This window comes from Paenibacillus tritici (genome assembly GCF_018207515.1).
In the GTDB taxonomy this organism is placed as follows: domain Bacteria; phylum Bacillota; class Bacilli; order Paenibacillales; family Paenibacillaceae; genus Paenibacillus_AQ; species Paenibacillus_AQ tritici.
In genome coordinates, this window is record NZ_CP073365.1 from 4,435,977 (window position 1) to 4,551,319 (window position 115,343).

A 115,343-nucleotide genomic window follows, 5' to 3' on the forward strand; every position below is an offset into this window, starting at 1 on the left:
CAGAGCAAAGATAATTCCGGTCAATTTAGCATAAGCAAATATTTCTTCGTTTGCCTCTCCCGGAGCCAGAATACCGGTCTGCTATCCGATCTGCCTTCCTTCTGGATATTACTGTAATTCATTGTTTATGGTAAACTTTTTAAAATATAACGTCAATCTCTATAGTATGCCGTAGTTAAACAATCCAACGGGAACAAAGGAGCTTCTATATGATTGAAGAAATAGTAACTACTTTTGATGAGCAAGGCAATATCACGGGGACTGCATCACGCGATGAGGTGCACCGCCGCGGCCTCTGGCACGAGACCTTTCACTGCTGGTTTGTCGGCAGGCAGCAGGGGGAGCTGAGCATTTATCTCCAGCTGCGAAGCCAGCAGAAAAGAGATTACGCCGGCCTTCTCGACATTACGGCTGCCGGACATTTGATGGCTCATGAGACTGTGGAGGACGGGGTCCGTGAGGTGCAGGAGGAGCTGGGAATACCGCTTGCTTTTGCCGAATTGAAGCCGCTTGGGATCATCCCCTACCAGATGGACAGCGCCGGATTTATCGACCGGGAACGGGCACATGTATTTGTCTATGAGAACAGCCACGACTTTAGTGACTTCATACTGCAGCAGGAAGAGGTAGCCGGGATCGTGCAGGCCCGCTTCGCTGACTTCCGCAGCTTCATTACCGGAGCCAGCCGCAGCCTTCATGTGAACGGCTTCCGGGTCACCGGGAGCGGCGAACAGGTCGAGATAGATGAGCAAGTCGAATTCTCACAGCTCGTACCGCATGAGCGGGATTACTTCGTGCGGGTAATTGAGGGCATTGAAGCTATTTATGGCTGAATTCGGCCGGAACATGTAGCTTTTAAGGCGACCTCAACAGTCTCCATTCGCCTACTGCTGACGGCATCCAGCGTAATGAGGTGCACTATTGCTCTTCAGTTACTCGTTTAGCTCGCGTCCGGGGTAATGGGGTGCACTTCTGCTCTTCATTTACTCATTTAGCTCGCGTCCGAGGTAATGAGGTGTACTTCTGCTCTTCATTTACTCCTTTAGCTCGCGTCCGGCGTAATGAGGTGCACTTCTGCTCTTCTTTGGCTCATTTGGCTCGCGTCCAGCGTAATGAGGTGCACCTCTGCTCTTCTTTGGCTCATTTGGCTCGCGTCCGGCGTAATGGGGTGCACTTCTGCTCTTCATTTGCACCTTCAGTCCCCATCCAGTGAACATTTAAGGTTCACTACTGAACCAGAAGGATTTATCCCTTTCATTTCCTCATACCGCCTACTTACAGCGGAATCAGAAGGATTTTTCCCTTTCATTTCCCCGTATCGGCTACTTCCGGCGGAATCAGTGGGATTTATCCCTTTCATTTCCCCGTGCCGCCTACTTCCGGCGGAATCAGTGGGATTTTTCCCTTTCATTTCCTTGTGTAGCCTACTTCCGGCGGAACCAGAGGGATTTGTCCCTTTCATTTCCCCATACCGCCCACTTCTGGCGGAATCAGAAGGATTTTTCCCTTTCATTTCCTCGTGCCGCCTACTTCCGGCGGAATCAGTGGGATTTTTCCCTTTCATTTCCCCGTCATTTTCCCATGCCGCTCACTTCCGGCGGAACCAGTGGGATTCTTGCGATATCATAATTCGCTGTACAATGCGAAAAAGGCAGAATCCCACTCAGCGGGTTCTGCCTTTTCAACTTACTATTTACTTCAAGTCCAATTTAGACCTTCGCGCTCGCGCGCTTCAGGATAGCAAGTCCGTTGACTGCCAGCTTCAGCTCAGCTGGAGCCGCAGCGCCGGATTCCACATCCGTATAGGCCTGTCCATCCAGCGTTACGACTTGCTCGTTGCCGCTGAAATTCTGCACGAATACATAATCATGCTCGCCGTCACTTCGCAGCTGAGCCGTTACTCCTGTAGGAAGCTCAGTGTTCAATGTGCGGCTGATCCGCTCTTTTCCGGTAATCGCAGCGTACAGATCCACATAGAACTGCGGGTCCTTCACACGTGTCGCCAGATGATAGGCTTTGCCTGCTCCCAGCTTGTTCACTGTCAATGCCGGACGGCCGGCGTAGAAGTCACTGCGGTAATGCCCAAGCGCTTCAGCGCCTTCCAGATGGATCAGCTCGGCGATCTCATGCGCATCGTATTCACCGGCCAGCTTCAAGTTGTTGCCAGGGTCCATTACAAGGCCATTCAGATCACGGCTGTGCAGCCCCTCTGTCTCTTCGGCCCAAATACCCAGTGTTCTGCGCAGCGGTCCAGGGAAGCCGCCCAGGTGACACAGATCGGTCTCGCCCACGACTCCCGACCAATACGTAGCGAGGAAGGTGCCGCCCTGCTCCACGTATTTCTCGATCCGCTTCCCGTTCTCTTCGCTGATCAGGTACAGCATTGGAGCAATCACCAGCTTGTAGCCGGACAGATCATCGCCTGAACCCACCACATCTACCAGAATCCCCAGCTCCCACAGTCCCCGGTAATGCTGAAGCACGGTTTCTTCATATTTGAGGCCCGAGTTGCGGATGCCCTGCGCATCCTTGACCGCCCAGCGGTTGTCCCAGTCGAACAGGATCGCCGTCTCGGCAGGTGTCGTTGTGCCCACTACATCCTCCAGCCCGGCCAGTGTGCGGCCAACCTCCGCCACATCTCTGAATACACGGGTCTCCGAATGTCCGCTGTGGTCGACTACGGCGCCGTGGAATTTCTCGCTGGAACCGCGGCTTTTACGCCACTGGAAGTACTGCACAGAGTCAGATCCATGTGCTACTGCCTGAAGCGAAGACAGCTTGTGCATCCCCGGGCGCTTCAGCTTGCTGACAATCTGCCAGTTCGTGAGAGACGGTGTGCTTTCCATCAGCAGGAACGGTTTGTTTTTGAAGCTGCGGTACATATCGTGGTGCATCGCTGTCCATGCGGCCAGACGGGAATCATCATCGTCCTCGGTGTAACCCCAGTCCGGGTAAGCATCCCAGGAGACTACATCCAGAATCTTGGCCATATTGCGGTAGTCCACACCGTCGATCATATGCATGTTGGTCGTCACCGGCAGTTCAGGATTGAAGCTGCGCACGGCGTCGATCTCATGCTGGCAGAAGTTGATGGTCTGATCACTTACGAACCGGCGCCAGTCCAGGTTAAGGCCGTGAACCTGTGTCTCTCCGTGCGGAGCAGGGGATTCAATCTGTTCCCACGAGGTATACGTATGGCTCCAGAAGGTGGCCCACCAGGCGTGGTTCAGCTCATCCAGACTTCCCTTATACTTCACCTTGAGCCAATCTCTGAAGGCATTCTGACAGTAATCACAGTGGCATTCGCCGCCGAATTCATTGGAAATATGCCAGCCGATAACCGCCGGGTGATGCGCATAACGCTCAGCCAGCTTGGAGTTGATCAGCGCTGTTTTGTCACGGTAGACCGGAGAAGTGAAGCAGTGATTATGACGGACGCCGTGCAGATTGCGCACCCGGTTCCGTTCAACCCGCAGCACTTCAGGGTACTTCTCGGACATCCATGCCGGACGTGATCCGCTTGGCGTAGCCAGGAAAGCGTAAATTCCGTTGTCGGCAAAACGGGCCAGCAGCTGGTCCATCCATTCAAAGGTAAATACCCCTTCTTCAGGCTCCAGCGAAACCCAGGAGAAGATCCCCACTGACATTACATTGCAGCCTGCCAGCTTCATCAGGCGGATATCCTCCTGCAGCACCTCAGGATATTTCAACCATTGCTCGGGATTATAGTCGGCACCGTGAAGCATCACAGGAGCCTTGCTGCTGATTGCAGGAACTTTGCTGCTCATCTAATTACATCCTCTCGTCTGTACGTTATGTTAGAATGGGACTTTTAACGGATACAATTTCTCCGCTTGCTCTGTCCCTTGGACTTACAACCGTTTATACTATTTATAATATAGGATAATCTGAGATCAATGGTAGGATAATAATAGCGTTTGCATAGCACAAAATGAATATGAGGTGTTCACATGCTCCCCTTCTCCCTAATAGAAATGCCGCGCAACCTGAGCGCTTACCCCCTATATCCTTATTCCGTCGGCCGTCATATCCAGTATCACCACGTGCGGCCTGCCGGATTCCCGGTGCATCAGATATTTCTGATCCGCAGCGGAAGCGGAAGGTTCCGTGACCTGGAGGACGGCACCGAGACGGTATTGCAGCCGGGCATGGCTTATACCTTTCCGCCTGACCGCGGACATGAATATCATCCGTTGTCCCATGAGCCGTGGCATGTAGGATTCATCGGATTCCATGGCAGCCAGGCCGCTGGTGTCCTGGAAGGACTCGGCCTGCTGCCCTCCACCCTGTTCCATCCTGAACGGTTCGAAGAGTGCTGGGATATGCTCGGCGGGATCTGGCATACAGTGAACGGCAGCAGCACAGGACGCCAGGAGGATCAATCGGTCCAGCAGGATCTGTCGGTTACCCTGTACCGGCTGCTTCTGATGCTGCGCAGAAGTGAGACCTCTGCCGGTGCGGCAACCCGGCTGGAGAACCAAAATGTACGCAACGATGCACTGAATAAAGCAGTCAGCCTGATCAACGAGCATTTCACCGAGCCGCTGCTGATCACCAATCTTGCCGCTGCTGTGGGGTATTCCGTCCAGCATTTCCAGCGCCTGTTCCTGCAGGAATACGGGATGACTCCCCATAAGTATCTGCAGAATCTGCGGCTCCAGCGTGCCATGCAGATGCTGACCGAGGACCCCGAGCGTCCTGTGCAGGATATCGCCCTGAACCTCGGAATGGAGACCAATTACTTCATCCGGGTCTTCCGGAAGGCTCACGGGGTAACACCCGGAGTGATGAGAAGCCGGCTGCACAAGAGCACCGAATGACAGTCCGGAAGCGATCATAGTTCTGCAAGCCATTTATATCCCCCCTGTGCCGCTATCCTTTCCCGCTGCCTAACCAAACTAGCAGGAGGCTTCGCACGCATTTCGCGACGGCTCCCCTGTCCGTTCAATATTGTTGTTCTAATTGCAACCTTGACCCCTGAATACAAGGGTGTTCAAGAGGATTGTTGCCCGAAATGCAGGAATTGTACTGCTCAGCCGCCTGAAGGCCGGGATATTCTGCTTTTGGTGCAACATTTTTTATTTGGGCCCAACGAGTGAGGAGAATGTTGCCATATAGGCAGGAATCCCACAAAGTCACCGCTAATTCTTATGCAAAACTCCTAAGCACTGCTGGTATGGCGCAAAAAAAACAGCTGCGGCAGACTTCCCAAGAAGTCCTGACCGCAGCTGTTTTTCTGCATTCCCCCTGCTTATACCGCCGCAAACTGGCTATTATACAGCCGGGCGTAGTAGCCTCCGCTCTCCAGCAGCCCGTCATGTGTTCCGCTCTCCACGATATCTCCATCCTTCATGAACAGAATGAGGTCCGCCTCACGGATCGTAGACAGCCGGTGGGCAATGACGAAGCTGGTCCGCCCGGTGATCATCGCCAGAAAAGCCTTCTGTATCCGCGCTTCAGTCAGCGTATCAATACTGCTGGTGGCCTCATCCAGAATGAGCATCGGCGGATCGACCAGCATGACGCGGGCAATGGTGAGCAGCTGCTTCTGCCCTTGGGAGAGATTGTCTCCCGAGGTGCTGATTCTAGTGTTATACCCCTCGGGCAGCCGTTTGATGAAGCTGTGCGCATTCGCAGCCTTGGCCGCAGCAATAACCTCAGCTTCCGGTGCATCGGGCTTGCCGTAGGCAATATTGTCACGGATGGTGGCTCCGTACAGCCAAGTTTCCTGCAGCACCATGCCGAAATTGCGCCGCAGACTATCCCGAGTGATGGAAGTGATATCTACTCCGTCAATCCGGATCGTTCCGCTGTCTACCTCATAGAAGCGCATCAGAAGGTTAACCAGCGTGGTCTTGCCCGCCCCGGTCTGGCCGACGATCGCCACGCGTGTACCCGGCTTCACCTCCAGGCTGAAATTCTGGATCAGCGGGCGCTCAAGTGTATAGGCGAAGCTTACCTTGTCGAAGGTGATTGTTCCCCGGCTGTTCTCCATCACATAGGCATCCGGCTGGTCCGGGGCCTCCTGCGGGAGATCCAGAATACTGAAGATACGCTGCGCTGAAGCTGTTGCGGACTGCAGCTGCGTGATCACCCCGGTGATCTCATTGAACGGCTTCGCGAACAGACTGGAATAAATCAGGAAGCTGGACAGATCCCCTACGGAGAACAGGTCTCCGATAACAAGCACACTCCCGATCATGGCAATCAGCGAGAAGGTGATATTGTTAACAAGGCGGGTCGTCGGGTTAGAGAGCGAGCCATAGAACTGTGATTTCGTCCCTGTCTCGTACAGCTCATTATTGCGCTCTGCAAAACCTGCAAAGGAGCTCTCCTCGTAATGATAGGCCTGCACCACCTTCTGCCCGCCGATGATTTCCTCCACATAACCGTTCAGGCCGCCGAGAATTTTGGCCTGCTCCCGGAAGAGCTGCTGGGAGCGCATCGTAATGAAGCGGGCGACGAAAAAGGTCGCCGGTGCGGAGAGCAGCACCACCAGCGTCATTACCGGACTGATATAGAGCATCAGGCCGATGGCGCCGGCAATAGTGACGATCCCGGTCAGCAGCGTGGAGAAGCCCTGCAGCAGCCCGTCAGAGACGGCATCCATGTCGTTCACGAACCGGCTGATGCTGTCGCCCTGGGGATGATTGTCATGGAATTTCAGCGGCAGCGCGTCCAGCTTGCCGAACAGCTCCCGGCGCAGATCATATACCGTCCGGAAAGCCAGCTTGTTCGTGTAGTAAGTGAGCAGCCAGCCGAAGAAGCTGCCTATCAGATAGACCGCACCCAGGATCAGCAGCAGACGCAGAATCTCCGGAAAGTTCACCTGATCCGGCCCGATCATATGGTCAATCGCGCGGCCTATTAACAGCGGTCCGATCAGGCTGGCAACCACACTCAGAATGGCGCAGATGATCGCTCCGAAGGTTATTTTTCTATATTGGCGGGTATAGTCAAACAGGCGTTTCCAGGTCATAGTAGTGTTCATTGTACAGCCTCCTCACTTGAGAGCTGGGACATGCAGATTTCCTGATAGACCGCGCAGCTCTCCAGCAATTCTCTATGACTGCCGATTCCGGCAATCCGCCCTTCATCAAATACAATAATCTGATCCGCCTGCTTGACCGTGCTTACCCGCTGGGATACAAGCAGAACGGTCATCTCCCCGCTGTTCTCGTTCAGCGCACGGCGCAGGGCTGCATCCGTGGCGAAATCCAGGGCACTTGAGGAATCATCCAGAATCAGGATCGGCGGACGGCCTACCACGGCGCGGGCAATGGTCAGCCGCTGCTTTTGTCCGCCGGACAGATTATGCCCTCCGCGGGCGACAAGCGTATCCAGCCCCTCCGGCAGCCTGGTGATGAACTCTTCGGCCTGGGCCACCGCCGCAGCACTCATCATCTCGTCCCGGGTAGCGGATGCCATCCCCCAGCGGATATTATCGGCAATCGTGCCGGTGAACAGCACTGCCTTCTGCGGTACAATGCCGATTCTGCTGCGCAGCTGCTCCAGCCGGTAATCCCGTACATTTACACCTTCGACCCTAATCTCCCCTTCCACGGCATCATAGAAGCGCGGAATCAGATTCACGAAGGTCGTCTTACCTGAACCGGTGCTGCCGATCAACCCAACCGTCCGCCCCCGCTGGATATCCACGGAGATGTTCTCCAGTGCCCGTTCACCGGTGGTGTTATAACCGAAAGAGACATTACGGAAGGAAATGACCGGTGCCGCGTCATCCCGCTTAACAGCAGGTGCATCAGCAGGCACTTCAGCAACCGATGCTGTCATGGCCAGCACCTCATTGATCCGGTTCGCAGACGACGAGGCTTTGGTGAACAGGATCACCAGATTGGACACCACTATCAGTGCCAGCAGGATCTGGGTAACATAGTTAATGAATGCAATAATCTCACCCTGCGATAGTCCCCCGGCTTCAATATGAATGCCACCCACCCATAGAATAGCAATGATCGCCGTATTTACTACCAGTGTAGTCATCGGTCCCAGCCAGGCGGATATCCGCCCGACTCGGATGGCTGTCTGCGTCAGATCCTCAGAGGCTTCATTGAAGCGCTGCTTCTCGCGGCGGCTCTCGGCGAAGGCCCGGATGACCCGGATTCCCGACAGATTCTCGCTGAGCACCAGTGCCAGCCGGTCCAGCTTCCCCTGATATTTGCGGTACATCGGGGAGCTGCGCGTAATGATGAAGTACAGAATGACCCCGAATACCGGAGTAGCTGCAATCAGTATAAGCGACAGCCGGAAATCGAGAATCATCGCCATAATGATGGCACCGATGCAGATGAACGGCGCACGGATCACCAGCCGGATCAGCATGGCTACTGCCACCTGCAATTGGTTGACATCATTTGTAATCCGGTTAATCAGCGAAGGGGTACCGATAATATCCAGCTCGGCATACGACAGTGAAGAGATATGCTTGAACATTGTATTGCGCAGTGAAGTCCCGAAGCCCTGCGAGGCCCGCGCCGCATAATATTGGCATACCATTGAGCAGCCGAAGCCCAGGAAAGCCATCAGCACCATCAGGGACCCCATCCGGTAGACATAAGCGCTGTCCTGCTTGCCAATTCCGTTATTGATAATCAAGGCCACAATCGTGGGCAGCAGCAGTTCGAGAATGGCCTCCAGCAGCTTGAAGATCGGTCCGATTGTCACTTCTTTTTTGTACGGTTTCAAGAAAACAGCAATTTTGTGCACAATAATCCTCACCTAACTTAGCGTAGTATGTAATCCCGCTTGAAAATAACACAAGACCCGTTATGATTATGTCACACCTGCTTACATATTAATAATATTGGTTTCGTATCTATCCCATACGTATAACCTATGTCACAACTCTAAGAACCGGAGGCTGCAAAATGGATATCCGCCAATTGAAATATTTCCTGGCGATTGCCGAGGAAGGACAAATTACATCCGCCGCCAGGAAGCTGCAAATGGCCCAGCCTCCTCTCAGCCAGCAGCTTAAGCTGCTGGAGGAAGAGCTGGGAGTCAAGCTGGTGGAGCGCGGGCCGCGCAGCATACAGCTGACGGATGCCGGAATTATTCTGCGTAACCGGGCCCAGCAGATTCTGGAATTAACAGACTCCACCGCCAGGGAGATCAGTGATTATGCCAAAGGGCTTAAGGGGAGCCTGACCATCGGCACAGTCTCGTCCTCGGGCGCCACCCTGCTGCATGACCCGCTCACGGAGTTCCACAAGAGCTATTCGGGTGTGACCTTTGAGATCCATGAAGGCAATACGTTTATGATTATTGATCTGCTGAACAAAGGTATTGTCGAGATCGGCATTATCCGCACCCCGTTCAACTCCAGCAATCTGGAGTGCCTGTATTTCCATTCAGAGCCGATGATCGCGGTGATGACCGCTGATTATGACTGGGCCCGGGGCCAGAGTGCTGCCCAGCTTGGCGAGCTGCAGGACAAACCGCTGATTTTCTACCGCCGCTTCGAGCAGCTTATCCGTGAGACCTGTCTGGAGCACGGGTTTGAGCCACAGATCTTCTGTATGAATGATGATGCGCGGACCACGCTGCTCTGGGCCAATGCGGGACTCGGGATCGGCATTGTACCCAAGTCGGCGTTTGAGCTGGCCAATCACAGCAACCTGATCTATAAAGAGATCCTGTGCGAGACCCTGCGCACCCGCGTGGCAGCCGTATGGATGAAGGATAAATATCTGTCCTCTATGGCTACCAAGTTCATCGAGACCTTCAAGTCACTGTAATGGCCTGCTTATCTTCTGGAGGATGTCCAATTTCGACTCCCTTCATCCTGAGGATGAACGGCCCGCAGCTTGGCTTCATCCGCACGCCAAAACCCCCGCACCGGTCAAGCGCCAGCGCGGGGGTTCTTCTGAATTACGGGTCTTAAGGCCGGCGGTAGCGCTGGTTTAGACCATGATTTTGCAAATATCGTTCGTGAACTGCACCGGATCATTAACCTGCAATCCTTCGATCAGGAGCGCCTGGTTGTATAGGAGGTTCGTGTACAGGCCCAGCTTCTCCTTGTCGCCTTCGGCAGCAGCCTTAAGCGATTTGAAGACATCATGATGAATGTTGATTTCCAGCACCTTGTCCGCTTGCACATCCTGGCCGCCGTTCGGCATAGCCTTGAGGATTTTCTCCATTTCGATCGTCAGTTCGCCTTCGGTGGACAGGCAAACCGGATGGGATTTCAGCCGCTTGGACGCTTTGACTGCCTTCACTTTGCCGGACAGGATGCCCTGCATCGCTTCGAACAATCCCTTGTTCTCATTCTCTTCTGCTTCGGACGGCTTATCCTCGGCACTCTCTTCGATGCCCAAGTCACCGCTGGATACGTTCTTGAATTCCTTCTCTTTGTAGGACATGATCATCTTGATCGCGAATTCGTCAATATCGTCGGTGAAGTAGAGGATTTCGTACCCCTTGTCGAGCACCATTTCCGTCTGTGGCAGCTTCTCGATGCGTTCTACCGATTCACCGGACGCATAGTAGATATACTTCTGGTCTTCCGGCATTCTCTCCACATATTCAGCCAGCGTAACCAGCTTCTTCTCCTTGGAGGAGTGGAACATCAGGAGGTCCTGGAGCGTCTCCTTTTCCATTCCATAGTCGTTATAGACCCCGAACTTCAGCTGTCTGCCAAAAGAGGTATAGAACTTCTCATATTGCTCACGCTCATCCTTCAGCAGGCTCAGGAGCTGGCTCTTAATCTTGCTCTTGATGTTCTTCGCAATCAGCGTCAGCTGGCGGTCATGCTGCAGCATCTCACGGGAGATGTTCAGCGACAGATCCTCGGAATCCACCATCCCTTTGACGAAGCTGAAGTAATCCGGCAGCAGATCTCCGCATTTGTTCATAATCAGCACACCGTTGGAGTAGAGTTCAAGACCCTTTTCATATTCCTTGGTGTAGTAGTCGAACGGAGTATTCTCCGGAATGAACAGGATAGCGTTGTAGACTACCGCGCCGTCGGCACTGATGTGGATATGCTTCAGCGGCTTGTCGAAGCCGTAGCGCTTCTCAGCATAGAAGTTGTTGTAATCTTCTTCCGTCAGCTCGTTTTTGTTCTTGCGCCAGATTGGCACCATGCTGTTCACGGTCTGCTCTTCAGTGACATCGACGAATTCATTCTCGGCGTCCTCTTTAGGCTGTCTGCCGGTAATGTCCATCTTGATCGGGAAACGGATGAAGTCCGAATATTTCTTGATGATCGCCTTCAGACGGTACTCTTCCAGGAACTCATCGTAGTTATCGTCTTCCGTATTCTCTTTGATCTTCAGCGTAATTTCGGTTCCGACTGCATCCTTCTCGCAAGGCTCAATCGTGTAACCGTCCGCGCCCTGGGACTCCCATTTGAACGCCTGGTCGCTGCCCAGCGCCTTACTGATTACGGTAACGTCGTCAGCCACCATGAATGCGGAATAGAACCCTACCCCGAATTGTCCGATGATGTTGTGTCCGTCCTTGGCTTCATTATCCTTCTTAAAAGCAAACGACCCGCTGTTCGCAATAATCCCCAGATTGTTCTCCAGCTCTTCCTGCGTCATCCCGATTCCGGTATCGGAAATGGTTAAGGTGCGGCTTGCCTTATCTGCGGTTACTTTAATGTAATAATCCTCTTTATTGAACACCAGGCCTTCATCGGCCAATGCCTTGTAATAGATTTTATCAATGGCATCGCTTGCATTGGAGATCAGTTCCCGCAGAAAAATCTCGCGCTGCGTGTAGATGGAGTTAATCATCATTTCCAGCAGTCTTTTGGATTCAGCTTTAAACTCTTTTTTAGCCATGAATAAATAAATCTCCTTTCAAAAATAACCTTCGGATTGCGGATCAGGGTTTAGCACTCCACTCGACCGAGTGCTAACACTACCTTTTATATAACATATTCTCGTTTTTGATGTCAATATCTTGCTGCACATAACAGGCCGCAAAAAAAGAAACTTAAGGAAAACAGACCAACTTCAGCTTACTTCTGCTGCGCACGGAGGCCGATCTCTAGTTTGCCGCCATGGTAGCAGTAATAGGACTGGGCTTGCAGTGCTTTTAACCTGTTCAGCGACTGCTCTGCACCCGCAAGGTCTATACAGTACTGCGGGTTCGCTACAACTAACTCATTCTGCTCATTTACCGCCGCATCCCCTGTGATGACACTGCCCAGCTCTGGAAAATACAGCGAAATATGACCTGACGTATGTCCCGGGGTGGCGAGAATCTGGCACTTGGAGTTCAGAATCCACTCGCCATCCCGGACAGTTACGTCCACCGGCACATGCTGCAGCTTCTTCAAAAGATCTACGAACGTTTCCCCGGACGGCTGCTCTTCTTCAGACATGTGTTCGAGGAGCGCTTCGGCTTGAACCAACCGCTCGGATTTGGCCATACCAGAGATAGTGGGCGCCTCGGCTTCACTTGCAATGATCACAACCGAAGGATATTTAGCCCGGAAGTCAGCCAAAGCACCGATATGGTCATCGTCATAATGAGTGATGATAATCGTCTTCAGGTTCGCGGGATCATGACCCTGCTTCAGAATTTCCTTCTCTATTAAAGGCATGAACAGGGGGTAACCGGCATCGACCAGGGTCAGCTCCTTCCCGGATACAATGAGACTCGGATAAATAGAATAAGAATGTCCTTCATACTCGAACTCAATGGGCAGTTCAATGATGTTCATGTGTTATTCCTCCCTTCGCCTTGGCATCCGCCAGCAGCATTTGGATCAAGGACTCCAGCGGCAGGGACTTCCACTTCTTGGGGTGAAGCAGAAGCTGCAGATCGAAATGAATCTCCGGATGGGTAAAAGACAGCTCCGACAGGTTCCCCCGCTCGATCTCCTCTTCAGCCACAATTCTCGGCAGCAGCGCTATGCCCAGGCCGTTACGCACACAACGCTTGATGGCCTCCAGGTTCGACAGCTCAAAACCAATCCGGAACACAATCCCGTGGTCCCGGAGCAGGTTCTCGAACAGGCTGCGGTAGATGCAGCTCTCCTCGGAGACAATCAGCTCACAGTTGTTAAGATCCTGCAGCGTCACCCGTTCCAGCTGTGCCAGCGGAGACTGGGTAGGCGCTACCAGAACAAGCGGCTCATCGCGGATGATCATTCTCGTCAGCAGATTATCCGCCGTGCTGCGGTCCAGCATGAGGCCGATATCCACTTCCCCGTCCCTGATCTTGGAGACCAGATTGGCCTCCTGCTCCGTCTGCAGATGAATGTTCAGACCGGGGAACATCGTCCGCAGCTGCTGCAGGAACGGCGGCAGATAAAAGGCAGCAAGTGAATCAATCGTCCCAATCGTCAATGTGCCGCCGATCTGCTGGGCTATCGTTTCTTTGGAACGGTCGTACAGATCAAGAATCTCCACGAACAGCTTCAATAGCTCCTCCCCCGGCGGGGTGAGGCGCAAGGCCCGGCCATGCCGTTCAATGAGCGGTACTCCGTATTCCTTCTCAATCTTCTGAATCTGCATCGTTACACTGGACTGTGCATAGCCCAGCTCTTCAGCCGCACGGGTGAAGCTCTGCCGCTTCGCAACTTCGCGGAAGGTCCGCATATAAGTTAAGTCCATGATCTCACCCTAACATCAATATTATTGATAACCTACATCATTTATTATAGCTAACAACGATGCAATAATCCATGGTACAGTAGAACAAACGGATTTTACAATTTTGGAGGACGATATTCATGTTAACAGAAGAACAGATTTATGGAATTTATGTTCCCGTGGTCACCCCGTTCCAAGCGGCTGGCGAGATTGATCTGGAGTCCTACCAGCGTTATGTGAACAACATCATCAAGAACAATATTCATGGTCTGGTCGTTAATGGAACCACTGGAGAATCGCCGACAGTCAACATACAGGAATTACAGACACTCGTGGATGCCTCACGGGAGCTCTTGAAATCCAGCACCATTCCGCTGGTGGTGGGTACTGGCACGAACGATACCGCCTCTACCGTAGCACGCACAGAGCTGGCTGCGAACTCAGGTGCCGATGCCGCACTGGTGGTTGTTCCTTATTACAGCCGTCCGTCACAGGAAGGCATCATCGCTCATTTCCGCAAGGCAGCCGAAGTGGGCCTTCCGATTATTGCTTATGATATTCCCGGCCGCGCCGGTGTCGGCATGTCCGTAGATACTGCGCGCACGATCCTGGAGATGAATAATGTCGTGGGGTTAAAAGACTGCTCCGGCTCTCCCCTGCTCGTCTCCGAGCTCTCCCGCAGCGGCTGCAAGCCCGTCCTCTGCGGCGACGATCTGCATTTCTTCGATATGCTGGGCCACGGAGCCGCCGGAGGGATGCTGGCCTCGGCCAACGTACATACCGCCCGCTTCCTCAGCATCTACGAGCAGTATAGAGCCGGCCAGGTAGAGGCCGCCCAGGCCGCCTACAATCAGCTGGTTCCGCTGATGGAGCTGCTGTTCAAGGAATCCAACCCGGCGCCGATCAAATGGCTGCTCAGCGCGCGCGGAGAGATCGCCTCGGACACACTCCGCCTGCCGATGACCTCAATCAGCTCTACGCTGCGCGAAGAGCTGGGCGCCTACCTCGCCGGGTAACTATTGGCGCAGGCCCCGTCCCGCCTTATAGTACAACAAGAATAACCGCTGTTTGCAGTCAGTGACTGGCAAGCGGCGGTTTTTTTGTTATTAGTATTGGAACGCGTGAGAATCCGCTGCCGCAATACCTGCTGCGCTAATAACCGGTACACTTGCCCGAAATCTACGCCTATAACTCTCCGAGGTAGACTCCTCTGCCTGTTTCGGGGGCGACCCCGGGCGGATTCAGAGGGATTTATCCCTTTCATTTCCTCCCATCGCCCACTTCTGGCGGATTCAGAGGGACTTATCTCTCTCTTTTCCTTCCATCGCCCACTTCTGGCGGATTCAGAGGGATTTATCCCTCTCTTTTTCTCCTATCGCCCACTTTTGGCGGATTCAGAAGGATTTGTCCCCAACCAACTTAAATAAAACAGCCTCCCCGAAGGAAGGCTGCCGTTCACTTCAATATGCTCGGCCCCGCAGCAGCAGCTTATTGCGATCTGCTTGCATTAGCCGCGGGACGGCTGCCAGAGCGTCCGCTTTGGCTTCCGCCCGGTCTGCTGCCGGACTGGCTGGACCGGCCGTATTGGCCGCCAGACGGTTTATTACCCGCTCCGCCGCCTGGACGGGCAGCAGATCGTTCGCCTGGACGGCTGCCGGAGCCTGCTCCGTTGCCGGACCCGCCAGCAGGACGGCTGCTGCCAGTTCCGCCGCCTGCATAGCTGCTGCCCGAGGCACTCTTGGCTCTGCCGCCTGCGTCACTACCGCCTGATGCACTTTTCGCTCCGCCACCTGTATAGGTGCTACCCGAGGTGCTTCTAGCTCCGCCGCTTGTATAACCGCCGCCCTGCTTGCCTTGCGCGAACCATTCCGACTTCGGCTTACGGGCCGGATTGGTTTTAGCTTTTTGCGACGGCTTCATCGGTGCTTTGCCGGGACGGTCTGCAAGCAATGCCAGATTGCTCTTGGACATCGGATAAGCATGGTCCTTCACTTCCGGAATCGTCTTGCCGATCAGCTTCTGAATATCCTTCAGGTACGGGATTTCCTCCGCTTCGCACAGTGAGATGGCGATTCCGCTCATTCCCGCACGGCCGGTCCGGCCAATACGGTGAACATAAGTTTCGGGAATATTCGGCAGGTTGAAGTTGATGACATGGGACAGTTCATCAATATCAATCCCGCGGGCCGCGATGTCTGTAGCTACCAGCACCCGTGTCGCACCGCTCTTGAAGTTTCTTAATGCATTCTGGCGGTCATTCTGCGATTTGTTGCCGTGAATAGCCTGTGCAGTAATATTGATTCTGGTCAAATCCCGGGTTACCCGGTCAGCGCCGCGTTTGGTGCGTGTGAAGACCAGTGCTGACACAATCGACGGGTCCTGCAGCAGACGGTTCAGCTGATTCTGCTTGTTCCCGTTCTCCAGCAGATAGATCGACTGTTCGATTCTGTCCACAGTAGAAGATACCGGGGTAATCTCAATCTTCACCGGATTCACCAGCAAAGTCTTCACCAGCTGAGAGATTTCGGTCGGCATCGTTGCCGAGAAGAACAAGGTCTGCTTCTTGGCAGGCATCTTGGCAATAATCCGCTTCACATCATGAATGAAGCCCATGTCCAGCATACGGTCCGCTTCATCCAGAACAAGAATCTGCACATGCTGCAGATCTACGCGTTTTTGGGTCATCAGGTCGATCAGTCTGCCCGGTGTAGCAATCAGAATATCAGCACCGATGGCAAGCGCCCGTTCCTGGGCCTTCTGTGATACGCCTCCAACAATCGCTGTCGAGCGAATGGTTGTGAACTTGCTGTAGGCTTGAATGTTCTCGGATATTTGCAGAGCAAGCTCCCGCGTCGGTGTCAGAATCAGGGAACGGATACGCTTCGTTCCGCCAGTTCTGGCCTGCTGGCTGAGCAGTTGAATAATCGGCAATGAGAAGGCCGCGGTTTTTCCGGTACCGGTCTGTGCACAGCCCAGGATATCTCTGCCAGCCAAGGCCGCAGGAATGGACTCTTCTTGAATTGGGGTTGGGGATGTATAGTTTTCCAGGCTCAGTGCCTTAAGAATCGGCGGAATCAAATTCAAATCGTTAAATGTCATTTTATCTCCTTAATTTTGAATACATATATTATCGGACCATTAATCCCTTGTATATCTCTTTTGCGGCGTCTCCACATAGCGCTCAGCAAAGTCATAACACATAATGATAACACAGAAAAGCGAATATGAAAACTTCCATTTCATTATTTTCAGAAAATTTATTTCACAACAAAAAAAGCAGAGGATTTCTCCCCTGCCTTATGCCAAATATTATAAGAACCTAATCAACGATTTCAGCAGTATCGCCATTATTGGCACCAGCAGCATTCGCTTCATCGGTGTCGATATGCATATCAAGCTTGAAGTTGTCGGATACGCGTGCAATCACGTTCTCCAGTACCAGGCCGCGTTCGCCGCCAAGGCGTACTTTGAGGAGCTGCTTATCAGCAATGCCCCAAGCTTCCGCTTCGGAAGTGTGCATGTGAATATGGCGTGCTGCCACAATCACACCTGTCTCCAGTTCAACTTCACCGGCAGGTCCTTTAATCGTAATGCCTGGTGTTCCTTCGATATTACCGGATTCACGTACAGGTGCTTTCACACCGAGGCTGAATGCGTCTGTGCGGGATACTTCCAGCTGCGAAGCCGGACGGGCAGGTCCGAGGATTCTCACTTTGTCGAACTTCCCTTTAGTACCGATTACAGCTACTTGTTCGTTGGCTGCGAATTGTCCGGATTGGGATAGCGGTTTGAACTCAGTCAGTTGATAACCTGCGCCAAACAATGCTTCTACATGCTCCTGCGTAAGGTGAATATGCCGGGCCGACACACCTACGGATACAGTCTTGCTCATTCTTAAGTCACTCCTTGTATTTTCTCTAGTATCTGTACAAGCCACTGAACATTATACATCTTATTACCCGAAAATAAAAAGATCCGCCTCACAATCAGCGGATTTTTTTCGACATTTTACGATTCTGTGAATGGAAGCAGAGGATTCGTTCCTGCCGAAGAAGGCAGTTGCTCCCGCAAGAATCCCCAGGCATTCCCGTACAGCCAGCCCCGTACCTCATCCTCCGGATAGTACTTCAGCAGAAGATCGGCAAACTCCGCATATTTTCCCGGATGTTCCAGTCCTCCGACCCAGGCTTCAATTCCGTCAAAATCCGAGCCGAACATCAGCTGTCCGCTTCCCCCCAGCCCGCAGACATGCTCAATATGCCTCCGCATATCCTCACGGCCTGCCTCTCCTCCCTCCCGCACAAACCAGGGAACAAAGGTAAGCCCGATCCGTCCATCCCTTGCAATCAGCGCCTTAATCTGGTCATCACTCAAATTACGGGGATGAGCACAGATAGCGGCGCTATTGGAGTGTGAAGCAATGAACGGGCGTACGCTCCGCTCCATCAGCTCCCAGAAGCCTGCCGGGGCCAAATGCGACACATCGAGCAGCATGCCGCTCCCGTTGCACCATTCAATCAGCTTCCGCCCTTGCTCTGTGAAACCGCCGTTGCGCCGCTCCAGCACACCGTCCGCTGCCCAGTTCGCATAGTTCCAGGTAACGCCCAGACAACGCACGCCAAGCTCGAAGCATAACTGAGCATAGAACAGATTGCCCTCCAGACCGTCCACGCCTTCCAGAGAGAGCATTCCAAAGGCCGGGGCAGTTAAGCCACCCTCCACGGTCTCTTCCTTCCAGCGCAGCCACTGCAGGCCTCCCGTGCCGACAACCTTCTGGCGGAAGCCTTCGATTTGACCCAGGACATCCTCGAATTTCGACCTTCCGCGCACCGCAGACAAATATATCGCAAAAACCTGCAGTTCGACATTCCCCTCCGCCAGCCGCTCTGAGGTCACATCCAGGCGGGGGTCATTCCTGAAATCCATCCCGGGATTCGCCTGCAGCTTGCTCAGGGCATCACAATGAAAATCCGCCACTTTCAGCTTCATCTTCCCCATAGTAGACCACCTCTCCTTCTTCTGAGTATCCGATTTTAACGGATCAACCGTCTATTTCATATGTATGCCGCAGGCTGAAGCATCAGTCAGGACAGCAAAAAGCCTGTTTACCAAGTAAACAGGCTCAATCTAAATGATTCATTTCATTATCTAGGCTCAACAATAAGTTTGATCGCTGTCCGGTCTTCCCCATCAATCACTATATCCGTAAAAGCCGGAATACAGATCAAGTCGACTCCGCTAGGTGCGACAAATCCCCGGGCGATGGCAACGGCTTTGACGGCCTGGTTCAGTGCTCCTGCTCCAATAGCTTGTAGCTCGGCCGATCCATGTTCGCGAAGAACACCTGCTAATGCGCCAGCAACGGAATTTGGATTGGATTTAGCTGATACTTTTAATACATCCATAGTAAGTACCTCCCCTGGGAAAATGATGGTGTTCTTCTTCCACTACAGTAGATGTTATTCGCGGGAGAAGAATTAATTCCTTCTTTTTACGGACCTTTCCGGAGAAAATAGTTCAAAAGATACTCTTTTTCGATATAATAAATATCACACTTTACCCAAAACAAACGAGTTTTACCGAATTACCTATTTGTTCGTAAACCCTTCTAGCTCATCACCCATTCATCTTCACGCAGCCGGATCTTCTCCAGTCGTGTCGCTTTACCCGTAGCTTCATCAAGTTCTGCGAATATTCCATGCAGCTGCCATTTGCCTTCGTCGACTACAAACCGGGAGGGAAGCTGTGTTGTAAATTTATAGATGATCGCATCCTTTTCCATACCCAGAATTCCTTCTCTTGAACCAACCATACCAGCATCTGTAAGATACGCCGTACCTCCAGGCAGAATCACATCGTCATTGCTCTGCACATGAGTGTGCGTGCCGACAACGATCGAAGCCAGACCATCCATGAAATAGCCCATCGCTATTTTCTCGGAGGTCGCTTCCGCATGGAAATCCACCAGAATGCATTTATGCTCTCTGCGCAGCTCTTCCACAATCTCCTCGCCAATCCGGAACGGATCATCAATCGCCGGAAGGAAGGTACGCCCCTGGAGATTCACAATCGCCAGCTGTTTGCCGTTCCCCTTAACGACGGTATACCCTCTGCCCGGTGTCCCCGGCGGGAAGTTAGCCGGACGGATAATCCGCGGCTCATCGTCGATAAATTCAAAGATATCCTTGTTGTCCCACGTGTGGTTGCCCATTGTAATTCCATGGATACCCCAGTTGAAAAACTCATTGGCTATCGCGGCGGTGATTCCTCTGCCGGCTGCTGCATTCTCACCATTGGCAATAATGATATGCGGCTGATATTTACTTTTCAGGGAAGGCAGCATTTCACGCAGCGCTTTTCTGCCTGTATTGCCTACAATGTCTCCGATAAATAAAACTTTAATGATTCTCTCCTCCTAAAAGTATTGATTTTCTCCATACAAAAATCGCTGCATAAGTATAATTTCACCTATTCCGCCCTATTCCAAACTCCATTACACCTGCGGTACTGCACAGCAAGGTGTACCGCTCAGCAGGACTGGAGTATAGCAGGTAATAAGCAACTGCTCACATGCAGGCAAGAAAAAAGGCCCCGCACGGGGGCCGATTTCCTTGCTTATTTTGCGTATTCTACAGCGCGTGTCTCGCGGATTACGGTAACCTTGATATGACCCGGATAATCCAGCTCACTCTCAATCATCTTCGTAATGTCACGGGCCAGACGGAAAGCTTCCGCATCATCAATCTTCTCAGGCTGTACCATTACGCGAACCTCGCGGCCCGCCTGAATAGCGTAAGATTTCTCGACGCCCTCGAAGGACTCCGAAATTTCCTCCAGCTTCTCCAGACGTTTGATGTACGTTTCCAGGGTTTCACGGCGTGCACCGGGACGGGCAGCCGACAATGCATCAGCAGCTCCAACCAGCATGGCAATAACCGAGGTAGCCTCGCAATCTCCATGGTGGGAAGCGATACTGTTGATAACCACCGGATGTTCCTTGTACTTCTTCGCCAGTTCGACGCCGATTTCCACATGCGAACCTTCCACTTCATGATCAAGCGCTTTGCCGATATCATGCAGCAGTCCGGCACGTTTTGCAAGCACGATGTCTTCCCCAAGCTCACCGGCCATAAGTCCAGTCAAATAAGCAACCTCCATGGAGTGCTTAAGTACGTTTTGACCGTAGCTCGTACGGAATTTCAGGCGGCCCAGAATTTTGATCAGATCCGGATGTAGACCGTGAACGCCAACCTCGAAGGTAGCTTGTTCACCGTATTCACGAATCCGCTCATCCACTTCTTTACGGGATTTCTCCACCATTTCTTCAATCCGTGCAGGATGGATACGTCCATCTGCCACCAGCTTCTCAAGTGCCGTACGGGCCACTTCGCGGCGGATCGGATCAAATCCTGACAGAATAACCGCTTCCGGCGTATCATCAATAATAAGATCAATCCCCGTAAGAGTCTCCAGGGCACGGATGTTACGGCCTTCACGACCAATAATCCGGCCTTTCATCTCTTCATTCGGCAATGTCACAACAGATACCGTAGTTTCTGCCACATGATCGGCTGCACAGCGCTGGATGGCCAAGGTAATAATCTCACGGGCTTTCTTGTCCGCTTCCTCTTTGGCCTGCTGTTCAATTTCCTTGATCATCTGAGCAGTTTCATGGCGAACTTCCTGTTCTACATTACTAAGAATGATACTTCTGGCATCATCGATGCTTAGATTGGAGATACGCTCCAGTTCAGTAACCTGATTCTTGTAAATGACATCAATTTGCTGTTGGGTTTCATCAATTCGTTTCTCTTTGTTAGCTACTTGTTCTTCTTTTCGTTCAAGCGATTCCATTTTTTTATCCAGCGATTCTTCCTTTTGCAGCAAACGTCTCTCTTGCCGTTGGATTTCATTCCGACGTTCACGAGTTTCTTTCTCAGCTTCGGTACGGATTCTATGAACTTCGTCCTTAGCTTCCAATACCGTTTCCTTCTTCAGCGCCTCCGCCTCTTTCTTCGCGTTCTCCACGATGACTACGGCTTCTTTCTCTGCGCTGGAAATTTTAGCTTCTGCAAGGGATTTACGAATAAAATAACCGAATCCAAAGAATGATGCAGCTACAACGAGAACGATAATGACCCAGATCCATGATTCCATCTGTTCACCTCCTCGTTTACATCCTCCAAGGTTCTTCCCTTGGGTATGTGTGCAGTTGTTAAACTATCCGTTCATCACCATACAAAAAACCGGTAATACACCGATTGCCATACTGCACATGCTGCACATGCACACTGCCCGCCTTATCCGGCGATTACATTTCATATGAGTTGTACGCGAACCGGAACATAAGAGTCTGCTTTTTGGGAAGGAAAAAGGATTCTTAGTTTATGCCGATTCATGTTATATTTTATTATTTATAAAAAGACCTTGTCAAGAGAGTCGATAACCGCATTAAAGTCAAGAGAATCAATCCGGGAAGTAAATCTCCTCTTCTTCCCCCTCAGAATCCTCCTCTTCCCGGAGAATTCCCAGCACCTGACGCACCATTTCACCTGTAAATCCCCGCCGCATCAGAAAGGCTCCCGTCTTCCGGCGTTTGTCATTTACCTCTCCCCGGATCGTATTCCATTTCTTCCTGCCGGTCAGCAGTGCGCTCTCCAGCTCCTGCTCCGGGGTAATCTGATCCAGCGCCTCAGTAATCAGCGATTTATCAATGCCTTTCTCCCGCAGCTCCTGCCTGATCCACATCTTGCCCTTACGCTGGCTGGTGATCCGCTGCTCCGCCCACTGCTTGGCGTACAGGGGATCATCAAGCAGACGTTCCTGCTCCAGCCGGAGCAGAACTTCAGCAATAACAGTCTCCCCTATTTCCTTCTCCCTTAAACGGCGGGCCATCTCCTGTGCGGTCCGGGGTTTGCGCTCCAGATATCTCAGCCCCTCCACATAGGCCCGCTGGCGTTCATCTGCTGCAACGATATCCTCCAGATCAGCTTTTACAAAAGTGCTTCCGGTAATCATCCGGTATTTAATCATGACATCTTCATGAACAGTCATGTTGTATGCTCCGAAATGAATCAGATAACGGTAATTTGACTTCTTCAAACGTTCTACACGAGTAATTACCAGTTCCTCATCGGCCGGAAAATCTGCCAGCACCTGCTCATCCTGCTCTTCCGGTTCAGAATCCAATTGTATTACCATCCTGTATTTCACCTCATCAGCTATGGAAATAATGATTAATTTACGAAAAGGCACCCTGTCAATCCTCACAGGGCGCCTATCGATCTTGTCTTCATTATTTAATTGTTATTATGAATTAGATTACTCAATCTCAAGCAACAGCTTCTCTTCTTCCTCTTGCTCTGCAACCACATCAGCTTCGGATGGCGCAGCTACCAGAGTGGATAAGTTGCTTGCTTCACGGATCTTGTTCTCGATCAGCAGGGCAATATCCTGATGTTCCTTAAGGAATTGCTTGGAATTCTCCCGGCCTTGGCCCAGGCGTTCGCCTTCATAAGAATACCAGGCACCGCTCTTGTTGACGATATCCATTTCAGTACCGATATCCACAAGGCTTCCTTCTCTGGAGATTCCTTCGCCGTACATGATATCCACATCGGCTTGCTTGAACGGAGGCGCAACCTTGTTCTTCACGACTTTGATCTTCGTACGGTTACCCACCACATCGTTACCCATCTTGATACTCTCTACCCGGCGTACATCCAAACGGACGGAGGAGTAGAATTTCAGAGCGCGTCCACCCGGAGTGGTCTCAGGGTTACCGAACATCACGCCGATTTTCTCACGAAGCTGGTTAATGAAGATTGCAATCGTATTGGATTTGTTGATGGCACCTGACAGCTTACGCAAGGCCTGGGACATCAGACGGGCCTGCAAACCTACGTGAGAGTCACCCATATCGCCTTCGATCTCTGCCTTCGGTACCAGAGCTGCTACAGAGTCAACTACAATGATGTCTACGGCTCCGCTGCGTACAAGGGCTTCAGCAATTTCCAAGGCCTGCTCACCTGTATCTGGCTGGGACAACAGCAGTTCATCAATGTTCACGCCAAGCGCATTCGCATACTTGGGATCAAGCGCATGCTCCGCATCAATGAAGGCAGCTTGTCCGCCTTGCTTCTGTACTTCTGCGATCGCATGAAGGGCTACCGTCGTCTTACCGGAAGATTCCGGTCCATATACTTCAATGATACGTCCTTTGGGAAGTCCGCCTATACCTAGTGCAATATCAAGTGCCAAAGATCCGCTAGGTACAACTTCCACTTTCATGTGCGTGGATTCTCCCAGTTTCATGATCGAACCTTTACCGAATTGTTTTTCTATTTGACGAAGCGCCATATCAAGCGCTGCACGACGATCTGACAATCAGATCACTTCCTTCACTGTTTATAGTATTATAATAACGTGTTTTGGAGGTCTTGCCAAGCTTTTTTTAGAACATACATTCGTTTTTTTTACTCCCAGGGATAATACTCCCTTTTATTGTAAGGCAAACAGACCCTTTCATGGATTTACATATACAACAAAGAACCGCAGCAAGATTGCTCTAGCCACGGTTCTTCCGCATACCTAAATTATATACCGCCCAGGGCAGTTATTGCAAGGCCGAGCCTTCCAGCGGAGTGGCTACCTTGCGTTCTTCCAGCCGGCGCCAGAGGCGGTACAGCAGGGCCTTGACTGTGCGCAGGCGGATGTTCTCACGGGTTCCCTTGAGATTCAGCTCATATACTTCTGTCTTACACCCGCGCTCGGCCAGTCCTACGAACACAAGCCCCACCGGCTTGCGCTCGGAATATCCCGGTCCGGCTACACCGGTAACAGATAAACCGAAGTCCGTATCGGCAATCATGCGCACCTGGTCCGCCAGCACTTCGGCAACCTCGCGGCTTACCGCTCCGGGAGCATCCGGGCCTTCAAGCATTGCGGAAGGCACATTCAGCAGTTTTTTCTTGATATCATTGGAATAACACACGATCCCCCCGGCGAACATGGAGGCGCTGCCCGGGATATTCGTAATGCTCTCCATGAGAAGACCGCCCGTGCAGCTCTCGGCAGCGCTTAGAGTCAGGCCCGCATCCGCCATCCAGTCCACAATCAGCTGCTCCAGCGGCACATCAATGTTGGCATACAGATGCTCCGGCAGAATCTCAGCAATCTGCTTCTCGAGCACATCAAGCTTAAGCATAGCCTCACGCTCGGACGGCGCCTTGGTGGAGATACGTACGGTCACTTCGCCTTCCTTGGCATACGGTGCTATCGTAGGATCGCTCTGGCTGCGGATCAGATCAATCAGCTTGTCCTCCAGGAGCGATTCACCAATCCCCGCAAACTTAAGCATCTTCGAGTAGAGCGGCATTTCGTTCGTCAATGCGTGCTGCTGCAGCCAAGGCTTGGCCTTATCCGTGAACATCGGCTTCATCTCCCGGGGCGGACCCGGCAGCACGATATAATACTTGTCCTGTTCCGCCAAAGCAATCCCTACCGCCAGGCCGATATCGTTGGACAACGGGGTTGTCCCTTCAATGACCAGCGCCTGCTTACGGTTATTCTCAGTCATTACAATCTTGCGGTCATCGAAGAAGCGCTGCACATGATCCATAGCAAGCTGGTCAATGTGAAGCGTACGGCCAAGCGCCGCAGCCAGCGCATCTTTGGTCAGATCATCCTCTGTCGGGCCGATCCCGCCGGTAAACAATATAACGTCGGCGCGGCTCTGCGCAATCCGGATCGCTTCCTGCAGACGGCTTTTGTTGTCCCCGACGACCGTCTGAAAGTATACGTCAATTCCTAACGCAGCCAGCTCTATCGAAAGAAACTGCGCATTGCTGTTCACGATTTGTCCAAGTAGAAGTTCTGTTCCAACGGCAATAATTTCTGCTTTCATAGCTGACGTTCTCCTCCTGATTGTAGAATTAGAGCAAGATTCAAGCTGCGCAGCGCGCCTCAGGCTTTATCAAATTCAAGCAGATCCTTGTTCTTCACGAAATAATCAACACCTGAATATATGGTGATAAGGGCTGCTGCCCAGATCGCAATATCATCCACAGGAATGCTGACGAACTGGAACGGGAAGTTGTTAAGGAGCAGGAGCGAAATAGCGACGATCTGAATGACTGTCTTTATCTTGCCCCATTTGCTTGCAGCCACAACCTTCCCTTCAAGCAGCGCCACCTGGCGCAGGCCGGTCACGGCGAACTCGCGGCTGATGATGACAATAGCAATCCAGGAATCGCAGCGGCCCAGCTCCACAAGCGAGATCAGCACTGCCGAGACCAGCAGTTTGTCCGCCAGCGGATCAAGCAGCTTGCCCAGATTGGTGACCATGTTATACTTTCTGGCTATGTAACCGTCAATTCCATCTGTACTGGCTGCAAGCAGAAAGATAACTGCCGCGACCAAATGATTAATGGAAAGCTGAAAGGAGCCCCAATGTATCGGTTCCGGATAGAAGCTGAAGTCCACCAGCAGAAAAAACATCATGATTGGGATAAGGCAAATACGTGCTAATGTGATACGGTTGGGTAAATTCACTGAAGTTTCCTCCCCTAGTCTAGACGAATCCGATATTCCAGCATTTTCTTCAAAACTGCTTAGCTAGTATATTATAGCCCTAAATAAGTGTCAAAAAAACATAAAGCACCCCGCAAGTAAAGTACGTATACACTGCGGGGTACATAGTCTTACTTTAAATTGTTAAACTGCAAATCCAGCGGCAAATCAGCTTTGCGCAAGAGCTGGATAATTTGCTGAAGATCATCACGGCTTTTGCCGGTAACACGGATCTGATCGCCCTGGATCGTGCTCTTGACCTTCAGCTTGGAGTCGCGGATCAGGATGTTGATCTTCTTCGCATTCTCCTGGTCAATCCCTTGCCGCAGACCCAGCCGCTGGCGTACAGTGCCGAGTGAAGCGGGCTCAACTTTGCCGAAATCCATATTCTTCAGCGTAATTCCCCGCTTAACCATCTTTGTCTGGAGAATATCAATCACGGCATTCAGCTTGTATTCATCCTCTGAGGCGATTACAAGCGCATCCTTCTCCAGCTTCAGGCTGCTTTTGCTGTTCTTGAAATCAAACCGGTTGTCAATTTCCTTCTCGGTCTGATGAACCGCATTGGTCAATTCCTGCATATCCATCTTGGATACAATGTCAAATGAACTTTCGGAACTCATGATTCCACATCCTTTACTACAATTAGTCTGTTCCTATTATATGAGATAGGGGCTCTTAAGTCTAATAATGGAAAAGAGCCCCCGGATACACAAGTAGAAACGGATGCCATCCTTTTGAAGGACGCACCCGTTTCAGCGAGAAAGATTACACGCCTCCCGGAATTACCGCCGGGAGACGCTCACATCTGAATATTATCTGCTGCGTGCAGGAGCCCGGAACATATCCAGAATTCCCAGCAGAACATGTGCCAGTCCAAAGCCCAGAATACCATATCCCCAGGCGCTCGGTGTCAAATAATACCCCAAGAGACTGACAATAATGCCAAGCCCTGTAACAATCCAGCTGACGGTCATGAGAGAATACACCTCACTTTGGCGTTAGAACTGTTAAACACTTCTAGGTTCTCCAATCCGCCAAAGACTATACATCGGATTTACTATTCTGCTGAAGTACTTCCGTCCGTGGCACCGTTCGCAGCACCATCCCCGCTGCTATCCAGTTCAAGAAGCAGACGTGATGAGGTTTTGCCGTCGGTAACGGCCTGTCCGTTCACTGTAATCGTTGTAGCCGGTGAATAACCGGATTTGATATACATGCCTTGACTGCCCAGTGTAAAGCTCAGATTATCCCCGGCCTTAGTGTTCCCGAAGCTGAGCTTCTCCCCCTTGGAGTTCTCGCCCTGGTAGACTTCAAGCCAGCTGACTCCGGTTGAGGCAATCTCAACCTTAACCTCGGTTCCGGCAGGTGCCGAGACCTTATAGATAGTCGTTTTGCCCGATTTACGGTCCTGGGTAACGGTGACGGACCCCGGGGAAGACGACGGTGACGGCGATGGCTCTGGAGAAGCCGTAGGTGCCACAGTTGCCGATGCTTCCGGATTGGCAGTGGCTGCCGCATCAGCTGTTGGTGTTGGCACTGCCCCGCCGCCCCCAGCAGCGGTGGCCGAAGGCTTCACTTTGGCCGGATCTTGTGTTGCGGTAGTCATACTTCCTGAATCCGCTTGTTCCGGCTCTGAATCATTCAGCGTTGAAGATGCATACAGATAGATGACCACCAGGATAAGAACCGGGAAGGTCCACATGAGCAAGGTTGGCAGCCACTTGGCATTGCGTTCCGTTTCGGGCTTGCGGCTCCGCTTCTGGATTACGGTCTCCATAGTAGTATCGACAGGAGCTGCCGGGACATTGCCGTGCTCCTCCATTAATTCATCCGGGTTAACCCCGACCGCCTCTGCATAGGTTTTGATAAAGGCCCGGACATAAAAGCTGCCCGGAAGCACTTTATAATCACCTGCTTCGATGGCTTCCAAATATTTTTTGCGGATCTTTGTTACTTCCTGGACATCATCAAGACTCATCCCTTTTTGCAGACGAGCTTCCTTCAAATGCCGGCCCAGTTCCGACATACCATCACCTCCTAAAAGTTATGTTAGCGCTGCTTCTCTGAATGAGCTTCGTACAAAACTCGCTCCGGAAGCATACGCCCATTATGTTAAAGATCTTCACTGTAGCTTGTCGTAAACGACTCGTACAATATCTCTTCGTTCGGTGTATTGCGCAGCTCAATAATGATATCAAAATCATCGAAGGTGTACTCCGACTCCCGCACGAAAATATCAGGATGCTCAATCACCTTGGTGCTCGGCATAGCCATGACATTCTGCAGCAGGTTATAGTGCTTCTCATTGGAGCGGATGGTGCTGACAATGCCGTCAATGATAAATACATTATGCGGGTTCAGCTCATCTTCAGCCAGCTGGCTGCGGACCGTCTGCCGCAGAAGCGTAGAGGAAACAAACGTCCAGCGCTTCATGGCACAGACGCTTCCGGCAATAATAGATTCCGTCTTCCCTACCCGGGGCATACCACGTAGTCCTATAACCTGATTGCCCTCCCTTTTAAACAGCTCGCCCAGGAAATCCACCAGCAGTCCGAGCTCATCCCGGGTGAAGCGGAAGGTCTTGCGGTCATCTGAATCACGGTCAATATATCGTCCATGCCGGACGGCAAGCCTATCCACAAGCCGAGGAGTACGCAGTGCCGTAACCGTTATATTATCAACTTTTTTGAGCATTTCGCCCATCAGCATGATCTTCTCATCATCGCTTGTTTCCAGCAGCATTCCGCGTGTCTTGCCTTCTACGCCATTAATCGTCAGAATGTTGACTTCCAGCATCCCCAGCATAGAAGCGATGTCGCCTAACAGACCGGGTCTGTTCTTATGTATCTTGTACTCCATATACCACTGTTTATATTCCACTTTTGCGCACCTCATAGATTCCTTTTCCCTAATATGCCGTCTCCGGCACCCGGGTCATGTTAATGATATATAAAAAAATTTTGAAAGGCAAGGACACGATTGTAATAATTGCAGAAAAGCTCCCGCAAGGGGAGCTTCATCCGCGTACCTATGCGTTTTTCTTCGCCAGTTTGACCATGAGTCCGGCAATGGTATGCTTCTCATCATCGGTTCCTACATCCCACAGCTCTTTGATGGCCCGGTTGGAGTAGTTGCCCGGATCGACCTTCTTGTCGAGGAATTCCCCGATTTCAAAAGCCAGCTTGGTGATGGTCTCGTCGCTCATCCCCATTTTTTCGGCCTGAATGACCCGGTCTCCCAGAAAGCTTTTCCAGGTATCAAAGTTCTTCACTACGGAATCTGTTGACATCTTAAATCCTCCTCAGGTTTGTAATGATATTGAGATTTAAAAGCAACAGTTATAATATGTCTCAAGCCGGAATTTCTTATGCTGGAGCATTTCTCCAGAACCTCATGGTTGGCATTGATAAGTGAGTTAAGTGATCCAGCCGCCGTTCGGACTGATGATCTGACCGGTGATATAACCCGATTCAGGCAGAGCCAGAAAATAAACAAGTGATGAAATGTCCTCAGGAGAAGCCAGTCTCCCCGCAGGAATCTCATCCTCCAGCATCTTCACCTCATCCGCCTGCAGATTAGCCAGCATAGCCGTCTGGACCGCTCCGGGCGCCACAGCGTTCACAGTAACCTTGGAGGGTGCCAGTTCCTTGGCAAGCGCCTTGGTAAAAGCATTCACCCCGCCCTTACTCGCCGAATACGCCACTTCACAGGAAGCGCCGGAGATCCCCCACACCGAAGACACGTTAATAATCCGCCCGTAACGCTGCGTAACCATATAAGGCATGAAGATCTGGCTGCACATAAAGGTGCCCTTCAGGTTCACCGCCATAATATCGTCCCACTCTTCTTCGGTCAGATCGGCTAACATCCCATAGTGTGCTTTCCCCGCATTGTTGACCAGAATATCCGGCATCATGCCGCTCGCGGCAAGCCTCTCGGCCATACGTACAAGCTGGCTGCGGTCTTTCATGTCCGCAGCCACTGTCATAACCTTCGCACCCAGCGCCATACAGCGCCGCGCCACATCATTTGCCGCTTCATGCGAGTTCATATAATGAATCACGATGTTCATTCCCACCGAAGCAAAACGCTCGGCGATCGCTCCGCCGATTCCCCCGCTGCCCCCGGTAATGAGCACTGTCATTTCGCCAATCGGTTTGCTGTCCTCTCCCGGTAATGACATTAAGGACTCACCACAAGCGACACAGCCAGCTGCTCCCAATCGACATGGTCATGGAGCCGGGCATTCACTTCATCCAGAGTGATCGATTCATACAGGGGAAGCACTTCAAACAGATCTCCTCCGCGGAACTGGTAACGCGTGAACTCATGGGCAATGCTCTCAGGCGAATTCAGCATCCGCAGGAAGCCGCCGATTTTCTTTTTGCGGGCACGCTCGAAATCCTTGGCGGCGAAGCCCTTCTCCAGAATAAGTCCGACTTCTTCCTTGATCCGCTCCAGCAGCAGACCCGGATCTTTGGTGTCACCGCCGATCGCCGAGAACGCATACTGCGGGGAGCTGTTGAATTCATGACCGAAGCTGTCTGAGATCAATTCCTCATCATAGAGCTTCTGATACAGCGCTGTACTGCTGCCGAAGAGCAGATCCAGCATCAGCTTGGTCGTCAGGTCACGGCGCACTGCCGCTTCACCGGTAAGCCCATCCACCTTCTCCTTGAACCCGAACATCATTTTGGGAATCGAGACCGCCAGCCTGCTCTCCACATGCTTCGAGGCCACCTCTTGCGGCTCCGGATCGAAGATGCGGGTAATTTCGCCCTGCTTCTCATAGCTCTTGCCCTTCTGATTATTGCGGATCAGTTCAAATACCTTCTCAGGATCAACGCCCCCGACAATGAACAGCAGCATATTGCTGGGATGGTAGAAGGAATTGTAGCAGGTATACAGCGTTTCTTTGGTAATGGTTGAGATCGACTCGATGGTTCCGGCAATATCAATGTGCACCGGATGGGTGGCGTACATGGCTTCAATCAGACCGAAATATACGCGCCAGTCGGGATTGTCGGCATACATATTAATTTCCTGGCCAATGATTCCCTTTTCCTTCTCCACATTCTCATCCGTGAAGTAAGGACGCTGTACAAAATCAACAAGGGTGCTGAGATTCTGCTCAATGTTCTCCGTCGCAGAGAACAGATATACCGTCTGGTCAAAGCTGGTGAAGGCGTTCGCGGACGCACCATTGGAAGCAAAGGTGGCAAATATGTCGCCTTCCGGCTCCTCAAACATTTTATGCTCCAGGAAGTGGGCAATTCCGTCAGGTACTGTAGTCTCTTCACCGCCCGCAACCTTAAAGTGATTGTCTACCGAACCGTATTGTGTCGCAAAGGTGGCATAGGTTTTGAGAAAAGCCGGCTTCGGCAGCACATACACCTGCAGACCGTTATCCATAACCTCGTGATAGAGTGTTTCTTGAAGTCTTTCGTAATGGAGCTTCTCCACCCTTATTCCTCCTTCCCTGTCAGGAAATAAATCGTATCCAGCTCGAAAGTATCCGCTGCTGCCTTCACTTCTGCCGCTCCAAGGCTATCCACCTGGTCCATCAGCTCTTGTGCAGTACGGTCTTTGCCGGACAGCTGGCGGTTGAAATCGAAGGAGATCATCTCGAACGCGGAATCCTGAATTTCGGACAAAAGGTTGCGGATCATCGCTTTGGTCTGGCTAAGCTCAAGCTCACTGATATTACCGGCCTTCAGTTCATCCAGCTGCTTGCGGATAATATCAACGGCTTTGCCGTAGTTCTGGCTCTCGATCCCCGATTGAATCGTCCCGATGCCCTTATGTCCGTCATAACGGGAAGAGGCGTAATAAGCCAAGCTCTCCTTCTCGCGCACATTGACGAACAGCTTGGAATGCGGGTAACCGCCAAGGATACCGTTGTACATCAGCGCAGAAGCGTAACTGTCATCCTTGTAAGTAATTGAAGTCCGCAGCCCCATATTCAGCTTGCCTTGATTCACATCCAGCTTCTCTTCCACCGTCCGTACTTCCGTAACCGTTACCGGAGTGAAATTGGAGACATAAGGTGCAGATTCGGAATGCCGCGCCCGGCCGAAGTGGGCCACAACCAGCTTCTCAACCTCCTCGGGTGTAGTATCACCAACCACATACAGATCAAGTGTAGCTCCGTTCAGCCAGGAGTTGTAGCTCTGATACAGCGATTCAGGCGTGATGCCATCGAGATCGGCCCGCTGGCCGAGGGGATGCAGACGGTACGGCTCCAAGCGGCACATTTCCTCAATGCAGCGTTCGGCTGCGTAACGGATTTTGTCATTTACAATGGATTCCAGCTTCTTGCGGATGGTCTCGCGTTCAGTGGCTACATAAGAAGCCCGGAAGCTTCCATCCTCAAGCAGAGGACGGGTTAACACCTCTCCCAGAAAAGCAAAGGATTCCCCAAGCAGACTCTCCTTGCTCTGCACAAAGGAATCATTGATCGTATCCATCCGGAACTGGACAATCTGATAATCTCCGCGTTTGTAAATATCGAAGCCGAACCCTGCGCCATACAACTCCTCCAGACGCTCGCGAAACTCAGTGGTCTCCGGGTATGAAGCAGTACCCCGGCGGAGTACAAAAGGAACCAGCGCTGTAGATGTAACTGTACTCTCCTCAAGCGGAACGCCGGCATAAAGTGAAATGGCGAACGTCTTGAACGCCTTCGTAGGCAGAACGTGTATACGGATGCCTGCGGCGCTGCCATGTTGAAATCCATTATTTGTCAAGTCCAAAACTCCTTTACGGCGTGGATAGAAGCGTTATAACAAGTTTATGAAGTATTATCCATTCTAAACCATTCCAAAGTAAGGAAGCAACCGGAGGACAGCGTACCGGTTGCTCTCAGGAATATTTTATACAGGCAGCTACATGCAGAAAATATGCTCGCCGATGGTCTTCACCTGCGGACGGGACCAGATCCACTTGGAGGTCGCGGTCTTGGGATTGAAGTAATAGATACAGCCGCCCGACGGGTCCCAGCCGCTTAGTGCCTGCTGCACGGCTTTGCGTGCCTGTTCATTAGGCTCCAGATAGATCTGCCCGTCGGCTACAGCCGTGAACGCTCCAGGCTGGAATATAACCCCCGAAGGCGTGTTCGGGAAGCTGGGCGACTTCACGCGGTTGAGTATGACTGCAGCTACTGCCACCTGTCCTTCGAAGGGCTCACCGCGTGCTTCGCCATAAACAGCGTTGGCCATAATCTTCAGATCATTCTCGGACAGGCCCATCGAGTTGCCGGAAGACAGCTCGGCAGTATTGGATTTGGCCGTGTTCTTGGGTGGGGCTTTCTTTTGGGCGGTAGACGTCCCAGGCGCTGTCGGCTTCCAGGCAGTCGTTGCATTGTATAGCTTAAGCTTCGTCTTGGCTCCGACAACCCCGTCAGATTTGAGACCGAATTTCCACTGGAACCAGGTAACGGCACTTTTGGTTTTGGTTCCGAACTTGCTGTCAATCTTACCGTTGAAGTAGCCAAGATGCTTCAATCTTCCCTGCAGCTCATACACATCCTGTCCGCTGGAGCCAAGCTTAAGCGGGGTTGTGCCAAATGCGGGCAGTGCTTCTTCCCCTCCATCAACGGTACCGGTTGCTGCCTGAGGTGCGGCATACGGCTTGGCATAAACCAGGTCATGATCTTCAAAGATTACACCGGCAAACGGTGCAGCTGCGAGTGCCAGGGTAAATGCGGCAATCATCCACTGTTTCTGTTTTGTCATGAGGTTCGCTCTACCTTTCTCTTGTAAGTTCTGCATGAATGGCTAAAGTTATTATGACGACTGGCAGGACTTCCTATACATTAGCGCAAAGCGGCGGAGCGTAAATTCATTGCAACTGAGAACGATTATCAACTATAATCGGGATATGAAACAACAGGAGTTGAGAAGAATCATGAATTTGAAGGACCATATCGTCCTGTGGAACCATGCACTAATAGAAGTGATTGATGTCCGTAAGGCCTCGTTCACTGCTGGACAGCCTCCGCTGCAATACCGCCTTCCGGCTAATACATATATGTACATTGTGCGCGGTAGTGCAAGTGTGCTTATAGAGGATATACCTTATGAAATCAGCGGTTTCAGCGTTATTCATGGGGGTAAAGGTACAATGGTCCAAGTGCTGAAGACACAGGATGTTCTGGATTATTACTTAATTTTGTACCGGTCTACGCTAACCCTTCCCGCACGGCAGCATGTAGCAGCACTTATGGAAGGTAATGGGCTAGTGGCAGAGCCATCTCTGTTCACCCCTGCCCATCCGCTGCCGCTGTACGAGATTCTGAACCAGATGTACAGCGAATGGATAACCGGCGGCGTCCTGGAGCATCTTCATGCCAAAACCCTGTTCTATCAATGGGTCCATGAGCTGCTTCATCAGATGCAGGGGCAGGAGCTGCAGCCACTCAGAGCGGATGTACTGGACCAGGCTGTACGCTACATGCATGATTCTTACAGCCAACCGTTAACACTCGATACACTCGCAAGCACTCTGGGCACCAGTCCAAGGACCTTGTCAAGGTTATTCCGGATGCGGCTTCAGACCAGTCCTGCCCAATATCTGGTTCAGATCCGCATGGACAAGGCCCGGGAGCTGCTGCTCGCCACAGAGGCCACACTGCATGATATTGCTGTTGCTGTAGGCTACCCGGATGCATATTCTTTCGGCAAAATGTTCAAGAAGCACTACGGAACCTCTCCGGTGAGGTATAAGAATTCTTTGCATTCTGCTTCCCTATGGCCGGATATGCCATCTGCCCTGTCCGTATATGACATTGCCCGTGAAGACTCTCTTCGTTATATTGATGATGATAATCATTATCAATATGATCTAAAAGGAGCGTCATCCATGTTCAGAACGGCTAAACCATCCCTAATGTTCACCTTGTTGTTATGCTTCACCATAGTGTTAAGTGCATGTTCCTCAGGGAATGCCACTACGACCACAGCGGGCAGCGGCAGCAACACGCCTACCTCTTCGCCTGCTGCGACGGCAACTGCTACAACGTCCCCTGATAACACGGCTGCCGGGGCACAGACCCGGACAATCTCTACGGTAAAAGGAGATGTCGTGGTGCCTGCCGAGCCTCAGCGTGTCGTGGTGCTGTATCTGCTGGGCGATGTGCTGGCTCTGGGCATTAAGCCCGTAGGTGTCTCTAGTGTAAATGAAGGTGCTGCCTTCGAGAACGAATTGAAAGATGTACAGAAGTTAGGAAGTTGGTTCGAGGCCAGCCCGGAAGCTGTCTTATCGCTTGATCCAGATCTGATTATCGTTCCTTCTGAGGAAACCTATGCAGCACTGCATGACATCGCACCGACAGTGCTGGTCCCTTATGAGAAGATGACGACCGATGAGCGGGTAGGTTTCATTGGACATATTTTCGGCAAGGAAGAACAGGCTACCACCCTGTTGAACAGCTTCAAGGCCAAAGTAGAGGACAGTAAGCAGAAGCTGCAGGAAGCGGGAATCCTCGGTTCCACGGTCTCCATCATGGAGGGCGGCTCAGACCGCAGCATGGTAGTGGTCATGAGCAAACAGTACGGCCGGGGTTCACAGGTCATTTATGAATATCTTGGAATGAAAGCACCTGAGATCCTTCAGCAAAAAATTGATTCCAAGAGCGATATGGGCGGTGATTCCGTATCCTTCGAAGTGCTGGCCGACTACAGCGGGGATTATATCTTCCGCTCCTCCTATGACGGTATGGCTGATCTGACCAAGGACCCGCTATGGAACAGCATCCCCGCAGTCAAAGAAGACCGGTTGATGAATATTGACTTCGGATTATCCTATTACAGCGATATTTACTCCCTGAACGCACAGCTTGATTTCATTGTGGACGCCCTGCTTGCCGCCCCACGGGTGAAGTAGTACAGTTCATGGTTGTACAAAAAAAGAGATGACCCGTAACTTGGGTCATCTCTTTTGCAGTTTAGGAGCTCAGTCTGCTGTGCTGGTACTGCTCTAGCGACATCAGCACCTCACGCGGCTTGCTGCCCTCGTAAGGGCCGATAACACCTCTGGCCTCCATGGAGTCGATTAGGCGTGCAGCGCGCGTGTAGCCCACCCGCATACGCCGCTGAAGCAGCGATACAGAGGCTTGCTTGGCTTCGAGTACAATCTGAACCGCTTGTTCATACAGCTCATCCTGCGGCTCCTGATCTTCCGTTAAGGTATCGTCTACCTCAGGGACAAGGGATTCATCGTAATTCGCTTCCCCCTGGCTGCTGACATACTGGACAATGGTCTCCACTTCCTGATCGCTCATGAATGCGCCCTGGACACGGATCGGCTTGGAAGCACCCATCGGCAGGAACAGCATATCCCCGCGTCCGAGCAGCTTCTCGGCCCCCGGCATATCCAGAATGGTCCGGGAATCGACATTCGACGAGACGCCAAAGGCAATACGTGACGGAATATTCGCCTTGATCAGCCCGGTAATAACATCCACAGAAGGACGCTGTGTGGCGATAATCAGGTGGATTCCTGCCGCCCGCGCCATCTGGGCCAGCCGGCAGATCGCATCCTCCACATCATTCGCAGCGACCATCATCAGATCGGCCAGCTCGTCCACAATGACAACAATATAGGGCAGCACTGCCGCCGGGTTGTCTTTCATTAAGGTATTATAACCTTCCATATTGCGTGTGCCTGATTTGGAGAACAGCTCATAGCGCTTCTCCATCTCTACCACAATTTTCTTCAGGGCAAGACTGGCACGCTTGGGGTCCGTAACTACCGGAGCCAGCAGATGCGGAATGCCGTTATATACATTCAGTTCGACCATCTTAGGGTCAACCATGAGGAATTTCACTTCATTCGGCTTAGCCTTATACAGGATACTTGTAATAATCCCGTTGATGCAGACCGACTTACCGGAACCGGTAGCTCCCGCTACCAGCAAATGGGGCATCTTGGCCAGATTGCCGATAATAGTCTGCCCGGAGATATCCCGTCCGAAGGCAATCGACAGCCGTGACTCCGCATCCTGAAAAATCTGTGTCTCCATCACTTCACGCATGGTGACGACCGAGACCTCTGCATTCGGCACTTCAATGCCGATCGCAGATTTGCCGGGAATCGGCGCTTCCATGCGGATATCCTTGGCTGCCAGTGCAAGCGCAATGTCATCGGTAAGATTGACAATCCGGCTGACCTTCACGCCGATATCCGGCTGAATCTCATAACGGGTCACTGCCGGTCCGCGGACCACTTCCAGCACCTTAGCCCGTACTCCGAAGCTCTCCAGTGTGGCCTCCAGCTTGCGGGCCGTCTGCATGTAGTCGTTCTGATCCCCCGCCTTGGCCCCGTTATTGGGCTTGGCAAGCAAACGGAAGGACGGCAGCTTGTACGGCTTGGGAGGCGGCGGCGGGGGAACTATCGGTGCCAGCTCGCTATGCTCTGCCGTCTCCAGTAGTCCGTCCAGCTCTAGAGGAAGTGCTTCTTCACCGGAATCCCCCAAGGATGCCGGGTCTCCTGCCGGAGTCCGCTGCTCCGCTGCTCCGGGCCCTGTCACAGCGCCGCCGCGCGCAGCCGGTGAGAACTCGCTCCATTCTTCCCTGTCCTCGGCATTCAGCCCTTCAGCGCGGATATGCTCGAAGAAATCACGAATAATCGGAGTAACAGGCTCCAGCTCGTCGTCCGGGAAGTCCTCCTCGCCATCATCCTCAAGAGGAATGCCTCTGCCTGCGGCGAGTCCAGAGATGACCGGGCCGTTCCGCGGATCTGTAATGATGATATCCGGCAGTGCCTCCTCTGGTTCTTCCATGTCTGCCGGCTGTTCATTGCGGGCAGACCCGCCGAACCAGCCAGCCACTCTATCCAGCAGCTTCGACTGTCCGCGTCTGGGCAACTGCTGATCAGAGCCGTCATCGTCTTCATAATAGTCCTCATCATCTGCCGGCTCCGGGGCTGAGACTCTGCTGGCTCTGGCAGGTCTGCTGTTCACCACCGGAACGGCTGCCGGACGGTTCGCTGATCTGAGCTTAATTCCCTCAATCAGCTTGACTGTTCTAACCCGGAGCAGGGTAAACAGCTCCACATAAGACAGGTTGGTGATCAGCATGAAACTGATTGCCAGCAGCACAATCATCAGCAGCTTGGCCCCCAGATTGCCGAACAGCCACAGCAGTGCAGCATATTCAAGGGCTCCGATGTAACCCCCGCTGATGTCCTTGCCCAGCATGTACACACTGCTGTCGCCAGCGCCCGGTGAGAGGGCGCCGAATAGATCATTATGTATTTGTGACAGTACGTTGCCCGGATGCAGCATACCAAGCGGGCCGAGCTTTTGCTGCATCGCCGAAATAGTACTCATCAGGCACATGGACAGCAGGAGGAGCAGGCCCCCGGTATAGCGGCTGTTCCAGCCAGAAGGCCATTTCCGGTGAATCATCACCATCAGCCCGTAAAAAGTTCCCGCCAGTGGCAGCACAAAATAGAATCTGCCGAGTAAGTATCCCGCCATGCTTGACAGTGAGCGTCCAACAGCCGCTTCGCCCGACAAGGCAATGACGGAAATCGTAATAAGCAGAATTCCGTAGATTTCATATTTTAAAACACTGCCCAGCAGCGCTTTTTTCTTCTTCTTTCTCCGTTTAGCCACGCCAGCCACCCCCGAGACAACATTATACCATATAATGGCGTGGCGTACCTATGTTCTCTTTTGTCAGAATATGCATCTTTAGGCTGCTTGTTCGTACTTATTTGTCTAACTGTAGGATGGCACCGGGGGAGAACGAAGCATCGAGATATTTATCCAGCGGACACTGCAGCAGCCGGACCACCCTCGCCTGACCTCCATCCAGCAGCTCGACCTGCATCAGAACACCTTGAATAGTCATCTCCTGCACGGACTGGGCATAATTGAACGCCCCCTCGAAGACTTGCTCCATCGGTAGAATCGTATAAAAGGTCATTGGGTCAGCCCTCCTTGCGGAAGAGTATCGTTCATCAGCGGGGGCGCAGCGGCAATCATCCGGTTCAGATGGGCCAGCGCGGCGCCAATACCGCCCACCTCATCCATAAGACCAAACCTGACGGCATCCTGTCCGCCTACAGCGGTGCCGATATCCCGGTTGAGCTCTCCGGTTTTGAACATCAGATCCTTGAATTGGGATTCTGTAATGCGGGAATGTGAGGTTACAAATTTAACCATCCGCTCCTGCATCCGCTCCATATACTCGAAGGTCTGCGGCACTCCGATAACCAGGCCGTTCATCCGGATGGGATGAATGGTCATGGTCGCACTTTCGGCAATAATCGAATACGTGGAGGATACCGCGATCGGTACGCCAATGCTGTGACCTCCGCCGATTACTACCGTTACCGTCGGCTTGGACAAGGAAGCGATCATCTCGGCAATAGCCAGTCCCGCCTCTACATCTCCTCCAACCGTATTCAGGATTATCAGCAGCCCTTTGATCGTCTTATTCTGTTCGGCTGCAACAAGCTGGGGAATGATATGTTCATATTTCGTTGTTTTGTTATGGGGCGGCAATACGAAATGCCCTTCAATCTGCCCGATAATCGTCATACAAAAAATATCCGGCTCTCCTGCCGGAACTGCCGTTTGCCCAAGCTCCTTCAGCACCCCCACCGGTCCAGGTATCATTGCCGGAGCCGGCTCATTCACAACTGGTTTAACCTCGCCGGGCAAAGTCTCTTCGTTGCTCTCTCCGCCGGCATTATTTGCTTCTGTAAATTCCATCGTGCGCAGCTCTCCCCTTCTGACTGCAGTACTCCTGTGCGGCAGCCATTCTGATTTCTGTTAGTATGACATTCCGGGGGACTCCCTTATGCACTATATAGCTGCAGATATATTAAAAAGCGGCCGCTTCATAAACGGCCGCCCTGTATTTAATACTTATCCACCACCGCACCCAGCGCTGCTCCGCGCACGTAGCTCTGGCCCTTAAGACTCTTTAATTCTTCGGCGGTGCCGGTCACGACCACGCCCAGAATACGGATATCACCGGCCTCCGGTGCAGCCTTGTCTTTTTTCAAATAATTGAAGATCCGCTCATATTCACTGTGATAATTGTCTTTCTTGTCCACTCCAACCTGCACTGTGCCGATGAAATCCTCGGGCTTCGCCTGATCCCAATCCGGCCGGTTCCCAAAGCCGTAGACTCCGAACCCTGGGCCCATCGGCGTGGGGTAATTCAGTTTATTCGCGTCATTCTCGTTCGGATAGGGCTTGAAGTTGAATCCTTCCCGGTCATCATACGTGTCCACCCAGTACCAGACCTGGTTTATGCCTGTGGGCAGCAGGCCTTTCGCCTCTTCAAATGAATAGTCCTTATCGAAGGATACGGACAGCTCCACCCGCTTGTCTCCGTTCATCCGGTCCAACTCGGGAAGATCATTGATGATCTTTCCGTTGTAATCGACTCCCGGGATATAGAAGGCCATCTCTCGTTGTCCATTGTCTGAATTATAATTCCGGTAGTACTCGTACCCCTCCTGCTTCATACGCGGATCTTCTACAGTCAGGTTTGACTCGCCGCCGTACGCACCCGTTGTGAAGGGGAACCACCAGGGATTGTAATTGAGCCATCTGGTTTTCCAGGGGATAGGTACGTCATCGACAATCTTGTAGGTATTCATTTCCAGGACGCCTGACAAAAAGCCGCGGTTATCCTTGTAGCCGGAATCGAATTCATTAGGGCTGCTGATCATTCTGTATTTCTGTTCGCTATAGTGGGCATTCATGGACAGATGACCTACAAGCTGTGCTGCTCCATAGAAGACGATCAACAGCGTAAGCAAACTGACTCCGAGTGAAATCAAGATGCTGCGGATCATACTCTTCCGTTTGGTTTTCTTCAGGGTCTGCATAATATTCTGGTCTTCTGCTTCATCCCATGGGGCTGTCATTCGCCCTCACCTCCATATAATTGTTGAAATTGCTGTCTGGCCCGGTAGAGCGTAGCCTTCACGGTTGCTTCTGAAATGCCGAGCAGGGCGGAAATTTCCTTGTAGGACAGCTCCATTTCATATTTCAGCAAAATCAGCTGCTTGTTGACCGGATTCAAGCGGGCCAGCACGCCCTCAATCTCCTCTTTCCGCTCCCTGCGCAGCAGAACCGCCTCCGGCAGCTCCTGCTCCTTAGCCGGATGTTCTTCCACCTCTTCACCGCTATACAGATACCTCTTCTGTTTGCGGCAATAGTCAAAATACCGGTTAATCGCAACCTTATATAACCAGGCGCTGAATTTGTGCTCATCTATCGACTCCAGATACAGCAGCGCCTTATACACGGTGTCCTGCACAATATCTTCAGCATCCGAGGCTTCGGCGCCGAGCCGGATCAAATACCGGCGAATCTCCGCCAGTTTGGGTTGGAGCACCTTCTCCATGTCTTTAGGCTCCATTCTGCACCTCCTTGCCTGTATAACGGTCAGCTTGCCCAAATGTTATTCCCGGCAGATAAAAAAAACTCAAAAAGCCCCTCCTCCCCAGGAAACCGTCCAATATTTCCGGGAAGAAGGGGCTATTGCCCTGCATATATTCTTAAGAAAAGCTCTTAATTACACTTCCATGATGATCGGAAGGATCATCGGTCTGCGGCGGGTCTGCTCATAAAGGAACCGGCCGAGCGAGTCTTTGACACTGGTCTTCAGGGAAGCCCATTCATTGACCTTCTCACTCATCAGACGCTGCAGCGTTCCGGAGACAATCCGGTTCGCTTCGTCTAAGAGACCTTCTGATTCCCGTACGTATACGAATCCGCGTGAGATAATGTCCGGACCGGAGACAATGGCTCCGTTCTGCTTGCTGAGGGTTACCACAACTACCAGAATACCGTCCTGGGACAACAGCTTACGGTCACGCAAGACAATATTGCCGACATCGCCGACACCAAGTCCGTCAATCAGCACGTTGCCTGCAGTAACCTTACCGGCTCTGCGTGCTGCACCTCCGGAAATTTCAATCACTTCACCAAGCTCGGTGATGAAGATGTTGCCCGGTTCTACGCCGACGGATTCAGCCAGAAGCGCATGTTTGCGCTGCATGCGGAATTCACCGTGAATAGGCATGAAATACTTCGGCTTCATCAGGTTGAGCATCAGCTTCAGCTCTTCCTGGCTGCCGTGACCGGATACGTGAACGCCGGAGTTGGAGCCGCTGTAGATCACGTTGGCACCCAGACGGAACAATTCATCAATGGTACGGCCTACATATTTCTCATTACCCGGTACCGGTGTAGCCGCAATAATAACGGTATCCCCCGGCAGGATATCTACCTTACGGTGGCTGGAACGCGCCATACGGGTCAGTGCCGACATTGGCTCGCCTTGGCTGCCTGTGCACAGTACAACTACACGGTTACCGGCCATTCTGTTCATCTCTTCAGGCTCAATCAGCATACCATCAGGAATGTGCAGATACCCAAGCTCGGAAGCAATAGATACTACGTTAACCATGCTTCGGCCAATGACTGTAATCTTACGGCCTGTGGCTTCAGAAGCATTCACTACCTGCTGGATACGGTGCACGTTGGAAGCAAAGGTTGCTACAACTACACGCTGTTCAGCTTTGCGGAAAATATCCTCCAGCACGATGCCGACATTCTTCTCAGAAGGCGTGAAGCCAGGCTTCTCGGCATTGGTGCTGTCTGACAGCAAGGCCAGAACACCCTTCGATCCAATCTCTGCCATACGGTGCAGATTGGCAAATTGACCGTTGACTGGCGTGTGGTCAAATTTGAAGTCACCTGTGTGGACTACATTACCTTCCGGTGTCTCGACGCATACTCCAACAGAATCCGGAATACTATGATTGGTTCTGAAGAAGGTTGCCTTAAGGGAAGTACCCAGCTCCACTTCCGAATTCTCGTCAATCAGAATCCGCTTGGTTTCGCCAAGCAGGTTAGCTTCCTTGAGCTTGTTCTCGACAAGGCCCAGGGTAAGTCTTGTTCCGTATACCGGAACATTCAGGTTCTTAAGCACATAAGACAATCCGCCAATGTGATCCTCATGTCCGTGGGTAAGGACAATCCCTCTTACCTTGTCACGGTTCTCAGTGAGGTAGGAGATATCCGGTATTACAATATCAATACCAAGCATATCTTCTTCCGGGAATTTCAGACCGGCATCAATGACTACAATGTCGTTGCCGTACTGAACTACGTACATGTTCTTCCCAATTTCGCCGACTCCGCCCAGTGCGAATATCGTCAGTTTATCGTTGTTGTTTTTTTTGGACAAATGAATCTAACCCTCCTATGATGTTGGACGTCATACTTTTTATTTGTTAACAATGAGCTTCAATATTTCAGCGGCGCTGTAATATACATCAAAATGCTGTTAACTCCTTATTTCGACAAGGAATTTCCGATAAGCCTGTATAATTGCGCAAGTCTAAACTCCCGAATCGGGCAGTAAATATCGTCTTGAAGCGGGCAAACGCCGTCAAAATTCCACCACCGCGCCCCTCGCGCGTAAATCCGGCATATTTAGCACAGACTTATTCAAGGACCTATCCTGTCTCACAATGCAAATTCACATTGCCGGAAGATTACCGCATATTTTATTTTAACCGCACCAAGTCACTTAAGTTCATTATACATGATTTTTTTGGCAAAAGACAAGTCACCTTGTGCCTGGTCCTATTCTTTCCTTAACAAACAGCCATTATTTGAGGAAAAGACAAGCAAAAAAGCGCTTTAGGGCTTGCTTTTTTTACATAGTCTTTATACGGAGCAGACAAATAAAAAAACCGGCGCTCCAAAGAGCGGCCGGTTAACGGTATGAATCTGCTTATGAATATAATACGATTCCTATTTAAGCAAAGCGGCGATAAAGGCCGCCTCTTCTTCCGTCGGGGGAACCAGCGGCAGGCGGACCGAGCCTACATCGACCCCGCGCAGACCCAGCGCATACTTGACGGCTGAAGGATTAGGTAGCGGCTGGGGACATTCGAATAGTCCCTTGAAGACTGGAAACAGCTTCCGGTGTAGCTCACCTGCACGGCTGACATTACCGGATGTGAAGGCTTCAACCATCTCCAGCATCTCTGCTCCGACGACATGGCTCGCCACACTGATAATTCCGTGACCGCCTACGGCAAGCGTGGCGAGACCGGCAGAATCATCCCCGGAGTAGACATGGAAGTCATCCGGGCAGGCAGAGGCAATCCAGGTAATCTGATCGACTGACGCGCATTCCTTCGTAGCCACAATATTCGGAATCTCCGCCAGCCGCAGTGTCGTAGCTACACTCATACTCACCGTAGTCCGGCCGGGTACATTGTACAGGATGCAAGGCAGCGAAGTCGCAGCAGCGATCGCAGAGAAATGCTGGTAGAGCCCTTCCTGATTGGGTTTATTATAATAAGGGACGACCAGAAGGACACCGTCTACGCCGATTTTCTCAGCTTCCTTAGTGAGTTCAATAGAATGTCTGGTGCTGTTGCTGCCGGTACCGGCAATGATTTTACAGCGACCGCCCGCTTGCTTTTTGACAAAAGAAAACAGCTGCAGCTTCTCCTCATCACTTAAGGTCGGCGATTCGCCGGTTGTTCCGCAGACTACCAGTGCAGCGGACTTTTGCTCTTCGATCAGATAGTCAACCAGCCTTGAAGTTGCTTCCCAGTTGATTTCTCCTTCCCCGTCGAACGGGGTTACCATTGCGGTTATTAGTCTTCCGAAATCCACTTTGAATTCCTCCTTGTCAGCGGTGCAATTCAAATTTGGTATGCAGCGCGCGAACCGACTGCACCATATCTTCCTTCTTCACCAAAACCCAGATCGTTGTATTGGAATCTGCCGATTGCAGAATTTGGATATTTTGCGAGCTGAGCGCCTCAACAATCCGCGCCATGATTCCCGGAACACCGTTGATGCCTCCGCCGATTACCGAGACCTTGGCACAGCCGGACAAGCTCTTGGGACGCAGCCCCAGCTCCTGCAGCACAGCGATCGCCTGCTCTGACTTATCATCATTCACCGTATACAGCGCTTCACTTGGAGTTACGTTGATGAAGTCAACACTGATCTCGTTGTCGGCCATGCTCTTGAAGATCTGCAGCTGCACGCCGGTTCCGTTGCCCTCCGGGCATTCCACGGAGATCTGCGTGATATTGCTGACATAGGCGATGCCCGTGACAAACCGGTCCACCACTCCATGCGAAACGTCGCTGAAGCCTTCCGGATGGGTCACCAGCGTCCCCTCCGCTTCCGAGAAGGTCGAGCGTACACGCACCGGAATCTGCGCCTGCATGGCAATCTCTACAGCCCGGGGATGAATAACCTTCGCCCCCTGATAAGCCATGTTGCAAATTTCCGTATAGCTGACATAAGTAAGCTGCTTCGCATCTTCGACAATCCGCGGATCAGCAGTGAGGATTCCGTCCACATCTGTATAGATATCAACCATATCCGCACGCAGCGCAGCTCCGAGAGCTGTTGCCGAGGTATCGCTGCCCCCGCGGCCGAGGGTGGTGAAGTCACCTGCTTCAGTCTGACCCTGGAAGCCGGTGACTATAACTACTTTATGCTCACGTAATTCGCGTAGAATACGTTCCGTCCGCACATCCAGAATTCTCGCATTGCCATAGCTGTTATCTGTCAGAAATCCGGCTTGCGCCCCTGTCAGCACCGTCGAACGAATACCTTCCTGCTCCAGCAGTCCGCACAGATTGGCCGCCGAGATAATCTCCCCGCAGCACATCAGCATATCCCGCTCCCGGTCCGGCAGGGAGTTCCCGCTTTGAACTGCCAGATCCAGCAGTGTATCCGTCGCGTACGGTTCCCCTTTGCGGCCCATAGCCGAGACTACTACCACCAGGCTGAATCCGCTGGCCAGCTCACGCTTGACATGACGGATTACGTGTTCTCTGGCCAACGGTGTGGAGAGTGAGGTTCCGCCGAATTTTTGCACTAAAATACCCATGTATAATTCCTCCATTACTTCTCTCAGCAAACCTACAGAACCCTACGTGAAATAAATCACCCCATGAAGCAGATGTGTTCGTAGTTGCGATACTTAAATGTAACTCCAGCATAAAATTGTACGTGCCGCCCCCGGGATGAGGACGGCAGAAATGAGGCATATCCGTTATGATTCCGTGATCTATGCTGAAGGAAACCGTCCGACCAGCATGGGCTGGAGCTGATGGCCCTGCAGGGCGGCGTAGCAGGCCTCGGGAATGAGATCCATACGCGCCACCAGCGAATTCGGCTTACCCTCGGGATTATCCTGTCCGAAGGGGACGAAATAGATATGTTTGGCTACCAGAAGCTTCGCAATATTCGCGGCATTGAGCCCCAGACCATCATTCGTCGAGATCGCCAGCACCAGCGGACGCTGGTTGCGCATCTGCGATTTGGCAGCCATCAGCACCGGACTGTCCGTCATGGCGTTCGCTAATTTGCTCGTTGTGTTCCCTGTGCAGGGAGCGATCGTCAGCACATCCAGGAGCTTGGAAGGACCCAGCGGCTCCGCTTCAACAATTGTAGAAATGATATCATTCCCTGTTATATCTTTCAACTGTTTTAACCAATTTTCCGAGGTTCCAAAGCGGGTGTCCGTATTCAGCACCGAAGCAGAAATAATCGGCACCACATTCGCGCCGCCGTCCATGAACCGCTGAATCTGCGGCATCACCTCCGCGAAGGTACAGTGTGAGCCGGTAATTGCATAACCTACTGTTTTTCCGTGCCAATCCATTCATTCATCCCCCCTGATTAAAGTCTCGTCCGATATCGACTGTACCAGTGCACCTGCCATAATAATTCCGGCGCTCTTGGGGGCAACAATGCCGGGAAGTCCCGGTGCCAGCATGGCCTTGATCCCGCGCTTCTCGGCATAACGGAAATCACATCCGCCCGGCGCGGAAGCCAAATCAATGATCACGCAATGCTTTTGAAGCCGTGAAAGAACCTGTGCGTTGATAATCATGCTTGGTATGGTATTGAAGATCAGATCCGCTTCAGGCGCATGCAGCAGCAAATCCTCCGTCATAAAAGGCTTCCAGCCCATTTCCGCTGCCCTTGCATAATGCTCCTGCTTTCTGACGCCTACCTTTACCGTTGCTCCCATTCCCTGGAGGGTCCTGGCCATCGTGAAGCCGGTCCTGCCCATCCCCAGCACCATCGAGGTGGAGCCGTGTATTGTAAAATCCGTGTTCTGGATAGCCATAACCAGCGCTCCCTCCGCCGTCGGAATGGAGTTGTAAATGGCTACATCGTCTCTGTTCAGCAGTTCCACCAGCTTCAGCGAATGTCCGGCACAAAGGCCGCGCAAATAGGTTTTGGCCATGCCGGTATACACAGTCGCATGAGCCGGCAAGGCAGTGATATGTTCCTCCCGCAATTGCAGGCGTTCTGAAGAGAACAGCGCATTAATGTAACCCTCATCATCGCAGCCGACCGCCGGCAGCACCAGCACATCCGCACGGCCGAGCAGTTCTGCCGACAGTGGTTCCAGGTTTACCCCCGGGCTTGGGGCATCCCATTTATCGAACCCGGCAGCGCTTACTGCCCCATCCATTTCCACACATTTCCGAATCACTTCAAGCTGTCTCGCGTCCCCGCCCAGGAACACGATCCTGATGCCAGTAAGCATAGGGATGACGCTCCTTTCCACATACACATTCGACTATAGAGCATCATATGCCGGATTCAGCCAATGGGTGAAGAGCGGAGAAGAATTCCTGCCGCACGGATATAAATCACTGAGTTTGACCTGGAATCAAGGCAAATAACGCATAAAAGCTTGCGGACACGCACCCGAAGGTGCTGATTCCGCAAGCTTTTGTATGATCGCTATAGAATTAAGCCCTGCTTACTTACCGGTATGACCGAAACCGCCGGCACCGCGCTCCGTTTCAGAGAGCACTGCGACTTCCTCCATCACCACAGACGGCACAACCTGGAATACCATCTGGGCAATCCGCTCATTGCGGGCGATCGCAAACGGTTCCTGTCCCAGATTGATCAGCAGCACCTTAATCTCACCCCGGTAATCCGCATCAATGGTCCCCGGTGTGTTCAGGCATGTGATGCCGTGCTTCAGCGCCAGCCCGCTGCGCGGGCGGATCTGGGCCTCCAGCCCGTCCGGCATCGCCAGTGATATTCCTGTGGGGATCAGCTTCCGCTCGCCCGGAGCAAGCACCACAGCCTCTCCTACAGCGGCATACAGATCATATCCCGAGGCCTGCTCGGACATTTTACGGGGCAGCAGTACATCCTCATTGCCCGGCAGCTTGTTAATTTGCACGTAATGCGACAAGATCATCTCTCCTAACATTGGCTATCGCTTTATCTGTTGTACCTACCATCGCCAGAGACAACGGCTGCGCGAACATGAAGTCCAGCAGCGTGTCCACATCCTCCATGGTCACGGCCTCAATCTTGGCTATCATCTCATCCAGCGTATCCTGCCTTCCGAGCATCAGTTCATTTTTGCCCATCCGGTTCATCCGGCTGCCTGTGCTCTCCAGACTGAGAATCAGGCTGCCTTTGAGCTGCTCCTTGCCTTTACGCAGTTCATCTTCGCTAAGGCCGTTAACAGCAAGATCGTGCAGCATCTCTTTGATCAGCTCTGTAACTTCCTTGGTCTGCTTCGGCGCTGTACCGGCATACACCGTGAACAAACCGCTATCCGCCTGGGCGCTATGGTAGGAGAATACGGAATACGCCAACCCGCGTTTCTCGCGGATCTCCTGGAACAGCCGTGAACTCATGCCGCCGCCGAACGCATTATTTAGTAGCGCCATAGGATACTGCAGCGGACCGCCGCTTTGGACACCCGGCAAGGAGATGCAGATATGATTCTGCTCTGTTTTCTTCTTGTGGAAGACCAGCTCCCCCTGATAATCCGGTTCGGTCAGCGAAGGCGATTCCCCGTGATTCTTAAAGGAACCGAAATGCTGCTCGAGCAGTTGGATCAGCCCGTCATTGATATTACCGGCTACGCTGATTACTGTGTTCTCAATGGTGTACTGCTCCTTCATATACGCACGCAGGTCGTCAGGCGTCATCTCCAGCAGACGTTCCTTGAGTCCCAGAATGGTGTAGGCCAGCGGGTGTTCGCCGTAAGCGGCGGCACACATCAACTCATGGACCAGATCATCCGGCGTATCCTCGCACATGGCGATTTCCTCTAAAATGACATTTTTCTCCTTGGCCAGCTCTTCGGCATCCATCCGTGAACGGAAGAACATATCCGCCAGCACATCCACGGCAATCGGCAGATGCTCATCCAGCACTTTGGCATAGAAACATGTATATTCCTTCGAGGTAAAAGCGTTGACGTTGCCGCCAATCGCATCAAACTGTTCGGCAATATCCTTCGCACTGTACCGGTCAGTCCCCTTGAAGAGCATATGCTCAATGAAATGGGAAATCCCGTTGTTCAGCGGATTCTCATTGCGGGAGCCCGTCTTGACCCAGATTCCGAAAGATACGGACCGGCCGGTCGGGATCTTCTCGGTAACCACGCGGAGTCCGTTCGATAATAATATTTTGTCCAATGTAAAATCCTCCTGGTACAGCCCTGTATCTGTCTGTATTTATTATTCGCGCCTTTTATCCTATCAGAAATAGTCCGTTCACTCAACTTCGGGAGCAGCGATACGCTCTGGGGAGAGCGTCTGACTGACAGTTCCGAGCTGCAGACCCTTGGCTCTGATGCCCCGGATCATCCCTCTCAGCGCTTTGGAGGAGGACGCAGTAGGATGCATTAGCACCAAGGTACCCGGCTCCGCTTTGCTGCTGATCTTGGCAATAATGGATTCCGGGGACGGATGCCGCCAATCCACCGTATCCAGTGTCCAGAGCACCGTCTTCAGTCCCAGCGAAGCGGCAATCTCCACCGTCTGCTGATTAAAGTCCCCTGATGGCGGAGCGAACCAGATATTCGTCACTCCCAGGCTCTCTTTCAGCAGCTTCTGCGTCTTCTCGATTTCGGCAGTGGCACGCGCGCGGCTGAGTGCACTCATCTTAGGATGGGTATACGCATGATTCTCCACCTCATGCCCGCGCTTCAGCATTTCGGCGGCAAGCTCCTTGTTATGGCTGAGCCAGCTTCCGTCCAGAAAAAAAGTCACCTTGACCTTCTCCGCATCGAGAATATCCAGCATAGGCCCGATATACTCATTCCCCCAGGCCACATTAATCATCAGCGACACCATGGGCTTCGCCGGATTCCCTCGGTAGATCGGCTGTGCTCCCAGATCATTCAGCGATATCTTAGGCTTGATCTGACGGTACATCAGCTTGAGGTTCTCTGTGGGCCCCCGCAAAAGCGCGTTCCGGTAGGTGGCCTCCACATCCACTTCAAGACCGTTATAGCCGGGTATGGCTTTCCATACCCGGTCCACCACAGCATCTACCGGCGCTGCATTCAGCTCCTTGGCCCGGCGGGTAATCTGCGCACGCAGTTCATCATTACTCTGCGCTGTAGCATAACTCATCACGGCAACATCCGCCGGCGGCTTAAGCCCGGCAATCATCTCTTTCACGGGTCCGTTCGTACTGCCAATTCCGATAACTACTGCGATGCAAGCCAGCACTAACGCCGCCTTGTCCGTCTTCATAACGTCTTACCTCCCCGGCAGAAACGGTCTGATCCGTCCCGCACAAGGGTTAAAGAGTGCCGGGACGCTTTGTCCCAGCCTATGCATGAATCAAGCAAATTATGCATAATGCATCAATGGCTGCTTAGCTCCATGGGCTGAGTCCATCACTCCCGGTTGCCAAAAAAAAGAGCCAGAACGGTACTGCTTCTGTCTCTTCTTCATACATTCAGTTGAATACCGGTGAAGCTGTGAACGTATTGCTTACGCCTTCGCTCCGCTTTCCGAAGTCAGAACCGCTTTGCGCGACAGGTTGACGCGGCCCTGCTGGTCGATCTCCGTTACCTTAACGGTAATGGTATCACCGATAGCCACGACATCCTCCACCTTAGCCACACGATCGGTGGACAGCTGGGAGATATGCACAAGGCCGTCTTTACCAGGAATCAGTTCAACGAACGCGCCGAACTTCTCAATACGTCTAACCGTACCCACATATATTTCGCCGACCTGCACTTCACGCACAATGCCTTCGATAATGCCGCGGGCCTTCTGAATCATCTCTTCGTTGGAGGAACCGATAAATACGCGTCCATCTTGTTCGATGTCGATCTTTACGCCGGTTTCTTCAATAATTTTGTTGATGATCTTACCGCCTGCACCGATAACATCACGGATTTTGTCCGGATTGATGTTAATGATGATGATTTTTGGAGCATATTTGGACAGGTTGGGTCTTGGTGCAGCAATGGCTTCATTCATTTTGCCCAGGATGAACATACGTCCTTCTTTGGCCTGCTGAAGTGCCTCTTGCAGAATCTTGCGGTCGATGCCGTCGATCTTGATATCCATCTGAATCGCCGTAACGCCTTCTGCTGTGCCCGCTACCTTGAAGTCCATATCACCGAGGTGATCTTCCATGCCTTGAATATCGGTCAGGATGGAGACATGCTCTCCGTCTTTGATCAGACCCATCGCTACACCGGCAACAGGCGCCTTAATAGGTACCCCTGCATCCATCATGGCCAGGATACTGGCACAGATGCTAGCCTGGGAAGTGGAACCATTGGATTCAATGGCTTCGGATACCAGACGGATAGTGTACGGGAATTCAGTTTCGCTTGGAATGACCTTGGACAATGCGCGTTCTCCCAGTGCTCCGTGGCCGATCTCGCGGCGTCCCGGTGCTCTCAGCGGACGGGCTTCCCCTACGCTGAACGGAGGGAAGTTGTAGTGATGCATGAAGCGTTTGGTTTCTGCCGGATCAATGCCGTCCAGAATCTGCACATCTCCAAGTGCGCCCAGTGTACATACGCTTAGAATCTGTGTCTGACCGCGTGTGAACAGACCGGAACCGTGTGTGCGCGGCAGCAGCGCTGTATCGCATTCAATCGGACGGATCTCATCCAGCTTACGGCCGTCAGGACGAACCTTGTCATGGGTGATCAGACGTCTAACTTCATCCTTCACGATATCATGCAGGACTTCCTTAACATCCTTAAGCAGTTCTGGTGACTCTATGTATTTCTCCGCGAAATACTCCACCGTTTCGTTGTTGATCAGATCGATAGCATCCTGACGGGCATGCTTCTCGGCAATTCTAACCGCTTCGACCAGACGGCTCTCTGCAAAAGCACGAACCTCTGTATTTACATCAGCATTCACTGCATGCAGCTTCACGGCCATTTTTTCTTTGCCGGCAACAGCTACGAGCTGCTCAATCACAGCTACAATCTTGCGGACCTCGTCATGACCGAACATGATCGCTTCCAGCATAACATCTTCGGTTACTTCATTGGCTTCCGCTTCTACCATCATGATGGCATCCTTAGTACCGGCTACAACCACATAGATATCGCTTACTGCCTGCTGGGCCACATCCGGATTGATCACGAATTCACCGTTAACCCGGCCTACTGCAACGCCGCCGATTGGACCGTTGAACGGCACATCAGAAATACTCAGCGCAGCGGAAGTACCGATCATAGCGGCGATATCAGGCGCACAGTCCTGATCCACACTCATGACCAGATTCAATACCTGAACGTCATTGCGGAACCCCTCAGGGAACAACGGACGAATCGGACGGTCGGTCAGACGGCTGGACAGAATTGCTTTTTCGCTCGGACGTCCTTCACGTTTGATGAATCCGCCGGGGATTTTGCCTACTGCATATAATCTTTCTTCATAGTTCACCGTAAGCGGGAAGAAATCCAGATCTTTAGGTTCACTGGATGCTGTAACCGTACACAATACTGAAGTATCCCCGTAACGCACCATAACGGCTGCATTCGCTTGTTTGGCCAGACGGCCTGTTTCCAGCACAAGGCGTCTTCCGCCCAGCTGCATTTCCACACGTTGTTCCATAAAACCCCTCCTTGAATGGTAATAATACGTTCTGTATGTTCTACAAGCAAAAACGGCTTGTCCTCCGCAGAGGTGATATAGCCGTTTTTGCGAATACTATGGACTTGTCAACTGTAAAAGTTTACCCTAAATTTTCAAAAAGCAACCCGGCTGTCCCGCTGTCGCTCGTAAGAAGGACATACGGTATACAACCAGGCTGCTTTAGGGTTGATCTTATGGAAAATTAACGACGCAATCCCAGTTTTTCGATCAGGGCGCTGTAACGTCTGATGTCTTTGTTCTTCAAATACGCCAGCAGTTTACGACGTTGTCCAACCATCTTCAGCAGTCCGCGGCGGGAATGATGATCCTTCTTGTGCGTACGCAAGTGGTCAGTCAAATTAACGATGTTCTCCGTAAGGATAGCAACTTGCACCTCAGGGGATCCAGTATCGGATTCGTGAGTTTTGTGCTCGTCGATCAATTGGTGTTTACGTTCTTGAGTCAATGCCATCCTGTTCACCTCCTTCATTATAATCGCCAGTAGCCTCGTCACCGTCGGTGAGAACAAGCAACCAAGCTAAGGTTCTGATGCTGTCAATCCAGCAACGTTAATCAGTATAGCACCTTCAATGGCAAAAGTAAACGGCATGTCCGGGAAAGATTAGGAATGATATCCCAGAAGACCTTTGGCTGTCTCGGCATCTGCACCGATCTGGGCAATCAAGGCACCAATAGACTCGAACTTGCGCTCAGCGCGGATGTAGGACACCAGCTCTACCTTAAGCTCATGCCCATAGATATCCGCGGCAAAATCAAACAGATGGACTTCAAAGCTGGGCTTGGTTACCCCTTCATGAAACGTAGGCTTCACACCGACATTCATAACCCCGTACAGCACTTCGTCCCTGTAAAAGACCTTCACTGCGTATACGCCTGTGGCCGGAATGACATAGCGGTCTTCGAGCTGCAGGTTCGCCGTCGGAAAGCCGATGGTCCGGCCCCGCTTCTCTCCATGACCCACGATTCCGCGCAGGTGATAACAACGTCCAAACCAGGCATTGGCCTTATCCAGTTCCCCGCTCAGGAGGCTCTTGCGGATGCCGGAGCTGCTGACCTTTTCTCCTTCGAGCAGGAACGGGGAGACCGTCTCCACATTCATAGCGCCCTGTCCGAGCTCCCGGAGCGTGTTCACATCCCCTTCGCCCTTGTAGCCGAACCGGAAGTCGAACCCGACAACAGCAGTTACAATCTGCAGCGGCAGCAGCATTACAGAGACAAAGTCCGCCGGGCTTACCCGGGAGAGTTCTTCATTAAAGTCAATTATATATAAAAGCTCGACACCCATCGCGGCAAGCAGTTCCTGCTTATCCCTTGACGGTGTCAAATATCCCTCGTAGTCCCCTTTCCCCATAACATCCTTGGGATGGGGGTAGAAAGTCATCACCGCTGCGGGTACACCTGCCTGGCGGGCAAGAGCTACAGCAGATGTGATGACACTGGCATGTCCGAGGTGCAATCCATCGAACTGTCCCAGGGCAACTACTTGGGGCTGCGCAACCTGCGCTGCCGTCTCCGGCAGCATCGGATAGCTTAAAGTTACGGTTCTCACGCTGTTTCTCACCTACATTCGCAAATAAATTAAAGTTCAGGCCTGGGCAAACACCTTGACAGGCGCAATTGCCCCTGTAGCTTCCAGAGCGTAGATGCCCAGGAACTCTCCTTGGAGATCATAGAGCCGGAAATCTCCGCTGTTCTTCACTTCAGGTGCCACAAAACGGATCGACAGACGCTGCCCTTGCAGAGCGGCCTTCTTCTTCTCCTCGGCAACGGTATGTCTGGGCAAATGTGAAATGGCCTCGTCGGCGGCAATCAAATGCTCCTCCAGAGTACCGGCTTCCTTATGTTCGGCAATTTGCTCCAGGGTCAGACAATGAGTGGCCGGGATTCCGGCCGACATGGTCCGCTCCAGCTTCACCATCACGCCGGGAACTCCAAGTTTGCGTCCGATATCCACGCAGAGCGTGCGGATATAAGTACCTTTGGAGCAGAGTACCCGGAAGGTGATGTCCGGATAATTGCCATTCCAGACCATAGTCTGCATGTCGATCTCATAAATCTCCACTTCACGGCTCTTGCGTTCCACGGTCTTGCCTTCTCGGGCCAGCTCGTATAGACGTTTGCCGTCCACCTTCACTGCGGAATACATCGGAGGAACCTGAGAGATCACACCCTGGAAGGATTCCAGAACTGCCAGTACTTCGGCCTCTGTAACCTGAACCTCCTCGACGGATTCCGTGATCGTTCCGGTCAAATCCTCGGTATCGCTAGCCAGCCCCAGCCGCAGTGTAGCAACATATTCCTTGGGCAGCTCCTGGATGTACTCCACTACCCGAGTAGCCCGGCCCAGACAGAGCGGAAGCACTCCGGTCACCTGTGGATCAAGTGTCCCGGTATGTCCAATCCGCTTCATGCCCAGAATCCGCCGCGCTTTGGCCACTACATCATGTGAAGTGAACCCTGCCGGCTTATATACGGCCAGAACTCCTGTAAGTTCACTCATAAATGACGTTTGACCTCCTCAAGCACCTGTGCAACAGCTTCTTCCAGGCTTCCGTTAATCCGGGCACCCGCTGCACGGGTATGACCGCCGCCGCCGAAGGCTTGCGCCAGCGCCGCTACGTCAACTTTACCTGCTGAACGCAGGCTGGCCTTCACCGCATGCTCATCTATAACCTTGAACAGAATGCCTACCTCTACCCCCCGGATATTACGGGGATAATTGACGATCCCTTCAAGATCCTCATTGGCTGCTCCAGAGTCCAGCATATCCTGAGGCGTCACATACACCCAGGCAATATCCCCTTCAGGACTGAGCTGAAGCGTACCCAGTGCCCGGTTCAGCACCTTCACCTGGGGAAGGGTCATCTCTTCAAGCAGGGTCTCTGCCAGATCAGGCCCATTCACGCCAAGTGCCAGCAGCTCGGATACCGCTGCCATCACTTTCGGGGAGGTGTTGCTGTAACGGAAACCGCCGGTGTCCGTTAACAGCCCGGTATAAATGGCTGTAGCAATATCAATATCCCACTCCACATCAAAAGTCTTCAGCAGATCGAACAGAATCTCCGCTGTCGCTGCTGCATCCGGCTTGATCAGGTTCACCGCGCCGTAACCGTTATTGGTGGGATGATGGTCTATATTCAAGATCAGTGCATCACTTGTGAAATGCTGCTGCGTTAGCCCCACACGCTGGAAATCCGCGCAGTCCACGCAAATTACATGGCTGTACTGGCGGGGCAATTCACCTGCAGACAGATTCACAATTTGATCGGCATGCCATAAATATTCCATCCTCTGCGGGATTTGACCCTCATTCAGCATCAAATATTTCTTGCCCAGACATGAGAGAAGCCAGCCCACCGCAAGGGTGGAGCTGACTGCATCTCCGTCCGGCTGAACATGCGACACTACAAGATAATCGTCGTGTTCCAGCAGAAACTTACGCGTCTGCTGGAGACTTTGTTCATAGCTCTGCATTCGCCGTCTCCTTTATGTTCCGTAGCCTATTCGTTTTTGCCGATTTCGCCGAGCAGCTTCTCAATATGACTTCCGTAAGCAACGGATTCATCAATCTTGAAGATCAGCTCAGGCGTATGGCGCAGGCGGATCGCTTTGCCAAGCTCCGAGCGGAGAAAGCCATTGGCTTTCTCTATCGCTTTGAGCGAGTCAGACTTCTGCTCCTCGTCCCCGAATACACTCAGGTATACCTTGGCCTGTGACAAATCATTCGTCACATCTACGCCAGTTACAGTTACGAACCCGACACGCGGGTCCTTCAGTCCGCTTTGGATGAGCTGGCTCAGTTCTTTCTTAATCTGTTCGCCAACCCGTCCGGCTCTGATTTTAGACATTTAATTTCACCTCTTCGCTTAGCGCTCTACCGTCTCCATGATGAATGCTTCGATAATGTCGCCTTCAACGACATCATTATAGCGTTCCAAAGTTATGCCACATTCATAACCCTGTGCCACTTCTTTAGCATCATCTTTGAAACGTTTCAAGGTGTCGATTTTGCCTGTGAAGACAACAATCCCGCTGCGGATCAGGCGCATTTCAGCATTACGGGCAATTTTGCCGGAAGTTACCATACAACCTGCAATGGTGCCCACTTTGCTGATTTTGAATACATTACGAACTTCGGCATGGCCGATAACGTTCTCTTTATAGATCGGATCAAGCATGCCCTTCATGGCACTTTCAATCTCTTCAATTACATTGTAGATGATGTTGTGCAGACGTACATCCACCTTCTCTTGCTCAGCCGCCGCCTTCGTCTGGGTATCCGGACGAACGTTGAAGCCGATCACGATAGCATTGGATGCTGCAGCCAAGGTAATGTCGGATTCCGTAATCGCCCCGGCACCGCTGTGAAGAATCTTCACGCGTACGCCTTCGACTTCGATCTTGGCCAGGGAGCCTTTCAGCGCCTCTACCGAACCTTGAACGTCAGCCTTGATAATCACGTTGAGATCCTTGATCTCGCCGTCTTTGATGTGCTTGAACAGATCATCCAGCGTAACGCGGGTGTTCGTGTTCAGCTCGGACTGGCGCTGTGTTATAGAACGTCTGTCAGCGATGGACCGTGCTTTGCGCTCATCTTCAAAGGCCATGAACGGATCGCCCGCCTGCGGCACTTCGGTCAAACCGGTAATTTCCACTGGAGTGGAAGGTCCCGCTTCCTTGATTTTGCGTCCCTTGTCATTAACCATGGCACGTACGCGGCCGAAGCAGTTACCCGCTACAAATGCGTCTCCGACCTTCAGCGTACCGTTCTGCACGAGGATACGGGCAACCGGTCCACGGTTCTTGTCAAGCTCAGCTTCTATAACAGTACCGCGTGCCCGTTTGTCCGGGTTCGCCTTGTACTCATTCACTTCAGCAACGAGCAGAATCATTTCCAGCAGCTCTTCCAGATTAATGCGCTGTTTGGCTGACAGGTTGACGAAGATCGTATCGCCGCCCCACTCTTCCGGAACCAGCTCATAGCTTGTAAGCTCCTGCTTCACCTTGTCAGGATCTGCGCCCGGCTTGTCGATCTTGTTAACCGCAACAATGATCGGAAGTCCGGCTGCCTTGGCATGGTTGATCGCTTCTACCGTCTGAGGCATAACGCCGTCATCGGCAGCAACGACGATAATCGTCATATCCGTTACCTGGGCGCCGCGGGCGCGCATAGCAGTGAACGCTTCATGGCCCGGTGTATCCAGGAACGTGATTTTCTTGTGGTTGATTTCGACTTGGTACGCACCGATGTGCTGCGTAATTCCGCCGGCTTCGCCGCCGCTCACATTCGTTGAACGGATGGCATCGAGCAAGGTTGTTTTACCATGGTCAACGTGCCCCATGATTGTAACAACCGGTGGACGGGTCATCAATTCCTCTTCAGAATCGTTCTCTTCCACCGTCTCGAAGCTGTCTTCATCTACCGGAATCTTCACTTCTACTTCTACACCGAACTCACCGGCCAGCAGCAGGATGGTGTCGATGTCAAGCTCCTGATTGATGGTCGCCATAACTCCCATCGAGATCAGCTTCTTGATCACTTCGGAAGCATCCTTGTGAAGCAGCTTCGCTGTTTCACCGACAGTCATGCTGCCACGGACGATGATCTTCTTAGGTGTGTTGTCAATCTTCTCCCGGTACACGGTCGGCTGGTTTCTGCGGTTATTCTTGCCACCGCGGCCGCGGTAGTTACCGCCCTTGCCGTCATCAAAACGCTTCTGGCCGCCGCCGCTGCCCGGTCTGCCGCCAGTGGTATTCTTCTTCGGGCCTCTGTCGTCGCCGCGGGAGAATCCTCCGCCTGCATTGCCTTGACCCTGCGGACGGTCACCCGTACGCGGTGCGCCGCCTTGTCCTTGCGGACGGCTGCTGCTAGGAGTGCTGCTCTGCGGACGGCTGCCGCCTGTGGAGCTGCCTTGTGGACGGCTGCCGCCTGTGGAGCTGCCCTGCGGACGGCTGCCGCCTGTGGAGCTGCCTTGTGGACGGCTGCCACCTGTAGAGCTGCCCTGCGGACGGCTGCCGCCTGTGGAACTGCCTTGCGGACGGCTGCCGCCTGTGGAGCTGCCTTGTGGACGGCTGCCGCCAGTAGAGCTGCCCTGCGGACGGCTACTGCTAGTGGAGCTGCCCTGCGGGCGTGAATTCTGAGTGGTGCCTGATGTTTGTGCTCTGCGGGAATCTTGTCCGCTTTGGGGCCTTGGGGACGTCGTCGATTGGTTGTTGTTTTGGTTACTGTTCATACCTACCTGCTTTTCCGAATGAATTTTGTTGGTGTTCTGAGCACTCTGGGATTCGGCACTTACCGCACCGGCAGTAACTGCCGGACGGCTGCTGGAGCCGGTATCCCGTTTGGCTGCAGCGTTTGACTTGATATCCTTGAAGAATTGTTCAACTTTGTGCACAGAGCCATTCTCCATGACACTCATATGATTATTCACAGGGACATTCAAACGCTTCAGAATCGTAATAATTTCTTTACTGCTCATGTTCAGCGACTTCGCATATTCGTATACGCGCAGTTTTTCCTTATTGTCTTCTTTAGTCAATAACTCCACCTCCGACAGTATCTCCCAGCGTTCTGGAGATCATTTCCGCGAATCCTTTATCCGTAACGGCCAGCACCACGCGCTGGTCTTTACCAATACTTGCACCGAGTTCATCCCGGTGAAATGCGATTACTAGTGGAATATCGTAGGTCCCGCATTTATCACGGAACTTCTTTTGGGTATTATCTGAAGCGTCACCTGCCAGGACGACCAGCTTCGCCTCTGAAGACCGCACTGCTTTAAGCACGGCCTCATCGCCGGTGACAATCTTGCCTGCTCTCATCGCAAGCCCTAAATAAGAAAGTGTCTTACTCATTGTCCTCACTATCCTTCGCTGCCAAAAACTGCTCCTCCACGGATGCAAAATCCCGGGCAAGCTGGGCATAGATTTCAGGACTCACCTGACATTTCAATGCGCGGTCAAGTGCTTTGGTCTTTTGTGCTAACTTAAAGTATTCCAGTTTGCCGCAGATATAAGCGCCACGGCCCGACTTCTTGCCTGTCAGGTCGATCAGCACCTCGCCTTCAGGCGTTCTCACCACGCGAATCAGCTCTTTCTTGGGCATCATCTCTTGGCTGGCAACGCATTTACGCAGCGGCACCTTTCTTTGCTTCATAAGTAGCGCCTCCCGTCAGTCAGCATTCATTAGTCGATGGAGACGGAATCCTGATGCATTTCATCATTGGAAGTTCTGGGTCTGCCGTATTCCTGCTCCGCCTGAGTCTCGCTCTTGATATCGATCTTCCAGCCGGTCAGCTTGGCGGCAAGACGGGCATTCTGTCCCTTGATGCCGATCGCGAGCGACAGCTGATAATCAGGAACGATCACGCGGGCCATTTTCTCCGCTTCAAAGACTTGAACCTCAAGTACCTTGGACGGGCTGAGCGCATTAGCCACATACTCCTGGACCAGCTCGGAATATCTTACGATATCAATCTTCTCGCCGCGAAGCTCGGTTACGATGGTCTGTACTCGTGTGCCTCTTGGGCCTACGCAGGAGCCCACCGGGTCCACTTCGGGATTACGCGAGAATACGGCGATCTTGGAACGGAAGCCGGCTTCGCGGGCAACGGAACGAATCTCCACTACCCCGTCAAAAATCTCCGGAACTTCCAGCTCGAACAGACGCTTCAAGAGACCCGGATGACTGCGGGACAGCATAATCTGCGGCCCTTTAGTCGTATTCTCCACCTTGGTGATATAAGCCTTGATACGCTCGCTCTGCTTGAACTTCTCTCCAGGCATAAGCTCGCTTAGCGGAAGAACCGCCTCGATCTTGCCAAGATCCACATAGATGTTACGCATATCCTGGCGCTGTACAAGGCCGGTAACAATATCGTCTTCCTTGTCGATAAAAGCGTTGTAGATCAGGCCGCGTTCCGCTTCGCGGATACGCTGGGTGACCACCTGCTTCGCAGTCTGGGCGGCAATACGGCCGAAATCACGCGGCGTGACCTCTTGCTCGGCGATATCCTCCAGCTGGAAATGCGGGTTGATCTCCCGGGCAGCCAGGAGTGAGATCTCTGTCCGTGCGTCCAGTACCTCCTCCACAATCAGCTTGCGGGCAAATACCTTGATCACGCCTGTGTTGCGGTTCATGTCCACACGCACATTCTGCGCCGCATTGAAATTGCGTTTATAGCTGGAGATCAGCGCCGCTTCGATGGCTTCGAACAGCACATCCTTGCTGATGCCTTTCTCCCTTTCCAGTTCATTCATAGCTTCAATAAACTCCATACTCATAAAATTCCGGTCCCCCTTTCAAGACGTTAAAAAATAATGGCCAATCTCGCACTGGCGACCTTGGCGTACGGTACAGCATGTTGTTTTTTGCCCGCGGAGATGAGCAGTTCCTCGTTCTCGAACGAGAGCAAACGACCTTCGAATTCTTTGAGTCCTTGAATCGGTTCATATACGGTTACATATACGTCCTTGCCTACCGCCTTGGCCACATCCGCAGCTTTCTTGAGCGGACGCTCCGCTCCCGGCGAGGAGACTTCAAGGAAATAAGCTTCGGCGAACGGATCGTTCTCATCCAGCTTCTGGCTGATATATTCGCTGATGGTTCCGCAGTCATCAATATCAATGCCGCCCTCTTTATCTACGAATACGCGCAGAAACCAGTTGGAGCCTTCCTTCACGTATTCAACGTCCACCAGTTCGAAACCATTGTCCTCCAGATAGGACCCGAGCAGCTGCTCTACCGTTTGTTTAATTTTGGATTTAGGTGTGCTCAAAAGAAGATTACCTCCACGAACTTGTCTTTTGCTATATACCAAAGATAAAGAGTGGGTTTCCCCACTCTTTACACAACGGACTTATCTCATTATTACCAAAAAAATTATACCATAGTGAGCCTGCACTGACAAGTACCAGCCCTTGACTCCCTTATTTCGGAGGGTGTCAGGTTAGAACAATGAAAGCTGATTGCTCTCCGGAAGTCCGCGGAAACAGCCCATTCCGTTAAGCAGCTCAATCACCGTTTTACTGGCCTTGGATTTCTGCTGGAAATCCTCAATGGAGAGGAATTCCCCCGCGTCCTTGGCAGCGGCGATATGAATGGCGGCATTGTCCCCGATTCCGGCGAGCGAGGAGAACGGCGGAATCAGGCTGGTGCCGTCCACCGTAAATTTGGTGGCATCCGAACGGTACAAATCAATGTTCTTGAAGGTGAAGCCGCGTGCTGTCATCTCCAGGGCCATCTCCAGCACCGGAAGCATCGCTTTTTCCTTCGGCAAGGCCTGGAAGCCCTTTTGCTCGATCTCTACGATCTGGCGTGCGATGGCTTCATAGCCCTTGCAGCACAGCTCGATATCGAAATCTGCGGCACGGACCGAGAAATAAGTTGCATAATATTCTATCGGATGATACAGCTTGAAGAAGGCTGTGCGCACCGCTGAAATGACATAGGCTGCGGCATGGGCCTTCGGGAACATGTACTGGATTTTGAGACAGGAATCAATATACCACTGCGGCACCTTGCAGTTCTTCATCTCTTCAATCCATTCCGGCGGCAGCCCCTTCCCTTTACGCACACTTTCCGTAATTTTGAAGGCCAGACTGGCATCCATCCCCGCCTTATAGATCAGGTAGAGCATGATATCATCACGACAGCCGATCACCGTCTTGATGTTGCAGGTATTGTTCTTGATCAGCTCCTGGGCGTTCCCCAGCCACACGCCGGTACCATGGGAGAGGCCGGAAATCTGCAGCAGGTCGGCGAAGCTGGAAGGCTTCGCTTCCACAAGCATCTGGCGCACAAACTTCGTTCCCATTTCCGGCACTCCATAAGTCGCTACAGGTGTACGGATCTGATCCGGCCTTACCCCAAGCGCATCCGTAGAGTTGAACATGCTCATCACTTTGGGATCATTCATCGGAATGGTCGTCGGGTCCACACCGGTCAGATCCTGCAGCATCCGCATCATGGTCGGATCATCGTGCCCGAGAATATCGAGCTTCAGCAGGTTGGCATCGAAGGCGTGATAGTCAAAATGGGTCGTTTTCCATTCCGCTGTAACATCATCCGCCGGGAACTGCACCGGAGTAATATCTTCAATCTCCATATAATCGGGCAAGACGACGATACCGCCGGGATGCTGGCCGGTACTGCGCTTCACGCCGGTGCATCCGGCAGCCAGACGTCCAACCTCGGCTCCGCGCCAGCGCTTCTGGTGATGCTCCTCATATTTCTTCGTGAACCCAAAGGCGGTCTTCTCCGCTACCGTACCGATCGTTCCGGCACGGAATACGTTGTCCGGCCCGAACATGGTTTTGGTAAAGTTGTGGGCGTTCGGCTGATACTCCCCGGAGAAGTTAAGATCGATATCGGGAACCTTGTCCCCTTTGAAGCCCAGGAAGGTCTCAAACGGAATATCCTGGCCTTCTCCCTTAAGCCGTCCGCCGCAGTCCGGGCAGTCCTTATCCGGCAGGTCGAAGCCACTCGGCACACTGCCGTCGAGGAACCATTCACTGTGCCGGCATTCCGAATTGGTACAAATATAGTGAGCCGGAAGCGGATTAACCTCCGAGATCCCGAGGAACGTGGCAACCACCGACGAGCCTACCGATCCACGCGAGCCTACCAGATACCCGTCCTGGTTCGACTTTTTAACAAGCCGTTCCGAGATCAGATAGTTGGCAGAGAACCCGTATTTAATAATCGGGGCCAGCTCCTTCTCCAGACGGGCAACCACAACCTCCGGCAATTCCTCACCATAGATTGATTTGGCTGTATCATAGCAGGTATTGCGGATCTCATCATCCGCCCCTTCAATAATCGGGGTGAACAGGTCGCTCGGAAACAGATCATATTCCTCGAATCGTTCTGCCAGCTCCACGGTATTCGTTACAACGACCTCCATGGCCTTCTCCGCACCCAGGAATTCGAATTCGGCCAGCATCTCATCGGTCGTACGGAAGTGGGCATCCGGCTTATTCTGGTCCTTCAGCGGGCTGAAGCCGGTAATTCCGTGAATCGTAATATCGCGGAACAGCTTGTCGCGCGGCTCCAGATAATGCACATTACCGGTGGCTATAACCGGTTTGTTCATCTGTTCGCCAATTTCACAAATCTTGCGTACCACCCCGCGCAGATCTTCGGGACTGGCTACGAATCCTTTGTCCACCAGGTGCATGTACATGGTCAACGGCTGGATTTCCAGCACATCATAGAACTGGGCAACCTCAATCGCCTCTTCCACGGTTTTGTTCAGCACTGCTTCAAAGAACTCGCTGCGCTCACAGCCGGAAATAACGATCAGGCCGTCCCGGTGCTCTTCAAGCTTCGATTTGGGGATGCAGGGCACCCGCTTGTAGTACTCCGTATGGGATAATGAGATCAGCTTGTAGAGATTTTTTTTGCCCACCGGGTTCAATGCATAGATGCCGCAGTGAAACGGCCGCACATTTGACAGGTCATTGCCTACATAGTCATTCAGCCGGTCGAGACGGGTCATGCCCTTCATCTTCTCCGCATCTGCCAGCAATCCGTTCAGAATCCCGCCCAGCGCAATCGTATCATCAATCGCCCGGTGATGGCTCTCCAGCAGCACCTTATACTTGTCGGCCAGCGTATTGAGCCGGTGGTTCTTCATGGTCGGGAAGAGCAGACGCGCCAGCTCCAGCGTATCCAGTGACGGATTCGGCAGCTCCGGCTGGCCCAGCTTCTTCAGGGAAGCCTGAATGAAGCCCATATCGAACCGTGCATTGTGCGCTACCAGAATGCTGTCACCCACGAACTCTACGAACCCCTTCAGCACAGGCTCAAGATCCGGCGCATCCTTGACCATTTCATCCGTAATATTGGTCAGCTGCTGGATGTGATACGGAATTTTCTCATGCGGATTCACGAAGGTCGAGTAGCGGTCCAGCTCTTTGCCTTCGCACATTTTGATCGCTGCAAGCTCGGTGATATTATTGCGTGTGATCGACAGCCCCGTGGTCTCGATGTCAAAGACAACATAGGTAGCTGTCTTAAGATCCAGTGGCTGCGCATTCTCCACGATGTTTACCGCGTCATTTACAACGTTGGCCTCCACACCGTAGAGCATTTTGAGCTTATGCTTATGGGCGGCATGGTTCGCATCCGGGTAGCTCTGCACATTCCCGTGATCGGTCACGGCAAGCGCCGGATGGCCCCATTTCGCTGCGGTTTTGACATAGGTATCTATAGGCGTTACCGCATCCATCGTACTCATTGTTGTATGGAGGTGGAATTCCACCCGCTTCTGCTTCGCATTGTCCTTACGGGCAGGCGGTGCAGACACTTCGGTCAGATCGGAAGGAATCATGACCAGCTCAGGAATCTGCATGAACCGGTCGTATTCCACTTTACCGCGGGCCCTCACCCATTTGCCGTTAGCCAGCTGGCCCATAATTTTCAAATCTTCCTTGGTCTTAGCGAACATCTTCAGCTGCAGTGAATCCGTAAAGTCGGTAATACAGAAGGTGAACAGCGTATTTCCGTTGCGCAGCTCCTTGCTGTCCAGCCCGAAGATGGTCCCTTGGATCGTGATCTTCTTCTCCTCATCCTGAATCTCCAGAATAGGTACAGCCTGTTCCTTAATGTCATTCCCGATCTGAAGCTTAATCACCTCATTCGGATCCCCCGCCTCTTCAGGCTCGTCCGGCTCGCTGGCCATCATCATCATTTCTACCAGCTCACGCTGCTCCTGCTGAAGCTTCTGCTGGAATTCCTCATAGGCGTCTGCCTTGCTCTTGCTCTCATCCTCGGTAAGCTGCAGCTTCACCTTCAGGGTGAGACCGAAATATTTATCATAATATTTAATAATGGCGGCTTCGATCCCTTTTTTGCGGGCCAATTCGAGCGACATTGAATCGTTCAGGCTAAGGATAAGTGTACCTTCCTGCAGATCCTGACTGGAGCGCGTCAGCCACCCGTTAACCGATGGAATCTCACGCTGGACCCACTCCAGGAACATTCCCCAGTACTCCTGCACAATATCTGCTCTGTTGATGGTGTCACCATATAGGAATAAGAAGCTGACCTTGGCGATATGCTGCAGCTTCTCACGCATTCTAAGCACGAAGGCCCGGTAGGTCTGGGCCGGAATCAGGCTGTCTTTCGCAATCACAATGTGCCAGTCACGGTTACCGCGGCTGATCTCCACACGTTCAATCTGTCCGTCCAAAAAATAGGGATCGATCATGGCGGGCGGAATCTCCCCCTGCTTCATCAACAGCTCAAACCTCTTTCTTCTCTCCATGTTCTGCTCCATGCTCTCCCCACCTAACTCAGCAATAATTGGGTTATATCTTTAGAAAAAGCCTCCGGCTCAAAAAGCATTGGGTACTTGCGGCCCGCCGACTCCTCTCGCCAGAAGCTATGTTTAAGAATTATTAGGCTGCTGATTAATACGCTTTGGCAAAAACAACCGTATGGCGGGCCGGCTTACCACAGCAGATACAGGTTTCTTTCGTTTCTGAAGGGTTGAACGGAATGTTGCGGCTGCCTGCGCCGGTTTCTTCCTTAACCTTGGTCTCACATTCCTCAGAGCCGCACCAGCCTGCTAGCGCAAAGCCGCGTTTCTCCTCCATGGAATCTTTCATCTGCTCCAAGGTATCTACCGAATAGAAATGATCCTCACGGAACTTCAGCGCCCGCTCGAACATCTCCTGATGTACCTGCTCCAGCATAGCTTGCACTTCTTCAACCAGGTTCTCCTGCTGGATCACCTTCTTCTCTCCGCTGATCCGGGAGACCAGCACACAGACTCCGTTCTCCATATCCCGTGGTCCAAGCTCCAGACGGACAGGAACACCGCGCATCTCATATTCATTGAACTTCCAGCCCGGGGTTACATCCGCACGGTCATCTACACGGACGCGGATTCCGGCATTCTTAAGTTCGCTGAACAGTTCATCGGTGCGTCCGATAACCGCTTCGCGGGTCTTAGGCGGTCCGATTGGAATCATAATGACCTGAGTAGGCGCTACCTTCGGCGGCAGAGCCAGTCCGCGGTCATCACCATGCACCATGATCAGTGAACCGATCAGGCGTGTTGTAGAGCCCCATGAGGTCGTGTGCGCATATTCGAGTACATTATCACGGCTTAAGTATTGGATGTCAAAAGCAACGGCGAACTTGGTGCCCAGATAATGCGAGGTAGCGGCCTGTACAGCCCGTCCATCCTTCATCATCGCTTCAATGGAATACGTATCCACCGCCCCGGCAAACCGCTCGGATGGCGTCTTCTGTCCGGTCACTACCGGAATCGCCAGATAGGTCTCTACGAAATCACGGTAGTTGTCGAGCATCTTCATCGTTTCTTCCCGTGCTTCCGCCTCATTCTCATGCGCGGTATGGCCTTCCTGCCAGAGGAATTCCGTAGTGCGGATGAACGGTAATGTACGCTTCTCCCAGCGGACAACGTTAGCCCATTGGTTGATCAGCACCGGAAGATCGCGGTAAGACTGAATCCATTTGGAATACATATGCCCGAACATGGTCTCGGAAGTAGGACGGATCGCCAGACGTTCCTCCAGCACATCGCCTCCGGCCTCGGTTACCCAAGGAAGCTCCGGGTTGAAGCCTTCCACATGCTCTTTCTCTTTCTGGAAAAAGCTCTCGGGAATGAACAGCGGGAAGTAGGCATTGCGGTGACCGGTTGCCTTCAGCCGGCGGTTCATTTCCTCCTGAATATGCTCCCAGATCTCGTAGCCGTCCGGTTTGAACACGATACAGCCGCGGACCGGCGAATAATCCATCAGGTCCGCTTTTTTGATTACATCAATATACCAGCGTGAGAAATCCTCGCCCTGCGGCGTGATCTCCGTAACGAATTGCTTGTCTTTGGCCATGTAAAGAAATCCTCCTATATTCGCCCCGCACATCCATCACGGGATAAACAATGATATGACATCAATCAGCCGCTTATGAGGCGTAAAATATCATTATAAGTAACAGCAATCATCACCAGGAACAGCAGGGCAAATCCTACAAAATGGACCATGCCTTCCCTGCTCGGGTCCACCGGCTTACCGCGTAACGCCTCAACCCCGAGAAATACGAGCCGGCTGCCATCCAGGGCAGGAATCGGCAGGAGATTGAAGATCCCCAGATACAGGCTGAGAATAGCCGCCCAATAGGTCAGGTATTGAATCCCCTGCTGGGCAATCTGCCCTGTCAACTGGAAGGTACCGACCGGTCCGGAGATATCATCCATATTAAATTTGTTGATCAGCTGCTTGAAGCCGATGAAGATCAGCTTGGTCGTGTCCACCATAGCCGTACCAGACTTGGTAATCGTCTCCCCTGGACCGGCCTTACGGGTAGGTAGATCAGGTGTGATTCCGACTTTGCCGCCCTCCTCCCCTTCCATTCCGCGGGGAATCATGGCCACATTAAGGGTTTCACTGCCACGCTGCAGCGTCCAGTTCATCTCTTTGCCTTTGGAGGCAGAGGTGAGCTTGATCATCTTCTGATAATCGCCGCCGATCGCTTGACCGTTCACTGAGACGACGATGTCCCCTTTCTGCAGACCGGCTTCCTGAGCAGGCATTCCTTCACTGACTTCACCGATCTTCACATAAGTCGGATTCTCGACCGGAATACCGGCCATCTGCAAATGCAGTGCGAACAGCACGAACGCAAGAATGAAGTTCATCACTGGACCAGCCAGGATCGCTATAGCGCGCTGACCTACGGTTTTGCTGCCGAATTGCCGGTCCTTAGGTGCAATTTGCGTCTGCTGGGTGCCTTTGATCATCATCGCCTGTGGATTCACATCGTACGTGGTGACTTCGCCGTCCACATCGAGGCGGATCTTCAGCTCATTCTCAAGATCGGTGAACTGCGCTTCCCCGCGTATCACATTTCTGCGCGTATCCAGAGAATCGAGGTAAATATTCTTCACCTTGTTATCCTGACCCAGCCGGACGGCAATGGTCTGCCCGGGGCCAATCTCAACCATCTCCGGGTCCTCGCCGGCCATCCGGGCATATCCCCCAAAAGGCAGCAGGCGAAGCGTGAACTGGGTTTCACCGCGTTTATAAGAGAACAGTTTCGGACCGAAACCGATAGCAAATTCCCGTACAAGGATTCCGGCGCGTTTGGCAAAATAATAATGTCCCCATTCATGGACAGTCACCAGAACAAAGAACATAAACACCGTCAAAAAAACAACTCTTACCATCTCCATAGCGCAACATTCCCCCTTTAGGTGTAAGACCGAAGTATGTCCTCTTAATTTATCATTATTCCAAGGCAGGGCACAAGAGAATCAACAGTCCACTCCTATTTTCAGGGCACGGCCATTATGTCATTCAGAAAGCGAAGCTGCTCCCGTTACAGGGTAGCTGCAAGTTCCCGGGAAGCCAGGTCGCACAAGCGAATCTGTTCCAGATTGGGATTAGCCGCATTGTCATGGCGCTGAAGCACTTCATCAATAATCTCTTCAATCCGCAAAAAGGGAATTTCACCGCGCAGGAACCGGGCAACGGCAATCTCATTGGCCGCATTGAAGGCCGTTGTAGCTGTCCCTCCCGCGATCCCGCAGTCGATGGCCATCCTCAGAGCCGGGTAGCGCTCATAATCCATCTCACGGAAGGTGAGGCTGGCTACCTGGGCCAGGGACAAGCGGCTGGCAGGAGACTGCCAGCGGTCGGGATAGGTAAGCGCATATTGAATAGGAACACGCATATCCGGAGTCCCGAGCTGGGCAATGATGCTGCTATCACGGAATTCCACATACGAATGAATAATGCTCTCCGGATGCAGCAGCACGTTAATCTGCTCATACGGCAGCGCGAACAGATGGTGGGCTTCAATAACCTCCAGCCCCTTGTTCACCATGGTTGCCGAATCAATGGTGATTTTGGCTCCCATACTCCAGTTAGGATGGCGCAGTGCATCCTCTACAGTGACGTCCTTAAGCTGTTCCCGTCCATAATCACGGAAGGAGCCGCCTGATGCAGTGATCGTAATCGAAGCTACATCTTCGCGGTTCTCACCGTTGAGGCATTGGAAAATCGCTGAATGCTCACTGTCTACTGGCAGCAGCTTCACACCCTTGCGTCCGGCCAGCTCAGTAACCAGATGTCCGGCGGTAACCAGTGTTTCCTTATTAGCTAGTCCAATATGCCGGCCGGCTTCAATCGCCGCAAGTGTAGACTGCAGCCCTACGCTTCCTACGAGTGCAGTCACCACAGTGTCTGCGTTACCTCCGGCTGCAATCTCGACCAGACCTTCACTGCCGCTATACAGCTCTACACCGGCGGGCAGACTGGATCTGATCTCGTCTGCCCGCTCCTTCGTGGATACGGACACGCGGCGCGGCTTGAACCGGCGGACCTGCTCCAGCAGCAGCGCGGTATTATTTCCCGCTGCCAGTCCATCCACTTCAAATTCCTCCGGATGCATGGCTACAACATCCAGCGTCTGGGTACCGATGGAACCGGTGGAGCCCAGAATACTAATTCTTTTCACAGTTGCAACCTTCTCCCTGTCGTTAATAGTAAGGCATCAGCATTACGATATGTACGAAAGGAAATACGATAATCCAGCTGTCGCAGCGGTCCAGGATGCCTCCGTGACCAGGCAGCAATGAGCCTGAATCCTTAATACCGTACACCCGTTTATAGGCAGATTGTACAAGATCTCCAAGCTGACCCAGCACGGCGCAGGAAATTCCGATGAGAAGCGCGCGTCCGATCGTCAGGAGATCAGGAACCCAAAAGGCAAAAATGATGGAAATCACAGCAGAAATCAGCACTCCGCCGAGGGCGCCCTCAATCGTCTTGTTAGGACTGATTGCAGGCCATAGCTTGTTCTTGCCAAAGCTTCTGCCGACAAAATAGGCTCCGGCATCACTCCCCCAAATGCAGCACAGCAGCAGGAAAGTCCAGAAGAGGCCATGATCATCCCCTGCACCGCGGGCGATTGCCATATAGGAGAAACCCATCCCTATGTATACAATCCCGGTGAACATCAATGCGGTGATTTTGATATCCAGCTTATTCTTGCTGAATACTGTTACCAGCAGGAACAGCAGCATTAACAGCCATATTCCCTGTTCCCATGAGAATAGCTCGTCAGTCCCCAGCAGATCCCAGGGAATCATAAAGCATAATACAGATGCATAACCAAATACAGCAGTAAGTCCAAAGGTTGCTGTACCGGTCATTTTCACAAATTCATAATAACCGATGAGGGCCATGGCAGTAAGCAAAAGCTGATACGGCCAGCCTCCCAAATAACATAACCCTAAAAACAAGGCCCCGGCAACAATTCCGGTAATCAATCGCTGCTTCACAGAATCCCTCTCCCATCAGGCTACTTCAATCCACCGTAACGGCGTGTGCGGCGCTGATATTCAGCTACAGCCTGCATCAGATGCGCCTTGTCAAACTCCGGCCAGTACGCATCAGTAAACCACAATTCACTGTAGGCAATCTGCCACAGCATGAAATTACTAAGCCGCATTTCGCCGCTGGTACGAATCAGCAGATCGGGATCGGGTAATCCGCCGGACAAAAGCCTGCTGTCGATCAGCTCTGAAGTGATCTCTTCAGGTGACAGGACTCCTGCCTGGATATCCTTGCCCAAGCCGCGCATACAATCTTCTATTTCTTTGCGGCCGCCGTAGTTCAGTGCAAAATTCAGAATAAGTCCGGTATTGCTCTCTGTACGGACAATCGCTTCCTCCATCGCCCTGCGGGTATGGGAAGGCAAAGCCTCCGTATCGCCCATAACACGTACCTGCACATTCTTCTCAATCAATTCGTCCAGTTCAATAGCCAGAAATTCTACGGGGAGACGCATAAGGAAATCAACCTCGTCCTTCGGCCGCTTCCAGTTCTCCGTAGAGAAAGCGTACATGGTCAAGAACTCTACTCCCAGGTCATTCGCCGCAATCGTCGCACGCTTGACCGCCTTCATCCCGTTCTGATGGCCCACAATACGGGGCAGACCGCGCCGTTTCGCCCAGCGGCCGTTGCCATCCATAATTATCGCTACATGCCGGGGAATATTATCCGGTGAAATCTCGACTGGCACCTGCCTGTCTTTACGGCTCAGCCATTCTTGAATCCGTTTGATCATTTCCGTTTCCTCCAAGCTCTTATCAGAAAGAGACAAACCCCACCATAAACGGAGGGGCCTGAAGTCTCTTGGATTTCATTATACTTCCATAATCTCTTTTTCTTTGGACAAGAGCACTTTATCGACTTCAGCTATGAACTTATCCGTAGATTTCTGGATATCTTCCTGATGTCCATGTGATTCGTCTTCTGAAATGCCGTTCTTCTCCATCTTCTTGATATCATCGTTAGCATCGCGGCGGATGTTGCGGATAGCTACCTTTGCTTCTTCTCCGAACTTCTTGGTGAACTTCACAAGCTCACTGCGGCGTTCTTCGGTAAGCGGGGGAATCGACAGACGGATGATTGTACCGTCATTGGCTGGAGTAATCCCAATGTCGGATTTCATAATCGCCTTTTCGATGTCTGACATCGAGGTTTTGTCCCATGGCTGGATCAGCAGCGTCCGGGAATCCGGTGTGCTGATGTTGGCCAGCTGGTTGATAGGAGTTGGTGCACCGTAATATTCAACTTGAATGCGATCCAGCAGCGACGTCGAAGCGCGTCCTGCCCGCAGCGTTGCCAAGTCGCGTTTCAGCGAGAGAATTGCTTTTTCCATACGCTCTTCGGCATTTTTCTTAACCGATTGTGGCATTAATTTACACTCCCTTTAACGATTGTTCCGATTTTTTCACCGAGAACGACACGTTTAATATTGCCTTGCTCTGTAATAGCAAACACAATGAGCGGTATATTATTATCCATGCAGAGAGAGGAAGCGGTGGAGTCCATCACACCCAGGTTTTTGTTCAGAATATCCATGTAAGTAAGCTGCTCGTACTTCACGGCAGTGCTATCCTTGAACGGATCTGCAGAGTAGACGCCGTCTACTTTGTTCTTGGCCATCAGGATGACCTCGGCTTCAATTTCGGCTGCTCTGAGCGCTGCCGTTGTATCTGTCGAGAAGAACGGATTCCCTGTACCGGCGGCAAAAATAACTACGCGGCCTTTCTCCAAATGACGGATGGCCCGGCGGCGGATATAAGGCTCAGCAATCTGCTGCATGGCAATAGAGGTCTGAACCCGGGTAGGGACGTCGATCTGCTCCAGAGCATCCTGCAAGGCCAGTGAGTTCATCACCGTAGCCAGCATCCCCATATAATCCGCTGTCGCGCGGTCAATACCGTTCTCGCTTCCGGCGATCCCGCGCCAGATGTTGCCCCCGCCGCATACAATCGCAACCTGAACTCCAAGCTCAACGACTTCCTTGACCTGCTCCGCAATAGAGATGATCGTTTCGGCATCGATGCCATAGCCATTCTGTCCGGCGAGCGATTCACCGCTTACCTTAAGGACCACTCTCTTAAATACCGGCTGTTCCAATTGTATACCCTCACTTTCTTACAAAAGACGGAACACTGCTTATCTGTGTTCCGCTCTTTTGATGCTTGCCTTTATTCAGTTCTTGTTCAATGCCTTGCTGCTATTATTGTTTAACCTGCGCCATTACTTCTTCAACGAAGTTGTCGACTTTCTTCTCAAGACCTTCACCCAGTTCGAAACGAACGAAGCGGCGGATCGTGATGTTTTCGCCGATGGTGCTGATTTTTTCATTCAACAGCTGGGAAATCGTCTTATCCGGGTCTTTAACGAAGGATTGCTCCATCAGGCAATATTCTTCATAGAACTTGCTGATGCGGCCTTCAACCATTTTTTCAACGATTTTCTCAGGCTTGCCTTCGTTCAGCGCTTGCGCCTTGAGGATTTCTTTTTCTTTCTCTACATCTGCAGCCGGAACTTCTTCACGGCGAACATACAGCGGGTTCGCTGCTGCGATTTGCATTGCGATATCGCGGGCGAAGTCTTTGAAGGAATCTGTTTTGCCTACGAAGTCAGTTTCGCAGTTGATTTCTACCAGAACGCCAATACGGCCGCCAGCGTGGATATAAGATTCTACAGTACCTTCAGTAGCGATACGTCCCGCTTTGTTGGCTGCTGCGGACAAACCTTTTTCACGAAGCAATTCAGCCGCTTTGGTGATATCATTGTTTGCTTCTTCAAGCGCTTTTTTACAATCGAGCATTCCTGCTCCTGTTCTTTCACGAAGTTCCTTCACTGCTTTTGCATCTACTGCCATTGTTATTCCCTCCAGAGTCATAGTCGTTGTCATTGCGGGCGCAAAGATATACTTACTTGCTTACATTTTAAAAAAAGGGCAGTGAGAGGTTATCCACCTGCCAACCACCCTTTTCATTTAAGTTCTTATTTATGCTCCGGTTACTACTTAAGCAGAAGTTGTGTCTTCGCCCTGATGAGCTTCAACAACAGCGTCAGCCATTTTACCAGTCAAGAGCTTCACGGCGCGGATTGCGTCGTCATTGCCTGGAATTACGTAGTCGATTTCGTCCGGATCGCAGTTAGTATCAACGATAGCTACGATTGGAATACCCAATTTGCGAGCTTCTGCTACTGCAATGCGCTCTTTACGCGGGTCAATGATGAACAGCGCGCTTGGAAGACCTTTCATGTTCTTGATACCGCCCAGGAATTTCTCAAGACGATCTTTCTCTTTGCGGAGAAGGATAACTTCTTTTTTAGGCAATACTGCGAAGGTACCGTCTTCTTCCCAAGCTTCCAATTTCTTCAGGCGGTCAATACGCTTCTGAATCGTCTGGAAGTTAGTCAGGGTACCACCCAGCCAACGTTGGTTAATGAAGAACATACCCGAACGTTCAGCTTCTTCTTTTACGGAATCCTGTGCTTGTTTCTTTGTTCCTACGAATAGGATTGTGCCGTTGTCGCCAGCGACGCTCTTTACAAAGTTGTAAGCTTCCTCTACCTTCTTGACCGTTTTTTGCAGGTCAATAATGTAAATTCCGTTTCTTTCAGTGAAGATATAACGATCCATCTTTGGGTTCCAACGACGAGTCTGGTGACCGAAGTGTACCCCAGCTTCGAGAAGCTGCTTCATGGAGATTACTGCCATCTTCACACACCTCCTAAGTTTGGTTTATTTGTGTGTCTCCTCCGCCGCGTGTCATCTTTCTACAAGACTTTCTTCAGAAGAAAGCACCCCTTGTCGAAATCAACCGGCGTGTGTTTTAACACCGTCCATTACTATACCATATTAAACCTGCCTATGCAACGATCAGTGCAAATTTATATTTTCTCTTTTGGATAATCTATTATTTTTTCACCGTAATCAGCTTATCAATAATAGAGTTGATGCTTTCTCCTTTGGCAAAGCTATAGCTGCCGTATTGGATAATTGTGTTCACCTTCCGGCTGTCTGCCACCTGAAGGAACTTAACTTTATCCTGAATTACCCCGGCTTCAGCGAGTAAATCCGCAGTTTGGGCGAGCGTAATTCCCGTAGGAATCCTTAACGAAATATTCCCGTCCGTTAGCGCAGGCGAATCAGGGGTCGCCGGGGGCTTCGCGGCTGTCTCTGCTGTGCTCTTAGGCTGGGCAGGGGCTGAAGGCTGGCCTGGAGTCACTGCGGCGCTTGGCGTTACTGCCGCTTTGGGCGTGGCTGGAGGAGTAGCAGCCGGCGAGGCTGCTGCAGTTGGCTTAGCTTCAGCTCCAGCCGCCTCTTGGGGAGCCCCGGCCTGCCCGCCTTCTTGCGGTGATGGGGTTCCTTCTGCAGAAGCCCCGGCCTGGTCTACTACGGTCAGATTCAGACGGGCGGCTTCCTGTATTAACTCTTCTTTGGTTAGCGGTGTCGCCCTGCCAGCTATCATGATCTGCAGCAGCAGCGCGCCCACAATCAGTCCGACACCTAATCCCAGCATGAAAAACCGGTTCCTGATCATACCGATTCCTCCTGCTGCGCCAATTGCAGAATCAACTGGACTTCTCCCCGCTGCAGGCCGGCGGTCTTGGCGATAGAATCTATGGATTTCCCTTGTTCATGGAGCTCGAATAAACGCGGATACCGCAGCTTAATGGAGCTGACCGGCTTCGGCTTAACGGGGGCTTCTGCCGGGGGCTTCTCAGTCTGTGCAGATGAGCCTTCCCACGTGAAGGCTGCAGCGAGCTGGAGCCGCTCCTTCTCTTCAGCAGTCAGCCGGGCATCCATAAGCAGCAGGCTCTTGTGCAGTTCCCCTACCTGCTCCCGCAATACACCGATCTCTTCCTGGAGGTCAGTCTTGTTCGTCTGTGACTGCGTCTTGATACTGCCGACCAGTTGAAGCAGCTTGGAGTTCTCCTGCTCGATGTCAGCCATATAGAGCTCCAGAGCCGCCTCCGTTTCCTTCAGGCTCTTCTTCTCTTCCGAGTCTTCCCGGCCTGCCCTGGCCGGCAGACGCAGGGCATAGACAATAGCGACTGCACCTACCAGCACGATGTATACCCATGGTTCCAAATGTGTAATCTCCTTCTGCGTTTAATTCATATTAATCTTCCATATTTAACTATCAAAGGCTGAAATCAATGCGATGCCCTTTGAAGGGATGTTCGGCATCATGAGTCTTCTCCTGCTGGTCCTGTCTGCGCGGATAACTCTGGCTCCCCGGACCACTTCCCTTGCCGCCGTCCCGCAGCGCAGATTCGGCAGACTCATCTACCTCCGTGCTGCGCAGCGAGATTTCCTGACTGTGCTTCACATTCTGGCCTGCCAGCTGCTGCTGGTCAAGGGCAGGACGCTGCTGCAGGTTATTCTGAACTTTGCCCGCATCATGAGTACGGGGCAGCGCAATTTGCAGTTCCACCGGTTTCAGACTCATAAGATCCCTCTTCTCCCGTAATTGGTTTCAGAATCAAGGAATGGCAGGCCGCCCTGGCTGCCCGCCTGATTAGATGTAAGGCGTTATGGAGATATCCCCTTCACTGTAGACGAAGGATACCCGTTCTGTCGGGTCCTTGACGAACCTGGTGTATCTGCCGATAACGATCTTGGAACCCCCATAGATCGTCTTGACGACATCAACCCTTGCTCTGCCGGTATCCTCCAGCATGCGTTCGATCTCCAGCACGCGCTCTTTGATTTTCTTTTCGTCACGCATATGGGACTGCTTCGTTGCATTTAGCTTCACACGAAGTGCAATCTTATCGGGCGAGAGCTGACCATTATTCGCCAACTGATTGAGCAGGTACAGCGCCTTATTCGTCTTGTCCTCATTCTCGAGAAGCTGACGCAGTTCCTGGCGCAATTCATTGATCTCATTTCTCAGCTCGGGAACAACGCCCACCTCTATCGCCGTAGCCGTGGACATCGTGTTGCCGATGGTCCGGGCAATCACCCGCTCGCCTGCCTGCACAATACCGCCCACAATTAAGCCCTTGGCCCCGTTACACAGCACATCATGGCCTGCACGGATATTAGAATGCATGATACTCTGTGAGACGATCACATCTTCTCCGGCAACGACGTTGCCGTCCTGAATGAAGGAGACTTTGACATTCTTGCCCGCGCTGATGAGACCTTTGTTATATCCGATGATTCCGCCGGTAATCTCGATGGAACCGCCTGATATCAGTTCAGCCCCTTCCACCCCGCCGACCACCCGGATATCCCCGGCAGACTTGACGGTGAAGCCGGTAAGCACATTGCCGCGGATGACAACAGTACCTACAAAGTCGATATTCCCCGTACTGTAATCCACATCCCCGTTAACTTCATACACAGGAAATACATTAATCTTGCCTTTGTCTGTCAGCGTAACCAGTCCGTCAATCGCCGAGTACATCGAAGTTTCTTCCTGATCCACCACCACATTCTTGCCTACCTTGAAATGAGCCTCCTTCCCCGCCCTGCAAGGAAGCTCCTCTCCGGTCACCATCTTGCCGTTCACACCGCTCTCTGCCGGAATAACCCTGGCTATGAGCTGGCCTTTTCTGACATTGTGCAGCCGGACGAGCTCTTTGTAGTCAACCCTGCCGTCCTCTTTCTCCAGGGGTTTGCGGTCTTCTTCCATATCAACGGTGAGCACCACACGGCCGTCCTTACCGTTGACAGCAGGCTGCCCGATTGCGATGGGCACCCTGTTCCAGAAGTATTCCTCCGGATTGCTGCTGATCCGCTGAACTATATCACGCTGGATGCCGAAACGAATATTGTGACTGTACAGGAAGCTGTCAAGGTCTTCAATCGAACAGGAGAAATTCTCATCCTTCTTGGTGAACTGAAGGTAAGCAATCCCCTTATCATCCGAGAATGTAATACTCAGGTATTGGCTCAAAACATATTGACCGATCAAATTCTGCTCCCCCTTGTCACCGTCGCCCGGTTAATCATTTTGCATTAGAAGGTCCCGGTTCTTCTCAAGTGTTCCTCTTAGCCGCAAAATAGCCTTGGAATGAAGCTGTGAGATCCGCGAAGGCGATAGTGACATCACTTCGGCAATCTCGCTTAAAGATAAATCCTCATAATATAAAAGGGACACAACGGTCCGTTCTTTCACTGTTAATTTCTCGATCCCCTTGGTTAACGTATCCCGCAGATAGAACTCATTCACTTTACGGTCCGGATTCTTGGCCTTGTCATCTACCAAAATAGACATCCGTGTCTCTGATTCTTCTTCACGTATAGGATCTTCCAATGAGCAGAGCGACATGACTGCAACATCCTGCAGCATAGTCTGAAACTCCGTTTCTGAAATATTCAGATACTTGCTCATTTCATCGTCACTTACGGATCTCAAATACTTCTGCTCCAGCTGCTGGTAGGCATCCTCGATTTTTTTCGCTTTTTCGCGTACCGACCTGGGGACCCAGTCACTTTGCCGCAGAGAATCAAGGATTGCTCCCCTTACCCGCCAGGATGCATAGGTCTGGAACTGAAGCCCCCGCTTGTAGTCGAATTTCTCGATGGCATCAATGAGTCCCATCACACCGTTGCTGGCCAAATCATCCTTGGAGACATTTTTGGGCAGCCCTACTGCCAGACGGCTGGACACGTAATCAACAATATGGAGATAGCTCTCAATCAGCTTTTTTTTGGCTTCAGGATTACCGTGCTCTTTCCACTGTTCCCAAAGCTGGTCTGTTTCCGACTGAGCTGCTTTACGCTCGTTCAACGGCTTTCACCCTTCCCAAAGTTTAGTCAGCGGTATCATGCGGCGCAAGAATACGGACTTTCGCCGCAGCACTCGCTTATTCTTCTTTCAGGTGACGAACGGCCTTGGCCAATTCTTCAGGATCTTTCATAGAGACTAGCTTCGGAGGCTGCAAAGGGGTGAACCCTCCCGCCTCTTCGCTTGCCGCCTCCCGCTTAGGAGTAAGCAGGTCTTTCAATTCCTGATCCTCTTCAGGTGTACTAATATCAAGTTTGGCGCCAAGTGATTCACCATTATCGTACAGACCGGTTTCCGGGTCCGAGGATTCAGCGGGCTTACCGGCAATAAACCCCAATACCCATCTCAGGAGAAAAGCAAGCACAAACCAGATAATAAATCCGTAGATGCCCCGAATCAGGCTGGTTCCAAGCAGGTTCTGTCCCTGGTTTGCAAGAAATGTAAAAACAAATCCGATCAGCCCGGCCACAGCATTCAGCAATAGTTTCCTGCTCATGGCTATATTTCCTTCGGGTCTTTTTGAACGCTGCGGATAAAAATCACTCCGGTGTTGCAGGAGATTTCTATCGTACGCCCATAATTGCCACCCGTGTCCTCCGCGATGAGCGGAATATGAAGATTATCAAGAGCAAGCTTACATGATTCTACATTCCGAGGCCCGATCCTCATGGTGTCACTCCCTCCGGCAAAAGCAAACATCTGTGAGCCTCCGGCCATCTTGGCCACAATCCGGCTTCTAACTGCCCCCAGCCCCAACAGGCGGGCCAACAGCTCAGGGACTGCGGTATCTGCGAACTTGGCAATGTTCAGCTGTCCTTCCCGCGCAATCTCTGACGAAGGCAGCATGACATGCGCCATGCCAGCCAGCTTTTTACCGGGATCAAACAGAGTCAGACCTACGCAGGAGCCAAGACCCGTCGTACGGATAAGACTATCCTGACTGCCTACATTCAGATCCGCCATACCTACTTTAATAATGCTCTGTTCTTCAATCATTATCGAACGGTACTCCTAAGGCTTTGAATATTTTGGGGAACGATTCCGGATCGGGAATAAGGAAGAATTGTCCTTCAATTTCATTTTGGCCTTCTAGAAAAGTAGTATCAATCAGCAGCGCATCATCACCCATTTGACCGAATTGCAGCAGTCCGTAGCCCAGAATGGCTCCGGCCATATCCATCGCAAGCGCCGGTACTGTCGGGTACATGGACAGCGAGGTGAAGTCCGCCAGTGAAGAGAGGTAGGAGCCGGCCAGGATATTGCCGATCTCGCTTAATGCGGATAACTCCATCTCACTCAGCTCATCGCCGCCGGAGATCTCAATTCCGGCAATCCGGCTGAGCAGGTTACTTGCCGCTTCCGGGCTAAGAATAAAGAACAGATTACCCGGTGCTTCCCCTTCAACGCGCAGGAATACCGCATACACCAGTTCTTCCGCTCCGCCTACCTTGTCGGTGATCTCCTCGAAGCTGAGCAGCTGTACCTTCGGAACAGCCATATCAATCGGCTTATTGAGCAGCTGCGACAATGCGGTGGCAGCGTTGCCGGCTCCAATATTCCCGACTTCCTTGAGCACATCCATTTTGAAATCCTTGAAGTTCTTGAATAGCTCCATAGGCTAGCCCTCCAGGCTTTCGAGCTGTACAATTTCGCCCTTGTTGAGTACTTCAGACAGGTTGAGCATAATCAGCAGACGATCATCTCCTATTTTGGCCACCCCGTCCAGATACTTCGCCCGGATTCCCCCCACAACATCCGGCGGTACGTCAATGATATCACGGTTCAGGTCGATGACATCATTGGCTGAATCCACGATGAAGCCCACTTCCATATCGTTGACATTTACAATAATAATCCGGGTCTGGTCCGTATGCTCTGCTTCCTCGATCCCGAAGCGTCCGCGGAGATCAATAACCGGAATAACGACACCGCGCAGGTTGATTACACCTTTGATAAACGAATAGGTCTTCGGTACGCGGGTAATTGGCATCATGCGTTCAATCGTCTGGACCTTCTCTACCTCAATGCCGTATTCCTCAGTGCCAAGCTTGAATACAATGACTTTGATATCTTCAGCCATGGAATGACCCTCCCTGTTCTAACCTGATTATTTGATAAAAGCATTCGGATCGATAATGAGTGCAACCTGTCCGTCTCCAAGAATTGTAGCTCCCGAAATCCCTTGTACCTCAGGCAGGTACTTGCCAAGATTCTTGATAACAATTTCGTTCTGGCCGATGAAGTCCTGCACAGCAAGAGCAACCAGCCGCTCTCCCTTACGCACGACCACGATCTCTGTCTCCTCTTCCGCGCTTTCATCATAATCCGGAATGGAGAAGATCTTGCTCAGGGAGACCAGCGGAATATGGCTGCCCCGGAACTCCAGCATTTTGTTGCCGTGAATGGTCCGTACCTGGGATTGCTTCACAATTCCTGTTTCTACTATAGAAGACAGCGGAATGGCGTATTTCTCTGAGCCCAGGCGCACCAGCATTGCGGCAATGATCGACAGCGTGAGCGGAAGCTGAACAGAGAAGTTCGTACCTTTTCCCGGTGTGGAGTAGATAGTGACGTTGCCGCCCAGTGCTGTGATCTTCGCTTTGACCACATCCAGCCCGACCCCCCGGCCCGATACGTCCGAGATGACCTCAGCCGTACTGAAGCCTGGGGCAAATAACAGCTGGTAAGCTTCGTCATCCGACATCGTCCCCGCCTGCTCCTGGGTAATTGCACCTTTTTTGACCGCAGACGCCAGTACATTCTTCGGATAGATCCCTTTGCCATCCTCTTCAATCTCAATGAAAACGTGATTGCCGCTATGGAATGCGCGAAGCTGAACGGTGCCTGTCTCCGGCTTGCCGGCAGCGATCCGGTCTGCAATGGATTCAATCCCGTGGTCAACCGCATTACGCAGCAGATGCACCAGCGGGTCGCCAATCTCATCAATCACGGTACGGTCAAGCTCCGTATCGGCACCAGTGATGATTAAATCCACTTTCTTGTCCAGCGATTTGGCAAGGTCGCGGATCATCCGCGGGAACCGGTTAAATACGGTATCCACCGGAACCATGCGCAGCTTCATGACAATATTCTGCAAATCTCCGCTGACCCGGCCCATATGCTCGACCGTTTCCGTAAGATCCCCGTTCTGGACTTCGGAAGCCAGCTGCTCCAGCCGGACACGGTCAATCAGCAGCTCACTGAACAGATTCATCAGCACATCCAGACGCTCGATATCCACCCGGATGGTCCGGGAAGGAGAAGGTGTTCCTCCTGCTCTCGCCGGAGCGGCTTTGCCGTTCTCTTCCTTGGCGTGCACGGAAGCCGCAGGAGAAGCATTATGGACAGCCTCGGGGGCAGCCTCCTGCACCGGAGCCGGAGCCACAGCTTCAGCCGTAGCCGCACTCTCTTGTCCCATCTGGCGCAGCGACTCCTGATCCAGCGCCACTGCCGTAACCGCATCAATCTCTGACAAATTCAGAATCATCTTCTGAATTTCACTTGCATCCTTTTGGGTTATGTAGTAGAGCGAGAATCCGTAGTCGAATTTCTCCTGCTCTATGTCCTGAACCGAAGGGAAGGATTTGACAACTTCTCCGGAACGCTCCAGGAGGTCGAACACCATGTATGCACGTACGGCCTTGAGCTGACAATCCTTGCGGATAGCCACATCCACGTACAGCACCTGATGGCCTTCCTGCAGAGACTGCTCCAGCACAGAATACTGGAATTCATCCAGAAACACCTGGGCTGCAGAGGCATTACCGGACGCGGCTGCCGTTACTTCAGCAGCAGCTCCGCTGGCAGAAGGTACTTCTCCGCGGACGATCGCCTGCAGAGAAGAGACAATCGACGAGACATCGGCTTTACCGGCTCCCCCGCCGGTAATGTCCTCCACCATGGATTCCAGAGCGTCAATACTTTTGAATAGGGTATCAAAGATGAAATCCTGCATCCGCAGCTTGTTGTTGCGCACCAGATCCAGCACATTCTCCATCTGGTGCGTAAGCGAAGCCAAATCTTCAAAACCCATTGTAGCCGCCATACCTTTCAAGGTATGGGCAGAGCGGAAAATCACCTGGACAATGCTCAGATCCTCAGGATTTGCTTCCAGCCCCATCATGCTTTCGTTCAAGGACTGCAGATGATCATTTGACTCATCAATAAACATGGATAAGTATTGGTTCATGTCCATGAGCGGGTACCTCCCCTTCGAGTTCGCTTTTCGGTTATTTAACGGCTTGTACCAGCCTTGGAGCAATTTCTTGCAAAGGCAGGATGTATCTTACACACTTCAGCTCTACTGCAGACCGCGGCATCCCGTAAACCACACAGGTTTCTTCACTCTCGGCAAAGGTTGATGTCACCCCCGAATCGTAGAGTGCTTTCATCATACGGGCCCCATCGCTGCCCATCCCCGTCATAATGACCGCGTGACGTTCAAGCGAGGTAAGCTGCAATACCGATTCAAACAATGTATCTACAGACGGACGATGTCCATTACGGACCTCTTCCTTCGTAAGCTCGATTACATATTGTCCGCCGGCTCCAGTAACCACTCTCAAGTGGTATCCTCCCGGAGCAATATAGGCCGCGCCCTGCCGGAGCACCATCCCGTGCTCCGCTTCAGCAACCTCCAGACTGCTGAAGGTATTCAGCCGCTGGGCCAGCGACTTGGTGAAGTTAGGCGGCATATGCTGGACAATAACAATCGGCGCCGGGAAATCACCGGGTATATTCTCCAGGAACGCCTTCAGCGCTCTCGGGCCTCCGGTTGAACATCCCACAGCAACCAGCTTGCGTACTCCACGGGTTCCGCTTGCCTGGCTTCCTGAGGCTGCCGGAGGTTCGATGAACGAGCCTGCCGCAGTTTCAGCAGCTGCCCGCTGCCCAGGTATTCCAGTCCCCCGTTCCTCCCGGGGCCGGCTTTTGAACCGGTCGGTAGCCGGTTTGGCCACCTCAGGCATCGGCTTAGCCACACGCCTTGTAACCGCCGGATCAGTGCTTTGCCCCGGCTTCCGTGTATCTGCCGGAGGTTCAAGCGTCGTTCTGCCCTTCGGCTTGTCTGCCCCTAGCAGCGGCGCCCGCAGTGTACCCGCTTCTTTGCTGAGCGGCTCCGGCTTCCGCTTCGCCGGCTCGATCACGGTTCGCGGAGCAGGCGGCTCTGCTGCCGGAAGCGGCGGCTCCGGCGCCTTGACGGCAGATGCCCGGGCTTCCCGCTGCTCACGCGCCAGCATGGCCTCGTTCATCTGCTCGCGGAGGGATTCTCCGACAGCGATGATATCCTGGGAGTTTGAAATGGACGGCTTTCGGATGAAATCGAAAGCCCCCCACTCCAAGGCCAGTATGGTCTCCTTCATCCCCTGTTCATTGATGCCTGACAGCATAATGACGGGAAGCGGACGCTGGGCCATGATTATTTTCAGCGCCTCCAGGCCATTCATCTCAGGCATCTCCACATCCATGGTTACCAGATCCGGACGAAGCTCATTAACTTTCTCTATCGCCTCACGGCCGTTGGCAGCCGTCGCTGTTACTTGAAAGTCGGCATCGTTTTCGATTAAATCGGAAATGATCTTGCGCATAAATGCAGAATCATCCACAACCAGAACTTTATATGGCCTCATAGCATTTCCACCTCTGTCCCTCGAATTCAGAACAATTATTTGTTTCGCTTCAACCACTTGCTGATAAATCCCTTGATGCCTTGAACTTTAGCGGTTTCTACTGAATCAGCAGCCAGATAGCTCAGCGCAAGCCTGTGCACATCCTTTGCTGCAATACTGTTCGGAAAAGCCACTGAGAATGGAATTTGTTTCTTCACTGCCTGGACTACATGCGGATCGCTGCTGATATAACCGAGGTACGGGAGTTCGAGCTGCAGGAACCGGCTGGCGGCCATGCGGATTTTGTCGCTGGTCACCCTGGCCTCCCGTTCATCCCCTGCCTGATTGACGATCAGCCTGAACGATACCTCCGGATGCGAGTTATGAACTACCTTCATAAGAGCATAAGCATCTGTAATGGCTGTAGGCTCGGGAGTGGTCACAACCAGGCAGTCATCGGCAGAGGTGATAAATTTCATCGTTTCCTTCGACAGTCCCGCCCCTGTATCAAATAATATAAAATCCATCGTATCGGCAATGAGTGCAATCTGTGTGGTAAAGTAATTCAGATCCTCCTCCGAGAGCGCGAACAGCTCATCCATCCCGGAACCGCCTGCAATAAAAGGCAGGGATTGCGGTCCGAGCTGAATGATCTGTCCGATATCAGCTTCCCGTTTGAGCAGGTGGTACAGGTTGAACTTCGTGGACACACCCATCAGAACGTCGATATTAGCCATTCCGATGTCTGCATCGAACAGAAGGACCTTACGCCCCATGGCCTTCAGTGCAAGCGCGAAGTTAAGGGTGAAATTCGACTTCCCGACTCCCCCCTTCCCGCTGCATACCGTAATGATGCGGGCGGACGCTCCGCTTCCGGAGGGTTGTCTGGAATCCTGGCTGGAAACCAGCCGTCTTAACGACTGCGCCTGGTCCATCATTCGCCCCCTGTTCCCAGCAGCATTCCGCTAATCTGTTCCACGGTTGCCATAATGAGATCATCAGGAACATTCTGTCCATTGGTCATGTAGGACAACTTCAGCGGAAAATCATTCAGCACATTGAACAGCGGTCCGTAGCTTCCCGTTTCATCCAGCTTCGTAAAAACCACCTTATCCAGCTGGTATCTGCCGAAGTGCTCGGCGATTTTTTTCATATCACGGCTTTTGGAGGTTAAGCTGAGCACCAGTAAGGTCTCACTTTTGAGTTCCCTGGCCAGCAGACTCTGGAGTTCAGCCACCAGCATCTCGTTGCGGTAGTTCCTCCCAGCTGTATCCATAAGAATCAGATCGCAGCCTTCCAGCCGGAACATAGCCCGCTGCAGATCCCCCGGCGACTGGACAACCTCCAGCGGCATATTGAGAATGGATGCGTAGGTTCTAAGCTGTTCAACGGCGGATATGCGGTAAGTATCCGAGGTAATCAGACCCACCTTGCGGCCCTGCTTGAACAGCTGCTCCGCGGCCAGCTTGGCAATCGTTGTCGTCTTACCGACACCTGTCGGCCCGGCAATGTATACGATCCGGGTATCCGGTGCGATTCCGCCGGCAATACGGCCAGCCAGGAAACCGTCAATCTGCTCTCTAAGTACTTCTTCAAAATGCCCTGGAGCCCAGGTGCTTCCCTCTTCACGATAACGCTCCAGAACTGTTCCAATCCATTCCTCTACAAGTACAGCGTCAGTCTCCTGATCTATCAGCCGGCTTTTCAAAGCCTCCAGCTCATCAGGCAGTTCTGCAGCCCCCGAGGAGTAACGGGCAATCCGTTCCATCCAATGTTTCATATCCCGGATTTCCTTCAGCACATCACTCTCAGAGGAAGCGGCAACCGCCGGTTCAGGCTGTTCCGCCGCCAGCGATTCATAGATTGCTGCAAGCGCCTTCCGGCTATCCTCCGGGTTCGGAACAGGGGGTTGCTCCCGGACGCTGTCCTCTGTGAGGATGTCCGGCGTTTCAGTTTTGGACAACCGGGGCATCACAGCGACACCTCCCCCCTGTTCGTGAGGATCAGCCAATGCAGCAGCAATCTCGGCAAAGCTCTTTCCAGCTGCCGCATCCTTCACCGTTACAGGCGGCGGGGCAGGGGCACCCGAAGCTGTGGCAGCCTTCTGATAGGCCTGCGGCACTGCACTCCGCGGTACATTCATCGGCTGTGCAGGAGCCTTCTCCTGCGCAGCCGCCTTTTGCCCGTCCTCCACCGCAGCTACCACTTCAATCTTCTTCTTCGTGAACATGCCCATGAATCCGCCAACTTTAATTTCTTTGGTGCTTAATATAACGGCATCGCTTCCAAGCTCGCTGCGGATAGAATGCATGGCGTCAGGCATCGTATCGACCACATAACGCTTCACTCTCATAAGTTCACCACCCCGACGCTTTGAATTTCAATATTGGGCTCAAGCTCGCTGTAAGACAACACCGGTATATCCTGCATGGTCCGTTCAATCACCTGCCGCAGGTACATACGAATCGTTGGAGATGTCAGTACAATCGGCTGCTGGCCGGATTGCAGGAGACGGTTAATCTGCTCGGTAAGCCGTTGATAGACGGTTTGAGTAGAGACCGGATCGAGCGCCAGATAACTGCCTTGCTCGGTCTGCTGCACACTTTCGGATATCTTTTTCTCAAGGCCGGGACCCACTGTAATTACGCGCAGGGTCTCCCCCGACTGCGAGAACTGCTGAGTGATCTGTCTGGAGAGCGATTGCCGCACATATTCAGTCAGAATATCAGGGTCCTTGGTATACGTACCGTAGTCGGCAAGAGTCTCGAAGATGGTAACAAGATCGCGGATAGAAATTTTCTCGCGCAGCAGCTTGCCCAGTACCTTCTGAATATCACCAACTGCAAGAATAGAAGGGATAAGCTCGTCCACCAGCACAGGATAATTCTCCCTGAGATTGTCAACCAGTTGCTTCGTCTCCTGGCGGCCAAGCAATTCATGTCCATGCCTTTTGATCAGCTCTGTCAGATGCGTGGCTACCACGGAAGGAGGGTCAACGACGGTATAGCCTGATAATTCGGCCCGCTCCTTCACGGATTCATCAATCCATAAGGCCGGCAGCCCGAAGGATGGTTCAATAGTCTCAATCCCGCTAATCGACTCGTCATCATAACCAGGGCTCATGGCAAGATAGTGATTAAGTAATAATTCACCGCCGCCAACGTTATTTCCTTTAATTTTGATGACATATTCATTCGGTTTTAGTTGAATATTGTCGCGAATACGAATAACCGGCACCACCAGGCCCATCTCAAGTGCACATTGCCGTCGAATCATGATGATACGGTCGAGCAGATCGCCGCCTTGTCCCGTATCCGCCAGTGGAATCAGACCATACCCAAATTCGAATTCGATCGGGTCCACTGTAAGCAGATTAATGACACTTTCGGGACTTCGCACCTCTTCGATCTGCTTCTCCTCTACCAGCTGTTCATCAGCCATCTGCTGCCTGCTGGCCTTCTTCCCCATACTGTAAGCCGCATAACCCATCAGTCCCGCCAAAGGCAGAGTGGACATCACCGTGATCGGTGTGAAGAAGCCGAGAAAAGCAATCGTAACCGCTACTATGTAGAGCAGCTTCGGGTAAGACAGCAATTGACCGGTCAAATCCTCGGCCAGATTGCCCTCCGATGCTGCCCGGGTTACGATCAGACCGGAAGCGGTGGAGATAAGCAATGCCGGAATCTGGCTGACCAGACCATCCCCGATCGTCAGTATGGAATAGGTCGAAAGCGCATCCTGGAAGGACATTCCGTGAATCGTCATCCCGATAATAAAGCCGCCGATCAGATTGATCAGCAGGATGATAATGCTGGCAATGGCGTCTCCTTTAACGAATTTGCTCGCACCATCCATGGCTCCGAAGAAATCCGCCTCGCGTTCAACATTACGCCGGCGTTCGCGCGCCTGCTGCTCATTGATCATCCCTGCATTCAGATCCGCATCAATACTCATCTGCTTGCCGGGCATCGCATCCAGTGTAAAGCGTGCTCCCACCTCGGCAACGCGCTCTGAGCCTTTGGTGATAACAATGAACTGCACAACCACCAGAATCAGAAAGACGATGAACCCTATGGCGATTTGTCCCCCTGCAATCCAGCTTCCGAATGTAGCTACCACCTCACCGGCATGACCATCACCAAGAATCAGTTTGGTAGTGGATATATTCAGCGCCAGTCGGAACAGCGTTGTGATCAGGAGCAGTGAAGGGAAAATCGAAAACTGGAGCGGGTCCTTGGTATTCATGGCGACCAATATAATGGTCAGGGCTATCGAAATGTTGACAATTAACAGTACATCCAAAAGCCAGACAGGGATGGGCAGAATCATCATAAGCACAATACCGATAACGCCCAGTAGAACTGTTAGATCTTTAGCTTTCAATGTCCTTAACCTCCCCCGGCTTATCTCCTCTTGCCTTTAAGCTTGTATACATAGGCCAGCACTTCGGCAACCGCCTGGAACAGATCGGCCGGAACTACATCACCGATCTCCGCTCTCTGGAATAACGCCCGTGCCAGCGGCTTATTCTCCATCGTTACAACACCATGCTCCTTGGCCAGCTCCCTGATGCGGAGCGCCACATAATCCTGGCCTTTGGCTATAATCTGCGGAGCCTCCATTTTGGAACCGTCATACTTCAGGGCGACCGCAAAGTGGGTCGGGTTCGTGATGATGACATCGGCCTTGGGGACCTCCTGCATCATCCGCTGCATCGCCATTCTGCGTTGACGCTCTCTGATCTTGCCTTTGATGATGGGGTCACCCTCCATCTTTTTGTACTCATCCTTAATGTCCTGCTTGGACATCTTCAGACTTTTCTCATGCTCGTACTTCTGATAGATATAGTCCAGTACAGCCATGATAAAAAGAGCTGCTGCAATCTTGATGCCCAGGCTCATCGTCAGCTTTGCAACGAAGCCGTACACCCCTTCCGCATTGACATGCGCGAGGGAAGCAAAACTCTCCTTCTCCCCCCAAAGCGTACTGTAGACCAGATAGGCAATCAGAATGAGCTTGAAGACCGATTTGAGGAACTCCACAAACGAACGCATAGAGAAAATGTTCTTGAAGCCTTTGATGGGGTTGATCTTGCTGAACTTAGGCGTAAGCCCTTCGCCGGAAGCCATGAAGCCTACCTGTGCGAAGTTGACCACAAGCGCCAGAAGGAAAGTGATGCCCAGCAGCGGGGCGAGCAGAATCAGAATCTGCAGCCCGTACTGGTTGAACAGCGCGGAGATATTCTCCGGCGTCACTTCCATCATCATCCGGTTCTGGAACACATCTGTGTACAGATTAATGAACCGTTCTTTCATGAAGCCGCCAAATACGCTCAGCGACAGCAGCGCCGAGAAAAGCACCACTGCACCGGATATTTCAGCGCTTTTTGCAACCTGCCCCTTCTTGCGGGCATCCTGCCGTTTCTTCGGGGTTGCTTTCTCTGTCTTATCTCCCCCGAACAGCTGAAGATCCAGCTTATATCTTTGCGGCTTTGCCATGACACTCTCTCCTTACCGTAGCCTAAGGACTCTTCCCGATGAGGCCAAGCAGATTGTGCATGGACTCAAACATAATCTCGAAGAGATTCTGGAACAACGCAGCCAGCCCCGGCATCAGTATAAGCAGCAACGCCAGACCTATAATGATTTTGAGCGGAACACCGATAACGAACACATTATATTGCGGCGCGGTTCTCGCCAGGAAGGCAAGACCCACATCCGTCAGGAAAAGTGCCGCAACCAGCGGAGCCGACATTTGAAAGGCCAGCATAAAGGATTGGGCAAAAGTGCGGACCAGAAACTCCGACAAGCTTCCACCCACCATTCTAAGGAACAGATCATTATCAATCGGCACCCATTTGTAACTGTACACAATGGCATCCAGCAGGTAGTGATGACCGTTCATACTCAGGAACAGCAGCAGCGCAATCATATACTTAAAGTTGCCGATGATAGGCGCCGAAGCCCCGGTCATCGGGTCGATGACGTTAGCGATCCCGAACCCGATCTGAATATCAATGAAGGAGCCCGCAGTCTGAATCGTCATAAACATCAGGTAGGCGACAAACCCGAGCAACAGCCCGATTAGAGCCTCCCTGACAATCAGAAGGATGAAACTCAGATCCTGCGGAACGGTGACGTTCATGCTGCCTGAGCTGAAGATAACCATGGACACAAAAAAAGACAAACCAATTTTGAAGGTTGTCGGCACGCTTTGCGACGAAAAGACGGGAACGACAACAAAAAAGGCTGAAATTCGACAAAAAATCAACAGAAAGACAGGAAAACTTTGCATCAGTGTCTCTATATTCATAGTCTCAACCGATATACATATGGAGGCTGCCCAGAATTTGACTGGTGAAATCCACCAGCTTCGTTATGATCCACGGACCGAACAGCAGTAAAGCCAGCAGTACGGCAACGATTTTGGGAACAAACGCGAGGGTCTGCTCCTGAATCTGGGTTGTGGCTTGAAATATACTGACTATCAGTCCTACCACCAGACCAAGAATCAGCATGGGGGCGCTGGTCTCCAGCACCAAATATACGGCTTGGCCGGCCAGACCGATGACAAACTCCGCATTCATCCCTTATGCCTCCTCTTACAAGTCAGGTGTTAAAACTTAGCAGCAGCGATTTGATTACAAGGTACCAGCCGTCCACCAGCACAAAGAGCATGATTTTGAAGGGTAAAGATATCATGACCGGCGGCAGCATCATCATCCCCATGGCCATGAGGGTACTGGACACCACGATATCAATAATGAGAAAAGGGATGAAAATCATAAATCCCATAGTAAACGCTTTTTTCATCTCACCAATCGCAAAAGCCGGCACAATAACGGTTAAAGGAATATCCTTATAGCTGGCCGGTTTGACAGTAGCGTTGTTGCCGGTATAGTTCATGAACAGCAGCAGGTCCTTCGTATTGGTCTGCTTGAACATGAATTCCTTAATCGGCTCCTGCGCTTTGTTCAGCGCTTCACTCTGGGTCAGAGTGCCCTTCATATAGGGCTGTAACGCCGTCTCGTTCACTGTTGCCAGAGTAGGAGACATAATAAACAGGGTCAAGAATAGAGCCAGTCCCACAAGCACCTGGTTCGGAGGCATCTGCTGGGTGCCGAGTGAAGTTCTTACGAACCCCAGTACGATCACTATCCGTGTGAAGCTGGTCATCAGCACCAGAAATGAAGGCGCTATGCTCAGAACCGTGACCAGAAGCAGGATAGATATGGAGCTTGTCCCCCCGCTCGAAGCGTCATTGTCCCCAACCTGTATGCTGATATTAGGAATCGGCTCGGCATGAACCGGATGCAGCAGCAGGATACTGAATATACCAAGCAGCAGTGCAGAAAGAATCAGCTTTTTTTTCATACATCCCCCGACTCTTTCTTAAGATCATCATCCCTAAGCAGTTCTTCCAGCTTCTCTTTACGCTCGGGCGCAAGGGCAAGCTTGGATTGCAGAGTCTCATAGAACGACGAAGTCTCGCTAAGCTCAATTTCCTGGGAAGGGATCTCACCGCGCAGCTTGGATTTGATTTTGGCGATTAGCGGTGTAATGATATTGCCCGTTCCTGCGTTCTGATCTTCAAAAGCGGAAATAATCAGTGCCACTTCAGCAGGATCTGTGATCTTATCCATCATGGATATGTTATCACCCACTCCAATCAGGTAGAGGCTGCCGCCAAGCTCTATGATCTGAATCGACTTATTCGGACCAAGTCCAAGCGCGCCCAGCGTACGAATGGAACGGCCGCTCATCAGGGTCTGATTGCGGCGTCCCAAAAAACGGATCAAAAGCACGATAAGAATAATAATTACGGCAAGAAAGAAGACAACTCTCAATAAATTCAGCAGGCCATTACCACTGTCTCCGAGCGTTCCGGAATTGGCTAACATACCTTGTTCCTATATACCCAGCGTTTTATTGATGGCTTCAATTACACGGTCTGCCTGGAAAGGCTTCACAATAAAGTCCTTGGCACCGGCTTGAATTGCATCAATGACCATAGCCTGCTGACCCATGGCTGAACACATGATGACTTTGGCATTGGCATCTACTTTTTTGATTTCTTTGAGGGCGGCGATTCCGTCCATTTCAGGCATGGTGATATCCATCGTGATCAGGTCCGGACGCAGTTCCTTAAATTTCTCTATAGCCTGTGAACCATCCTGGGCTTCACCCACTACCTCAAATCCGTTCTTCGACAAAATGTCCCGGATCATCATTCTCATAAATGCTGCATCGTCCACGATTAGAATTCGGTTAGCCATTTTTACAAAATCCTCCCTAAGTATGCTTATTGTAATTTTTGTATACGGTCCCACTGGCTGACGATATCCGTAACGCGGACACCGAAGTTTTCGTCGATAACTACGACTTCCCCCTTGGCAATGAGCTTGTTGTTGACCAGAATGTCAACAGGCTCGCCTGCCAGCTTGTCCAGTTCAATAATTGAACCTTGCGACATTTCCAGAATATCTTTGATCTGCTTCTGGGTCCTTCCTAATTCTACGGTTACCTTCAGTGGTATGTCCATCAATAAATTTAAATTGTTCTCGTCGATATTGCCGAAAGCGCCTGCACTCAGATTAGCAAATTGTACAGGCTGCACGTTCACATTGCGGCCCTGTGCCGGATTCTGGGGCGGAGCCTGCTGATATGGCATTCCTTGCGGCGGTGCTCCGTAAGGCGGCATCCCCGGCATCCCGTAGGCGGGCATTCCTGCCGGCGGATAATAATATCCCCCTTCCGGCATACCCGGATAAGGCGGCATCCCCTGACCCTGCGGCGGATATTGCGGCGGGTATCCCCCGGCCTCAGGCGCAGGCGTCTGCTGCTGAGCAGCAGGCTGTGCGGGTGCAGGCTCCGGTGCTGCAGCTGCCTGTGGCGGTGCCGCCGGCTTCGATGGGGCTTCAGCGGAGGACACAGCCGCCTCCTGGTCAGCCTGGCTGACATCGCCAAGCAGCATGGTTACCATATCCTTGGCGAATTGAACCGGCAGCAGCTGCATGATCGTGGAATCAATCAGGTCGCCGATTTTTAGCCGGAACGAAATCTGGATCAGGGTTTCATCATCCGGAAGACTTCCTACCCCTTCTCCGCTGGACATGTTAAGAATATCTATGCCCGGCGGAGAAATATTGACGAATCTGTTAAAGATCGTCGACATGGAGGTAGCGGACGAGCCCATCATCTGGTTCATGGCTTCCTGCACGGCGCTGATATGAATTTCATTCAGTTCCTCATCCTTCGGTTCACCTTCACCGCCAAGCATGAGATCGGCAATGACCTGGGCATCCCTGATTTTGATGACCAGGGAATTGATTCCCTGGAAGCCGTCCACATACTGAACGTGAACTGCCACATGGGGTTTGGGAAAGGCCTCTTCGAACTCTCCGCGGGTAATAATGGATACCTTGGGCGTTGTAATATCAACCTTCTTGCCCAGCAGCGTAGAGAGCGCAGTTGCCGCACTACCGAAGGTAATATTGCCAATCTCTCCCAGTGCATCCTGTTCAAATGGTGTTAAGTAATCATCCACTGTCTTCGGTGAAGGAGCCAAATTGCCTTCCGCAGACTGTCTGAGAAGAGCATCTATCTCTTCCTGGGACAAATAATCTTTACTCGTCAAACTCTTCAACCCCTTCGCTGACAATCTCGTCTATTTGCACAGCCACACGTTCTTTGATCATCCCAGGACTTCCGATGAATTTCAGCTTGTCCCCTACTTTGATCGACAGACCGGAATCCACAGTCTTGTTAAGAGAAATCACGTCGCCGATGCTGAGTCCGAGAAATTCAGCTATAGATAACCTCGATTCACCCAGCTCAGCCACGATCGGAAGCTGAGCGCGGTGAACCCGTGCCCGGATGGCTTCAAGCTCAACCTCATCCCGCACCTTCTTCTCGGAGACAAACCACTGGTGTACTGACAGCCTCGACATAATAGGCTCCAGAACAACGTGAGGGATACAAAGATTGATCATTCCCGTGGTATCCCCTATTTTGGTGCTGAGAGAGATCAGGGCAATCGTCTCATTCGGCGATACAATTTGCATGAACTGCGGATTCGTCTCCAGTGCTTCCATCCGGGGATGGATATCTAGCACGGTCTTCCAGGCTTCCTGCAGACTCTCAAAGCATCTGCTGAAAATCCTCTCCATTATCGTCGTCTCGATTTCAGTCAAAGCATTGATCTTGGAGGGCGCGGTTCCGAAGCCGCCGAGCAGCCGGTCTAGCATGGCAAACGCGATATTCGGATGGACCTCCATAACCATGCGTCCCTCTAACGGCTCGGCTTCAAAAATATTCAATATCGTCATTTTGGGAATGGAGCGGATAAACTCATCATAAGGGAGCTGCTCTACTTGAACGACATTGATCTGCACGAAGGTGCGCAATTGAGCCGAAAAGTACGTCGTAAGATAGCGGGCAAAGTTATCATGAATCCGGGTAAGACTGCGGATATGATCTTTAGAGAATCGTACGGCCCGTTTGAAATCATAAGAGCGGATTTTTTTCTGGGTTTCTTCTTTTTTAAGTTCGTCGGCATCCATTTCACCGGATGATAGTGCAGCAAGCAGAGCATCAATTTCGTTTTGTGATAGTACATCAACCAATTCAATCACCCCCCTATCAAAGAATTGACCCGCCGGCAGCCAGCTACATTGGCGCTAGAATGAATTTAGAGAATCCGATCTGGGTTATTGAACCCTCCGTCAGGTTCTTATTGATTAAATTCACCAGCTTGCTGCTGAATTGATCCTTGCCGCTGGCCCCGTTCAGTTCCTCGGGCTTGGCATCGGCAATCGCCTTGATAATGATCGGCGTGATCTTTATGGCTTTTATTTTTTCGAATTCTTCCTTGGACTTCGCGGAATCCAGTTGCAGTGCGATGTCAATTGAAAGGATGTAATCGGGATCAGCAAGATTAGTTTTGATGTCTTTGACTTCGGCCGTCAACGCGACGATTTCATCGGCGCTCTGCTTCTTGGCCTCCACATTCTGGACAGCTTGGTTCACATCATTCGCATCACTCGGGAAAAACCTGTCCATTAGTAAGAATGCGGCTACTACGATCAGTGTAACGGCCAGCAATATCGTAATGAGCCACGGCAGCATCTTTTTCATGAAAGCTCCTCCATTGACTGGACTTTAATGGTGGCAGCATGTGTGCCTATGTCCCTGTTATATTCCTTGATCTTGTTAATGACCTCATCGGCCTTTTCAAGCACAATCAGCCTTTTGCCGGTTACCAGCGTAATATACGTATCCGGTGATTCCTCAACCATTTCAACCAGCAGGGCATTCAGCCACATTGCTGTCCCGTTCAATCTTGTTACCGAAATCATAACAGGCCCCCTAACAAAAATAGGGGGAGGAGTTCCTCCCCCACGACTGGTAATAACATTTCCGCCCTAGGCAAAACGTTATTATTATACAGCAAGTATATTATTATGGTACAAGCTTAACGCTTCAGGTTAACTACTTCCTGTAATACTTCATCAGAAGTGGTAATAATCCGCGAATTCGCCTGGAAACCGCGCTGGGTCACAATCATCTCCGTAAACTCACCGGTCAGATCCACATTGGACATCTCCAGCTGCCCTGCAACGATAGTACCTGTTCCCACTTCTGCATCATTGGCAGTCGTTGGCTCCAGTGCGCCTTCAGCATTTGCATTTAAGGACATCCGGTACAAGTTACCGCCGATTTTCTCAAGCCCCTGCGGGTTACTGACTTTGCCGATGCCGATCTGAACGCCTGCTTCAGTTGTACCATCAGCCATGGTCTGGACAATCGTACCGTCACTGGAGATAGAGAATGCAGTAACTTCGTCAGCAAGTTGAATGACTCCGCCGCCGGAATCCACGACATGCAAGCCATCGGAAGTGATCAGGTTGCGGCTGGCATCCATATGGAAATCTCCAGCACGGGTCAGGAACGGAACATCCTGATCACCCGAGAGCTTCACCAGAAAGAATCCATCCCCGTCAATCCGCAGATCAGTAGGGTTATTGGTAGTCATCGCACTGCCGGCAGTATGCATCGTATCCACAGAGCCGATAGATACCCCAAGACCGATCTGTTTGGCATTGACCCCGCCTTGGCCCTCCTCCCCAGGTGCGGTAACCCCTGAGACGGTCTGGCTCATGATATCCTTGAACATTACGCGGCCGGATTTGAAACCGATAGTATTGACATTCGCAATATTGTTACCAATGACATCAAGCTTAGTCTGGAACCCGCGCATACCTGAAACTCCTGAGTACATGGATCTTAACATTATTTATCGTCCTCCCGGATATAGAGTCTTCTGACTCTTATGAATTTGAATGATGCTTCTGAAGCGATGGCCGCGTCAGTCGGTCGGCGGCCACTTTCGGCTCTCCAGTCAGGACCAGCCGGTTCAAGATATAATAACTGCACTGTCAATCTGCGTGAATACATTGTCTTTCATGGAATTGCCATCCATAGCCGTAACTACTGTCCTGTTCGCAACACTTACAATCAGCGCCATGTCTTTCATAAGAATCAGTGATTCTTTGCTGCCTTTGGCGGCTGCTTTATCTACCGCAGAGGAGATTTGGTCCAACTGGCGGCTGCCAAGCTCGATTCCCCGCTGTTCCAGACGTTTCGTTGCATGGTTGCTGAACTTCAGCATATTCTTATGGAGCACACTCTCGAACGACGCCTCGGGACTTGATGAACCCTTAACAGATTGCTGACGCTGCAGAGCCGAAGGATGTACAGAGGATGGATATAACTGTCCGATAGTTATTCTGTCGCTCATGTGGCCTCCCCGCTCTCCCCGGCGCCTGTTGCAGGATCATTGGCTGCTGGCGGTTCATTGACCGCTTCCGGTTCATTGACCGCTTCCGGTTCTTTACCGGCATTCTGGATTTGCATAATATCGGTTAGAGCAATCCGTTCTTTGCCTACCACCGCGTACTGCACACCGCTGCTGACAACTATGGATTCCACATTGCCTGATTTCGGCAATTTGGTCTCGGCATCTGTCCAGGTGATATCTTTGCCGATCAGGCCGGATACAGAACCAAGAGACTGATTCAGCGCCGTAAGCTGGGTTGAGATGTTCATAAGCTGCTCCACGGAGGAGAACTGGGCCATCTGGGCGATGAATTCCTTATCTTCCATCGGCTGCATCGGGTCCTGATTCTGCAGCTGGGTAATCAGTATTTTCAAGAACTGATCCTTGCCCAGTGTAGAGGTACCGGTTGTTTTGGGGGTCTTTGAATCCGATACATAATTCCATTGATTGCTGTTTGAGACTGGAGTTGTTGCCATATTAATTCACCTCGCTTGTCCTGTTCATTAAATCTTCGCTGAGAATCCGCCGCTCTGGCTATTCTCCTGCTGAGCCGCCGAGACCCAATCTTTCCATTCTCCGTTAAGCTCTGCTGCCAGCACTGCATCTGCGGATTCTTCCTGGCGTTCCCGCGGGCGTCTGCCTTGCTGTTGTCCGCCCGTCCCCGCCTGTTGACCCTGCTGTCCAGCCCACTGTGACTGAGGGGAGTTGTTATTCTGTGTGACTTCCAGCCGTTCTACCTGAAGTCCCTGGGACTGCAAAGCCAATCGAAGCTGGCTCATCTGCTGCTCAAGCATATCCTTGGTCCCGGCATGCTGGGTCAGGAACTGTGCAATCAGATTTCCGTTTTGCATGGTAATCTTCACATCCACTTGTCCAAGGTTCTCCGGAAATAACGTAATGGTAGCTTCAGCTACTCCGCCTTTTTGGACAATCTCAAGCTTGCCGCTGATAAACGTATTCATCTGCTGGGCGAATTGCTGAACCGGCACCGGTGCTGCTTCCGCCTTCAAAGGCGCCGTAATTCCGCCGCGCAGAGACAACTGTCCAGCCGTTACAACTTCCGGCTCCTGGGTTACCGCTTCGCCCGCGGGTAGAGTCTCTTCAGCAGCCCCCGCCTCCTTCAATACGGCAGCTATCCCTGTGATAACAGGAGCAGATACTTCATCTGCAGCTACAGCTTCGGCGGTGCCGGCCACTGCCGCTGCATTCAGCATGGAACCAGTGCTCGCTGAAGCCCCCAATAGCTTGCGGACATCCGCTGCCAAATCGGCTTTGTTATACATTTGAACTTCAGGCTCGGTTCCTATTGTCTGCTTAGGCATCGCTGCCGGAGCCTCAACAATTGCCGTAGGCTTGGCAGTCTTGGCCTTGTTATCGGCAGGAACACTCTCCGCCAGAATAGCCGAGAATTGACTCAGAAGCACAGCCCCTTTGGCTGCTGTATCTTGATCGCCGCTTACTGCCGCATCCTGAACCAGTTGAACCAGGCTGTTCAGTTCGTCTTGAACCGCAAACCGCAAGGTTTCAGGATTCCGGGCAAGCGGTGATAAGCTGCCGGAAGCATCTGCGGTACTCTCTGTTCCATCCTCTTGAACGGCCGGAGTATTCCCGGATACAAGAGCAGATACTTGAAGCAGCCAGCCTTGAAGCGCTGCAAGCAATGCCGGATCAGCCTCCAGACTGGCGTCCATGTTCTCCATGTCCTGTTCAAGACCTTCCAGAAGGCTTGCTTTCTTAACCTCTGCACTCCCAGTCTCTTCTCCCTGAGCTTGTACAGCATTCAGGAGTCCCTGCAGCAATGAAGCCAAATTACCGGTTACAGGAGTCTCAGAGCCTGTAGTCGCGGCAGCTCCCATCATGCTCTGAACCAGAGTCTGGGCAAAAGCTGTTGCCGGGCTCGCCGTCCCGGTTGTCCCCGGTGTTGTCCCTCCGGCAGCAGCCAGATTACCTGCGGTTAACGTTTGTACAATTAAACTCATCTTTTTCACCTCCCTTCAATCATTATTTTCCGCCCATCAGACGGTTTACAATTTTGGCAGTCTGCTTGCTGTCTTTCTTGGTCATCTCCCCCAGAATAGAGGAACGGACGGTGTCACTGACGGAATTCAGAACAGTAATGACCTTATCCGGGCTGAGGCTGTACATGGAACCAAGCAGCACTGCTGCATCCGCAGCCGGCATGCTGGTGAACGTCTGGCTGAGCTTCTCCTGATCCAGATTGGCTGAAGGCTTAGGAGGGGTTGTACCTGCCTCCTGCTTCAATCTGGATTGAAGGGCTGCAATAGCCATATCGGTTGAATTTGTGGTTTCTTTTAGCTTTATGGATACATCGGCAGCTTTTTTGGCATCCATTTTCTCCAAGATGGCCGACTTGCTGGCATTACTCATCACACTGAAGATCTGAACCATCTCATCTGTAGTCAGATTCTCCATAATCGGGGCTGCCTTGGAAGCCTTCATTCCAGCATACAGCTTGGCAAGATCCTTCACTTTCTTCAGATACGGATCTTCTTCCTCCTCGGTGGCTGCCGCTGTTGCCGCTGCGCTCTTCAAGCCGTCAATCTGCTTCTGAAGGGCTTCTGCCTTGGTGGTCTCCGCTGCTTTGTCTTCTTCAGCCTTCTTCAGCTTCTCCCCTTGCTCGGTTAGCTGTGCTTTGAGCTCTTTGATCGTGCTCTCGGAGCTGGCAGCCTGCTCTTTACTCTCTGCTGGCGGATTCTCCGCTGCTTCACCCGGTGCAGCTGGGTCCGGCGGCGGATCAGGCACCCACTTCTCTACGATAGGAATTTTGTTGGCAATCGCCAGTACATTCTGGCGGATGTCCATATTAAATAGGGTTAACAGTACGCCAAGCAATACAAGCGTAAAGATGATCGGAATCATCAAAAACAAGAAACGCTCCAGCTTGCCTGCCGACCCTTCATCTTCAAGTTCCATTTGATTATTTGCCACTAGCGGAAACCTCCCGGGTTAGAGGGATTTCATCGCGAAGCGGACGGTAGCCATCTCATCCAGTTCGTTTTGTTCCCGTAAACTCATATTCTGCAAAAATGCGGTCTGTGCCTTGTCTTTGGCTTTGAGCCATACCTTCTCATCAAGAACCTTCGTACTCAGGTTGTCCTGCTTACTCTGAACCTCGATATGCGCCCGGCTGATATCAGAAAGCTTCCGGGCGATGCATTTGTCGAGATAATCCATGTAATCCTGCATTTCACGAAGCTTGGCCATCGGTGTCTTCTGCTGTGCAGCACTTTGCAATGACGACATCAGCGAGTTGCGCTGGTCGATTAATTCATCCAGACTTTTTTCCTGTGCCTGCAGTTCTCCGAGCGCGCTTGAGAGCATCCACTCTGCCTGTGTTTTTTCGTTACCCTTCAAGTCCACCACTTTTTGAAAAGTATAATGGAATCTCATGATCAATCAACTCCTCGAGAACTGTGAAATTAAAGACTGCTGCACTTCACTAAGGGTTACTTTCTCATTCACCTTTTGCTTGGTGAAATCCCAGATGCTGTCGATGTAATGCATCGACTCATCAATTTGCGCGTTCGAGCCTCTTTGGTAAGCACCGATATTGATCAGATCCTCGGAATCCTTGTACACCGCCATCAGGCGCTTCACATTCTCGGCCGCTGCAATCTGCTCCTCCGGTGCGATATCCTTCATCACCCGGCTGATGCTGGAGAGAACATCTATCGCCGGGAAATGCCCCTTATTGGCGATATTACGATTCAGAACAATATGCCCGTCAAGAATTCCGCGCACAGCGTCGGCGATAGGCTCGTTCATATCGTCACCGTCAACCAGCACGGTGTAGAATGCGGTAATTGACCCTGTCGGGCCGGTCCCGGCCCGTTCCAGCAGCTTAGGGAGGCTGGCGAACACAGACGGGGTATACCCTCTCATTGCCGGAGGCTCTCCTACAGCCAGCCCCACCTCACGCTGTGCCATGGCATAACGCGTAACCGAGTCCATCATCAGCATGACATTCAGTCCGCGGTCACGGAAATACTCGGCGATCGTAGTGGCAATCAGAGCCCCTTTGATCCGGATTAGCGCCGGCTGATCCGAAGTGGCAACAATAACTACCGAACGCTGAAGGCCTTCCGGCCCCAGGTCACGTTCAATGAAATCAAGCACCTCTCTGCCCCTCTCGCCGATCAGGGCGATGACATTCACATCCGCAGAGGTGTTGCGGGCAATCATCCCCATCAGAGTACTCTTGCCGACACCTGAACCTGCAAAAATCCCTACACGCTGACCTTTGCCGATGGTCAGAAGTCCGTCGATAGCCCTTACTCCGATGCTGATCGGTTCCGCGACCCGCGGGCGGTTAAGCGGATTGGACGGGATGTTGAAGGTTGAGCTATGCGGCATCCTGGCCGGTATGAGTGAACCGTCCAGCGGTTGTCCCAGACCGTCAAGCACCTTGCCCAGCAGCTCAGAGCCTACTTGAACACTTAGCGGCTTGCCGGTGCCCACCACATCACAGCCCGGTCCAATCGCCTGAAGTTCTCCAAGCGGCATAAGCAGCACCTTGTTGTCACGAAAGCCCACAACCTCTGCCTGGAGCGGCTTGGTTCCCTTGGCAGGATAGATATAACAGACATCGCCGATGCTGGCGTCAGGCCCTTCCGACTCCACCATCAGCCCGATAACCTGGGTCACCTTGCCGTTAATCCGTACCGGGTCGAAGTTACGCAGCTGTTCCTTGTATCTTCCGCTGTCAAGCATCGTCGTCCCCATTTCCGTGTTCATCCGAGTCCAGCGCGATTCTGAGCAACTCTTTTTTGATTTCGGACAGTTGGGTATCGACACGCGCGTCGATGCTGCCGAAGGAGGACCGGATCACACACCCCTGGTCTCTGACTGTGGAATCCGGCAGAATCTGCAGCTCAGCCTGAGAGTCTACAGCAAGCGAGAGCTCTTCCCTCGCCGCATTGACAAAGGCAAACTGCGCCGGGGAGACACATAAAGAGATCAGCCCCTGCTCGCGCTTGCGGGCCAGATTCTTACGAATCAGGTCCATCGCAAACTGCGGTTCAACCGTGAGCTGTCTGTCCACGATTTTCTCGGCAATACTGCAGCTAAGCTCCACCAGAAATGGCTCAGCCTCCTGAATAATCACATCTTTTGCCCGGTACGCTTCCTGAAGCACAGTGCGTGCTTCCTCCATCATCTCGGCAAGACGCCGGGACATCTCCTGTTCAGCCTGCGCCAGGCCTTCCTGGTAGCCTTGCTGATATCCTTCGGATTTGACAGCCTCTATCAGCAGCTCATCCTGCTCCCTGCGCTGCCGCCACCACTCTTCAGCTTCCGTCCGTGCTGATTCCACAATATTCTCAGCTTCCTGGGAGGCGTTCCGGACTTGGCCTTCGGCGAACTCCTGGGCATCCTTCAGCATTTGCTTGCGGGACTGCTCCGCCGCCTCTCTGGCGGGGTCCTGATAGTGAACCTCACCCGGAGCCTCCTCATGAGCAGGCTCTTCGGTAAGTCCTGCATGATGTCTGGCCTGCTCCAGCCGCTTCAGCACATCTACCGGAATATATTGAGAATGTTTGATCAGCTTAGACAATAATGTCATCTCCTCCGCCACGGGCGATGATAATTTCACCAGACTCCTCGAGTCTACGGATCGTGCCTACGATGCGTGTCTGTGCTTCTTCCACATCACGCAGCCGTACAGGTCCCATGTACTCCATTTCCTCGCGGAAGGTCTCGGCCATACGCTTGGACATGTTGCGGAAAATAACATCCCGCACTTCCTCGCTGGCCACCTTGAGCGCAAGCTGCAAATCCGCATTGTCGATATCCTTGATAATCCGCTGGATGGAACGGTTGTCCACATTGACGATATCCTCGAAGACGAACATCCGCTTCTTGATTTCTTCTGCCAGCTCAGGGTCCTGAATTTCCAGGGAATCGAGAATCGTACGCTCTGTTCCGCGGTCAACACCGTTCAGAATCTGCACGATGGATTCGATACCGCCGGCATTCGTATAATCCTGGGTAACTGTAGCAGACAGCTTCTGCTCCAGTACCCGTTCGATCTGGGTGACCACCTCTGGAGAGGTGCTGTCCATAATGGCAATTCTCCGGGCTACCTCAGCCTGCTTCTCCTGCGGCAGGGAAGACAGGATGGAGGCCGCCTGTTCAAATTGCAGATAAGAGAGTACAAGGGCAATGGTCTGTACATTTTCATTCTGGATAAAGTTGAGAATCTGGTTCGGGTCCGCTTTGCGGGCGAAGTCGAAAGGTCTTACCTGCAGCGTGGCTGTCAGGCGGTTGATCACTTCGAGCGCCTTGGCGGAGCCGAGTGCTTTCTCCAGGATCTCCTTGGCATAATTGATACCGCCTTGCGAGATATACTCCTGGGCGAGACAGATTTGATGGAATTCAGACATGATCGACTCTTTTTCACCGCTGTCCACTTTGCGGACATTGGCGATCTCCAGAGTCAGCTGTTCAATCTCCTCATCCCGCAAATGCTTGAATATTTGTGCCGATACTTCAGGCCCTAGTGTGATAAGCAGGATAGCCGCCTTCTGGCGGCCGCTAAGTCCCTGCTGGCCAGCTTTTGCCATTCCTTCACCTCTGTTCTTCAGCGAGCCATGTACGGAGCAGATTTACGAATTCATCCGGCTTCTTCTTCGCCAGACTTTCCAGCTGCTTGCGGACCTGACTTTCATTCGTCACGCTATCCATGTTAATAGATGGAAACTCGGTAGGAACCTGCAGTGGAATATCTTCCTCCACTTCTTCCTCCTGCTTGCTCTTGCGGCTGCGGTAGATCAGGTAACCACCGCCTGCACCGACCAGTAAGGCGGCTGCACCAATGGCCCAGATCATCCAGGTTGCAAGTCCGCCGGATGTGTCATCCGCAGTAGTACTTCCAAATTGTTGCGAGTATACCGAAACTTTTTTGGTTAGATCGGCGTCTGTATAAGTGATACCCGAATCTGCTAATGAGGCACGGACAATATTAACCAGAATGTTCTGGATTGCTCCTGAAGTAGCTTCGTCCAAAGATGTTTGTCCTGCAGGTGGTTCAACCGCAACATTTATGGTTAAATCTTTTACAGTATATGGACTTGCAATAATATCTTTCGTAATTCTGGTCACTTCAAAATTCCTTGTCTCCGACGATTCCTCAGAAGAAGAAGCACCTGTGTCAGCCCCCGCAGGATAACCTGCAACATCTTCAGACCCTGTACCTGCAACTCCTCCGGATGCGTTACCTTGACCCGAATACGTCTTGCTGATAATTTGCGAGCTGATCTCAATCCCTTTCATATTCTCAGCATCTACCGGTACTACGATATCTTCCTTTCTGTTCTCCTTATCGAAGTTAAGCTTGGAGAACACCAGAACATCTACCTTATCCGGACCTGTGAGGGTACTCAGGAATTGCTTGACATCCTTTTTGACGTCGTCTTCAAATTTCTTCTTCAGTGCGAAGTTCTCTTCAACCTGGCTTGCGACACCTGCCTGGCCGCCCTTGGCCGTAGGTCTCAGCTCTACCTCGTTGTTGGTAATGGTAATATTATCAATCGGCAGATTCGGAACAGCAGTCTTTACGAGATTGAAGTACCCGTCGATATTCTCCTGTGAAGGCCGGAAGCCCGGATCGAAGCTCATAACAACGGAAGCCAGCGCCTTCTCCTGATCTTCCTGTGCAGCGAACACCGTTTCCTTCGGAAGAGTAATGAGAACCTTGACGTCTTTGATCCCCTGCATTCTTCTCATCAATTGTTCAACTTCACCATTAAGCGCATTGTTGTATTTAACATTGAATTCACTGTCTGTAGTTCCGATCATGGAAGATGATTCATTGAACACCTTGTACCCGATAGAACCCTGCTGCACAATCCCCTGAGAACCAACAGCTATCTTGATGCGCGCAGCGTCAGTACTGGGTACTGAGATGCTTTTGCCATCCGGGCTGAGACGGTAAGAAATCCCTGATGTATCCAAATAACTCATAACCCCTGCTGAATCGGTACTGTTCAGATCCTGAAAAGCAACTTCGTATTCTACCTTCGATAACTGCGTAGTCGTTACTACGATTACTATTATGATGATAAACAGAGTAGAGAAGAATAAGATCTTCTGTTTACCGCTGAATCTGTTCCAATACAGGGTTATCTTCTCCCGGTACTGGGCCAATCTTTCATTCACAGTGTCACCCCATCCGAAACGTAGCTAGGATTATTTAGATTTGAGTTCTCATAATTTCCTGATAGGCTTCAATTACTTTGTTCCGGACTTGTGTAGTCAACTGCAAACTCAGCAATGCCTGTTGGGACGAAATCATAGCCTCATCAATATTGACCTCTCCCAGTACAAATTTGTTACTCATGTCTTTCGCGTGCTGTTCCTGATCTGCCACCTGGTTAAGCGCATTCTCCAGGTATGAACCAAAGCTCTGTCCTGACTCTTGAACGGCTGAGGATTCTGCAGCTACGGATTTCATAGCCAGCGGCTGTACAGCTTGGGTCCCGATCAATAAATTCTGTATCAATTCTTCTCCTCCTAGACAGTCAATTCATTTTACCGGCCGATTTCAAGCGCCTTGGTCACCATAGATTTGGATGCGTTCAGCATTGTAACATTCGCTTCATACGAACGCGAGGCAGACAGCATGTCCACCATTTCCTTGGTCAGATCCACATTCGGCATGTATACATATCCGTCAGCGTCCGCATCCGGATGGCTGGGATTGTACACCGGCTTCAGCGGAGAAGAATCCTCGATAATTGATTTCACCTTGACCCCTTCACTGCCGCTGCCCATTTTGGAATTCAGTATATTTGAGAAGCTGTCAGGCTGGGCTGTTTCCATAACGACAAGCTTACGGCGGTAAGGTACGGCTTTGCCGTCCACCATTGAAGCCCTTGTTGTCTCGGCGTTGGCGATATTGGAAGAGATCACATCCATACGCAGGCGCTGGGCGGTTAAAGCCGAGGCACTAATACCAAAGCTGCTGCCAAAGTTCACTATTCATTACCCTCCCTGTACAACTGTACGCATCATTGTAATCTGACTGTTCAGCTGTTCTACGTAAGAGTTGTACCTCAGCTGGTTCTCGGCGCTTAGCGCCTGTTCACGATCCATATCCACATTATTGCCATTGTTATTCATAGAAGTGGTCTCATCTGTACTGACCACAGCAGCCGGCATGCCGGTCACTGACCCGAAGCGGAAATGGCGAGAGTCTGAGACTTTCGCACCCAGTGTAGGCTTCACACCGCTCTCCTGTTGTCTCAGGAAACTTTCAAAGCTAACATCTGAGCGTTTAAAATTCGGCGTATCCACATTTGCTACGTTATTCGCCAGAACACTTTGTCGTTTAGTGGCGGCATCGAGGCCTCCTTGTAATCTTTGAAAACTGACACTGTTCAGCAAACCCATAGTAATCCCCCTTCCAAACCTATCATAATGAAAAGAATTCCACAACATCGTCCAAATTCCTGCTCATTTTCGACAAATTAAGTCATTATTTTCATTTTATTGTCGGCCATAAGTCGAACCATGTCGATGAATGATTCTTATGTCAATCTCACATACATTGATTCTCTTAGAATTTGTATATTATTACAATAAGAAATAAGCCCTATCTTTTCTGAAAAGAGAGGGCTTAAAGCATGTTTTTACAATATTTTTCCTTTTATATTACATTTTATTCTTTATTAAAGGATTTTTTAACTTTTTATGCATGATTATAGAATCAAATTTGCATAGCCATAATTCTAATTACCTACGTTGACGATTTTCTTACCCTGCCCGGCTTAAAGGATATATTGGCTTAAGTCGCGATCCTGCGCGATTCCTGCCAGTTTTTCGCGAACATACTCCGGAGTGATGACCATGGTGTCGAGTGTCAGCTCAGGGGCTTCAAAAGAAAGATCCTCCAGCAGCTTCTCCAGGATCGTATGAAGACGCCGCGCCCCGATGTTCTCCATATTCTGGTTTACAGAGGCCGCAATTTTGGCAATTTCCTGAATCGCTTCCTTCTGGAACTGTATTTCTATGTTCTCCGTCTGCAGCAAATGCACATATTGTTTCGTAAGTGCGTTCTCAGGCTCAGTAAGAATAGATACAAAGTCCTCAAGTGTAAGACTGCTCAGCTCTACACGGATCGGGAAACGCCCCTGAAGCTCGGGGATCAGATCGGAAGGCTTGGCAATATGAAAAGCTCCGGCCGCTATGAACAGCACATAGTCCGTCTTCACAGGTCCGTATTTGGTCATGACGGTCGATCCTTCTACGATGGGCAGAATATCGCGCTGCACGCCTTCGCGGGATACATCGGGACCCGAGCCCTTGCCTTGGCTGGCCACCTTGTCGATCTCATCAATGAATATAATCCCGGATTGCTCTGCACGGGCGACGGACTCCTGAATCATATCGTCGGTGTCAATCAGCTTGGCCGCTTCATCTTGAATCAGCACCTTGCGTGCTTCACGGATCGGCAGCTTGCGCTTCTTCGTACGCTTCGGCAGCAGATTGCCGAACATCTCCTGCATGTTCATGCCCATCTGGTCATTGCCTTGGCCGGCGAACATATCCATCATGGAAGGGGTTGTGTCTTCCACATCAATCTCGATGATATCATCCTCGAGCTGACCGGCAAGCAGCTTGAACTTAATCCCTCTGCGGCGTTCGCTCAGACTTCCGTCCTCAGGCTCTTCCTTGGACTCCTCCGCACCGCCATTGTTCCCGCCAAATATCATCTCGAACGGATTGCGCTGCGATTTGCCCTTGGATGAGGAAGGGACGAGAATCGCCACAATGCGGTCATTGGCCAGCTCTTCTGCCCGGTCCTTCACCTTTTCGGTGCGTTCAAGCTTCACCATACGAATAGAGGTCTCCACCAGATCACGGACCATCGACTCCACATCGCGTCCCACATAACCGACTTCCGTGAATTTGGTCGCTTCCACTTTGATGAACGGTGCATTAACGAGCTTGGCCAGACGCCGGGCAATCTCCGTTTTACCGACACCGGTAGGTCCGATCATAAGAATGTTTTTGGGCACAACCTCATCCCGGAGCTCTTCGGACAAAAGACTGCGCCGATACCGGTTGCGGAGCGCAACAGCCACTGATTTCTTGGCCTGCTTCTGACCTACGATATACTTGTCAAGCTCTGTTACGATCTGGCGGGGCGTAAGCGATTGATTCACCATTGTGACTTCCTCCCTTTATATATGGCAGCTTGCCTATAATTGTTCGACAATGATATTGGAATTGGTATATACACAGATCTCGGAAGCAATCTGCAGCGCTTCTCTGGCGATCTCACCGGCACCCAGATGTGAGGCATGGCGTTTGAGCGCCCGCCCGGAAGCCAGTGCAAAGTTACCGCCGGAGCCGATCGCCAGCACATCGTCATCCGGCTCGATGATTTCACCGTTGCCGGAGATCAGCAGCATGCCTTCCTTATCCATTACGATCATGAGGGCTTCCAGCTTGCGCAGAATGCGGTCCTGGCGCCAATCCTTAGCCAGCTCTACCGCTGCCCGCTGGAGATTGCCGTGATGCTCCTCCAGCTTGCCCTCGAACTTCTCGAACAAAGTAATCGCATCGGCAACGGAGCCCGCAAATCCGGCAATCACCTGTCCCCTGTACAAGCGGCGGACCTTCTTGGCCGTCGTCTTCATAATGACGCTCTCTCCGAATGTAACCTGGCCGTCACCGGCAATCGCCGCATGGCCGTTATGTCTTACCGCACAAATCGTAGTCGCATGAAAGCTGGGTAACATAATGGGCACCCTCCTCAAATGTTGTGATACAGGCTTGATATTATTGGACCGGAAGATCCGCCTCTGCCAGCTCAGCTTCCGCAATCTCCGGCTCTTTATAAGTCAACTGGTTAGCCGCAGCATAGGCAGCCAGGCTGTCCAGCGCCCGGTAAGCCAGGCGTTCGTTTTTCTCTTTTTTGCTGCGGAATCTGGTGTCAAGCTTCGGCAGCAGGCCAAAGTTGGCATTCATCGGCTGGAAGTGCTCCGGATCTGCCGAAGTAATGTAAGCAGGCATACTGCCCAGTACAGTGTCTTCGGGGAATATCAGACTCTCCTCGCCAAGCGCAGCTCTCGCCGCATTCATACCGGCAATCATACCGGAAGCCGCAGACTCCACATACCCTTCAACCCCGGTCATCTGGCCGGCAAAAAACAGCCTTTCGCGGCCCTTCATCTGATAAGTGGGATGCAGCAGCTTGGGAGAATTGATAAATGTATTGCGGTGCATGACACCATAACGCACATATTCGGCATTCTCAAGGCCCGGAATGAGTGAGAATACCCGTTTTTGCTCGCCCCACTTCAGATGGGTCTGGAACCCGACCAGATTATACAGCGTTCCCGCGGCATTGTCCTGGCGCAGTTGCACAACCGCGTAAGGCAGCTTGCCCGTATGAGGATTCATCAGTCCTACAGGCTTCATAGGTCCGAAAAGTGCCGTCTGCTTGCCGCGTTTCATCATAATCTCGATCGGCATACAGCCTTCAAAGTAAATCTCTTTCTCAAAGTCTTTGAGCGCGGCCGTCTCTGCCGAGATCAGCGCATCATAAAAAACATCGAATTCCTCTTCCGTCATCGGACAGTTCAGGTAGGCGGCTTCGCCTTTATCATAGCGGGAAGCCAAATATACCTTCCCCATATCAATACTGTCTTTCTCCACAATCGGAGCGGCAGCATCATAGAAGTAGAAGTATTCCTCCCCAAGCAGGCTCTTAATCTCCGAAGACAGGGACGGGGAAGTCAGCGGACCCGTTGCAATCACAACGATCCCTTCCTCCGGTATATGCGGAAGTTCTTCGTTTATGACTTCAACCAGGGGATGATTATGCAGCATGGAAGTAATTTCACCAGAGAAGCCATCCCGGTCCACGGCGAGTGCGCCTCCTGCCGGAACCGCATGCCTGTCGGCTGCACCCAGCACCAGGGAGTCCAGGCGCCGCATTTCCTCCTTAAGTACACCCACTGCATTCCCGAGGCCGTTGGCCCGAAGTGAGTTGCTGCAGACCAGCTCCGCGAACTGATCCGTATGATGCGCAGGCGTCTTCACTACCGGGCGCATCTCATACAATCTAACCGGAACTCCCCGCGAAGCGATCTGCCAGGCGGCTTCACTCCCGGCGAGACCGGCTCCAATTACGGTTACTTTTGCTGTTTGTGTCAATGTCCCTTCCTCCTGTGACCCTATTATTCTGCTAATTCATCATTGTCGAGTACAGCCTCTGTATGATCACACGAGGTGCACTGCAGCTTGGTTCCCTGCTTGTTGCGCTTCTCTATCATCCACGAACCGCAGGCTGGACATGGCTTCACTGACGGTCTGTCCCAGGATACAAAGTCACAGCCCGGGTACTGGTCACAGCCGTAGAAGACACGCCCCTTCTTGCTGCGCCGCTCTACAACCTTGCCTTCATGACATTTCGGGCAGTTTACACCGATATCCTTAATAATCGGCTTCGTATTGCGGCATTCCGGGAATCCGGAGCAGGCCAGGAATTTGCCGAACCGGCCGAGCTTATAGACCATCGGCTTACCGCATTTCTCGCACAGCTCATCGGAAACCTCATCTTCAATTTCAATTTCCTTCATTTCCTCTTCAGCATACGTAAGTCTCTTCTCAAAGGATTCATAGAACTGGGCCAGAACCTTCACCCAATCCTCCGCACCTTCCTCCACATGGTCAAGATCCCCTTCCATGTGAGCGGTGAATTCCACATCCAGAATTTCCGGGAAGAACTCTTCCATCTGCTCTATGATCAGCTCTCCAAGCTCCGTTGGCATGAATTTCTTCTCTTCAATCGCCACGTAGCCGCGCTTCTGGATCGTTTCCAGGGTTGGAGCATACGTACTTGGACGGCCTATGCCCAATTCCTCAAGGGTTTTGACCAGCCGGGCTTCCGTATATCTTGGCGGGGGCTGAGTGAAATGCTGCTTCGGCTCGATCTCACGCTTAATCAGATCATCGCCTGCCTTAAGCTGCGGCAGGAATTTCTCTTCATCCGTCGTGCCGTCATCATTGCCTTCCACATATACCTTCATGAAGCCAGGGAAAGAAACCTTGGACCCTACCGCTCTGAAGATTGCCGTACCGGCTGTAATATCTACCGACAAGGTATCCAGCAGTGCGGAAGACATCTGACTCGAGACAAAACGCTCCCATACCAGCTTATACAAACGGAACTGGTCACGGCTCATGAATTCTTTGACCATATCAGGCTCACGCAGCGCGGAGGTCGGACGAATCGCTTCATGCGCATCCTGGGACCCGGCTGCCTTCTTGGAGTATTGACGCGGAGACTCGGGAATGAACTTCTCGCCGTATTTGGACTGGATCAGCTCCTTAGCTTCCTCCTGCGCCGTAACGGAGATACGGGTGGAATCCGTACGCATATAGGTAATCAAACCGACAGTGCCTTCCTTGCCCAGCTCAACCCCCTCATAGAGCTGCTGAGCGACAGACATCGTCTTGGACGCGCGGAAGCCCAGCTTACGGGCAGCTTCCTGCTGGAGTGAGCTTGTCGTAAACGGAGCGGAAGGATGCCGTTGTCTCTCCTTCTCCTTCACTTCTTTGACCTGGAAGGCGGCGTTCTTGATCGCTTCCAGCACTTCCTGCACATCGCTCTCCTGGCCCAACTCCTTCTTCTCGCCGTTCAGCCGGTGGAACTTGGCCTCGAATTCAGAATCCCGAATCGCTAGCTTGGCCGTAATACTCCAGTATTCTGTAGGAACGAATTCGGAAATTTCATTCTCCCGGTCCATGACGATCTTGACCGCTACCGATTGTACGCGTCCAGCAGAGAGGCCTTTTTTGACTTTCTTCCATAATAAAGGGCTAATCTTGTAACCGACAAGCCGGTCAAGTATACGCCGCGCCTGCTGCGCGTTCACCAGATCCATATTAATCTTGCGCGGCGTCTTGAAGGCATCCTTCACAGCCTGCTTTGTAATTTCGTTAAAGACCACGCGGCATTCCTGTGTGTTGTCCAGATTTAGTGCATTTGCCAAATGCCAGGCAATCGCTTCACCTTCGCGGTCCGGGTCAGCTGCGAGATAGACTTTTTTCACTTTTTTACTGGCATCCTTAAGTTCCTTCAATATAGAACCCTTGCCGCGGATCGTTATATATTTGGGATTAAAATCATTCTCCACATCTACGCCGATCTGGCTTTTTGGCAAATCTATGATATGCCCCATAGATGCCTTCACAATATATTTACTGCCTAGATATTTCCCAATCGTTTTTGCTTTTGATGGTGATTCTACAATAACCAACGCATCTGCCATAGGTTTTCCTCCCAAAAGTTTGTAAGCAGACAGCCTCCTGAGTCCGTCTTCGGACCCGGCCGGAGCCAGGGAGTGTATGCTTACCACAGTTACTTCTATATTAAATTACCTTATAAATTGCACCCGGTAATTGTGTTACCGCTTTTTTTATGATTAAAGATAACAGAACTGAATGCAAATGTCCAAAATCCCACTTTGTAGACGCCAGCAGCTCATCCAGTGTAAACGGGCCTTGTTGCAGTATATGGTAAAGGTGTTGCTCCTCACTTGTCAATTTCTTTTCAAGCAGGTCTGCCAGACTCCCTTGCCCCGTAGCTGCCCCTGCCGCTGCTTCCGGACCCCGTGCAGGCAGATAAGATATGTATTCTTCCACGATGTCTGAAGCGGCGGTAACCAGCTTCGCGCCCTGCTTGATCAGCTCCAGCGCCCCTCTGCTCTTGGGAGAGGTCAGCGGACCCGGCACAGCAAATACATCCCTGCCCGCTTCAAGCGCAGCATCGGCGGTAATCAGTGAACCGCTGCGGCTGTCCGCTTCCACCACCAGTGTTCCCAGCGTCAGGCCGGCGATTATCCGGTTACGCTGGGGGAATAATCCGGGGTGGCTTGGCGTTCCGAGCGGATATTCGCTTAGAACCAGACCTTCACGCGAAATCTGCCGTTCAAGCTCCCGGTTCTCCGGCGGGTAGACCTTATCCAGCCCGGTTGCCACCACAGCAATGGTCCCTCCAGCGCCGGTAAGCGCGGCTTCATGACTGACACTGTCAATCCCTCTCGCCAGACCGCTGACAACCGTGAGACCCGCTGCGCTTAGCTCCCCGGCCAGCATCCCGCCCACCTTGCGCCCATAGGCAGTGGGCACCCGCGTTCCGACCATAGCGACTGAAGGGCGGGAAGCCAGCTCCAGACGGCCGCGGTAATACAAAACCCAAGGCGGCTGCGGGGTTTCCTTCAATTGAACAGGGTAGCCTTCATCCAGAATCGTCACCATGGCTACACCGCTTTCCTTCATTAAAGAGCGGCGCTTCAGAACCCATGCTTCATTAAATTCTGCTGCAAGCCGGACTGACATTGTACTGCTGATTCCAGCCCGCTCCCAATCCTTAGCAGAACACGAGAAGACAGCATTCGTCAATAGCCCTGCCCGGCGTATTTTGTCGATACTTTTCCAGCCAATCCCTTCCATTTCATTCAGACCGAATAGCAGCTCCCGAATTTCCATATGTATTCTCTCCTAAGCGGAAGGGCCAGCCTTCCTTATTTTGTAATATAGGCCTCAGAAATGCAAGCCCCGCCAACACAAAAAGCAACCTTTCATCCGCGTTACCGGGACAAAAGGTTGCTTACCTTTAAGAATATTATACTTGCTTCAGCAGAAAAAGCTGTGACTAATGTGCAAAATCTGCAAGCAGTATTCTAGTGGGTTGTGAAGGCATTCAGAATGCCGCGTTCCTCAAGCACACTGACGAGGGTAGAGCCCATCTCGGCAGGCGTTGGCGCCACCTTGATGCCGCAAGACTCCAGCACAGCGATCTTCTCACTGGCCGTCCCTTTCCCGCCTGAAATAATTGCCCCCGCATGGCCCATCCGCTTGCCCGGAGGCGCAGTGACACCACCAATGAAGCCGACTACAGGCTTGGTCATATTCTCTTTGATCCACAGCGCAGCTTCTTCCTCTGCCGTACCGCCGATCTCTCCGATCATAATGACAGCCTTGGTGCCGGGATCTTCGTTAAAGAGCTTCAGAATGTCGATGAACTCCGAACCCTTCACCGGATCGCCGCCGATGCCTACCGCCGAGGATTGTCCGATTCCGCGCTCTGTCAGCTGGTGAACAGCCTCATAGGTCAAGGTGCCGCTCCGCGAGACTACACCCACATACCCCGGTTTATGAATATAACCCGGCATAATGCCAATTTTACATTCTCCAGGCGTAATGACCCCAGGACAGTTAGGACCGATTAACACCGTGGAGCGGCCCTCCATGTATCTTGAGACTTTAACCATATCCAGCACCGGAATGCCTTCTGTGATACAAATGACGAGCTCCAGCCCGGCATCCACCGCTTCCATAATGGAATCAGCAGCAAATGCAGGCGGTACATAAATCACACTTGCGGTTGCACCCGTGGCTGCTTTGGCCGCAACTACCGTGTCAAATACCGGAAGACTGGCCTCTGTACCATTCTCAAGCGTAATCTGAACGAAGGTGCCTCCTTTGCCGGGGGTTACACCGCCGACCATCTGAGTACCGTAATCCAGCGCACCTTTCGTATGAAATAAACCCGTAGCGCCGGTAATTCCCTGGGTGATGACTTTTGTATTTTTATCTACAAGAATGCTCATGCCTTAGGTCACATCCTCACTTTTATTGTCGAATATTACACCAGAGCAACAATTTTG

Annotated in this window: 108 protein-coding genes (1 of these 108 only partly in view); 5 read left to right on the top strand and 103 right to left on the bottom strand. The window is 51.9% G+C overall.

The window, feature by feature from the left end:
- The first annotated feature begins 209 nt into the window (after positions 1–209).
- A complete protein-coding gene (locus KDC22_RS19075) occupies positions 210–833 on the top strand; it encodes an NUDIX hydrolase (protein WP_211720020.1) in 624 nt (207 codons plus the stop codon).
- Between the two features lie 876 nt (positions 834–1,709).
- Here the strand turns inward: KDC22_RS19075 and KDC22_RS19080 are convergent.
- Positions 1,710–3,788 (bottom strand): beta-galactosidase, encoded by a 2,079-nt coding sequence (locus KDC22_RS19080; RefSeq protein ID WP_211720021.1) that lies wholly within the window; start codon positions 3,786–3,788, stop codon positions 1,710–1,712.
- A 207-nt stretch (positions 3,789–3,995) separates the two neighbouring features.
- On the opposite strand from KDC22_RS19080, the gene KDC22_RS19085 reads away from it, so the two are divergent.
- Positions 3,996–4,841 carry an AraC family transcriptional regulator gene (locus KDC22_RS19085; protein ID WP_246552757.1) on the top strand — a complete coding sequence of 282 codons (846 nt, stop codon included), beginning with the start codon at positions 3,996–3,998 and terminating at the stop codon, positions 4,839–4,841.
- A 431-nt stretch (positions 4,842–5,272) separates the two neighbouring features.
- Here KDC22_RS19085 and KDC22_RS19090 read toward each other — a convergent pair whose 3' ends face one another.
- Positions 5,273–7,012, bottom strand: a complete 1,740-nt coding sequence (locus KDC22_RS19090) for an ABC transporter ATP-binding protein (protein WP_211720023.1) — start codon at positions 7,010–7,012, stop codon at positions 5,273–5,275.
- Positions 7,009–8,748 (bottom strand): ABC transporter ATP-binding protein, encoded by a 1,740-nt coding sequence (locus tag KDC22_RS19095; protein ID WP_211720024.1) that lies wholly within the window; start codon positions 8,746–8,748, stop codon positions 7,009–7,011. The genes KDC22_RS19090 and KDC22_RS19095 overlap by 4 nt, the downstream gene beginning before the upstream one ends.
- A gap of 161 nt (positions 8,749–8,909) precedes the next feature.
- On the opposite strand from KDC22_RS19095, the gene KDC22_RS19100 reads away from it, so the two are divergent.
- Positions 8,910–9,779: a LysR family transcriptional regulator gene (locus tag KDC22_RS19100; protein WP_173133437.1), complete on the top strand. Its 870-nt coding sequence runs from the start codon at positions 8,910–8,912 to the stop codon at positions 9,777–9,779.
- Positions 9,780–9,944: 165 nt separating this feature from the next.
- On the opposite strand, the gene htpG is transcribed toward KDC22_RS19100, so the two are convergent.
- The 3 genes from htpG to KDC22_RS19115 form a co-directional block, all read right to left on the bottom strand.
- Positions 9,945–11,828: a molecular chaperone HtpG gene (gene htpG, locus KDC22_RS19105; RefSeq protein WP_211720025.1), complete on the bottom strand. Its 1,884-nt coding sequence runs from the start codon at positions 11,826–11,828 to the stop codon at positions 9,945–9,947.
- 179 nt (positions 11,829–12,007) lie between these two features.
- Positions 12,008–12,715, bottom strand: coding sequence for an MBL fold metallo-hydrolase (locus tag KDC22_RS19110; RefSeq protein ID WP_211720026.1), 708 nt, complete (start codon positions 12,713–12,715; stop codon positions 12,008–12,010).
- The gene (locus tag KDC22_RS19115) at positions 12,702–13,610 is read right to left on the bottom strand and encodes a LysR family transcriptional regulator (RefSeq protein ID WP_211720027.1); all 909 of its coding nucleotides are present in this window, start codon (positions 13,608–13,610) and stop codon (positions 12,702–12,704) included. Before KDC22_RS19115 ends, KDC22_RS19110 begins: the two co-directional genes overlap by 14 nt.
- 119 nt (positions 13,611–13,729) lie before the next feature.
- On the opposite strand from KDC22_RS19115, the gene dapA (KDC22_RS19120) reads away from it, so the two are divergent.
- The gene (dapA, locus tag KDC22_RS19120) at positions 13,730–14,605 is read left to right on the top strand and encodes a 4-hydroxy-tetrahydrodipicolinate synthase (RefSeq protein WP_211720028.1); all 876 of its coding nucleotides are present in this window, start codon (positions 13,730–13,732) and stop codon (positions 14,603–14,605) included.
- Positions 14,606–15,077: 472 nt separating this feature from the next.
- Here the strand turns inward: dapA (KDC22_RS19120) and KDC22_RS19125 are convergent, their stop codons facing one another.
- The 19 genes from KDC22_RS19125 to sleB form a co-directional block, all read right to left on the bottom strand.
- Positions 15,078–16,688, bottom strand: coding sequence for a DEAD/DEAH box helicase (locus tag KDC22_RS19125; protein ID WP_211720029.1), 1,611 nt, complete (start codon positions 16,686–16,688; stop codon positions 15,078–15,080).
- 220 nt (positions 16,689–16,908) lie between these two features.
- Entirely contained in the window at positions 16,909–17,481 is a 573-nt protein-coding gene (pduL, locus tag KDC22_RS19130; RefSeq protein ID WP_211720030.1) for a phosphate propanoyltransferase, read from the bottom strand.
- Positions 17,482–17,597: 116 nt separating this feature from the next.
- On the bottom strand, positions 17,598–18,587 hold the full coding sequence (locus tag KDC22_RS19135) for a dipeptidase (protein WP_246552758.1): 990 nt from the start codon (positions 18,585–18,587) through the stop codon (positions 17,598–17,600).
- A gap of 146 nt (positions 18,588–18,733) precedes the next feature.
- The gene (locus tag KDC22_RS19140; protein ID WP_211720031.1) at positions 18,734–18,994 is read right to left on the bottom strand and encodes a stage V sporulation protein S; all 261 of its coding nucleotides are present in this window, start codon (positions 18,992–18,994) and stop codon (positions 18,734–18,736) included.
- Positions 18,995–19,197: 203 nt separating this feature from the next.
- The gene (locus KDC22_RS19145; protein ID WP_173133712.1) at positions 19,198–19,992 is read right to left on the bottom strand and encodes a TIGR00282 family metallophosphoesterase; all 795 of its coding nucleotides are present in this window, start codon (positions 19,990–19,992) and stop codon (positions 19,198–19,200) included.
- A 212-nt stretch (positions 19,993–20,204) separates the two neighbouring features.
- Positions 20,205–21,746: a ribonuclease Y gene (gene rny, locus KDC22_RS19150; protein ID WP_173133412.1), complete on the bottom strand. Its 1,542-nt coding sequence runs from the start codon at positions 21,744–21,746 to the stop codon at positions 20,205–20,207.
- 309 nt (positions 21,747–22,055) lie between these two features.
- Positions 22,056–22,790, bottom strand: coding sequence for a regulatory protein RecX (locus KDC22_RS19155; protein ID WP_173133409.1), 735 nt, complete (start codon positions 22,788–22,790; stop codon positions 22,056–22,058).
- 120 nt (positions 22,791–22,910) lie between these two features.
- Positions 22,911–23,975 carry a recombinase RecA gene (recA, locus tag KDC22_RS19160; RefSeq protein WP_173133406.1) on the bottom strand — a complete coding sequence of 355 codons (1,065 nt, stop codon included), beginning with the start codon at positions 23,973–23,975 and terminating at the stop codon, positions 22,911–22,913.
- 229 nt (positions 23,976–24,204) lie between these two features.
- A complete protein-coding gene (locus KDC22_RS19165) occupies positions 24,205–25,494 on the bottom strand; it encodes a competence/damage-inducible protein A (protein WP_211720032.1) in 1,290 nt (429 codons plus the stop codon).
- A gap of 59 nt (positions 25,495–25,553) precedes the next feature.
- The gene (gene pgsA, locus KDC22_RS19170) at positions 25,554–26,141 is read right to left on the bottom strand and encodes a CDP-diacylglycerol--glycerol-3-phosphate 3-phosphatidyltransferase (RefSeq protein ID WP_173133400.1); all 588 of its coding nucleotides are present in this window, start codon (positions 26,139–26,141) and stop codon (positions 25,554–25,556) included.
- Between the two features lie 149 nt (positions 26,142–26,290).
- The gene (locus KDC22_RS19175; protein ID WP_036724757.1) at positions 26,291–26,782 is read right to left on the bottom strand and encodes a YajQ family cyclic di-GMP-binding protein; all 492 of its coding nucleotides are present in this window, start codon (positions 26,780–26,782) and stop codon (positions 26,291–26,293) included.
- Positions 26,783–26,974: 192 nt separating this feature from the next.
- Positions 26,975–27,136 (bottom strand): hypothetical protein, encoded by a 162-nt coding sequence (locus tag KDC22_RS19180; RefSeq protein WP_173133397.1) that lies wholly within the window; start codon positions 27,134–27,136, stop codon positions 26,975–26,977.
- An 83-nt stretch (positions 27,137–27,219) separates the two neighbouring features.
- Positions 27,220–28,188, bottom strand: a complete 969-nt coding sequence (locus tag KDC22_RS19185; protein ID WP_211720033.1) for a RodZ domain-containing protein — start codon at positions 28,186–28,188, stop codon at positions 27,220–27,222.
- A gap of 86 nt (positions 28,189–28,274) precedes the next feature.
- Positions 28,275–29,042 carry a DUF3388 domain-containing protein gene (locus KDC22_RS19190; RefSeq protein WP_173133391.1) on the bottom strand — a complete coding sequence of 256 codons (768 nt, stop codon included), beginning with the start codon at positions 29,040–29,042 and terminating at the stop codon, positions 28,275–28,277.
- Between the two features lie 148 nt (positions 29,043–29,190).
- Positions 29,191–29,451: a DUF3243 domain-containing protein gene (locus KDC22_RS19195; protein WP_036692667.1), complete on the bottom strand. Its 261-nt coding sequence runs from the start codon at positions 29,449–29,451 to the stop codon at positions 29,191–29,193.
- Positions 29,452–29,577: 126 nt separating this feature from the next.
- On the bottom strand, positions 29,578–30,345 hold the full coding sequence (gene ymfI, locus KDC22_RS19200) for an elongation factor P 5-aminopentanone reductase (protein WP_173133388.1): 768 nt from the start codon (positions 30,343–30,345) through the stop codon (positions 29,578–29,580).
- Complete coding sequence (gene yfmH, locus KDC22_RS19205; RefSeq protein ID WP_211720034.1) at positions 30,345–31,625, bottom strand: EF-P 5-aminopentanol modification-associated protein YfmH; 1,281 nt, start codon at positions 31,623–31,625, stop codon at positions 30,345–30,347. Before yfmH ends, ymfI begins: the two co-directional genes overlap by 1 nt.
- A gap of 2 nt (positions 31,626–31,627) precedes the next feature.
- Positions 31,628–32,908, bottom strand: coding sequence for an EF-P 5-aminopentanol modification-associated protein YfmF (gene yfmF, locus KDC22_RS19210; protein ID WP_211720035.1), 1,281 nt, complete (start codon positions 32,906–32,908; stop codon positions 31,628–31,630).
- Positions 32,909–33,046: 138 nt separating this feature from the next.
- The gene (gene sleB / locus KDC22_RS19215; RefSeq protein WP_211720036.1) at positions 33,047–33,895 is read right to left on the bottom strand and encodes a spore cortex-lytic enzyme; all 849 of its coding nucleotides are present in this window, start codon (positions 33,893–33,895) and stop codon (positions 33,047–33,049) included.
- A gap of 172 nt (positions 33,896–34,067) precedes the next feature.
- On the opposite strand from sleB, the gene KDC22_RS19220 reads away from it, so the two are divergent.
- A complete protein-coding gene (locus tag KDC22_RS19220; RefSeq protein WP_246552761.1) occupies positions 34,068–36,044 on the top strand; it encodes an AraC family transcriptional regulator in 1,977 nt (658 codons plus the stop codon).
- 61 nt (positions 36,045–36,105) lie between these two features.
- On the opposite strand, the gene KDC22_RS19225 is transcribed toward KDC22_RS19220, so the two are convergent.
- The 78 genes from KDC22_RS19225 to sucC form a co-directional block, all read right to left on the bottom strand.
- Complete coding sequence (locus KDC22_RS19225) at positions 36,106–38,778, bottom strand: FtsK/SpoIIIE family DNA translocase (protein ID WP_211720037.1); 2,673 nt, start codon at positions 38,776–38,778, stop codon at positions 36,106–36,108.
- A gap of 97 nt (positions 38,779–38,875) precedes the next feature.
- Positions 38,876–39,091 (bottom strand): YlzJ-like family protein, encoded by a 216-nt coding sequence (locus KDC22_RS19230; RefSeq protein ID WP_173133362.1) that lies wholly within the window; start codon positions 39,089–39,091, stop codon positions 38,876–38,878.
- Positions 39,088–39,882, bottom strand: coding sequence for a ClpP family protease (locus KDC22_RS19235; RefSeq protein WP_281424902.1), 795 nt, complete (start codon positions 39,880–39,882; stop codon positions 39,088–39,090). The genes KDC22_RS19230 and KDC22_RS19235 overlap by 4 nt, the downstream gene beginning before the upstream one ends.
- Before the next feature lie 149 nt (positions 39,883–40,031).
- Positions 40,032–41,051: an anti sigma factor C-terminal domain-containing protein gene (locus tag KDC22_RS19240; protein WP_211720038.1), complete on the bottom strand. Its 1,020-nt coding sequence runs from the start codon at positions 41,049–41,051 to the stop codon at positions 40,032–40,034.
- Positions 41,048–41,548: an RNA polymerase sigma factor gene (locus KDC22_RS19245; RefSeq protein ID WP_211720039.1), complete on the bottom strand. Its 501-nt coding sequence runs from the start codon at positions 41,546–41,548 to the stop codon at positions 41,048–41,050. Before KDC22_RS19245 ends, KDC22_RS19240 begins: the two co-directional genes overlap by 4 nt.
- A gap of 156 nt (positions 41,549–41,704) precedes the next feature.
- Complete coding sequence (locus tag KDC22_RS19250; RefSeq protein WP_173133356.1) at positions 41,705–43,384, bottom strand: ribonuclease J; 1,680 nt, start codon at positions 43,382–43,384, stop codon at positions 41,705–41,707.
- Between the two features lie 572 nt (positions 43,385–43,956).
- Positions 43,957–44,832: a 4-hydroxy-tetrahydrodipicolinate synthase gene (gene dapA, locus KDC22_RS19255; RefSeq protein WP_173133354.1), complete on the bottom strand. Its 876-nt coding sequence runs from the start codon at positions 44,830–44,832 to the stop codon at positions 43,957–43,959.
- Between the two features lie 16 nt (positions 44,833–44,848).
- A complete protein-coding gene (gene dapG / locus KDC22_RS19260) occupies positions 44,849–46,069 on the bottom strand; it encodes an aspartate kinase (protein WP_173133352.1) in 1,221 nt (406 codons plus the stop codon).
- A 180-nt stretch (positions 46,070–46,249) separates the two neighbouring features.
- The gene (locus tag KDC22_RS19265; protein ID WP_173133350.1) at positions 46,250–46,846 is read right to left on the bottom strand and encodes a dipicolinate synthase subunit B; all 597 of its coding nucleotides are present in this window, start codon (positions 46,844–46,846) and stop codon (positions 46,250–46,252) included.
- Entirely contained in the window at positions 46,847–47,743 is an 897-nt protein-coding gene (gene dpsA, locus KDC22_RS19270; protein WP_173133348.1) for a dipicolinate synthase subunit DpsA, read from the bottom strand.
- A 219-nt stretch (positions 47,744–47,962) separates the two neighbouring features.
- Entirely contained in the window at positions 47,963–48,409 is a 447-nt protein-coding gene (dut, locus tag KDC22_RS19275; protein ID WP_211720040.1) for a dUTP diphosphatase, read from the bottom strand.
- Entirely contained in the window at positions 48,387–49,652 is a 1,266-nt protein-coding gene (locus tag KDC22_RS19280; protein ID WP_211720041.1) for a M16 family metallopeptidase, read from the bottom strand. Before KDC22_RS19280 ends, dut begins: the two co-directional genes overlap by 23 nt.
- A 78-nt stretch (positions 49,653–49,730) precedes the next feature.
- On the bottom strand, positions 49,731–50,717 hold the full coding sequence (locus KDC22_RS19285; RefSeq protein WP_211720042.1) for a polysaccharide deacetylase family protein: 987 nt from the start codon (positions 50,715–50,717) through the stop codon (positions 49,731–49,733).
- Positions 50,718–50,960: 243 nt separating this feature from the next.
- Positions 50,961–53,063, bottom strand: a complete 2,103-nt coding sequence (pnp, locus tag KDC22_RS19290) for a polyribonucleotide nucleotidyltransferase (protein ID WP_211720043.1) — start codon at positions 53,061–53,063, stop codon at positions 50,961–50,963.
- A gap of 223 nt (positions 53,064–53,286) precedes the next feature.
- Positions 53,287–53,556, bottom strand: coding sequence for a 30S ribosomal protein S15 (rpsO, locus tag KDC22_RS19295; protein ID WP_019910460.1), 270 nt, complete (start codon positions 53,554–53,556; stop codon positions 53,287–53,289).
- Between the two features lie 150 nt (positions 53,557–53,706).
- Positions 53,707–54,654: a bifunctional riboflavin kinase/FAD synthetase gene (locus tag KDC22_RS19300; protein WP_211720044.1), complete on the bottom strand. Its 948-nt coding sequence runs from the start codon at positions 54,652–54,654 to the stop codon at positions 53,707–53,709.
- 36 nt (positions 54,655–54,690) lie between these two features.
- Complete coding sequence (gene truB, locus KDC22_RS19305) at positions 54,691–55,605, bottom strand: tRNA pseudouridine(55) synthase TruB (protein ID WP_211720045.1); 915 nt, start codon at positions 55,603–55,605, stop codon at positions 54,691–54,693.
- A complete protein-coding gene (locus KDC22_RS19310; RefSeq protein ID WP_211720046.1) occupies positions 55,602–56,579 on the bottom strand; it encodes a DHH family phosphoesterase in 978 nt (325 codons plus the stop codon). The genes truB and KDC22_RS19310 overlap by 4 nt, the downstream gene beginning before the upstream one ends.
- Before the next feature lie 26 nt (positions 56,580–56,605).
- On the bottom strand, positions 56,606–56,953 hold the full coding sequence (gene rbfA, locus KDC22_RS19315; protein WP_173133324.1) for a 30S ribosome-binding factor RbfA: 348 nt from the start codon (positions 56,951–56,953) through the stop codon (positions 56,606–56,608).
- A gap of 18 nt (positions 56,954–56,971) precedes the next feature.
- The gene (gene infB, locus KDC22_RS19320) at positions 56,972–59,644 is read right to left on the bottom strand and encodes a translation initiation factor IF-2 (protein WP_211720047.1); all 2,673 of its coding nucleotides are present in this window, start codon (positions 59,642–59,644) and stop codon (positions 56,972–56,974) included.
- The gene (locus tag KDC22_RS19325; RefSeq protein ID WP_036724725.1) at positions 59,637–59,960 is read right to left on the bottom strand and encodes a YlxQ family RNA-binding protein; all 324 of its coding nucleotides are present in this window, start codon (positions 59,958–59,960) and stop codon (positions 59,637–59,639) included. The genes infB and KDC22_RS19325 overlap by 8 nt, the downstream gene beginning before the upstream one ends.
- Positions 59,953–60,261: an RNase P modulator RnpM gene (rnpM, locus tag KDC22_RS19330; protein ID WP_036692616.1), complete on the bottom strand. Its 309-nt coding sequence runs from the start codon at positions 60,259–60,261 to the stop codon at positions 59,953–59,955. The genes KDC22_RS19325 and rnpM overlap by 8 nt, the downstream gene beginning before the upstream one ends.
- 29 nt (positions 60,262–60,290) lie before the next feature.
- Positions 60,291–61,388 carry a transcription termination factor NusA gene (gene nusA, locus KDC22_RS19335; protein WP_173133288.1) on the bottom strand — a complete coding sequence of 366 codons (1,098 nt, stop codon included), beginning with the start codon at positions 61,386–61,388 and terminating at the stop codon, positions 60,291–60,293.
- A 26-nt stretch (positions 61,389–61,414) separates the two neighbouring features.
- The gene (gene rimP / locus KDC22_RS19340) at positions 61,415–61,882 is read right to left on the bottom strand and encodes a ribosome maturation factor RimP (RefSeq protein WP_173133286.1); all 468 of its coding nucleotides are present in this window, start codon (positions 61,880–61,882) and stop codon (positions 61,415–61,417) included.
- 171 nt (positions 61,883–62,053) lie between these two features.
- Positions 62,054–66,385, bottom strand: coding sequence for a PolC-type DNA polymerase III (locus KDC22_RS19345; protein WP_211720048.1), 4,332 nt, complete (start codon positions 66,383–66,385; stop codon positions 62,054–62,056).
- 133 nt (positions 66,386–66,518) lie between these two features.
- On the bottom strand, positions 66,519–67,967 hold the full coding sequence (gene proS, locus KDC22_RS19350; protein ID WP_173133280.1) for a proline--tRNA ligase: 1,449 nt from the start codon (positions 67,965–67,967) through the stop codon (positions 66,519–66,521).
- A 65-nt stretch (positions 67,968–68,032) separates the two neighbouring features.
- Positions 68,033–69,307, bottom strand: a complete 1,275-nt coding sequence (gene rseP, locus KDC22_RS19355) for an RIP metalloprotease RseP (protein ID WP_173133276.1) — start codon at positions 69,305–69,307, stop codon at positions 68,033–68,035.
- Between the two features lie 146 nt (positions 69,308–69,453).
- Positions 69,454–70,593 carry a 1-deoxy-D-xylulose-5-phosphate reductoisomerase gene (locus KDC22_RS19360; protein ID WP_173133273.1) on the bottom strand — a complete coding sequence of 380 codons (1,140 nt, stop codon included), beginning with the start codon at positions 70,591–70,593 and terminating at the stop codon, positions 69,454–69,456.
- Positions 70,594–70,615: 22 nt separating this feature from the next.
- Positions 70,616–71,419, bottom strand: coding sequence for a phosphatidate cytidylyltransferase (locus KDC22_RS19365; RefSeq protein WP_211720049.1), 804 nt, complete (start codon positions 71,417–71,419; stop codon positions 70,616–70,618).
- Positions 71,420–71,439: 20 nt separating this feature from the next.
- On the bottom strand, positions 71,440–72,207 hold the full coding sequence (gene uppS, locus KDC22_RS19370) for an undecaprenyl pyrophosphate synthase (protein ID WP_173133267.1): 768 nt from the start codon (positions 72,205–72,207) through the stop codon (positions 71,440–71,442).
- A gap of 78 nt (positions 72,208–72,285) precedes the next feature.
- A complete protein-coding gene (gene frr, locus KDC22_RS19375; RefSeq protein WP_173133264.1) occupies positions 72,286–72,840 on the bottom strand; it encodes a ribosome recycling factor in 555 nt (184 codons plus the stop codon).
- Positions 72,840–73,568: a UMP kinase gene (pyrH, locus tag KDC22_RS19380; protein WP_173133261.1), complete on the bottom strand. Its 729-nt coding sequence runs from the start codon at positions 73,566–73,568 to the stop codon at positions 72,840–72,842. The genes frr and pyrH overlap by 1 nt, the downstream gene beginning before the upstream one ends.
- Positions 73,569–73,671: 103 nt before the next feature.
- Positions 73,672–74,322, bottom strand: coding sequence for a translation elongation factor Ts (gene tsf / locus KDC22_RS19385; protein ID WP_173133258.1), 651 nt, complete (start codon positions 74,320–74,322; stop codon positions 73,672–73,674).
- Positions 74,323–74,469: 147 nt separating this feature from the next.
- Entirely contained in the window at positions 74,470–75,171 is a 702-nt protein-coding gene (gene rpsB / locus KDC22_RS19390) for a 30S ribosomal protein S2 (protein ID WP_173133254.1), read from the bottom strand.
- Between the two features lie 199 nt (positions 75,172–75,370).
- Positions 75,371–75,997, bottom strand: a complete 627-nt coding sequence (locus KDC22_RS19395) for a hypothetical protein (RefSeq protein WP_211720050.1) — start codon at positions 75,995–75,997, stop codon at positions 75,371–75,373.
- Positions 75,994–76,548 (bottom strand): hypothetical protein, encoded by a 555-nt coding sequence (locus tag KDC22_RS19400; protein ID WP_211720051.1) that lies wholly within the window; start codon positions 76,546–76,548, stop codon positions 75,994–75,996. Before KDC22_RS19400 ends, KDC22_RS19395 begins: the two co-directional genes overlap by 4 nt.
- 52 nt (positions 76,549–76,600) lie before the next feature.
- Positions 76,601–76,909 carry a hypothetical protein gene (locus KDC22_RS19405; protein ID WP_173133245.1) on the bottom strand — a complete coding sequence of 103 codons (309 nt, stop codon included), beginning with the start codon at positions 76,907–76,909 and terminating at the stop codon, positions 76,601–76,603.
- Positions 76,910–76,978: 69 nt separating this feature from the next.
- A complete protein-coding gene (locus tag KDC22_RS19410) occupies positions 76,979–78,382 on the bottom strand; it encodes a flagellar assembly protein A (protein WP_173133242.1) in 1,404 nt (467 codons plus the stop codon).
- A 30-nt stretch (positions 78,383–78,412) separates the two neighbouring features.
- Positions 78,413–79,201: a FliA/WhiG family RNA polymerase sigma factor gene (locus KDC22_RS19415; protein WP_173133240.1), complete on the bottom strand. Its 789-nt coding sequence runs from the start codon at positions 79,199–79,201 to the stop codon at positions 78,413–78,415.
- A 76-nt stretch (positions 79,202–79,277) separates the two neighbouring features.
- A complete protein-coding gene (locus KDC22_RS19420) occupies positions 79,278–79,667 on the bottom strand; it encodes a hypothetical protein (protein ID WP_246552763.1) in 390 nt (129 codons plus the stop codon).
- Between the two features lie 29 nt (positions 79,668–79,696).
- On the bottom strand, positions 79,697–80,194 hold the full coding sequence (locus KDC22_RS19425) for a chemotaxis protein CheD (protein ID WP_173133236.1): 498 nt from the start codon (positions 80,192–80,194) through the stop codon (positions 79,697–79,699).
- Complete coding sequence (locus tag KDC22_RS19430; protein ID WP_173133234.1) at positions 80,187–80,813, bottom strand: chemotaxis protein CheC; 627 nt, start codon at positions 80,811–80,813, stop codon at positions 80,187–80,189. Before KDC22_RS19430 ends, KDC22_RS19425 begins: the two co-directional genes overlap by 8 nt.
- Before the next feature lie 3 nt (positions 80,814–80,816).
- A complete protein-coding gene (locus KDC22_RS19435) occupies positions 80,817–81,278 on the bottom strand; it encodes a chemotaxis protein CheW (protein WP_173133232.1) in 462 nt (153 codons plus the stop codon).
- Positions 81,279–81,305: 27 nt separating this feature from the next.
- Positions 81,306–83,393, bottom strand: coding sequence for a chemotaxis protein CheA (locus tag KDC22_RS19440; protein WP_211720053.1), 2,088 nt, complete (start codon positions 83,391–83,393; stop codon positions 81,306–81,308).
- A 34-nt stretch (positions 83,394–83,427) separates the two neighbouring features.
- On the bottom strand, positions 83,428–84,825 hold the full coding sequence (locus KDC22_RS19445) for a protein-glutamate methylesterase/protein-glutamine glutaminase (RefSeq protein WP_211720054.1): 1,398 nt from the start codon (positions 84,823–84,825) through the stop codon (positions 83,428–83,430).
- Positions 84,826–84,860: 35 nt separating this feature from the next.
- Positions 84,861–85,742 (bottom strand): MinD/ParA family protein, encoded by an 882-nt coding sequence (locus KDC22_RS19450; protein ID WP_211720055.1) that lies wholly within the window; start codon positions 85,740–85,742, stop codon positions 84,861–84,863.
- Complete coding sequence (gene flhF, locus KDC22_RS19455; RefSeq protein WP_211720056.1) at positions 85,739–87,157, bottom strand: flagellar biosynthesis GTPase FlhF; 1,419 nt, start codon at positions 87,155–87,157, stop codon at positions 85,739–85,741. The genes KDC22_RS19450 and flhF overlap by 4 nt, the downstream gene beginning before the upstream one ends.
- A complete protein-coding gene (gene flhA / locus KDC22_RS19460; protein WP_173133216.1) occupies positions 87,154–89,187 on the bottom strand; it encodes a flagellar biosynthesis protein FlhA in 2,034 nt (677 codons plus the stop codon). The genes flhF and flhA overlap by 4 nt, the downstream gene beginning before the upstream one ends.
- A 20-nt stretch (positions 89,188–89,207) precedes the next feature.
- Positions 89,208–90,302: a flagellar biosynthesis protein FlhB gene (flhB, locus tag KDC22_RS19465; protein ID WP_173133213.1), complete on the bottom strand. Its 1,095-nt coding sequence runs from the start codon at positions 90,300–90,302 to the stop codon at positions 89,208–89,210.
- Between the two features lie 22 nt (positions 90,303–90,324).
- The gene (gene fliR, locus KDC22_RS19470) at positions 90,325–91,116 is read right to left on the bottom strand and encodes a flagellar biosynthetic protein FliR (protein ID WP_173133210.1); all 792 of its coding nucleotides are present in this window, start codon (positions 91,114–91,116) and stop codon (positions 90,325–90,327) included.
- A gap of 4 nt (positions 91,117–91,120) precedes the next feature.
- Positions 91,121–91,390 (bottom strand): flagellar biosynthesis protein FliQ, encoded by a 270-nt coding sequence (fliQ, locus tag KDC22_RS19475; RefSeq protein WP_173133207.1) that lies wholly within the window; start codon positions 91,388–91,390, stop codon positions 91,121–91,123.
- Positions 91,391–91,412: 22 nt separating this feature from the next.
- Positions 91,413–92,177, bottom strand: a complete 765-nt coding sequence (gene fliP / locus KDC22_RS19480; protein ID WP_173133204.1) for a flagellar type III secretion system pore protein FliP — start codon at positions 92,175–92,177, stop codon at positions 91,413–91,415.
- Positions 92,174–92,650, bottom strand: a complete 477-nt coding sequence (locus KDC22_RS19485) for a flagellar biosynthetic protein FliO (RefSeq protein ID WP_246552765.1) — start codon at positions 92,648–92,650, stop codon at positions 92,174–92,176. Before KDC22_RS19485 ends, fliP begins: the two co-directional genes overlap by 4 nt.
- Positions 92,651–92,713: 63 nt before the next feature.
- The gene (locus tag KDC22_RS19490) at positions 92,714–93,079 is read right to left on the bottom strand and encodes a response regulator (protein WP_036692515.1); all 366 of its coding nucleotides are present in this window, start codon (positions 93,077–93,079) and stop codon (positions 92,714–92,716) included.
- A 26-nt stretch (positions 93,080–93,105) separates the two neighbouring features.
- The gene (fliY, locus tag KDC22_RS19495; protein WP_211720057.1) at positions 93,106–94,440 is read right to left on the bottom strand and encodes a flagellar motor switch phosphatase FliY; all 1,335 of its coding nucleotides are present in this window, start codon (positions 94,438–94,440) and stop codon (positions 93,106–93,108) included.
- Positions 94,430–95,428, bottom strand: coding sequence for a flagellar motor switch protein FliM (gene fliM, locus KDC22_RS19500; RefSeq protein ID WP_173133196.1), 999 nt, complete (start codon positions 95,426–95,428; stop codon positions 94,430–94,432). Before fliM ends, fliY begins: the two co-directional genes overlap by 11 nt.
- A 43-nt stretch (positions 95,429–95,471) precedes the next feature.
- A complete protein-coding gene (locus KDC22_RS19505) occupies positions 95,472–95,939 on the bottom strand; it encodes a flagellar basal body-associated FliL family protein (RefSeq protein ID WP_211720058.1) in 468 nt (155 codons plus the stop codon).
- Positions 95,936–96,160: a flagellar FlbD family protein gene (locus KDC22_RS19510; RefSeq protein ID WP_211720059.1), complete on the bottom strand. Its 225-nt coding sequence runs from the start codon at positions 96,158–96,160 to the stop codon at positions 95,936–95,938. Before KDC22_RS19510 ends, KDC22_RS19505 begins: the two co-directional genes overlap by 4 nt.
- Positions 96,161–96,276: 116 nt before the next feature.
- Positions 96,277–97,095: a flagellar basal body rod protein FlgG gene (flgG, locus tag KDC22_RS19515; protein ID WP_211720060.1), complete on the bottom strand. Its 819-nt coding sequence runs from the start codon at positions 97,093–97,095 to the stop codon at positions 96,277–96,279.
- Positions 97,096–97,218: 123 nt separating this feature from the next.
- Positions 97,219–97,602: a TIGR02530 family flagellar biosynthesis protein gene (locus tag KDC22_RS19520; RefSeq protein ID WP_211720061.1), complete on the bottom strand. Its 384-nt coding sequence runs from the start codon at positions 97,600–97,602 to the stop codon at positions 97,219–97,221.
- A complete protein-coding gene (locus KDC22_RS19525; RefSeq protein ID WP_211720062.1) occupies positions 97,599–98,117 on the bottom strand; it encodes a flagellar hook capping FlgD N-terminal domain-containing protein in 519 nt (172 codons plus the stop codon). Before KDC22_RS19525 ends, KDC22_RS19520 begins: the two co-directional genes overlap by 4 nt.
- Before the next feature lie 27 nt (positions 98,118–98,144).
- Positions 98,145–99,620 (bottom strand): flagellar hook-length control protein FliK, encoded by a 1,476-nt coding sequence (locus tag KDC22_RS19530; protein WP_211720063.1) that lies wholly within the window; start codon positions 99,618–99,620, stop codon positions 98,145–98,147.
- 22 nt (positions 99,621–99,642) lie between these two features.
- Positions 99,643–100,590 (bottom strand): MotE family protein, encoded by a 948-nt coding sequence (locus tag KDC22_RS19535; protein ID WP_246552767.1) that lies wholly within the window; start codon positions 100,588–100,590, stop codon positions 99,643–99,645.
- Between the two features lie 18 nt (positions 100,591–100,608).
- A complete protein-coding gene (fliJ, locus tag KDC22_RS19540) occupies positions 100,609–101,052 on the bottom strand; it encodes a flagellar export protein FliJ (RefSeq protein WP_211720064.1) in 444 nt (147 codons plus the stop codon).
- 6 nt (positions 101,053–101,058) lie between these two features.
- Positions 101,059–102,372 carry a flagellar protein export ATPase FliI gene (gene fliI, locus KDC22_RS19545; RefSeq protein ID WP_173133697.1) on the bottom strand — a complete coding sequence of 438 codons (1,314 nt, stop codon included), beginning with the start codon at positions 102,370–102,372 and terminating at the stop codon, positions 101,059–101,061.
- A complete protein-coding gene (locus KDC22_RS19550; RefSeq protein ID WP_173133700.1) occupies positions 102,365–103,213 on the bottom strand; it encodes a FliH/SctL family protein in 849 nt (282 codons plus the stop codon). The genes fliI and KDC22_RS19550 overlap by 8 nt, the downstream gene beginning before the upstream one ends.
- Complete coding sequence (fliG, locus tag KDC22_RS19555) at positions 103,206–104,222, bottom strand: flagellar motor switch protein FliG (protein WP_173133170.1); 1,017 nt, start codon at positions 104,220–104,222, stop codon at positions 103,206–103,208. Before fliG ends, KDC22_RS19550 begins: the two co-directional genes overlap by 8 nt.
- Positions 104,223–104,226: 4 nt before the next feature.
- Positions 104,227–105,816 (bottom strand): flagellar basal-body MS-ring/collar protein FliF, encoded by a 1,590-nt coding sequence (fliF, locus tag KDC22_RS19560; protein WP_173133167.1) that lies wholly within the window; start codon positions 105,814–105,816, stop codon positions 104,227–104,229.
- A gap of 34 nt (positions 105,817–105,850) precedes the next feature.
- A complete protein-coding gene (gene fliE / locus KDC22_RS19565) occupies positions 105,851–106,159 on the bottom strand; it encodes a flagellar hook-basal body complex protein FliE (protein ID WP_173133164.1) in 309 nt (102 codons plus the stop codon).
- Between the two features lie 29 nt (positions 106,160–106,188).
- Positions 106,189–106,635 carry a flagellar basal body rod protein FlgC gene (gene flgC / locus KDC22_RS19570; RefSeq protein ID WP_211720065.1) on the bottom strand — a complete coding sequence of 149 codons (447 nt, stop codon included), beginning with the start codon at positions 106,633–106,635 and terminating at the stop codon, positions 106,189–106,191.
- Between the two features lie 6 nt (positions 106,636–106,641).
- Complete coding sequence (gene flgB, locus KDC22_RS19575) at positions 106,642–107,049, bottom strand: flagellar basal body rod protein FlgB (protein ID WP_211720066.1); 408 nt, start codon at positions 107,047–107,049, stop codon at positions 106,642–106,644.
- Positions 107,050–107,426: 377 nt separating this feature from the next.
- The gene (hslU, locus tag KDC22_RS19580) at positions 107,427–108,827 is read right to left on the bottom strand and encodes an ATP-dependent protease ATPase subunit HslU (protein ID WP_173133155.1); all 1,401 of its coding nucleotides are present in this window, start codon (positions 108,825–108,827) and stop codon (positions 107,427–107,429) included.
- A 33-nt stretch (positions 108,828–108,860) separates the two neighbouring features.
- Positions 108,861–109,403, bottom strand: a complete 543-nt coding sequence (gene hslV / locus KDC22_RS19585) for an ATP-dependent protease subunit HslV (protein ID WP_173133152.1) — start codon at positions 109,401–109,403, stop codon at positions 108,861–108,863.
- Between the two features lie 40 nt (positions 109,404–109,443).
- Positions 109,444–110,823 carry an FADH(2)-oxidizing methylenetetrahydrofolate--tRNA-(uracil(54)-C(5))-methyltransferase TrmFO gene (trmFO, locus tag KDC22_RS19590; protein WP_173133149.1) on the bottom strand — a complete coding sequence of 460 codons (1,380 nt, stop codon included), beginning with the start codon at positions 110,821–110,823 and terminating at the stop codon, positions 109,444–109,446.
- A gap of 23 nt (positions 110,824–110,846) precedes the next feature.
- Positions 110,847–112,943, bottom strand: coding sequence for a type I DNA topoisomerase (topA, locus tag KDC22_RS19595; RefSeq protein ID WP_211720067.1), 2,097 nt, complete (start codon positions 112,941–112,943; stop codon positions 110,847–110,849).
- Positions 112,944–113,043: 100 nt separating this feature from the next.
- Positions 113,044–114,162, bottom strand: coding sequence for a DNA-processing protein DprA (dprA, locus tag KDC22_RS19600; RefSeq protein ID WP_211720068.1), 1,119 nt, complete (start codon positions 114,160–114,162; stop codon positions 113,044–113,046).
- A 194-nt stretch (positions 114,163–114,356) separates the two neighbouring features.
- Positions 114,357–115,286, bottom strand: coding sequence for a succinate--CoA ligase subunit alpha (gene sucD, locus KDC22_RS19605; RefSeq protein ID WP_173133140.1), 930 nt, complete (start codon positions 115,284–115,286; stop codon positions 114,357–114,359).
- Positions 115,287–115,321: 35 nt separating this feature from the next.
- Positions 115,322–115,343, bottom strand: partial view of an ADP-forming succinate--CoA ligase subunit beta gene (sucC, locus tag KDC22_RS19610; RefSeq protein ID WP_173133137.1) — the 3' portion only. The gene runs 1,136 nt beyond the window's last position; 22 of the gene's 1,158 nt are visible here — the last part of the coding sequence; its start codon lies beyond the right edge, outside the window; it ends in the stop codon at positions 115,322–115,324.

Bases quoted from the DNA above. Each gene is read 5' to 3' on its own strand.
- KDC22_RS19075 (WP_211720020.1), top strand. From the start codon at position 210: ATGATTGAAGAAATAGTAACTACTTTTGATGAGCAAGGCAATATCACG.
- KDC22_RS19080 (WP_211720021.1), bottom strand. From the start codon at position 3,788: ATGAGCAGCAAAGTTCCTGCAATCAGCAGCAAGGCTCCTGTGATGCTT.
- KDC22_RS19085 (WP_246552757.1), top strand. From the start codon at position 3,996: ATGCCGCGCAACCTGAGCGCTTACCCCCTATATCCTTATTCCGTCGGC.
- KDC22_RS19090 (WP_211720023.1), bottom strand. From the start codon at position 7,012: ATGAACACTACTATGACCTGGAAACGCCTGTTTGACTATACCCGCCAA.
- KDC22_RS19100 (WP_173133437.1), top strand. From the start codon at position 8,910: ATGGATATCCGCCAATTGAAATATTTCCTGGCGATTGCCGAGGAAGGA.
- htpG (WP_211720025.1), bottom strand. From the start codon at position 11,828: ATGGCTAAAAAAGAGTTTAAAGCTGAATCCAAAAGACTGCTGGAAATG.
- KDC22_RS19110 (WP_211720026.1), bottom strand. From the start codon at position 12,715: ATGAACATCATTGAACTGCCCATTGAGTTCGAGTATGAAGGACATTCT.
- KDC22_RS19115 (WP_211720027.1), bottom strand. From the start codon at position 13,610: ATGGACTTAACTTATATGCGGACCTTCCGCGAAGTTGCGAAGCGGCAG.
- dapA (WP_211720028.1), top strand. From the start codon at position 13,730: ATGTTAACAGAAGAACAGATTTATGGAATTTATGTTCCCGTGGTCACC.
- KDC22_RS19125 (WP_211720029.1), bottom strand. From the start codon at position 16,688: ATGACATTTAACGATTTGAATTTGATTCCGCCGATTCTTAAGGCACTG.
- pduL (WP_211720030.1), bottom strand. From the start codon at position 17,481: ATGAGCAAGACTGTATCCGTAGGTGTGTCGGCCCGGCATATTCACCTT.
- KDC22_RS19135 (WP_246552758.1), bottom strand. From the start codon at position 18,587: ATGGGGAAGATGAAGCTGAAAGTGGCGGATTTTCATTGTGATGCCCTG.
- KDC22_RS19140 (WP_211720031.1), bottom strand. From the start codon at position 18,994: ATGGATGTATTAAAAGTATCAGCTAAATCCAATCCAAATTCCGTTGCT.
- rny (WP_173133412.1), bottom strand. From the start codon at position 21,746: ATGGAATCATGGATCTGGGTCATTATCGTTCTCGTTGTAGCTGCATCA.
- KDC22_RS19155 (WP_173133409.1), bottom strand. From the start codon at position 22,790: ATGGTAATACAATTGGATTCTGAACCGGAAGAGCAGGATGAGCAGGTG.
- KDC22_RS19165 (WP_211720032.1), bottom strand. From the start codon at position 25,494: ATGAAAGCAGAAATTATTGCCGTTGGAACAGAACTTCTACTTGGACAA.
- KDC22_RS19175 (WP_036724757.1), bottom strand. From the start codon at position 26,782: ATGAGTTCCGAAAGTTCATTTGACATTGTATCCAAGATGGATATGCAG.
- KDC22_RS19180 (WP_173133397.1), bottom strand. From the start codon at position 27,136: ATGACCGTCAGCTGGATTGTTACAGGGCTTGGCATTATTGTCAGTCTC.
- KDC22_RS19185 (WP_211720033.1), bottom strand. From the start codon at position 28,188: ATGTCGGAACTGGGCCGGCATTTGAAGGAAGCTCGTCTGCAAAAAGGG.
- KDC22_RS19195 (WP_036692667.1), bottom strand. From the start codon at position 29,451: ATGTCAACAGATTCCGTAGTGAAGAACTTTGATACCTGGAAAAGCTTT.
- ymfI (WP_173133388.1), bottom strand. From the start codon at position 30,345: ATGTCATTACCGGGAGAGGACAGCAAACCGATTGGCGAAATGACAGTG.
- sleB (WP_211720036.1), bottom strand. From the start codon at position 33,895: ATGACAAAACAGAAACAGTGGATGATTGCCGCATTTACCCTGGCACTC.
- KDC22_RS19220 (WP_246552761.1), top strand. From the start codon at position 34,068: ATGAATTTGAAGGACCATATCGTCCTGTGGAACCATGCACTAATAGAA.
- KDC22_RS19230 (WP_173133362.1), bottom strand. From the start codon at position 39,091: ATGACCTTTTATACGATTCTACCGATGGAGCAAGTCTTCGAGGGGGCG.
- KDC22_RS19235 (WP_281424902.1), bottom strand. From the start codon at position 39,882: ATGGAATTTACAGAAGCAAATAATGCCGGCGGAGAGAGCAACGAAGAG.
- KDC22_RS19240 (WP_211720038.1), bottom strand. From the start codon at position 41,051: ATGACAGCCCCATGGGATGAAGCAGAAGACCAGAATATTATGCAGACC.
- KDC22_RS19245 (WP_211720039.1), bottom strand. From the start codon at position 41,548: ATGGAGCCTAAAGACATGGAGAAGGTGCTCCAACCCAAACTGGCGGAG.
- dapG (WP_173133352.1), bottom strand. From the start codon at position 46,069: ATGGGTATTTTAGTGCAAAAATTCGGCGGAACCTCACTCTCCACACCG.
- KDC22_RS19265 (WP_173133350.1), bottom strand. From the start codon at position 46,846: ATGGATTGGCACGGAAAAACAGTAGGTTATGCAATTACCGGCTCACAC.
- dpsA (WP_173133348.1), bottom strand. From the start codon at position 47,743: ATGCTTACTGGCATCAGGATCGTGTTCCTGGGCGGGGACGCGAGACAG.
- KDC22_RS19285 (WP_211720042.1), bottom strand. From the start codon at position 50,717: ATGAAGACGGACAAGGCGGCGTTAGTGCTGGCTTGCATCGCAGTAGTT.
- pnp (WP_211720043.1), bottom strand. From the start codon at position 53,063: ATGGAACAACGTGTGGAAATGCAGCTGGGCGGAAGACGCCTTGTGCTG.
- rpsO (WP_019910460.1), bottom strand. From the start codon at position 53,556: ATGGCATTGACTCAAGAACGTAAACACCAATTGATCGACGAGCACAAA.
- truB (WP_211720045.1), bottom strand. From the start codon at position 55,605: ATGAGTGAACTTACAGGAGTTCTGGCCGTATATAAGCCGGCAGGGTTC.
- KDC22_RS19310 (WP_211720046.1), bottom strand. From the start codon at position 56,579: ATGCAGAGCTATGAACAAAGTCTCCAGCAGACGCGTAAGTTTCTGCTG.
- rbfA (WP_173133324.1), bottom strand. From the start codon at position 56,953: ATGTCTAAAATCAGAGCCGGACGGGTTGGCGAACAGATTAAGAAAGAA.
- KDC22_RS19325 (WP_036724725.1), bottom strand. From the start codon at position 59,960: ATGAGTAAGACACTTTCTTATTTAGGGCTTGCGATGAGAGCAGGCAAG.
- rnpM (WP_036692616.1), bottom strand. From the start codon at position 60,261: ATGAAGCAAAGAAAGGTGCCGCTGCGTAAATGCGTTGCCAGCCAAGAG.
- nusA (WP_173133288.1), bottom strand. From the start codon at position 61,388: ATGAGTATGGAGTTTATTGAAGCTATGAATGAACTGGAAAGGGAGAAA.
- KDC22_RS19345 (WP_211720048.1), bottom strand. From the start codon at position 66,385: ATGGAGCAGAACATGGAGAGAAGAAAGAGGTTTGAGCTGTTGATGAAG.
- proS (WP_173133280.1), bottom strand. From the start codon at position 67,967: ATGGCCAAAGACAAGCAATTCGTTACGGAGATCACGCCGCAGGGCGAG.
- rseP (WP_173133276.1), bottom strand. From the start codon at position 69,307: ATGGAGATGGTAAGAGTTGTTTTTTTGACGGTGTTTATGTTCTTTGTT.
- uppS (WP_173133267.1), bottom strand. From the start codon at position 72,207: ATGATCAAACGGATTCAAGAATGGCTGAGCCGTAAAGACAGGCAGGTG.
- frr (WP_173133264.1), bottom strand. From the start codon at position 72,840: ATGCCACAATCGGTTAAGAAAAATGCCGAAGAGCGTATGGAAAAAGCA.
- tsf (WP_173133258.1), bottom strand. From the start codon at position 74,322: ATGGCAGTAGATGCAAAAGCAGTGAAGGAACTTCGTGAAAGAACAGGA.
- rpsB (WP_173133254.1), bottom strand. From the start codon at position 75,171: ATGGCAGTAATCTCCATGAAGCAGCTTCTCGAAGCTGGGGTACACTTC.
- KDC22_RS19395 (WP_211720050.1), bottom strand. From the start codon at position 75,997: ATGATCAGGAACCGGTTTTTCATGCTGGGATTAGGTGTCGGACTGATT.
- KDC22_RS19405 (WP_173133245.1), bottom strand. From the start codon at position 76,909: ATGAGTCTGAAACCGGTGGAACTGCAAATTGCGCTGCCCCGTACTCAT.
- KDC22_RS19425 (WP_173133236.1), bottom strand. From the start codon at position 80,194: ATGATTGAAGAACAGAGCATTATTAAAGTAGGTATGGCGGATCTGAAT.
- KDC22_RS19430 (WP_173133234.1), bottom strand. From the start codon at position 80,813: ATGGAGCTATTCAAGAACTTCAAGGATTTCAAAATGGATGTGCTCAAG.
- KDC22_RS19435 (WP_173133232.1), bottom strand. From the start codon at position 81,278: ATGGCTGAAGATATCAAAGTCATTGTATTCAAGCTTGGCACTGAGGAA.
- KDC22_RS19440 (WP_211720053.1), bottom strand. From the start codon at position 83,393: ATGGACATGAACCAATACTTATCCATGTTTATTGATGAGTCAAATGAT.
- KDC22_RS19445 (WP_211720054.1), bottom strand. From the start codon at position 84,825: ATGAGGCCATATAAAGTTCTGGTTGTGGATGATTCTGCATTTATGCGC.
- KDC22_RS19450 (WP_211720055.1), bottom strand. From the start codon at position 85,742: ATGATGGACCAGGCGCAGTCGTTAAGACGGCTGGTTTCCAGCCAGGAT.
- flhF (WP_211720056.1), bottom strand. From the start codon at position 87,157: ATGAGAGTGAAGCGTTATGTGGTCGATACGATGCCTGACGCCATGCAT.
- flhB (WP_173133213.1), bottom strand. From the start codon at position 90,302: ATGGCAAAGCCGCAAAGATATAAGCTGGATCTTCAGCTGTTCGGGGGA.
- fliR (WP_173133210.1), bottom strand. From the start codon at position 91,116: ATGAATATAGAGACACTGATGCAAAGTTTTCCTGTCTTTCTGTTGATT.
- fliQ (WP_173133207.1), bottom strand. From the start codon at position 91,390: ATGAATGCGGAGTTTGTCATCGGTCTGGCCGGCCAAGCCGTATATTTG.
- fliP (WP_173133204.1), bottom strand. From the start codon at position 92,177: ATGAAAAAAAAGCTGATTCTTTCTGCACTGCTGCTTGGTATATTCAGT.
- KDC22_RS19490 (WP_036692515.1), bottom strand. From the start codon at position 93,079: ATGGCTAACCGAATTCTAATCGTGGACGATGCAGCATTTATGAGAATG.
- KDC22_RS19505 (WP_211720058.1), bottom strand. From the start codon at position 95,939: ATGAAAAAGATGCTGCCGTGGCTCATTACGATATTGCTGGCCGTTACA.
- KDC22_RS19510 (WP_211720059.1), bottom strand. From the start codon at position 96,160: ATGATTTCGGTAACAAGATTGAACGGGACAGCAATGTGGCTGAATGCC.
- flgG (WP_211720060.1), bottom strand. From the start codon at position 97,095: ATGTTAAGATCCATGTACTCAGGAGTTTCAGGTATGCGCGGGTTCCAG.
- KDC22_RS19520 (WP_211720061.1), bottom strand. From the start codon at position 97,602: ATGAGCGACAGAATAACTATCGGACAGTTATATCCATCCTCTGTACAT.
- KDC22_RS19525 (WP_211720062.1), bottom strand. From the start codon at position 98,117: ATGGCAACAACTCCAGTCTCAAACAGCAATCAATGGAATTATGTATCG.
- KDC22_RS19530 (WP_211720063.1), bottom strand. From the start codon at position 99,620: ATGAGTTTAATTGTACAAACGTTAACCGCAGGTAATCTGGCTGCTGCC.
- fliJ (WP_211720064.1), bottom strand. From the start codon at position 101,052: ATGAGATTCCATTATACTTTTCAAAAAGTGGTGGACTTGAAGGGTAAC.
- fliI (WP_173133697.1), bottom strand. From the start codon at position 102,372: ATGCTTGACAGCGGAAGATACAAGGAACAGCTGCGTAACTTCGACCCG.
- fliG (WP_173133170.1), bottom strand. From the start codon at position 104,222: ATGGCAAAAGCTGGCCAGCAGGGACTTAGCGGCCGCCAGAAGGCGGCT.
- flgB (WP_211720066.1), bottom strand. From the start codon at position 107,049: ATGGGTTTGCTGAACAGTGTCAGTTTTCAAAGATTACAAGGAGGCCTC.
- hslU (WP_173133155.1), bottom strand. From the start codon at position 108,827: ATGGTGAATCAATCGCTTACGCCCCGCCAGATCGTAACAGAGCTTGAC.
- hslV (WP_173133152.1), bottom strand. From the start codon at position 109,403: ATGTTACCCAGCTTTCATGCGACTACGATTTGTGCGGTAAGACATAAC.
- topA (WP_211720067.1), bottom strand. From the start codon at position 112,943: ATGGCAGATGCGTTGGTTATTGTAGAATCACCATCAAAAGCAAAAACG.
- dprA (WP_211720068.1), bottom strand. From the start codon at position 114,162: ATGGAAATTCGGGAGCTGCTATTCGGTCTGAATGAAATGGAAGGGATT.
- sucD (WP_173133140.1), bottom strand. From the start codon at position 115,286: ATGAGCATTCTTGTAGATAAAAATACAAAAGTCATCACCCAGGGAATT.